This window comes from Streptomyces sp. NBC_01006 (assembly GCF_045162725.1).
GTDB lineage: Bacteria > Actinomycetota > Actinomycetes > Streptomycetales > Streptomycetaceae > Streptomyces.
On sequence record NZ_CP108700.1, the window covers coordinates 173,015 to 288,357 of the forward strand.

Here is a 115,343-nt window from a genome sequence, read left to right on the forward strand (position 1 = left end):
CGAGGTCGAGCTCACCTCCCAGGGCTGGCACGTCCTGCGCCGCACCACCTTCGACTACCGGCGCCGCGACGGACGGTGGGAAACCCAGCAACGCGAGACCTACGACCGCGGCAACGGCGCTGTCGTCCTGCCCTACGACACCGCACGCGCCTGCGTCCTGCTCACCCGCCAGTTCCGATACCCGGCCTACGTCAACGACCACCCCGACGGCATGCTCATCGAGGCCGCGGCAGGACTGCTCGACGCGGACGACCCGCTCACCGCGGTCCGCCGCGAGAGCACCGAAGAACTCGGCGTCACCCTCGGCCCGCTCACCCACGTCCTCGACGCCTATATGAGCCCCGGCTCCGTCACCGAACGCCTCCACTTCTACGCCGCCCCCTACACCCCGGCCGACCGGACCGGCACCGGCGGCGGACTCGAGGAAGACGGCGAGGACATCGAGGTTCTCGAGCTTCCCTTCACCGAGGCCCTTGCCATGGCCGGCGATGGACGCATAACCGACGGCAAGACCATCCTGCTCCTGCAATGGGCAGCCCTCAACGGACCCTTCGCCCAGCAGCAGAACCCGTAAAGCAGCTTCCCCCAGGTACGCCCAGATACACGGAGAGTTCGATTTTCGGGGGGCTCAGGTACCTCCCGAAGTGGGGTTCTGGCACATCCGTGAACGATCTCGACTCGGGCTCCATCAACCTCCCGCGACATCCAATCCGCGCAGCTCACGTGGTGCGCACCGCCATGCTGACGGATTGCCAGCAAGATCGTTCACGGAACATGTGCCAGAACCCGAGAACGGGAGGCAGCGAGCCACAGGGGCCTGCGGGGACGGCCTCGGGGCGGCCCTTGAGAGGCTTCCACCGCGTTCACGACGCCCTTCTTGATCCAGTCACCGAAGTTCTGACCGGGGCTCGGGGGCATGCTTCGTTCGGGGGACCTTGACATCCCATTACGACGACGCCAGATACCCAGGGTGGGACGTTTCTTCACCGGATTCCGGCGGTCGGCAGCACGGCGATCGCGGCGAGAAGATGGGGGGATCATGCGTCGCATGGCGTTGCTGAGGAGTTTCGGGTGCCCACGGTTAACGAGCATGGGCGGTGCCCCGTGGCAGGGTGCGGTGGCCCTGGCCGGAGGGGTGCGGTGATTCCCGTGCAGGGCGGGCGGGATGTGCGGGTGGTGGTGGTCGGGGCGGGGTTCTCGGGGCTCGGCGCAGCCATCCGGCTGCGTGAGGCTGGGTTTCGCGATGTGCTCGTGCTGGAGAAGGCGCAGCAGCTGGGCGGTACTTGGCGGGAGAACACCTATCCGGGCTGTGCCTGCGACGTACCCTCGACGCTGTACAGCTACTCCTTCACCCCGGACGCGGCCTGGAGCCGCGTATTCGCCGGGCAGGAGGAGATCCGCACCTACCTCGCCACCACGGCCGAGCGGTACCACCTCGCCGAGGTACTGCGCTGCGGCGTGGTGCTGCACGAGGCCCGGTGGGATCCTGTTGCCGGGCGTTGGCGGCTGGAAACCAGCGACGGTTCCTACAGCGCCGCGGTCCTGGTCATGGCCACCGGTCCGTGGCACGTCCCGCGCCCGTTGGACGTGCCAGGGCTCGACGGATTCGCCGGCCCCGTACTGCACACCGCCCGCTGGGACGACAGCATCGACTTGGCCGGGAAGCGGGTGAGCGTGGTCGGCAGCGGCGCCTCGGCCGTGCAGATCCTCCCTGCCATCACCGGCCGGGCGGCGGCCGTACACCTCTTCCAGCGCACGGCCCAGTGGGTGCTGCCCAAGCCCGACCTGGTCCTGTCCCCCACGTTCCACCAGGTTGTCAACCGGCTACCCGGCGCCCGCCGCGGCCTGCGCGCCTCCCAGTACGCCCTGCAGGAAAGCTTCGGCTACGCCTTCCGCCACCCCAAGATCGCGCGCCTCCTCGAAGCCGGCGCCCGGGCGCACCTCCGGCTCTCTGTTCCCGATCCGCAGCTGCGCCAGGCCCTCACGCCCGACTATCGGCTGGGCTGCAAGCGTCTGCTCACCTCCAGCACCTACTACCCCGCCCTGAGCCGGCCGCACGTGCGCCTGCACCCCACCGCGGTGAGCTCCGTGCGGAGCAACGAGGTCGTCGGCGCCGACGGCACGGTCGCCGAGACGGATGTCCTGATCACCGCCACCGGTTTCCGCGTCGGTGAACTCCCCCTGGCCAGAACCTTGTACGGCACCGGCGGCCGGAGTCTGCACGATGCCTGGGGCGGCGAGCCGCAGGCCTACCTCGGCACCACCGTCAGTGGCTTCCCCAACCTCTTCCTGCTGCTGGGACCCAACCTGCTCGGCGGATCGACCTCCGCCATCACCGTGCTGGAAGCCCAGCTCACGTATCTCACCAGCGCCCTGACCCACCTCGACCAGACCGGCAGCCAGGCCCTGGAGGTCCGGCCCGGGGTTCAGGACGCCCACAACAGCGCCGTACAAGCGGCATTGGAAACCACGGTCTACAACACCGGCGGCTGCACCAGCTACTACCTCACCGCCAGTGGCCGCAACACCTTCTCCTGGCCCTGGTCCACCCCTCGCCTCACACGCATCCTGAACCGCTTCGACCCCGCCGCCTACGCCTGGCAGCCCCCACGCGCTCCCCTGCCCGCCCCGCGGACAGCCCAGGACGACAGCGTCCAGGCTCCCCCACACAGGCAGCAGAACTGACAGCACTCGGACGGGAGCCCCCCAGGCGGGCGGGCCGAGCCGAGCCGCGGCCGCCGCCCGCGAGGACCGGGAATCCTGGTGGTCGGAGGCGGCTTCCAATCCGGAACTCGCCCCGCTCCTCACCCGACACGAGCGCGGCCGGCACCCGCAGCGCGAAGGCAACGACCTGACCCTGTCCGGCCATGTGGCGCTGCTCCACGAAGCCGGATTCCTCAGTCCGGGACCGTCTGGCAGCTCGGCCACAGCCACCTGTCGTGGTCGCCGTCCGCTGAACTCGCCGCCAGCCGGAAGATCGCTCCCTAGCTGTGTCGTCCGCGGTGGCTGAGGTCGGCCACCGTCTCGGCTTGGTCCCAGACGGCATGGAACGCCATCCGCAGGCACGCCGCGAGTGCCGGGTGTTCGATGTACAGCGCGGTGGTGGCCCGCGTCTCCGCCATCGGGTCGGGCATGTCGCACAGGACCAGCGAGGCATCGGCGATGATCAGCTTGAGGGGGAGCTGCGGGGCGAAGCGGGACTCCTCGCCCGCTTCACCGAAGCGGCGGACGTTCTCCAGAACCTCCGCATCGCCGAGGGCGTCGTGCGTGTACACGGCGCGGGCCGTACCCCCGGCCCGACGCAGCCTGCGGACGGCCTCGATCCCCTCGTCGTTGGCCGCCGGGGCCACGAAGGGGGGCTTGCAGAAGCTGAGCAGCTCGCGCGCGGCCTGTTCCTGGATGCCCGCGAAGCGTTCGGCGATCTGCTTGGGATCCCGGATCACCTCGATGTAGTCCAACGGGTCGGTGTGGGTCCGCCCGGCGGACCAGACCGGGGCCAGCACCGCGGCGAGCGCGACCGAAGCCTGGTCCAGCCGTTCCAGCGACTCCCTCTGAAGGGCCATCAGCCGGGAAACGGCCAGCTCGGGCGCCACCGCGGAAAAGGCGGACACCCGTCCGGGGCGCAGGAGGGCGAGGCGCCTTCGTACCAGCGCGTCGAGTACGTCGTACACCCGCTGGCGGGGGACGTCCGCGGCGCGCGCGACCTCCGCCGCGGTGTACGACTCCCGCCGCACCAAGGTGAGGTAGACGCGTGCCTCGTAGCGCGAAAGACCCAGCGCGACAAGGTCGTTGACGGCACCATCGTCCAACTCCATGGCACTACACGGTATACGCGGAAATCACTGACCGAAAGCAATCCTTTGCCCTCGGCGGGTATTCCCTTGGGCCTGCTTCTCACTACTTTCATCGATGGCCACCACTGAACGTGGTGGCAGTCAGTACCAATGAACCCGTGCCACTCGCAGCCCGCGGCGTTCCCCTCGATCTGACATGTCATGTACTTGCCATTTCGCGGTGGCCACATCCCACGCCTCGGGGATCCGACCCCCCATGGAGGGCAGTTCATTGCAATCGAAACCCGCCGGCCGCGCCAGAGGTCTGACGCGCCGCACCGCGACCGCCGTACTCTCGGCCGCCGCCCTGATATCCGCCGGATTACTCGCGCTCGCCACCCCGACCGCCGCCGCGACGCCGCCCGCCACCCCGACCAGCGCCACCGCCTCCGCCGTGCACACCCAGCGGCTCTGCTCGGAGCCCGCGAAGGCCGGCTTCATGGCCTGCCACGCGCTGGCCCGCACCGACCTCAAGCAGCAGCTCAGCCTCGCTCCGGACCTCGTTCCGTCCGGCTACGGACCCACCGACCTGCAGGGCGCGTACGCCCTGTCGGCCTCGGCCGGCTCCGGCGCGACGGTCGCCATCATCGACGCCTACGACGACCCCAACGCCGAGTCCGACCTGGCGACGTACCGCTCCCAGTACGGCCTGCCGGCCTGCACCTCGGCCAACGGCTGCTTCCGGAAGGTGGACCAGAACGGCGGCACCAACTACCCGACCGCCGACTCCGGTTGGGCGGGCGAGATCTCCCTCGATGTGGACATGGTCAGCGCCGTCTGCCCGCAGTGCCACATCCTGCTCGTCGAGGCGAACCAGCCATCCATGGAAGACCTGGGCGCCGCCGTCAACCGCGCGGTGGCCATGGGAGCGAAGTACGTCTCCAACAGCTACGGCGGCGGCGAGGACTCCACCGACCCGAGCTCCGACGCCTCGTACTTCAACCACCCGGGCGTCGCGATCACCGTCAGCTCCGGTGACAGCGGCTACGGAGTCGAGTACCCGGCGGCCTCCCAGTACGTCACCTCGGTCGGCGGCACCTCGCTGAGCCGCGCCGGTGGCACCTCGCGCGGCTGGTCCGAATCCGTCTGGGGCACCAGCTCCGGCGGCAACGGCGCGGGCTCCGGCTGCTCTTCGTACACCACCAAGCCGTCCTGGCAGCACGACAGCGGTTGTGCCAAGCGCACCGTCTCCGACGTCTCCGCAGTCGCCGACCCGGCCACCGGCCTCGCCGTCTACGACAGCTACCAGGCGAGCGGCTGGAACGTCTACGGCGGCACCAGCGCCTCCGCGCCGATCATCGCCGCCGTCTACGCCCTCGCCGGAACCCCGGCCGCGGGCAGCTACCCGTCCTCGTACCCGTACGCCCACACCTCCTCGCTCAACGACGTGACCAGCGGCGCCAACGGCTCCTGCGGCAGCAGCTACCTCTGCACCGCCAAGTCCGGCTACGACGGCCCGACCGGTCTCGGCACGCCCAACGGCACCGCCGCCTTCGCAGGTGGCTCCACCGGCGGAAACACCGTCACCGTGACCAACCCCGGCAGCCGGTCCACCACCGTCAACACGGCCGCCTCACTCCAGATCCAGGCCACCGACTCCGCGAGCGGCCAGACCCTCGCCTACAGCGCCACCGGACTCCCGCCGGGGCTGTCCATCAACGCCTCGACCGGCCTGATCAGCGGCACCCCGACCACCGCGGGCGGCTACAACGTGACGGTCACGGCCAAGGACACCACCAACGCGGCCGGCAGCACCTCCTTCACCTGGACCGTCACCCCGACCGGCAGCAGCTGCGGCGCCACGCAGCTCCTCGGGAACGCGGGCTTCGAAACCGGCACCGCCTACCCCTGGACCGCCAGCACCGGCGTGGTCGACAACGGCGCCGGCCAGGCCGCCCACTCCGGTTCTTGGAAGGCGTGGCTCAACGGCTACGGCTCCACCCACACCGACTCGCTCTCCCAGTCGGTGACGATCCCGGCCGGCTGCCACACCACCCTCAGCTACTACCTGCACATCGACACCGCGGAGACGACCACCACCACCGCCTACGACAAGCTGACCGTGCAGGCCAACTCCACCACCCTGGCCAGCTACTCCAACCTCAACAAGAACACCGGGTACGTACAGAAGTCCTTCGACCTGTCCTCGTTCGCGGGGCAGACGGTGACCATCAAGTTCAGTGGCACCGAGGACCCCAGCCTCCAGACGTCGTTCGTGATCGACGACACCGCCGTCAGCACCAACTGATCCTCGAATGAGGGACGGGCCCGGACCGCAGGCATCGGTCCGGGCCCCTCCGCGCGTGAGGCGGTCTACCGGACCACCACGGTGACTTGCCAGGCCACGATCGTCAGGCAGCTCACCGAGCCGGACTGAGCCGGAGTCGGCTCCGGACAGCTCCGGAGCGCGGACGTCAGAACGGCGGTACCGGCCGATACGCCCCGGAAGACGTATTCCGAGACCTCGGCCAGTGCTGCTCCGGTCACGGTCACCGGGGCCCCCGGGGTGCCCGGCAGCGACACCCGGACCGAACCGTCCCGGTCCAGGCAGAACCGACGGCCGTTGTCCGCCACCGTGACGGTCACCTCGGCGCCGTGCACGCAGTCGGCACCGGCCGACGTTGCCGGGCCCGGGGTACCCGCGCCGCAACCGGCCGCGAGCACCATCGCCGCGAGAACCGTTCCCGTTCGTACCCGTACCCGTACCCGCATCGCGTGACCTCCCCGCACCGGAGCACCGCTCGCCCATGGGACGCAGTCCGTTCGATCCAGGTTCCCCAGGCCCACGCAGCCGAACTGCAACAAGGTGCTCGGTTCAGCCCGCCGGGCCGGAGCCGGCTACGACGGTCGCGAAGGGGGGCAGCAGCCGCAGGGTGTGGGCATGCGCGGACCAAGTGCCGCCGTTGTATTCGCCGCGCAGCACGCTTCCGGCGTCGAGGATCTGTCCGGTGACGACCGCGACTTGGTTGCGCCGTGTGTCGAGTGCCCGGTCTCCTGTTCGGAAGGTGCGGCTCATCGGCCTGCTGTCAGCCGGTCGAGGGCCAGGCCGAGGAAGCGGCAGATGCCGCGATCAGGCCTCACGGCCTTTCACCTGGTTGACCCTGGTCTGCACTGTCTCGTGCAGTGTGGCTGGGCCCAGGGACACGAAGAGTTGCTCGGGCAGGTCGACCGCCAGCAGGGAGGTCCCCCCGGCCAGAACCGCGCGCGCGGTGAGCGCGAGCACGGCGACCAGGGTGTGCCGCACGCCGCGCGGGTCCCGAGGGGCGGGCACCTCAGCCAGTCGCTCCAGCAGGCCCGGGATCTCCTCGGGCACGGCCTCAGGATGCTGACGGAGTTGGTCAAAGGCAGGCGGGATCGGCGATGATGCTTCGGCAGGCACGGTCTTCCCGTCGGATCACGGGGCGTCGAGAACTCCATGATCTTGGAAGCCCGTGCCTGCTACGTTCCGGGGCCAACCAAGCTGACAGATCGCCACGGACCGGGCCTCACACGAGAACGCTGAGGGCCTGCCGGGCGGGTATCCAGTATCGGGACTCCAGCGGGGTTCTGCGTCGCAGCTGGACCCACGGACTCGCTGCACAGGGCTCCGACACCCGTGTCAGCACCGCAGTTCCGCCGCGCGCTCGCACATCACCTCCACAGCGTCACGTAGTTGAGGAAGCGGCCCGGGGTGGGCCTCCCGGATGAGCTTCACCGCGTGAAGCCGCCGACCACCCCTGATCAGCTCGTCCACCTCTTCCCGGACCACCGGCAGCAACGCATCCCAGATCGAGTTCTCCATGCGCCGATCCAAGCAACTCACCCTCTCCCACCACCACCGAATTGAACGGTACGACCGCGCGAAGACCCGCTCAGTGAGCTTCTTCGAGCCAGGCCCCGATCAGGTGACACCCAAGCGCAACGACCGAGGCCCCCGGACAGTTGATCGAGATGACTGGTGTCTCAACCACGCTGCTCAGGAGCCTCGTTGGTCATCTATCCTGCCGCACTCGACCTGCCACATGCGCTCGTGGAGTGGGTCACCATGCTCATCGTCACCCGTGAGGGCCACCGACGCTGCGAGCTCCGCCCGTCCCAGCGCGCGATGGTGGCACTGGTGTACCTACGTGAGCACACAACCTTGGCAAAGATCGCTGCCGGGTTCGGGATCAGCGAGTCCACCGCCCACGCCTACACCAGCGCAGTCACCGACCTGCTCGTCCAACGTGCGCCAGGTCTACTGAAGGCCCTGCGCGAGGCCGACCCCGACTTCGTCCTGCTGGACGGGACCCTCGCCGAGTGCGACCGGGTCGGCGACTCACGCGCGGACTACTCCCACAAGCACCGCCGGCACGGAGTGAACGTACAGGTGGTCACCGATCCGGACGGCCGGCTGCTGTGGCTCTCACCCGCGCTGCCGGGCCGCGCCCACGACCTGACCGCCGCCCGCACCCACCGGATCATCCGCATCTGCGAGCGCCAGGGCGTTCCCATCCTGGCCGATCTCGCCTACCAGGGCGGCGGCCCCTGGCTGACCACGGGCATCAAACGCAGGCCCCTGCAGGAACTCACCCCCACCGAGAAGACCGTCAACCGGGCCCTGGCCGCGGCACGGGCACCGGTCGAACGCGGCGTCGCCCGCTTGAAATCCTGGCGGATTTTCCGCAGGTCCCGATGCAGTCCGAACCGCATGACGTCAATCGCCAAAGCCATCCTCACCCTGGAGCGTCAAGGCTGAAGAAGCTCATTGACCGATCCACTTTGGATCGCATTCATCATTGAATCGTGCGCGAAATGTGAAATCCTGCCGACTTGCGATCAGGCTTGCGGAGTGCTGCTCTGGAATAGGCAGGGGGTAAAGGGCTAAATGATCCGGGCCCGAATGGGTGGCGTTCAGCCGAAGTAGGGGGACGACGCGTCGTGTGACGACGGGATGCCCCGCGCTGCGACCCGCTATCGGAGGTTCACGATGACACAGGTCTCCTCTGCCCGCATTCCACTACGCCAGATCATGGCCGTGCTGTTGACGGCCGCCCTGACGCTCTCCCTCTCGGTGGTGCTCACCGTCACCTCGACGAAAGAAGCAGCCGCCTCGTGCTCCGCCAACCGGTTCAACGGAACGTGGCGCTCGTCCGACGCGAGGCTGAAGCGTATCGACGTGTGGCAGGGAGAGGACTGCCACCTGTACGCCAGGGCCTGGGACGTCTGCGAGAACGACTCGTCGCATATCTGCAGCTGGGGAAACAGGAGAATGGGGGACAGTCCCGAGCCGAACTTCCAGTTCGTCGGATACAACTGGAGCAACGCCGATGAGGTGCTGCAGCTGCGGATGCAGGACAGGTCTCACATCTCGGTGTGGGACAGCACCGACTACCACAACGGTAAGAAGGTCAGCTTCACGGTCGCGATGTACAAGAGCAGTTGAGCCCGCGAAGGGCAGCAACTCCGCCCGCGCCGCTACTGGACGAGACCCCCCACCAAGACAGGTGGGGGCCTCGCCGCTCGTCCCCCGCCCCCGACAGGATGCGAACCGCGCCGGGGTGGACCCCTGTTCGCCGACCGTGCCTACACGGGTGCCGGCTCCTGGGTCACCACCGGACTCAAACGGCCACCGGGCGGCGAGCTCACCCTCACCCAGCGCACCGTCAACCGAGCCCCGGCCGCAGCCCGGGCACCGGTCGAACGCGGCATGGCACGGCTGAAGTCCTGGCAGATCTTCCGAAGATCCCGCATCAGTCCCAACCGCATGACGGTCATCACCAAAGCTGTCCTCACCCTGGAGGGGCAACGCTGAAAACGCTCAGTGGGCCCGGGGTGATAGCGGGCGATATCCCCACGGCGGGGCCCTCACATCGGCACCCAGGGAAGCCCGTTCCTGCTCTGCATACGGACCGCCGTCAGCGCATATCGGGGCAATCCACTCAAGCCGCGACTATGTCGAAGCCCTGCTCCGCCAGCCTGTGCGGAATCGTTTCGTAATTTCTCCATACCGCGCTCACCTAGCCCTCGCTCCGAAAGCCAGCCGACACCGCTGGCTCGTGAACCGCGATGGTCGCCCGGCCCCGGGCGGTGGCAATCCATCAGCGGTTACCGGCTGACCCAAAGGGCGTGCCACGAGTGTGTTGGCGTCAGCGCCTCCTCCGGCTCACGTAGAAGCGGTGTATTCAGGAGGGATGGATCCTCGAGGAGGGCGTGCGGGCGGCAGGCGCCGTTCACGGGAGGTGGGAAAAGCAGTACTGGCGGTCCCGCTCGCGATGATCGCCCTGGTGACAGTGGTCGATGTTCTGGCCCCGTCCGACGTGCACCTCGGCCCGTTTCTGGTCGCCGCCCCCGCCATCACCGCCTCATTCGCCGGACCCTGGATCACAGCCGTCATCGGGGCCGTCGCCGTCCTGGCCCAAGCCGCGACCGCGATGGTGCGTGGCAGCGTGACTGACCTGAACCACACCTTCCAGATCAGCGCGCTCGTTCTGATCTCCGTGATCGTGACTCTCTTTGCCCATCTCCGCGAAGTGCACGAGAAGGAGATGATCCAATTGCGTTCAGTGGCCGAGACCGCGCAACAAGTGGTGCTGCGGCCACTGCGTGAACGGATCGGCTCGCTGCGCATCGCCTCCATGTACCTGTCCGCCGTCGCCGAGGCTCAGATCGGCGGTGACCTGTATGCCGCTGCCCGCACCGCGCAAGGGACCCGGTTGATCATCGGCGACGTACGGGGCAAGGGCCTGGAGGCCGTCGGGGAGGCAGCCCTCGTGCTCGGTGCCTTCCGAGCCGCCGCCCGCCTGGTCGGCGAACTGCCTGCGCTGGTCGCCTACCTGGAGGGAGCCGTCGCCTCGGACCTGGACGACGCCGACATCCCCGCCAAGGAAATCGGTGACCGGAACGAACGGTTCGTCACGGCGGCCGTCCTCGACATCCCCGACCACGAACCGGAGCTCCACATCATCAGCTGCGGCCACCCACCGCCCCTCATGATCCGCGGCCACCACGTCCTCCCTCTCGAGGTGGAACTTCCCGCACCACCCCTGGGCCTGGCCGAGCTCCTGCACCCCGACGTCGCCACGGAGACCTTCGCCTTCTCGCCGGGAGACACGCTGCTCCTCTACACAGACGGCGTTCTTGAGGCACGTGACGAGAGCGGGGCCTTCTATCCCCTGCAGGAACGCATCGCCACTTTCCCCGGCGCAGGCCCGCACGATCTGCTGCGTCACCTGCACAGCGATCTCCTCGCCCATGCCGCAGGAGGAGTCCTGGGGGACGACGCCGCGATGGTCGCAATCCAGCGCGTGCAGTGACGGCCGACCGCGTGACGTCGCGCCGCCAACGCCGGCCGGGGCCCACCCACGCAAGCAGCTCCCCGCTCGAGGTGCTCCACGTGCTCACCACTTCGTCAAGGACACCGCAGGAGGCGCGACTCTGACGGCCGGCCGACCTCTACGACAGAACGCCCGACTACCGGCCGAGGAATCGTTCGACCACTGCCGCCAGCGTCTCTGGGCTCTCTTCCGGGGCGAAGTGGCCGGCGTCGTCGAAAACCTCGAGCTCGGCGTTCGGATACCACTGCAGCCAGGTGGACCGCATGGTGTCGGGGCCCATCGCCGGGTCGTTCGCACCAGCCACGACAAGCACCGGGGTCGGATTTCCCTCGAGCCGCTCGTGGATGTCGGAGCCCCGAGTCCAGGATTCGAGGTAGGAGCGCAAGGCAGCCGGCGAGGAGCGTTCCGAGCCCCTCACCCTGGCATCCAGCCATGCATCGTTGTGCCGACCGCCGGTGGTGACGTCAAAGATCGTCCTGCGGTTGCCGGAATCCTCCACGGCCCCGACGAACAGCTCCCACATCTCCCCTTCGAGCGGGAACCCGGACGCGGGTACCGGTGAGATGCCGACGATAGAGCGGACCCGCGAGGGGGCGTCCAGCAACATCAACTGGGCCGCCTTGCCGCCCATGGAGTGACCGATGACCGAGAAGGTGTTCCAGCCGAGGTCGTCGGCCACGGCGAGGGCGTCCGCCGCGACCTCCTCCATCGTGTAAGCGCCGGGGGTGTCCATCGCCTCGCCGTACCCACGGCAGTCCACGAACGCGTAACTGAACGCGCTCCCGTCCAGGTACCGCCGCAGATGGCCGAAACTCGACCTGCCGCTGAGCCAGTGGTGGAGTGCGAGGACCCGCTCCGGACCGTTGCCCTGTACCTCATACGGAATCACGTGTCCTGCTCCATGGCCTGTCACAATGCTGGGTCTCCCCCTCCGGGCCGGGCCCGGAATCCCGTCGGCTTGTGGATTCGTTCCAACGGCGTAGCAGCGTGAGCGGGCAATCGAAGGCGTCGCAAGCCAGATGAATCCTGCTGGTCAAGCCACCCCGGCCCGGGAACCTCCAGACGATCCCGTAAGGGCCACCTGGCCAGGAAGGCACTTTCGCGTTTCCGCCTCGACAACCGCCACGCCTACCGAAACGGCGAGGCTAAGGCCTGATGTTCTGGTTCAGGTGGAAGAGGTTCCCCGGGTCGTACGTGCGCTTGACCTCGACAAGGCGGTCGTAGTTTCCCTTGTAGTTGGCACGGATGCGGCCCTGGTCGTCGTCCGCCATGAAGTTGACGTAGCCGCCCTCCTCCGAGTGCGGGGCGGTGGCCTCGTAGTAGTCGCGGACCCAGGCGGTGTTGGCCTCATTGTCGGCGGGGTCCGGCCACATGCCCGCGATGACGGTGGCGAAGGAGGCGTCCCGGTAGGCGAAGGCCGTCGCATCCGGGGCGACCCGGTGGCAGGCGCCGTTGATCGGGTAGATGTGGACCGTCGAGTTCACGGCGGGCAGGCGCGGGCCGTGCACCAGGTGCGCCTCGATGGCGGCGTCGCTCAGCTCCGTCACGAAGTTGGCCTTCCAGTAGTGCTGGAGACCGGGCGGCACGAGCGCGTCGAAGGCGCTGTTGAGTGCCGGGTACGGCATGACGCCGACGTGCTCCGCGACCACCGGGGCGAAGTCGTGGAAGGGCTGGAGCGCCCGCTCGCCCTCCTCCGGCGGACCCGCCCAGCACGACACGATCAGAATGAAGGGCTCGCCGTGCCGGTCTTCAGGGATGAACGGCAGCGGCGGGGCGATCTGGAAGGCCGGGAACCCGCCGAGCTGCTCCGGCGCGTCCGCGATGAAGTCCCGGAAGGAGCGCAGGACCGTGCCGGCACTGTCCAGCTCGAAGAGCATCGGCCCGCCGTAGATGTCCGTGACGGGGCTGAGCCGGAATTCCAGGGAGGTCACCGCGCCCAAATTGCCACCACCGCCGCGCAGCGCCCAGAAGAGGTCCTCGTGCTCCTGCTCGCTCGCCACGACGAGCCGACCATCCGCCGTCACCACGTCGGCCGAGACCAGGTTGTCGCAGCTCAGGCCCAGTCCGCGGTCGAGGTAACCGATGCCGCCGCCCAGCGTGAGGCCGCCGACGCCGGTGGTGGAGATGATCCCGCCGGTCGTCGCCAGACCGAAGGCGTGGGTGGCCGCGTTGAAGTCGCCCCAGGTCGCGCCGCCCTCGGCACGCGCCGTCCGGCGTACGGGGTCGACGCGGACGCCGCGCATCGCGGACAGGTCGGCGACCACGCCGTCGTCGCAGGTGCCGAAGCCGGGCACGCTGTGCCCGCCACCGCGTACCGCCAAGTCGAGGTCGTTCTCCCGGGCGAAGTCGACGGCCGCCATGACGTCGCCCGCGTTGGCACAGCGCACGACGGCGGCCGGCCGTCTGTCGATCATGGCGTTGTAGACCTTGCGGGCCTCGTCGTAGGCCTCGTCCTCGGGAGTGACGACCGCGCCGCGCACCTGTTGGCGCAGCTGGTCCGCAGGGAGGTTGCCCATGGCCATCGCTCCTCTTGCCCTGGCCCGGAAGGCGTGGTGCCTGTGGCAGCGGCGCGGCGTCGAACGGTGGAACTTCCCGCGAGCCCCGAGGCCGTCTGCCACTGGACAGGACCTTAGATTCACGCTAGCCGATGGGATGAAGCGTCAGCAGGAACCCCTCAAGCGACCTGAGTAAGAGGCGTTGCCTGTGACGGATGCCCAGCGGGCGGTGCCATTCGACCGCGGAGGTGTCGCGCCGTTTGGGGATCCCTCCCCGGACGGACGAGGACAGGGCCGGCCTGCGGGCAGGGTGGGCCGCGCGCCACTCGCGCGAGCTCAGCGCGGCACCGTCGACGCTCGTGTCAGGGGCGGGGGCGGGGGCGGGGGCGGGGTCACGAAGATCTCGCCGATCCGCCCATCGCGACCCGACAGGTACGAGGTCAACGTGTGGAAGTTCGTTCATGCGGTCCGGATCTTGGTCCGAGCGCTCTTCGGGCGGAGAGGATCCGGTCAGGACGTACCGGGGAGCGGTATGGCGCCCTGTGCGGCGATCCAGGAGTCCGCGAGCTTCGTCCACACGGCGGCTTGGCCAGCGCCCTGGGCCAGGCCGAGACTGTGCGGGCCGTGGGCGAAGACGTGCACGGTGTGTGGTACCTCGTGCGCTGCCAGTGCAGAGGCGAGCCGGTAGGTGTGCTCCGGAGGGACGTAGATGTCCTCGCCGAGCAGGATCAGCCGTGCGGGCCGGTCAGCGCGACCCGCCGCGGCCCGGGCACAGGTCGAGCGGGTCGCACAGCATGACGACCTGGTACGGCCCGCCCTCGTCCACCGCGGCGCCGTGGGGCGCGAACCGCCACTGGGAGGGCTTGACGTGCCGCGTCCGGTCCCGCTTCTCCACGTGGGCGTGCAGGGTGCGCGCGGCAGGGTCGTTCGTCTCGACCATGACCTCGTCGGGGGCGAGCGGGAAGTGGTCGTGGAGCAGGCACAGGCCGAAGCGGTCCAGGTTCCCGTGCTTGTCGAGCACCTCGACGAGGTCCCGTACGAACGCCGCGTCCGAGGGCCTCAGCCCTTCGGCTTCCTCGAAGCGGGGGAGCTTGCGCGCGGTGGATTCCTTGGGGTGGGTCATGGCACGTCCCGTGGAGTGTGGGCAGGCCCCCCGATGCCATCGTCGGCCGCCGAGCGTTCTCCCGCAATCCGGTTGGCGGAGGCCGGGAGGGTGAGCGGGGTGCGGCGGCCGCGTGTTCGGGTGCGGCGGGGTGCAGTGCGTGTTAAAGGGTCTCAGGACGGGGTGCCGGAGGAGACGATGCGAACGGGGCGGGATGGTGCAAACCCGGTGGTGGAGCCTGATCCTACTGCTCACCGCAGCCATGGCGGCGTGGGGCGGGGCACAGCGGGCGCACGCTGTCGACGTCTGTGAGGCGGGGAGGCTGAAGGCCCGCAACGTGAGTGCCAGGCTCGATTTCGACTACCACGACCGCAGCTACGCTCAGGTGCTCTCGACCCTCACCGTCAGTGTCTCGGCGAAGGAATGGCCCCGCGCCACGGATCTGGCACTCAGCGAGAAGTCGGCTCTGTATCAGAAGGCGATGCGCTGCCTCCTCCGGGGGGATGACACCACCCCGCGCAGTCGTGAGTGGCGCTTCCACGACCCGCGGGTGAGCGTCCGGGGCGACCTGGTCACCGTGAATTACGAGGCGACCGCATGGATCGAGCAGAACAGGCCTTTTCTGCTCGGTCCGTGGCGGATCGAGGTCAACAGGAAGGGCGACAACTGGCGCGTCTTCCTCCGGCCGCCGAACACGCTGAAGAATGCCAAGTGGGGCCAGGTCGAGGTCCGACTGGACGGGCTCGAAGCCACCAATGTCTTTCCTCCGCCTTCCTCTGCCGACCCGGAGCGCCTGGTGTGGTCCGAACCGGAACCCTTCGACGTGCGGGTCGAGGTGGATCCCCCCTGGCAGCGCTCCTTCAATGTGGGCGAGCAGTGGCGGACCCTGGGCTGGGTGGGTGTCGCCACTTGGTGGGCGTTCACCTCGCTGGTGAGCGTGGTGGCCGTGCTCTATGCGTCGTGGAAGCAGCCCGGTGCATCCGTTTCACCAGCTGCTTCCGGCACTCCGGGACCGGTCGGCTTTGCAAGGATGATCCTGCTGTGGGCCGTCCTCAGCGCGGTGGTGGCGGCTGTCCTGCGCGTGCTGATCGTGGATCGGCCCCCATCCGCCGGACCGTCCTGGCGCCACCTCGTCGCCATTGCGCTGGCCCTGGTCCTGGTGCTGGCCGCCCGTCCGTGGTGTCACATCAGGTCTTCGTCTCCCCCCACCGCGCAGGAGACAGCAGCCGGCGTCGACGTCAAGGACGCCCAGCGACGTCGGGCCTGGGCGGTGAGCCTGATCGCCTCAGCCGTGGCGGTGTCCGGCTTCCTGTCGGTCGTCGCCCTTCCGGGCCTCATCGGGCTGACACTGCTGGCGCTGGGGACGCTGTGGTTGTGGCTCGCTGCGATGGCGGCATGGGCGTGGCGTTTCGTGCGGGAAGGGGCGATGGCCCGGCGTTCCTGGAACAAGGCGTGGGACGAGGCGCCGATCCGTTCCACGGTGGTTGCGACAGCCCTGCTCGCGGTGATGGCGGCGGCGCTGCTCACCTCCTTCTGGTGGACGCACGCGCGTTTGTGGAGTCGCGTCTACTGGCTCATCGACGAGCCCGAGACCGCCCGCGACCGGGAATGGGTCGGGTTTCTCGTCCAGTTCCCCTACTCAGGACTCACATGGGTCTACGCCTACGCGTGGCTGCTGACGGGCATCGCGCTCGTCGCGTTGCTGCAGATCCGTGTCAGAGACCGGCAGGGTCGGCCCGAAGAGTGTGACGATGGACCGCCGTTGGGGCCGGCCAAGGCCGATCTCCTGCTGACCGTCGCGATCTTCACCATTTCCGTGGGATTCCGGCAGGTCGAGTTCGCGGGTTCCAACCTGCTGTTCGGTGTCTGGCTCCTGCTGATGATCGCCTCGCTGTACGCCGTGGTCACGGTCGGCCGGCGGTTTTCCGTACTGGGTCGTACCGAAGAGGAATTCCGCGTTCGAAGACTGGGCACCAAGCGGCGCCGGCACGTATTGCTGAACAAGGCCCACGAGTTCCGCAACCTGCACCACAAGCTGTACGCGCTGGACCGTGGCCGGGCGGAGGGAGACCTCTCACGCGAGGAGGTGGAAAAGAGGCTGGACGGGCTGCACCACTGGCTGTTCGCCGGGCGGGGCAAGGGGCATCCACCAGCCCAGATCTCCGTGCTGGACGCAGCCCTCAGCTGGGGGCCCGGCGACGACTGGTGGGACAACGCCAAGAGTGCCGCGCGCCTGGCATTCTGCTTCGGGTTCCCGGCCAGTCTCGCCCTCGTCTGGCTGAGCTACCTCAAGGACGACCGGACCCAGATGGCCACGTTCCAGAGTCTCACAGGGCTGCCGGAGATCGCGGCGAAGTGCCTGGCGTGGCAAGTGGCATGGGCCGGAGGAGGCCTGGTCCTGGGGGCGCTGTGGCGGGTGCTCCCCGGACGCCGAAGTCCGGTGCGGGCGCTGAGCCTGACCGCCGCCTACGCCATCCCCGTCTGTGTGGGCGCCCTGGTCACCCAGATCACCGACACGGAACTCGGGTACGTCTTCCTGCACGTGGCGCTGATGCTCCTGGTCCTGACGCTCACGAGCATCTGGATGGACATGGAGACCTTCAGCGAGGAGAGGAGGTTTTGGCCCAGCGGCGTCGGCCTGCTGCTGTCGGTCTACCAGCTGCGGGGCCTGTCCACGCAGGTCGCCTACCTGGCCGCCCAGCTGGCGATCGTCGTTGGCGTGTGGCGCAGCCTGGCCGGCAGCGACTCCCGGCCGAAGTAGGGTCCGCCCCCTCAGTCCAACGCGTCCCGCAGGCGCTCCTCCATCGTCTCCACCAGCCCCGGGATCACCCCGTCCGGCGACGGGCTGTAGTGCGGCACCGCCCACCGCGTGATCCGGGCGTCGATCAGCGCGGGCCGGCCCGAGGCCAGGGCCGCGCGGAAGGCCTCCTCGAACTCGGACAGGGTCTCCACCTTGTAGCCCTCCGCCCCGCACGCGCGGGCGTACGCCGCGAAGTCAGGGTTCCGGAACTCGACCAGCGCGGACTCGCCGTACGTGACCAGCTGGAAGAGCTTGATCAGCTTGAACTGGCCGTCGTTGAAGATGACCCAGATGACCGGGATCTCGTTCTCCACGGCGGTCATCAGCTCGAAGCCGGACAGCGAGTAGCACCCGTCGCCGCAGCCGACGACCACCGTCCGCTCCGGATGGGCGACCTTCAGGCCGATGGCCCCGTTGACGTGTCCGGCCATCGGCCCGAAGGAGCCGGCCTTGCGGAAGTTCTGCCCCTCCTCCAGCTCCACGTAGTAGCCGAGCCACGCCAGATGGGCCCCCGCGTCGGCGAGCAGCACCCCCCGCGGCGGCAGCATCCGGCCGATCGACTGCGCGAGCTGCCCCGGGTGGATCCCTCCCGTCAGGTGGGTGATGTGCCGGGCCTCGTAGTCCCGTCCGTCGACCTCCACCGGCGGGACATCGCCGACCCTCCGCTCCAGCGCGTCGGTCAGCGCGGCCACCGCCGGCCGCGCGTCGGACAGCAGCGCGTGGTCGGGCGGGTAGGCCTTGTGGAACTCGCCCTCGGAGATGTTCACGTGGATGAGCAGCTTGTCCTCGAAGAGGTCCTGGCGGTAATTGAACGTCGCGTGCTGGTTGAGGGAGTTGCCGACGCACAGCACCACGTCCGCCTCGCGGAAGGCCTTCCACGCACTGGAGTGGCCGCTGTCCGCGAAGACGCCGACCGCGAGCGGATGCCCCTCGGAGACGATGCCCTTGCCGTCCAGGGTGGTGAGCAGCGGGATCCGGAAGCGTTCGATCAGCCGCTTGATCTCGGGTCCCGCCCCGCTGCGCACCGCGCCGAAGCCGACGAGCGCGACGATCCGCCGGCCCCGCGCGAGGGCGTCCGCCAGTACGTCCGCGATCTCCTCGACCCGCGCGGGATCGGGCAGCACCGGCGCCACGTCGAGCTTCACCGGCCGGAAGTTCCGTACCTCGACGCCCCGGTGGGTGAGGTTCTCGGGTACGTGGATGTGCACCGGTCCGGGCCTGCCCTCGAAAGCGGTGTTCACCGCCTCCTCCAGGACGTCGCAGGTGTCGGCGGCATCGGTGAGCAGGAAGGACTTCTTGGTCGTGGCGGCGAACATGGCCTGGGAGTCGGGCGTGCGGTTCAGCCCCGAGGTCTCGTTGAGCGAGCCCCATCCGCGCCATTCCATCGACGCGTACCCCGAGACGGCGAGGACGGGATAGGAGTCCGACATGGCCACGGCCAGCCCCGAGAACAGGTTGAACGCGCCCGGCCCGGCCGTCGCGAAGCAGAACCCCAGCCTGTTGGTGTACATGGCGTAGCCGCAGGCCATGAACGACGCGGCCTGCTCGTGGCGCGTGATGACGGGCCGGATCAGCCGTGAGTGCTTCAGCGCCAGCATCAGGCCGGCCGTGTTCTCCCCGGCACCGCCGAAGGCCGCCCGTACCCCGACGCCCTCCAGCCCCTTGACGATGGCCTCGTAGACCCTCATCGCCTCTCCCTTCCGGTAGGGCTACGTGTCCCAGTGGGCGGCGTGCCGACGGTGTGCCTCGGTCAGGCCGCCCCGGAAGAACCGGTCGTAGTACTCGGATTCGACGTGGTGCGTCTGCAGCCAGACGCCGGGCACGTGGATGGCGTCGGTGTGCGCGGGGAAGCGGCCGTGGGTCTCGTGGACGTACACGCAGATGTCCCGTGCGCAGTCGATGACCTGCCGGTCGTACTCGCTCGCCTCCGCGAGGTAGCGCTGCGCGTAGTCGTCCTTGTAGACGCGGGTGAAGAGCTCCTTGTCCGCGTAGATGCCGTCCTTGCCGAACTTGGACCGGACGACGGAGTCGACGGCTTCCGCCATCGACGGGTAGTGGGGCGGGCAGGCGGCCTTGATGAGGTGTTCGCCGCCGGCCCGCAGTCCCACCGGGTGGGCGCGCAGGGCCGCGTACTTCGGCAGCGGTACCTGCCAGCGAAGCACGTCGAGGGGGCGGAACTTCGGGGTGACGAAGTCGAAGCCCAGCATCCGGCCGTAGGCGCGGGAGAACTTGGGGTCGCCGAGCATGATCTGCGGGCTGATCGTGGCGTGGATCCAGGCGCCGAGCCCCATCGCGTCCGCGACCAGCATCATGTTCTGCAGCAGCAGATCGGCCTCGATCTGGGTGCGCATCGGCCCCAGGGCGCCGAGCGGCATCTTGATGTCGGGATTGAGGAAGCCGTTCTCGACCCACTTGCGCACCCCGGCCGGGCGGTAGAAGTTGCGGTCGTCGACGAGGGTGGGCCGGGCTCCGTCGGGCTGGGTGAGCAGGTACATCAGGGCGTTGACGTACTGGTGGGAGAGGTCGACCACCGGCAGGAACAGGGTGGTGCCCGGCAGGTTGGACAGGAACCGGTTGGAGTCGAGGTAGGCCGGGAAGTCGCGCATCCCCTCGGCGACGTCCAGCCGGTGGTCCAGTACCCGTACCTTGGCCCGGCGGGCCCGCTCGACCAGGGTGTCCTGGTCGAAGGGGTGCCACGGGGCGGGCGGCAGTTTGCGCAAGTAGTACGTGCCACTGTCGTTGATCATGAAGAAGTGGGTGGCCTGCGCGTTGTCGGGGCTGCCTGCGGTCCGCCCGGTCATGTTCAGGTTCGGCTTCGCCATGATCGGTTTGTGGTCGCGCGGGTCCTCGAAGGGCCGGTCGGGCATGGTGAGCCCGGAGGAGCCGGTGAGGGCGATCAGCACCGCCTCCTCCAACTCGTCCAGCGGCCGCGGCGGGTGCGGGGAGCTGTAGCTCATCGACCCGGCGGGTACGGAGGCTCCCCGGCTGACCCGGTGGGTGCGCCGGCCGAAGACCGTCTCCAGCAGCGGCCGGGCGAGCAGCTCTTCCAGGCCGGGGTGGCGGCGGCCGGGGCCTTCGGGTGCGGACATGGCCCCTCCCCGTTCAGCCGCGGCCGTCGTGGTTGCGGACCGGCTGGACCGGGCGCCAGGGCGCGAAGGCGCTCGCCCCGCGCGGCAGCACGCCCGCCAGCTCGGGGCAGTGCCGCAGGATGACGCTCGTCATGCCGTTGCGGGCGACCCAGTCCATGCCGAGCGGCGTGTAGATCTCGGGCCGGAAGTCGACGGTGAGGAATCGGTCGCTCTGCAGCCGCCGGCTCGCCATCAGGATGAAGACGCGGAAGGCGGTGTCGCTGAAGCCGAACCCCGCAGGCGGGTTCTCGGCGAAGAGCCCCACCACCGTGTCGACGTCGTCCACCGAACGGTAGACGTCCCGCAGCCGCGCGACCGTCTCCGGATCCTGGGACAGGTCCTCGAACCGGCGGATCCGCGGCTTGTGCAGCCCGGCCCGGAAGTCGTTGTAGCGGGGGACGCCGCGGCGGCGGGTGCGCACCAGGTCGACCACGGACAGGTCGATCACCTCCCCGTCGCGCCGGAACGCCTGGAGCGAGCGCGGGAAGTTGTGCAGGGTGATGGCCCCCGGGTTGGCGATGCCCAGCGAGTACAGGGAGTCCACCAGGCCGGTCTTGCGCATGAGCGGCTCCGCCGCGGCGCCCTGGAGGTCGTCGAAGCCGAGGGTGTCGAGCCGGCGGCCGAAGCGGTGGTCGACGAACTCGTAGTCGTCGGGGATCAGCGGGTGCATCCGGTAGACGGTGACGAACTCCTCCGTGAGGGCGTACGGGGCCCCGTGGTGGTCGGGCAGGGTCCTGGGGATGCCGCCCTTGCCGTTCGCCTCCAGCAGCCAGACGCCCAGCTGGTCGAGCCAGTTCTTCGGCGGCCCCTCCCAGTTCGTCCGCATCCCGATGTCGAGCGTCTTGGTGGCCAGGATCGCGGGAGTCCACTCCACCGTGTGGATCTTGGCGATGAGGGCGGAGACGACCAGCCGCGCCGTGTGGTAGATCCGGTCCTCGTCCAGGTGCGGGTACTCGTGCCGCAGGGCCTCGCACACCGCGTTGTGCTCGCGGGCGAAGAGGGTGTGCACGGCGCTCAGGCCGAGCCACCAGTTGTCGCTGAACCCGGTGACCGGCAGGCCGTCCGCGCTCGTCGGCAGGTGCCCCCGCTCCAGCCGCAGCCCGGCGCCGCCGCCGGGCTCGCGCAGGGACGTGGCGACGGCCTGGTCGCCCCCATACACCTCCGAACCGTCCCACCAGTGCGACACGCCGCCGGCGAACACGATCGGCGGCCGCCCGCTCCCGGCCGCGTCCAGCGGCTCGTCGTCACCGAAGCGCATCACCTTCTCGCGCGGTCCACCCGGGGTGTTCTGCCAGTCGGTGCCGGGCGGCAGCGGCACCTCGACGCTCCTGGTGCCCACCGGGACCCGCTTGTGGTTGACCCAGTCGTGCACCTGGAACTGGATCCAGGCCGCGGCGATCACGTTCAGCGACTTCGCCGGGATAAAGGCCTCGCGCCGCAGCAGCTCCCTACTCACGGTCACCGGGTTCGGGGTGTCGAACCGGTCCGGCCGGTACACGGGCGGCATGGAACGCCCGAAGGTCGCGCCGACGGCGCCCATCCGCGGCTGCGACAGGTCGTTGTAGCTGCCGTCGTAGCTGCGCCTGACCAGCAGCTCCTCGTCCACCGGCGGCTCCACCGGGCCCGCCTTGGGCGGCGCCTCGTGCACCTCGGTGTCGATCAGGTTGTGCCGGCGCAGCGTCTGCCGGAACGCCATCAGGTTCAGCAGTGCGACCGGGGTGGGCAGCCGGTGCCACGGGACGACCCGGTTCACGGAACGGAAGGCGGCCCGCAGCGGGGTCCCGAGCAGGACGTTGCGGCGCGGCTCCACGGTCACGAAGCGGCGGCCCAGACGGTGCGCGCTGCTCGCCTCGTAGGCGAGCTTGCGGGCACGGTTGAGGTTCCCCAGCGGACGGAAGCCCTCCGCGGTGTGCCACGGGTTGAAGGCCAGCAGGTCGACCCGCGCCTCGGCGGCGCGCGCCTCGGCCGTGTGGACGTCCTGGCGCGGGACGGTCAGCGTGGCTACGGGCACCACGGGCGCGTCCCGCTCGCTCCACTCGGCAGCGCCGTCCTCGACCGGGGTGCGCCGCGGGTCCACGTAGCGCTGTACGCACAGCTCGAAGACGATGTCCCCGGCACCCAGCCTCTGTGCCAGCTCGCGCCGCAGGCCGTCGGGACCGGCCGGCGCCCCCGCCGGGGCGGCGCCCGGAGCGGGCCGCAGCTGGTAGCGCACCGGCCCCGCGGCGCCCCACAGGATCGCGCCCCGGCTCCAGTACGTCTCCAGCGCCAGGCTGGACACGGTGCGCCTGCTCCCCGCGACGACGTTGCGCCGCATGCGGCCCGCCGTGGACCAGCCGACCGCCAGGGGCAGCTTGACGAACAGCGCGAACCCCTGTGCGGGCCGCGAACCGGCGCCCGCCATGGCCTTGGCGAAGGCCACGAACTCGCGCGCGTCGCGGGCGTGGGAGACCGGGAAGCTGGTCATCAGCAGATCGTGGGTCTCCTCGGGCCCCACCTCGACGCGCAGCGCCGCCCCGCGCAGATCGGGCACGGAGTCGGGCCGGCGGACCCCGCTGGCGTTGGACAGCCGGACCGTCACCGGGTACTCGGCCCCGGGCCGGGCGAACCCGGTCCGCAGTTGCTCGGGCAGGTCGTCGCGGAACCGCAGGCGCCCGTTCTCCACGCAGAGGACCGCCTTGGCGTGGAAGGTCCGCTCCAGGGCGGCGGCGCCGCTGCGCCGCTTCACCTTGAGCTGCACGCGCAGGAGCTCCTTCGCCAGCCGCTCGAAGGCCAGCCGCTCGGTCTCCGGGCTGCCGCCGACGTATCGCTCGTACCGCTCGACCTCGTCCATGCGTGCCTCTTCACGAAGGGGGCTTCCGGGGGGCTTGCTTGCACTCCCCACGAGGTTTCCCTACGCGCGCGGCGGTGTCGTGCCGAGCGGGGCAGACGGGTTCCCGGCGTGGCCCCTTCCGGTGGCCCCGGCCCCACCCGCCGGCCCACCGGGGACACGGAGTGGCGTCCGCGCGTCCGGGAGGGGAAGGCTGTACTCGTGAGAGCGCCCTTGCGCTCGCCCCCGGGACCGGGAGCCGGCGGTCACCACCAGGTCCTCTTCGTCCTCGCGGAGTGCGTGCCCTTCGCGATCGCCCTGCTGGTGCTCCTGATCGAGCTCACGCCCGCGCACGTCGTCTACACGGGGCCCCTGCTGGTCGCGACACCCGCCCTGGCGGCGGTGACGACGGGACCCAGGGGCACGCTCGTGGCGGCGGGCCTGGCCGTCGTCGTCAGCGTGATCACCGCCACCCACAATCACGCCTGGCGCGGCCAACAGGCCTACACCAACCCCCTCGCCCCGTCCCTGGTCACGGCGGCGAGCTTCACGACGAGCCGCGCCGCCCGCACGCGCCGGGAGAGCCGGCTCAACCAGGTCCGCCGGATCGCCGCGGCCGCCCAGGAAGTGCTGCTGCGGCCGGTCCCGGACCGGCTGGGCCCCGTACGGGCTGGATCAACTGCAAGGTTTGCGAAAAGAGCTCACGTGCCCCGGGAGCGCCCCCGCGTCAGGGTGCGCCCGGCGCGGCGCGGGGTGAAGCTGGTATTGACGTGTTGGTGTCGCTTGTCCTCAAAAGAGCTCCCCTGCGTACACGACTCGGGTTCACAGCCGCCGTGATCATGGCGGCTCTTGGCTCCATGGGCCCCGTTGCGGGGGCTGCCGTATCGGCTTGTCGGCGGGCCGGTTTGTGTGGCCGGTCACGGAACGTTGAGTACGACTCCAGTACCGGTCTTTGGACCTGCATGGGCGGCACGTACGACTGCGAACCCATCACCGAGACCTGAACAGGACGGCCGCACGCGCTTCCCGGAACACGGCCTGGACACCTGACGGCGGAACAGCCGATGGCTGGGCCGGGCCGGAAGCGAGCGTTGGTCGGGCGAGCAGGAGGCGTGGGCATGAGGGTGCAGGGCAGTTCTGGGCCATTGCGAGTGCAGGCCATCGCCGGGACTCATGTCGTGGTGTTGGGGTTCGACCACGATCGAGCTGACATGAATGGCGTGCTCGGTTTCGGGGTCGAGCGGTTCGATCACACTGAAGGCCAGCACCGGTGGCTCGACAACCGCCTCCGTTTTCCGCAGGCGAGGCGCCATTGGGGATCGAATTGGAACCCGTTCCAGACCTTCACCTGGGGTGACTACCGCACCAAGCCAGGGCGAACCTACACCTACCGCGTGCACACCATGACCGGAACTCCGGGGGAAGAACTCACCCCCGTCTCGACCGTCGAGCTGCAAGTGCAAACCGAGGAGCCGGGCGTGCACGGTGTCTGGTTCAACCGTGGCGTGTATGCCTCGCAGGCCTACGCCGAGCGCTTCAAGAACCTCCACCCCCGTGACATCGCCAACCGCGAGGCCTGGCGATGGTTGTCCCGCGGTCTCGAGGAAGCGCTGCTCGCCTTCATCGGCACCGCCGCCAGCGACCACGGGCAGCTCCATGCGGCGCTGTACGAGTTCGAGTACCTGCCCGTGCTCAAGGCCTTCCGCGTGGCCGCAGACACGGGCGTGGACGTCCAGCTCGTCGTGTTCGACCACCCGCACAACCGCGCAGCGGTGACCGCCGCCGGCATCGACGACCTGGTCGTAGCCTGGCGCGCCCGGGCTCAGATCCCGCACAACAAGTTCGTGATCGCAAGCCACGAGGGTGCGCCCCAGTCGGTCTGGACGGGGTCGACCAACATCACCGAGAACGGGATCTTCGGCCAGTCGAACGTCGGACACACTGTCACCGAGCCAGCCGTCGCCCAGCAGTACCGCGACTACTGGGCACAGCTCGTCACGGACCCAACCCCTGGCACCCTCAACAATTGGGTGGACACCAACAACCCGATACCCGACTCCTGGCCCGCGGGCATCTCCGTCGTGTTCAGCCCGCACACGCAGACCACGATGCAAGACCGCTACGCCGATCTCTTCGGATCGGCCCAGGACCTGATGTGCATTACGCTCCCGTTCAACCTCGATCCCCGATTCGCCGACCAGCTCCCCGGTGACCACCCTGCGCTCCGCTGGCTGCTCTTCGAGGACGCCGCCGTCGCCGACGCGAACCGGAACCTGGTCACCGATCCCGACACCGAGCTCGTGGCCGGTGGCCTCGTCGAAGAGGGCGGCCTCGCCGGCTGGGCGGCCGAGCACGACAACCCGTTCTCCAACAACATCGAGTACCTGCACACGAAGTACCTGCTGATCGACCCGATCGGCGACGATCCGATCGTGGTCACCGGCTCGGCCAACTTCAGCAACCCCTCCGCGAACAAGAACGACGAGAACATGCTGGTGATCCGGGGCGACCACGGCCTCGCCGAGATCTACTTCACCGAGTTCTTCCGCCTGTTCAACCACTACCGCTTCCGCGACTCGCTCCGCCTAGCCGCGCACCAGCCCACGCCCGGCCCCGAGACTGGAGTCGAAGCCCCGGTGCCGCTCGTCTCCAGGCGCTGGTGGGACAAGTACTACGACGAGCCGGCCCGGGACCACCAACGCCGACTACTGGCCAATTCCCCTCTGGTGACCTGAGTCGGAGATTTCGCGCTAGTTCGTCATGAGCCGTCCTGGTCCGAAGATTCCGCGTTGTCTGCGACTGATACCCAGCGGGCCGTGCAGGAGGGCTGGGTCCGTCGTCGCACGACCGCACAGGCACTGGCTCAACGGTCGCGGGTGATCGTCAAGAGGCTCGAGGAGAGACCGAAGAACGCGACGCACTGGTCGACCAGGTCGATGGCCGCAGCCATGGGCATGTGCAGTCGACGGTCTCACGGATCTGGCGGGCGTTCGCGCTCGCCCAGCACCGGTCGCAGACGTCTCTGCTGTCGACGGATCCGCTGTTCATCGACAAGGTCCGCGACGTCGTCGGCCTCTACCTGGACCCGCCGGAGAAGGCCCTGGTCCTCTGCGTGGACGAAAAGTCGCAGTACAGCGGGCTCGTTGAAAGCGCAGGTGCGGGCGCGGATCGTGCCGGCGGCGGCTGCGGGTATGGACAACGGGGCCATCGCGCGGGACCTGGCGGTCATCGTCAATATGGCCCGCAAGCGGCGTGGACGGTTCGCGGCCAAGGCCTCGAAGGGTTCACGGATGCAGCCGCGCGGGCCGGCCCAAGACCTACGGGCCCCTGGTGAGGATGGCGGTCGTGGCCGCTGCCACCAGTGCGCCCCCGCACCGCACCTCGGCGGCGAGGTCCCGGTGGAGCATCACGCCGTCGCCGGTAGTTCAAGGACCGTGCCGGTCTCTGGGTCCGCGGGGAAGCTCGCGGAGTAACCGTATCGCTCGCACAGCTCCGGATCAGCCCACCGGGCAGTGCGCTGCGTGCGGTAGTTGAACCACAGCGTCGGGCCGTCCGGTGCGGACAGTACGACGCGGGCGAGTGCCGCGTCATCGGGATGGTGGTAGGTGTCACCGTTGGTGGACACGAGGTAGTGCCGGGCGGGGGCGACCTCAAGCAGTGCCTCGGTCACGTTCCGCCGACTGGCATGGTGGGGAAGTTTGAAGGCGTCCACCTCCAAGACCCGCAGACCCCGGTGCGCGGCCACCCCTTTCAGGCCGGCCCCGAGCACAGTACCGAACGCGTCCGCCCCGAGCACGGTGCGGGCGCCGCGGTGCTCGATCAGCAGCGCGATGCTACTCCCGTTCGGAGCTGTCGTGTCGTCGGCCGTCTTCTGAGCGGCAACGGCGGCCAGATCGCCGAGGGGCTCCAGGATGTCGGGCCTTACGTCGGCCTGCCAGCCACGCCGGGCCTGGTCAATGGTTTCGAACCACTCGCGCTCCAGGATCGCCAGGCGCTCGTTGGTCGGTGAGAGCACGGTGATGTGCGGCCCGTCCCGGACCGGCACCTCGATGAACCCGAACTCGTCCCCGGTGTCGATGGGACCGCCGCCGAATGCCCGGTTCCACGGAAGTACGGGACCGACGGATTCCCCGAGCAGCGCCGCTACCAGGCTATCCCCCTCGGCAACGCTGCCCTCCACCCTGCTCCGGGAGGGCATGTGTGGAGGGCCGTTGAACCAGTAGTCTCCGACGTCCTCGGCGTACTCGCTCCGCAGGAACTGGAGCATGCCGCCTATGTGGTCACTGTCGATGTGGGTCACCACGGCGACGTCAATGTGCCGGTCGTCGGGTACGAGCCGGCTCAGCCTCATTTCGAGCCGGGGCCAGGTGCCCGGAGGGCCGCCGTCGACGAGCATGCGCCAAGGCGGCCCGCTCCCGCGCGCACACTCCACGAGCAAACAGTCACCCAATCGCGCAGGCAGCACCTCGATGCGGATGGCTGTGTCCATGGGATCGTCTCCCTCCAGCCGGGCGCACCACCAAATCTACGCTTGTCAGCAGGGCGCCGCAGCGCTGCGAGCAGGGGCCTGCCCGGCCATGAGACCGCCCGGCCGCGGCGGCCGGACCGATCCCCACCACGGGCTTGGGCGGTCAGCGCCGTGGGGCGTGGACCAGCAGGTGGTGATGATGCGCAGGCGTACCGTGCCTTCCCGTTCGTAGGAGCGCAGGGGCCGAGGCCAGAGGCGCATGCGGAAACACCGTGGTGCCGGGCGATGCAGGCCCGGGTGATCCCGACGAGCCATGGCCTGGCCGGCTGGCTGCCGACGCCCGCACCGCCGCTACGAGCTCCAGGGCAGCCACTTGCCGGGCTGCCTTCACCAGCAGGCCTGCACCCTCATCTGCTACCGCCGGCTGCTCACCGCCCGCCTCGACGCGTGTGCCGCGAGCCGGCTCGCCGCCGAGATGACCAGTAACGGTGCGGCCGAGTCGCCTTGACCCAGTGGGAGATGGGCTGCAGGGCAAGGCGGGTGAACATTGGGTGATTCGGTGTCCCGCCGGGGTCTGGTCGGGGGATAACGGCCAGGAGGACAAGCAGTCGTCAGGGCTGCCCCGGCGCGCGGCGAGGTTGGGACATGGCGGTCACCGGCACCTGGAATCTGAAGAACCCCACCTGCCCGGTGGTCGCGTCGGGCCCAGGGACCAGGCCGCGTACACGGCGAAGCCCAAGGTTCCGGCCGGCACGATCACCCGGCTCGCCCACGGGCTCGGGATGTAGGAGGTCGGCGATCCGCTGGCGCCAGCTGGCCTCGCCGACGTCCTCGACGGCCCGCACAATGCTTGTTCCATCGGCACGCCCGCACCCCGGCCGTGCCGCTCCCACCGGAATCCAGAGGATGACCCATGCCGCTAAAAGGTTACGGTGTCCTGGCTGCCCGCGCTGTCGACCGGCGCCGGGAGGGATCCAGCGATACCCCTCACTACCAGATCCATCTCACCGACAACGCCGGCACCCACTACCGGGCCGCTGTCAACGTAGAGTCGCAGCAGGCGCCCTCCGAGCTCCTGTACCTGGCCGATGATGATTTCCGCCATCCCGTGACCGAGCTGCTCCCGCCGGCCGGCAGCGGATGGACGGCCCTGGCGTCACAAGCGGGCAAGGCCAGCCTGGACTTCATCCGCGGCAACCTGTTCGACCCCGCCTCGATGCGAATGCTCCCGCCCGATGTCGAGGGCGCCGACAACGACTTGGCCGACCTGCTCGACCACTACGTGCAGCGTGCCATCGCCGACCCCAACGCCGCCCTCTACGTCTTCGGGCAAAGGTTCGGCCCCGAGGCCAACATCGCCGACAAGGTGTTCGGCTTCCGGCCCGGCAACGGCGTACACGACATCCACATGAACCAGGGCAACAGCGGCCGCTTCCGCTCCGACAACGGCGTCTGGCAGGACGGCGCCTTGTTCGTACACCTACCCTCCGAAAACCGCTGGGTCGCGATCTTCCTGGCCTTCCAGTCCCAGGCATGGCACACCGGCGACAACACCGGTCACCCCCTCGACACCGCGCCACCCCGCTCCGGTGACCGCGACGAGCCCCTGCGGATCATGGCCGCACTGGTCAACCCCTCCGGCCCCGCACCCGAAGCCGTCACCGTACTGAACGCCTCTCCAGCGCCGATCGACCTTCAAGGATGGCAGCTCACCGACCTCAACCAGCAGACCCTCCCGCTCCCCGCCGGCATGCTCCAGCCCGGCACCACCCTCACCGTCCCGGGCGGCAACGGATTCCATCTCGGCAACCAAGGCGGCACGATCACCCTCCTCAACCCGGATGGCATCAAAGTCCACGGCGTCGCCTACACCGCGCGACAAGCCGAGCGCGAGGGACGGACCATCGCCTTCTAACACCACCAGCACCAAGCCCCACAGCACCCTCGCCGGCCGGCCAAAAGCGACCTGATCGGCGGGCGAGGGTGGTCTTCGCACGGCTGTGCCCGGATCCCAATCGGCCCTGGAGCGCGCCTTCACCGCGTCGGCGAACCGGGGCGCCCAGTGTTGTTGCCTTATCCGTAATCGGGAAGCGCACGATCATGGTGCCGGGCCTGAGAAAGCATGCCGCGTTGCGTACCTGCTGGCGGTCTCCTGGGCGGCGCGGATGAGGGCGCTTACCGCAACTGCGCGCAGAATGCGGATGAGGGCAGCACCAGACTCTCGCCGTCTCATCGGATCCGTGGCAGGTGCAGCCATTGGAGTGGATCTGCGGCTGCCGCTGAAATTGGGGTTGCATGCCTGGGTATGCATTTAAGCATTGGCTTTTAGCGCCACTGGAAGAATGACACATTGTAGGAGCGGACTGGCCATGCCCGACCACGCGCAGCTGCGGCGGGCGACCGCCTGGATGAGTGCAACTGCCGTCGAGGAGGCCGACGCCGCCCGCATCTCGGCTGCCTGCGATTCATCCGGTCACTTCCCGTTGGAGCCTGGCACCGCCGATGGCGGCTGCGGACCAGGTTCCACTGCGCTGGAGCCGGGACGGCTGTACCGCAGGATTAGCGGCCGTGACGATCGGGCTCGACCCGTCAGTGATGAGGAACTGGCGGAGTTGGGTGACCCGATGGCGGTTACGTTCTTCCGCGTGGGCAGGTTTCCGACCACCGTGCAGGAACTGCTGTCCGAACTCCCCGCCACGGCAGCCGCCTCACGCAAGGTGTATCTGGTCAGCGAGGCCGGGCAAATCTCACCGGTTGCCATCGGCGAGCGCGACATGCGGTTCGCGATCACGATTGCCGTGGACGGCAATCAGGTGGACCTTCTGGTCAGCACGCAGGCTGGCGGCGACCCCAAGGAGGGATTTCTTCAGGTCGCGGCGTGGGATTCTGTAGCGAGGGTCTTCAATTTCTATGCCCGTTTCGAATCGAGCTGGGTGTGGGCGGGTAACTCCTGGCACGCGCTGGAGCCGGACTCGCGGGGCAAGGGCTGCTTCGACAGCCACATCAACGGCAGCGCCGTGATGAAGGAACTGAGGATTCCCTGGATCAACTGGCAGTCAGAGCGGGCGACGATCCGGCTCGCCGATGATGACCCGCTCCGCCATGACCGGCTGTTCCAGCAGGTCATCGGAGCCGAGCGGCTGGAACTGACGGTCAGGTTTCTCATCACCCGGTGGACGGCTGCCCGCCTCGCCGAGGTGACCGCGAACGGCGTTGTGGACCACCCCGACCGGCTGCTGCGCCACCTGTTCACCAGCACCACGGTCAACCTCACCAGTACAGACCGGCAGAGCAGCACCATCGCGGCGGACAGTGGCGAGCTGACGCTACCCACGGGGTTCTGGCTGAACCAGGACATCCTGTTCGACGACCTGCGACTGTTCACGCAGGCCGCTCCGCCCAGAGCACAGGCCGCCGGGTACCTGGCCGGCCTGACGCGGTTTGGTTTCCGGCTGGAGGAGAAGTTCAGCGGCTTCTCCCAGCCAGGTGACACGTTTTTCGCCTTCGTTGTCCCCGAGGCTGCCCACGAGGACAACGAGGTGATCCGGCAGATGGTCCGCAAGGGGCTCATCTCGGCCAGGTTCGCCGCCTGCGTGCTGATGGTGGACTTTCCAAACCCGGTCTTCAGCCCTGCCCGCAGTCACCTCATGCGGTACGTGCCGACCACGCCAGTCAAGGCGGTGGAGTTGTGTGACACGGTCACCCAGGCCATCTTGGACGCAGCGCGAACGCGGAACCTGCCCGCCGACAGTCCCGAAGCCCGCTTCGCCGAGCACTGGCAGGTGCCTGAAGACGTTTGGCAATCAGTGTTCGGACAGCGGGTGGACGCCTATCTGCGCAAGGTCACCCAACAGATCCAGACCGCATCCGGATTCGACGACTACGTCCGGTTGGCCGAGTCGCGGCGTAGGCAATTTCGCCTCATGAAACTGAATGAGTTCGAGCTCACCTTGCCGGTCACCAACATTCCCCCCGGCGCGCCACCGCTGGCGATGCGCGAGGACGCCACCGTCGCGGAGCTGACCTGAAGCCGCCCCTCATCAGCCGGCACGGCATCAGCTTCAGCGGCGCCAGCGACCGCTGCGTTCCACCCCTCCGTCTTCACGAGCAAGGAGAACGAGCGCCATGGCCACAGTGGATGCTTACGGGCCTCCCGGCAACCTCGACGATCTGGACGACTTCGGCCGCAAGGCCTGGAACGTGTTCATCTCCGACACGGTCGACGAGGCCATTCAGGGCCCCGATCCCCGTCAGGTACTGAACGACAGTCCGAGACCGCAGTTCTACAACCTGACCAGCGCGGATACGGCCTCGGACGTCCAGCGAGTCTCCATCACATGGACCGCGTTCCCCCGCATCATCAAGATCACTTCCGTTGGCGATCTCCAACGATGGCAGCGCGCCGACGCCAGCCGCGACGTCCAGGACGAGTACTGCGAGTGGAGCGTCACCCGGGACGGCTCGGGAAAGATCACCCAGGTTACGTTCACGTGTGAAGGCCCCGAGTATTGGGAGATCCTGGCGCAGACGAACCCGGACAAGGTGGTCGACCTCTACCGTAGCTTCATCAGTCCGGACGTGCGCAAGGAGGATCTGTTCTCGCCCAGTGGCAGATACCAACCGCGCAACAAGTGGAATAACTCCACGAGCCACGGCGCCATGCACTTGATTCAGCCGAACAACACCCTGGGCGCAGAGATCGAGTTGGCTGCGGCAGCCACCATTCGGCGCGTCGTCAACGGCCAGGAGCTGAGCACCGAGCAGGAACTCGTCAACTGCAGCAAGTACGGTGCCGCAGAGCGCAACAGTGATCCCCACATCGGCGCAGGAGTCAACGCCCTGGCCCGCCAGAAGGCCGACATCAGCCTCGCCGACCCAGTGGGCCTGTACTTCGACGACCTGTCGACGGATGGCTGGGAGACCCCGGACGGCTCCGATCCCCAAAGCTACTGGACCTATGCGAGAGGCGACTCGGAGCACCGTGTCCGCGCCGTCTACGAAGTGCCCCAGGACAAGGGTTTCGACGTCGGGGACATCACCATCGGCGGGAGGCCCATCGAGTTCGGAGCCCAGATCGCGGACTTCATCACCATCAGGCTCACGGGCGTCGCCTGCCGGTTCAACGACTCCACCGCCCAGCCGCAGACCGCCTGTAAGGAGTTCCCCGCGGTTGACATGCGGCAAGAGGGTTTCGGCGCAGCCGCGTTCTCCGCCTCCGGCCGCTTCTTGGATCCCCGTCCCACCCTCTCGTACCGCTCCTCCCGCGTCACCTGACCGTTCCTTCGCGGGGCGGCCGGCGGACCCGAGGCCGGGGCCCGATCCGTCGTGGCCCGCCTCGGCCCCTCACTCCGGGAGGCGTCGGGCAGCCGTGCGATCGGGGCGCCGCTCTACTTGGAGGAGGCCTCGCCCACATACTCGATCACCTCGACCTCCGCCACTGTGGCCGGCTGGACAGCCGGTCAGGAAGCCGAAGTCCATCGAGGCCACTGCTACGTCCCACGTCGCCAAGGAAGGACGTTCCGATGTCACCTGACAGAACGCACTTCCCCGGCCTTGGTGCCGATGTGGTATCCGAGCTCCCGGTAGGCGTCGAACTGGGCATGGTCGAACCACTGGTCGAAGGTGGCCTGGCGGGGAAAGGCCTTCTCCCTGAGGGCGTAACTGAGCAGCTCGTACGGCATGTCGGGAGTCAGACTGGCCTTCACGAAGATGATCGTCCCCTTTGTGTCGGCCGGTGTGCCGGGCGAGAACTCGACCGGCTCGGGGTACTCGATCGTGCCGCGCACCACACTGGTGGCGGAGAACCGGGCGTTCAGCGCGGCCATCGGCGTCTCGGGCGGGAGCGGTGGAGCGCTGCCGGGTACCAGGTCCAGCAGGTTCTGCCCCTCGTCCTTGAAGGTGATCTTCACTCCGAGGTCTTCGTAGGCGAGCGTGACCGCCTGCGCGAGGGTGGTGGCCAGCGGCGGCGTGTCCCCCGAGGAGTCGATGACGTAGATCGTCCGGCAGCGGAGCCGGAGCGTTTCGACCAGACCGAGATTGTCGAAGTGCCCGCCGTCCGTGCACAGCAGCAAGGGAGTGGTATCCGAGTACCAGCTCACCAGTTCCTGGAGTTGGTACCGTAGCCGCCGTACCCGTGGCAGCCGCGGCATGATCCGGCAGGGCCCGTACTTCGCCAGTTCCGCGAGGTAGAGCGGGTTGGGGACCCAGGTGCCCAGCCGCACGTTGGAAAGGGCGAGCAGCCGCTCCATGAACATCGTCTGAGTGCCCATCGCAGAGGCGAAGGCCGCTCCTGACACGGCGACGGCCGACTGCACGGTCAGGTCGCGTCCGATCAGCGCGGGGGCCGTGTTCTGCAGGGTGTCGGTGCGGACCCAGCCCGTGTCGGGGCCACCGCAGTAGTCGGAGGCGAAGGTGAAGGGCACGGCGGGGCGCCCGGGGGCGGTGCGGTTGCGCAGCGAAATGGCAGCCGAGGCGGCGAAGATGACCTGGGGGAAGCCCTGCACTCGCTGCGCGTAGGGGTCCAGCGGGGTCGGCTCGTGGTTGTAGTCGTACGGCAGGGCACCCACCGAGCCGTCCTTCAACACCGCGCGCCGGACGGCGAAGGCACCCGCCAGCCGCTGTCGGTAGAAGGGGTGCAGGCTGAAGGTGGTCTGGTCGATCACGAACGACAGCACGATCAGGGCGATCGGGATTCCGGCCTTCCACCAGATGTCCCAACTACCGGCGTAGACGGCGGCCCAGGACATGAGGGCGAGGCAGAAGAACGCGACCAGGAGCAGCACCAGCCAGCACACCACGATTTTCATCCAGCCTGCACCGACCTGAACGACAAGGGACGGACCGCCCTTGCCGAACAAGCCGGGCTTTTCCCCGTCCGGCTTCAGCTCCTTCACTGTCTTGTGGACGACGGTGAACCAGGTTCCGACCGCAGTCGCCGCCGCCGTGAGCGCGGCGAGCACCGACAGTCCCCTGCCGTCGTTGTGCACCACCCCCTGTTCGAGCGCCAGCCAGGCGAAGAACCAGATCACCGCCGGAAGGACGATGGAGATGACGGCGACCGCCAGGGCCATTGCCACGATCGTGTTCACAATGCTGCGCAGCCAGGCGGGGCGGGACTTCATATTCCCCGCCCCGACGAAGGCGGCTCCCACGGACAGCAGGCCCGCCAGGCCGAACAGCGCGAGAACGGGGTGCCAGGCGTGCGGATACAACTCAAGGGACGGCAGGAACACCTGTGGGGGCCCGGGACACCTCAGGACGTCCGTAACCTCACACGTCGGCACGAACGCCTTCGCCTGCGGCATGAAGCGGTGCAGGTCGGTCAGCGGAAGGTGCGAGTAGAACGCGTTCAGGAACTGGCCCGCCACTGCGAAGAGCAGTGCCAACATGCCGAAGGAAACGGCCATGCCCCGCAGCACCGCCCCCGCGGCGTGCATCTTCTCCTTGGGCGTGTCAGCCAGGTACTTGGCGTGGCGGCGGATGTGGTCCTCCTCCTGGCTGCCCGGTGCGAACGCGTCGGCGGGCTCCGCAAGGCCGGGCCGCACCGAAGGCTTCCCGTCCGCGTCCTTGAGTCGGGCACCGGTCAGGGCCAACTGGAGGGCACCGGCCGTGTACCCGCCACCGGACACCGACACCAGATAGTCCGCCTCGAGTAGTTGCCCGCGCAGCGCCTGCAGCGCGCCCAGGGTGATCGAGGCCGACCGGATACCGCCGCCGGAAACGCAAAAGCCGAGCTCTGCGGGCTTTCGACCGGGCGGCTGGTAGGCACGCGTGCGCCAGCGGGTGACCGCGTTGTCGTCTGGGTCCTGAGCCTGGGCCTGGTGCGGTTGTGCCGGGTCAGGGGCGGTCCACTCGGGTCGGGGCTCCCAGTCGTGGGGGGCAGCGGGCGGAAGGATCACGTCGGGGTGGCTCCGCTGGCTCTCCGTCTCGCCGGCGGGCCGATTGGCGTGGGCCACGACGGGACGGGGATGGTCCTCCCGCCCGCTCGTCAAGATGGAGGGGTCCTGCACACGACGGCAGTAGAGGGTGACGACGATCAGCACGGCCGCTGCCACCAGCGGGACGACGAGCGCCCACTTCACCTGGGCGAAGTAGGTCGCCAACTGCAAGTTCCGCTCCAGATCACGCTCCGCGGCCGTCCGCAAGACGCCGAGCCAGGGCAGTACGGGACCGTCCGGGGCGGCCTTGATCCGGTCCAGTGCCTTCCAGAGGAAGATGTTCTCCACGCAGTCCGCCGCCACCACCACAGGGGTGAGAATGAGCGCGCGCCGGGCCCACAGGCGCGTGGACTTCCGGTAGAGGAGCAGGTTCCCGAGTCCGAAAGCCCCGGCGAGGGCCGCTCCGTACCCGGGAACGTACCAGCGCCAGTCCAGCACGAGGCCGTCCTGGAAGAGCTTGGACCCGCCTCCGTCCTTCACGATGGCACGGGCCGTATCTGCCTTCGCCGCGAACTGCAGCAGCAGTTCGCCGTCCTGCGAGGGTCTGGCCCGGAACGGCGGATCCGCCCCGTACCAGAGGATCATGAAGAGACCGGCGGCAAGCCCGAACAGGCACAACCCCACCGCCCAGCCCGGCACGTCTCGCAGCTTCACCTGCGCCTGAGCATTCGGCATGCAGGCAAAGTAGTCACCTGAACGCGATTCGTATCGATGCGCGCCCTACACGAGGCAGCGCAGGACCCACTCAGCGCACCCGCCTTGGCCTCACACCCACCGTTCCCGCCACGCCACCTGCGCGGTCCCTCCTTCCGGTGGTGGCGTACCCGCGTCCGGGATCGCGGTCTGACGGCACCACAGCGCTCCAAGGCCGTCACACTCGCGCGGAACGCGTCGAGCAGCTCTCCGCCAACGAGCGCGACCACCAAGCCCTGGTGAACGAGGTACACAGGGGCTTGCTGCCACCAGCGGAGGAGCTGTCGGCGCCCGACCTGGAAATGGCATGCCACTCACCGAGGTGAGCGCGGGTGGTCGACAACCTGGCCCGGCAGGCGTCACTGCTGCTCCAGGTATTTCTGCAGCCGAGTGAGCAGGGCCGCGAACGCGGGGGTCATGGCGGCGTCCGACTGCTTGAGGACCGTCGAACGACCGCCGTCCTCCACCGTTATCGTGTAGCTCATCGCATCCCTGGCCCGGCTGGTCTGGTCCGCCTTGGGCGTGGCGACGGCCGCCGCCACCAGCCGGGCCATCTCCGGGGCAGCATTCTCCGGCAGGGTGTCCGTATCCAGCACCTTGGGCGGGAGGCGGAGATTGACCGCCGCCGCCAGCCCGCCGTGTGTCGCCAGAGTCACCTTCATTGCGCGCAACCTCGTTACGATGGGTCTAGGTTCGGGCGGCGGCAATTTCTGGTGTCAACCGGCCCGCTTCAACGCGGTCACATCCTTGGCCAGCCTCGTCATCTGGGTGCTCAGTTCCCCGACCTGCCTGGTCAGGGCTGCGAGGCCGTCCTGTCGTCTCACACCGCCGTTCCCGTCTGCCGCAAGGCTCCGCGCCCGGGCGACTCCGGTCGGGACGGCTCTGATGGGGATTTCCACCCCTTGCCACGCTGCCAGCACAGCCGACTGCTCGGCGCTGCCGATGCCGAAGAGTTCCCCGGCCTTCTGGAAGGTGGTGTCCGCGAAGTCCTGGAACTGGGTCTCGGCACTGGACGCTTTCAGCGATTCATACCAGATGGGCCCGGCACCCTCCCATGCGAATCCGCCGATGCCCACGGCCGCCAGGAAGAACGCCTTATTCGGGATGCCCGAGTTGAAATGCACCCCGCCGGAATCCCCTTCCTCGGTGTCGGGCAGGTGAATGAATTTGCTCATACGGTCAGGCTGAGGGTCCTTTCCGAACAGTGCGTTGTCGTATGCGTGCCCCGGGGCCTTCATCGATCGCAGGGCGTCGGCATCGATCCCCGGAGTCCACACGTCAGCCCCGATCAGCCAGTCCGCCTCCTCAACCGACTGTTTCAGCGACCACTGCTTGACCAACGACCCGAAAACATCCGACATCGACTCGTTCAGGGCCCCGGACTGATTGTGGTACACGAGCCCCGCAGTGTGTTCGGTGACTCCGTGCGTCAACTCGTGCGCAATCACGTCCAGGGATCTGGTGAGGTCGCCCAAAATCTTTCCGTCTCCGTCGCCGAAGACCATTTGCCGTCCGTCCCAGAACGCGTTGTTGAACTTCACACTGAAGTGAACGTACCCGTCCAGGCGCATCCCGTGGTTGTCGATCGAATCACGCTGGAATACCTCCTTGTAGAAATCGCGTGTCAGGCCGAGTCCGCCAAATGCCCGGTTTGCGGACTCGTCCACGGACTCCGATCCATCCTCCGACCTGGCCAGAACAGCGGATGCGAGGAAGCTCCCATGGTCGCAGTCGAAGACGGTGCGCCGACCGTTACCGGTTGCGGTTGCGGCTGGGCCGGCGAAGGACGCCCGGACCGCTCGTTCGCCCCGCAGGCGAGCGGTGGTCAGCATGGTGTCCAAGGCGGCCTGGCGCACTTCGGTGTCTTCGCTCTCCAGAAGCCTCTTGAGAAGGTGCGGGGGGATGATGCAGTTGAGTCGGGAGGTCTTGCTCATAGGACACCTCCTGGGAAGGAGAAACAACGGGCAAGCAGGCACCGACGCGGGGAGGGTTCGCGACGTTCGATGCGGCAGGGCACAGCGTTGCCACGCCCCTCCGCGAGGGTCTCGTGGACGAACGGCAGGAGCCCACTGGGCGTGGCAATAACGGGAGAAGCATCGGCGCCGGCCAGCCCAGTTTCCAGAGGCGGGGCCATGCTCATATCACCAGTCTCCGGCGGCCCGTAGCGACTGGCAAACGCAGTCATCCACCCCGGCGCCGGTGGTCCCGCCGCGTCACTTGGCATCCAAATCCTTGCGGATCATGGACGTCGCGGACGCCAGTCGGCTGATGCCCTGCCGGACCTCGCGGATGCCCGCGGGAGGCCCGGGCCTCATTCTTGATGGCGGCCCCCGCGACGCACTCGTTGCCCCCGTGGTCGAACGCGGTCAGGGCTTCCCTCCAGAAACCGTGGGCGTCCTCGCTCGGAGGACCGCCGTGCTTCTTGGCCTTCGCCACCTCTGCCAGCAACTCCTGGCAGGCGGTGGTCCAGATGTCCATCGGGCACAGGCTCACCTCGTTGACGCGGCCTGCGGTGTCCGAAAGTGCCTTGATCCTTTCGTCGCCTCCGGAGGACCACCAGTCCTCCAGTTTCTCGGCGGGTGTCGCGCTGCAACCTGCGAGCACCATCATGGTGACGGCGGCCGAGGTGGCTCCGGTGAGTCTGCGGGCGTGGAACGGCATGGCCCCCTTGTTCGGTCGTGTCGATGCTGCCAGGGACGACCGGGCAGGGAGGGCCAACGCCGAAACTGCGGGACGAAGCCCGGCGGGCGGCCGACGGACGCTTCCCTACCCCGGGCGGACCGCTGGACACCCCGCCCGGTACGACCGGCCGCCTTCCGTCCTGACGAGGATCCGGTGCTGCCCGTCTGACAGGCCACGGCAACCATCGAACCCGGCCCGGGCAGAGCCGGGGTGGCGGTTGAGGATGTCGCGCCGCGCTCGACTCGCGCCCACGAAGGTCAACTCCCGCCGACCTTCGCCTCCCATTAGGCCTACTCGTCCCGAGCGATCCGTGAACACCTGCGCAAGCGCAAAACCCGGGCCTTGATCCCGCAGCCCGCCGACCAGATCACCAACCACAAGCGGCTGGGCAGCCGGGGCGGCCGGCAGCCTGCCTTCGACAAGACCGCTTACAAGCAGCGGAACACCGTCGAACGCTGCATCAACAAGCTCAAGCAATGGCGCGGCCTGGCCACTCGCTACGACAAGACAGCAACCGTCTACAGGGCGGCCCTTCACCTCGCGGCCATCCACATCTGGGCCGCGAGGTGATCGCTAAGAGACGGCCTAGTCGGCCGGTCCGGCCAAGTGCGCGCTCGGGTCACGGATAGCGGGGCCGGCCCGCTCGTCAGGGGCGGTCAGTGCCTCGACGAGCCGAGCGAACTCGGTGCGCTGCCGGTCGGTCAGACGAGCGTAGAGGGGTATCTGCATCTCGTCGGTGATCCGCTCGGCGCGTTGCAATCGGGGGATCTGGTCCGCTTCGACGAGCTGCGGCTCCTGCCAGCCGTAGTGGGCTGCCTGCTCGACCCCGAGGTTGATGACCATGGCGGCTTGGGCGCTCAGCCCGCACAGGCGCACCGCCGCCAGATGGCAGGCGCCCCGGTGTTCGCGTAGTACGTGTATGCGCTGCATGGCCGCGCCGGCCGGGTCCTCGCCGGGGCACGGTTGTGCGCGCCAGCCGGCGAACAGGGGCAGTGCGTCGGTGTCGGCGCCATCGATGAGTTGCTGTGCCAGGTGGTTGAAGTGCTCCACGTCGACGTCGGCGGTGATGTGCGTGCGCCCCCACGCGCGGACAGCTTGCGCGTAGCAGGCGGCAGCCTCTTGCGCCGGCATCACGGGCTGTCCCGCCAGCCAGCCGCTCGTCACCAGTCGGGGGCCGAGGAAGCCCTGTACCGCTTGGACCACCGTGACCGGTGCCTCGCCGAGCACTCCGAAGCGTCCGCGGCAGTAGAAACCGCGGCCTGGGGCGAAGCCGGCACGCAGACCGATCTCGGCGGTCGCCTCGTCGGACATGAACTCGTCACCAAAATCGTGGATGGGGCGGGCCACAGCGTCAATGCACTGGGAGATTTCCATGGACCTGAAGATCACCCACCACAACACACCAGGTCAAGAGGCGCCTTTCTGATGGAATCCTTTAGCTAATCTATTGAGTCATGCTCGATATCCGCCGCCTGCACATGCTCAAGACCGTCGTCGCCCGGGGCTCCATCACCGCGGCCGCCCACTCCCTGGCGCTGACCGCCGGTGCCGTATCCCAGCAACTGTCCGCTCTGAGAAGCGATGTGGGAGTCGAACTGCTGCGCCCCAACGGGCGAACCGTCGCGCTGACAGAGGCCGGCCGAGTCCTACTCGAGCACGCCGACCGGATCATCGCCGCCATGGAGGAGGCCGAAAGTGCCATCGCTGGGGTCAAAGGCACGGTCGGCGCCACCGCAACACTCGCCGCGCTGCCGTCCACCGTCACCAGGATCGTGGCCCCCGCGCTCACCACACTCGATTCATGCCACCCGCAGCTCACCGTGACCTGCCTTATCACCGACCAGGCGCAACTACGCGAACTCGCGCTCGGCACCGTCGACGTGGTGCTGGGACAGCGCTATCACCACCTGCCCGACGCGACACCCCGGGGCATCCACATCTCACCCCTGCTCGACGATCCACTGCTTGTCGTCACCGCAGCCGACCAAGGTGAGGGCCGGCCCGTCATCCTGCAGGAACTGGCCGCGCACGATCTCGCCGTACCACCGCCGACCACGGACTGCGGACAAGCCATCCTGCAAGGCTGCCACCGGGCCGGATTCACACCCACGCCCCGCTACATCACCGCCGACATCGCCGCCCAGCTCACCCTCGCACGAGCCGGCCTCGCCACCGCGCTCGTCCCCCGCACGGCCATCGACCCGACCACACCCGGAATCCGTACGACTCCCATCGCGGACCACCCGATCAAACGCCTCCTGTTTGCCGCGACCCGCCACACCGAGAACGCGAACCCGACAACCAACGCAGTCGTCGCAGCACTGCGCACAGCCGCGCAGGCAGGGCAAACCGCCTGCCTACCGCCAGCCCAGGAGTGAGCGACCGCTTCCCAGGAGGGCGGGTGCGAACACACGCGTGCCGCGATGGGGACGGTGTGCGCGCCAGTCGTCCTCGTCCACCGGACGCGGCGCGGTGGCGTCCTTGCTGTCGGCGTACCGGTCCTCGACGTTGCGACGGCCCAGTTCGAAAGCCACTCGCCGGGCGCCCCACCGCGGATGCTGCTGCCGGAGTTCGCAGATCAGCGCCTCCACGTCCGCCGGCAGTCTGGCCGGACTGCGATGGGGACGTCGCGACCGCTCCTTGAGCCCCTCGACTCCAAGTTCCCGATACCGCTTCCGCCAGGTGTGTACGGACTGCCGCGACACTCCGTACCTCAGCCCGACCTCGACCACGGGTGCCCCGTCGAGCACCTCAAGCACGGCCCGATACCTGTGCTCCACCAGTTCCTGCGGCTCCATTCCGCCCCCTTCTCCCAGGCGGAACAGCGAACTGGCAGCGTCAAGGATGTGCCGAGAACAGAACGTCAAGGATGTCCTGAGCCCTCACACATCATCTCCAGGACACGTTGCGTGGGAGCTGACCCCGTCGGCGCAGACCGGTCGTCTTCCGTGCGCCACACGACGCGCGTGCGGCCCGCGCCGACATCGCCTTCCCGCCACACCTACGGCCGTTCCCGCAGTCTTGTCGGAAGATCACAAGTTCCGCGGTGGCTGGTCCGCTCCGGGTTACGCTCCCGGCTCCGGGCTCCTCGACACATGCGTCATCCGGGCAACCACGCTGAACGCCCGGGCCTGCCGTGAGATCGCCGTCCGCCCGCGGTTGTTCTCTGTGCAAGCCAACCACCCTGTCCAAGACCTCGCCCAGAACGGGCCGGCATCTGGAGGAAGCCGTCGCGGTCCTGCCGCCGTAACACGCCCCCGTACTGCGCCCCGCTCACCGGCCGTTGGCACCATGTCCTGGCCGCAGCACCTTCGGCCACCACCGCGTCCACGCGGCGACGATGGCCCCCTGGTCCAGGCCCTGCCCCCGCCCCGCACTCCCTCTGATGGAAAGCCCTGCCCTGTTGACCCTGGCCGAACACCCGACCACTGCCCCGCCGCTCGCCACATACGGCGCCGTGCTGGGCAGCCGACACGTCGTCCGCCTGCTCGGCGGCACCCTGATCGGGCGCCTGCCCAACTCCATGGTTCCCGTGGGGCTTGTTCTGTGGATCACCAAAGGCGAGGGGTCGCTGGCCTTCGCCGGAATACTCGCCGCCCTCTACGGGCTGGCGTCCGGGCTGTCCCAGCCGATCAAAGGCAGGCTGATGGACCGCTACGGTCAAATTCGTGTGTCGGCACCGGCCGTGCTGCTCAACGCCGGCTGCCTGGCGTCGCTCCCCTTGATCCAGGCGGGCGAGCACCCCGCGGCGGTGACCGCGATGGTCGGGCTCGCGGGTCTGGTCACACCGCCGTTGGAGGCAGGGCTTCGGGCGCTTTGGCCGACAGTCCTGCCTGACTTCGAGCGGCGCCGAGTCGTCCAAGCCCTCGACACCGGCTCGCAGGGACTCCTCTACATCGCCGGCCCCCTGCTCGCCTCGTGGCTGGCGACCACGCACGGGCCCGACACCGCCTTGGCCGCGACCGCCGCCCTCGGGCTTGTGGGCACGGCGGTCGTCCTGACCGCCGCACCGTCGCAGGCCTGGTGTCCTGCCGCCGGGGTGACTGAACGAGGACGGCTGATGAGCGCCGGCCTGGTCCTGCTGTTCACCGCGCTGGCGGGAACGGGGTTCGCGTTCGGAGCGATGAACGTGTGGGCCGCAAGCATGGCCAGGACCCACGGGCAGGCAATGCTCTGCGGACTGCTTCCTGCCGTGTTCTCCACCGGCAGCTTCCTGGGCAGTCTGATCTACGCCCGCCGGGCGTGGCCCGGCACGACCAAATCCCAGCTCATCACCACCAGCGCCTTGTTCCTCCTCGGCTGGGCGCCCCTGCTGGCCCAGCCCGGCCCCCGCACAGCCTTCGCCCTCACGGCAATCCCGGGGCTTTTCTTCACCTTGATCATCACCAACGGCTTCCACACCGTGGACGCTCTCGCCTCCATGTCCCGCACCACAGAGGCGTACGCCTGGCTGATCCTGTCGGTCGGCACCGGGCAGGCGGCCGGAACCGCGCTCGCCGCAGCCCTCGCCGCCCACCCCGATGTTCTCGCCGCGCTCCCCACCGGCGGCGCCGCCACCGCGCTGACCATCCTCATCCTCGCCCGCAGCAAGCTCGGCCCAGGCCGTCGCCTCGGCCGCCACCGGCGTCCCCGACAACAAGGACATCCTCCTCGCCGAACGCCGCCACCGCCTCGATGGCGAGCGGCGTGCACGCGCTCGCTGCTCTTGGCGTCGACCGGCTTTCAAAGGGCGCTACGCGCCCTGGCTGGTCACGCTCGAGGGAATCAGCGCGCCGCAGGCAAGCGCCGCTTGACCACCCAGCAGCCCGGCTACAGTACCGAGCAAATAGCTTTCGCCGAGGCTCCCTTGAACAAGACGAGGTGATGGCGCCACGTTGGGATGAGCCGTATCGGCTGGCCGCCGCGGTGGACGAGGAGGGTTCGGTTCGGTCTCAGGGGACGAGGCCGCAGCGTTGCGCGGCGTGCTGAACCCGAAGCGACAGCCATGGCTGGCTCCGGTCAGCAGAACGCACAGCGGCTGCACGAGTTCCCACTCGGTATCGCAGGCTCTCGCCAACGCCGGATCGTCGCGGCGCCAGTGACTGGCCTTGCCAGCGCCGTCGAAGAGCATCTGCGCGGCCAGGGTCGGGGTGCAGCCCAGAACGAGGAGGCGCAGGTATTCGGCGCGTTCGGTGATGCCCGCGGCTCCGATGCCGTCAGGGTCGGGGCGGGCGGCGGCAGGGTGGAGGCATGGCCCCTGCCCTGCGTGTGATCGTTTTTTCCCCCGGATGCCGAAGGCGGGCGTCATGTCCGCGTCGATGGTGAGATCTTCGGCCGCGCCACCAGTCCCGGCGAGCTTCTGGAGTTCCTGCGGCGCGCCGGCCTGGGCCCTGATGACGTCCGCCTGGACGACGTGCTGCTGATCGAGTGGCGTGGGGGCGGGCCCGCGGTGTGGGCCCCGAACATGGGCGAGGAATAGGCCCCACGGCCGGCGACGTCGGCGCCGCGTGGCTCAGAACGGGGCTACCGGCTCGCGGTGAACAGATCCCCGGCATCGGTGATCTCCAACAGCCGCACGAACTGCGACCCCGCCGCAGCGAGATAGAGGTTCTGACCGCTTTCGGCGGCAACGGTCCGGGCGTTGGGCGGCGAGGCTGCTTCATCGCACGATCTCTCCTTGTGAGGTCACCTGCACGAGGGCGCTTGACGCGCGATCAGGCACGCGGAGCGCCACCGTCTGCCGCCAGGCGCGTGGGCCACTCACGCAGGAGGCGCTGCTCCGCGTCGCTCAGGACATCCGAGTCGTCGGGGAGGGCGGCGCGATCGAGCGCGGCTTACTGGCGGTTTCCGGCGCTGCGCCAGGGCTGACGTCCTGAGCTCCAGGTCGAGGGGGGCCAGCAACGACGGCGCCCTCGTCGTGCTGGGACGCAGTGACCGGCGTGCCGACGGCCGGGGGCGGGACGCTGCGCCTGCAAGTACAGCTCCGTAGAGAACACCCGGCGGGCGCTGATGCGTGATGATGTTGATTACTATCGTGGGTAGTTGACGTGCGGACCGGCCTGGGGGCTCCTGTGAACGATGCGGTCGAATTGGCGGACATGATTGCGCAGCTGCGCCGGGAGCTGAGCCGCGCGATGTCCGCCGGCGAGGAATCCGACCTGAAGTTCAAGGCGGAGCGCGTGGAACTGGAACTGACCGTGGGAGTGGAGCGGACCAACGAACCTGGCGTGAAGGTGCGGTTCTGGGTCTTCGACGCCGGCGTTTCGGCGAAGCGCTCCGCCACCGTCACCCAGAAGCTGACCCTCACGCTCCAGCCCGTACGGGCGGACGCGCCCGAGCAGATGGCCCTGATCTCCGGGGACGAGCTGGTCGGTGAGCGCTGAGGCGGCCGCCGGGCGCGGCGGACTCGACCCCCACCGCATCGCCGAGGTCATCGTCACCGCCGCCGCCGGTGGCGGGCGGCGGGGCTCGGGGTACCGGGTCGGCGACACGGCGGTACTGACCGCCCTCCACGTGGTGGCGGAGTCGGCGGAGGTGCTGGTGCGCTTCGACGCCGACCGGCCGGGCCAGTGGGCCGCGTCGGCGGAGCTCGCCTGGTCGGATCCCGGGACGGACGTCGCGGTGCTGACCTTCTCGGCCCCGCCGGGCGCGGCGCCGGTCCCGTCCGCGCTGTTCGGCCGTATCGGCGACGACCGCCACGCCGTCATCGACGTCCACACGGCGGGCTTCCCCCTGTGGAAGCGCCGACGCGGCGCCGACGGCAGGCAGTTCCGGGAACTGCACCAGGCCGACGGGACCGTGGCCGCCCTGTCCAACCTGCGCACCGGAACCCTGGAGATCACGGTCCCGGCGGCGGCCGCCGACCCCGACCCCGCGGTGTCACCCTGGTCGGGAATGTCCGGGGCCGCCGTGTGGGCCGGGCCGTACCTCGTCGGGGTTGTCGCCGAACATCACCGCGGAGAAGGCCTCGGCCGGCTCACGGCGGTCCGCATCGACCACACCCTGCGGCGGGTCGCCGACAGCCCCCGGGCGGAGCTGGCCGCGCTGCTGGCCATCCCCGATCACGCGGCGCTGCCGGACGTCGACGCCGAGCCGGATGGCCCTTACCCCCCGGGGCCGCCGGCCTCGTCGAAGGTCATCGGGCTGCCGGTCGCGCACGGCCTAGAGCTGTTCAAGGACCGGGCCGAGGCCCGGGACCTGATCGGCCGCCACCTCGCGGACCCAGGCATCCGGATGGTCACGGTCACCGGGCGCAGGGGGATCGGCAAGAGCGCGGTCGCCGCCAAGGTCATGGAGCTGCTGGAACGCGGCGAGTGGCCGGGCCACGCCCAGGCGGCGCTTCCGGCGGGCCTGGTCAACCTGAGCACCCGCACCTCCGGGGTCTCGCTCGAACGCCTCTACTTCGACTGCGCCCGCGCCCTGGGCCCCGCGCACGAAGCACGCCTGCTGGCGGTTTGGGCCGCCAACCGCCCCGTACCGGACAAGATCGATGAACTGTTCGCCGCGATGGGAGACCGACTCTTCGTCATCCTCGTCGACAACCTGGAGGACCGGCTCTCGGACGACGGCCGGCTCGACGACGAGGAACTCGACACCTTCTTCGACTGCCTCTTCCGCGCCCGGGGCACACCGAGGCTCCTGGTCACCTCGCAGCTGCCGGTGCGCTTGCCGCCAGAGCTGCGCCGGTTCGCCGCCGAGGTCGAGCTGACCGACGGCCTGCCGCCCGCCGAATCCGTCTCGCTGCTGCGCGAACTCGACCAGGACGGCACCCTCGGCGTGGCGCAGCTCTCGGACGAGGAGCTGCTACGGGCGGCTGTCCGCGTCCACGGGGTGCCGCGCGCACTGGAACTGCTGGTGGGCGCCCTGGCCGACGACACCCTGATGCTGCCGACGCTGGAAGACGTTCTCGAGGACTTCACCCTGCGCGGTGACGTGGTCGCCGGCCTGGCCCAGGACCGCCACCAACGCCTGGGTGCCGACAGCCGCAGCGTGCTCAACGTCCTCGCAGTGCTGCGCACCCCCGCGCCGCGTGAGGCGGTCGAGTGGATCGTCGGCGGCCTCGACCCCGCCCTCGATGTCACAGCCGCCCTGTCCGGCCTGCTGCGGATGCGCATGCTGTCGGTGGACCGGGGAACCCGCACCTATGCCCTACACCCGATGGACGCCGACCTCGCGTACGGTGCCCTGCCAGCCGAAGGCCTGCTGGGGCGACCTGCGTTGGAGCGGCGAGCGGCCGAATGGTACGCGCGGATCGCCCCGTCCCGCCGGGACTGGCGCACGCTGGACGACATACAGGCCTACCGGCGCGCGTTCGACCACCGGGTGCGGGCCGGGGACATGGACGAAGCAGCCCTGATCCTGGGCGCCATCGGGCAATGGATGGTGTGGCACGGCTCCGTGCTCTCCGCGATATCGATGCACCTGACACTGGAGGAACGAGTGAACGACGACCGGGCACGACTCGCCCACCTCATCAGCTTCGGGCACGCCCGGTTGAGCGGCGGCCCGCTGCCGCACGCGCTCGAACTCTTCACCGAGGCGGCGGAGGTGGCTGAGCGCATCGCCGACCGTCGCGCGCTCCAAGAGGCCATGTTCGGCCTCGGCGACGCGCACCGGCAGCTCGGCCGCCTCGAGGACGCGACGGGGCCGCTGGCCCGGGCCGGCGCACTGGCGCGGGAGAACGGCGATGCCGAAGCGGAAGCCCACGCCGTCCTCAGTCTCAGTCTCGCCCACAGCACCCTCGGCGACGGGGAGGCAGCCCTCGCGGGCGCCGACCGGCTGGGCGAACTCGCCGCGGCCTCAAGGGACCAGCTCACCGAAGCCCGCTCCTGGAACGCCCGCTTCACGGCGCTGCTGACCCTGAGCCGATGGGAGGAGACCATCGAGGCGGGCGACCGGGCCGTACGCGCCTACGCCGCCGCCGGCGTCCAGGAGGCGACGGACTACGCGCTGAACGCCAAGGGCGTGGCCCTGCTCGCCCTTGGCCGTCCCGAGGTGGCCCTGGCCTGCCTGGAGGAGGCGCTGGGCGCGGCGTCGGCCATGGAGAATCCGCGGACCGAAGGGGTCATCCTCTACAACACCGCCTGGGCACAGTGGACCCTGGGCCAGTACGGGCAGGCAGTCGAGGCGGCCGAGCGCTCGGCCGCCTCCCTGCACCGAGCCGGGGCCGCCGAGGCCGCGGCGGCGCAGGCACTCGGCGAAGCGGCCCGAGCCTGGATGGTGCCCGCTGCGCGTACGGCGGCCGATGCCCTGGACCGGGCGGCACAGGGCGCCGGCGGCAACGTGGAGATGGTCCGTCCGGCCTGGCTGACCGCGCAGGCCGAGCACTTGCGCGACCACGCCTGACGGCGCTCCGCCGAACCGCCCTGTGCGGCCTGACCGTCCTCCACTTCGCGCCCCCGGACCGTCGTGGGCGGCCGCGGCCGGTGTCCTGGCAGCCGTCGCCCGGCTTGGCCTCTCGTACTCAGGCGAGCCGTATGGGTCTGTTTCGCCGGTGGTCACCATGACTCAGCGGCGTCAGCTTTCAACCCCTCGGCCTGAGCAATGACGAGAGCCCGAAGGCCGGAGCCGACTGCCGCAGGCGATGATCAAGAGATCGAGACGTTTGGAAACTGATCGCCTCGCGGCGAAAGATGCGTCGCGCAGGAGTCGCACGGGGCGGGACGCCGCCGGATCCCTCCAAAGGCTACCGTGTGCATACCGCGCTGCGGCGTTTGCACACGGGGCGTGACCGAATGGGTCGATTACAGCCCTGGGAGCCGGAGCTGCTGCTGGCGGTGTCCGCCGGACGTTCAGTCGTCGAAGTAGGCCTTGGCAACCGCGTAGCTGTCCTCGTGCGCGGGCGTGCAGCCTCGGGCATGCGCGCCCTAAAACTCACTCAAACGGGTGCGGCGAGGCGTAGACGGCGCTGAGATGTTCGACAGCCCTGGGAACCACCTCGATCAGCTCGCGGCTCGTAATCCTCAGAGCCCAGCGGACAGGCGTGCCCTTCCGGTTGAATGAATGGCGTGACACATGCCCTGGGTTTCACGAAGGAAGACCTGCGCCAGATGGCAGGGGCCCGCTCCTTCGAACGGGGACTCGGCTACCTGTCCGCGGTGTCCCGGCTGGAGATCGGGGACGAAGTGATCACGGCAACCGTGGACGGCACCGACACCTACGAGGTCGAGCTGATCGAGGACGAGGACGGCCGGCTCTCCGGCTGGTGCGACTGCCCGTTCGGACAGGAGGGCAACTTCTGCAAGCATTGCGTGGCGGCGGGCCTGACCGTGCTGGGGCAGGCCGACTCCGTGCCGCAGCAGCGGTCGGCCGCCGCCTCACGCACCCGGCTGCTGGACACCTGGCTGGAGTCCCGCACCCGCGGGGAGCTGCTCGCCCTGGTACGGGAACAGCTCGCCGACGACCGTGACCTGCGCCGCCGCCTCGAACTGCGCGCGGCCACCGCCTGGGAGGACACCGGCATCGCCCGGGAGCGCATCCTGACCCTCCTCGACACCCGCCCCTTCGCCCGCTACGGCTACGTCGAGTACGCCGACGCCCGCGCCTACGGGCGGCAGGCCGCGGAGGCGGTCACAGCCCTGCGGGCCCTGACGGCGGCCGGCCGGGCCGCCGACGCGGTGGAGGTGGCCCGCGAGGCCCTCCGGGCTCTGGGCCGTGCCTACGGTGAGATCGACGACTCGGACGGCCTGATCGGGGACGTCGCCACCGGCTTGGCCGAGGCGCATCTGGAGGCCTGCCGGACCGCCCGGCCCGACCCGGTGGAGACCGCCGAGTGGCTGGTGCGCCACCTGCTGGACGAGGTGAACGACGCCACCGACATCGACCTCTTCGACTACCGGGAGGTGCTGGGTGAGCCGGGTATCGCCCGGGCGCGCGAATTGGTGGTGGCCGCCTGGCGGGCCAACCCCAAGGGGTGGGCGGAGAAGTACCTCATCGAGCGCCTCCTGAAAGCGGACGGCGGCAGCGTGGACTCGCTGGTCGCGGTCCACGCGGCAGACCTCGCCCCGAACGGCCACACCCACCTGGTGATCGCCAAGGAGCTGGAGGCAGCGGGCCGTGCCGCCGAGGCCCTGGAGTGGGCCGAGCGGGGCCTGCGGGAGGTCGAATCCGACTGGGCGCCGGACGACGAGCTGGTCACGTTCGTCTGCGAACGGTACGCGCGGGCCGGCCGCCTGGCGGGCGTGGTCGCGATCCGCCGGGACCTGCTGCAGGCCCGCCCCTCGCTGGCTGCCTACCAGCATCTGCGTACAGCGGCCCGAGCGGCCAACGCCTGGGAGGGCTCCGAGCGCGCGGGCGCCCTGGAGGTACTGAAGGCCGCCGACCAGCCCGACAACCGCCGCTGGTACGGCGGCTCGGTGCTGGTCGACGCCCTCGTGGACGACGCCGACCTCGACGCCGCCTGGCAAGCCGCCGCCGACGGATTCGCGGACGAGCGGCAGTGGCTGGCTCTGGCCGACCGGATCCGCGACAAGAAACCGGCCGACGCACTGACCGTCTACCTGCGCTGGATCGAGCCACTGCGCAAGCAGACCGGTGACCGCACGTACGAACACATGGCGGAACTGCTGCTCGGCGCCCGCGCCTGCCACCGCACGCTGGGCACCGAGTCCGAGTTCGCCACCTACCTGGCCGCCCTGCGCGCCGACCAGAAACGCAAACGGAAGCTGATGGCTACTCTCGACCTGCACGGACTCTGAGAGGTACCGCAGGCCGGGTCCGGTCTTCGCGCTGGCCCGTGGTGAAGCGGACGTACGGCGTCCGCCGTATTTCCGAGTTTTGGCGCCTAACGGGCCGGACATTCAGGACAGGGGGTGGGGCCCCCGTCACCGAGATGAGGATATTTCACGCCATCGGCACAGCTCGGCGCCATGCCCTCCTTATCCTGGACCATGCCGAACGATCGTGTGTCAGGCGCTCGTTCGCCGCAGCTCTGTCCGCAGGAGTACATCCGAGAGGAAGAGCAGAGGCCATGCGCAGGCAGTCCGGCAAAGGTCAGATCCCTTCGAAGCGAACCACTTCGGAAGCCGCTCTCGTGGCGCAGGAGCCGGCCGGGGCGCAGGGAGCAGCACAGCTGAACCCACCCGACCGACTCCTCGCATTGCAGCGTGCCGCCGGAAATGCCGTGGTGGCCCAGATACTGAGCCGGCGGGGGCGCGAAGACATCTTCGACAGGGCGAGGAACCAGCGCCTGGCAGAGCTCGGCCGGATCCGCCAGGACGGTGCCGGTGACGTCAGGGACACCGTGCGGGAACTCGGCCGGCAGCAGGCGTACTCGGCCACCCCGCCACCCAATGCGGAGCGACTGGTCGCCGAGTTGCCGGGGATGCCGGAGCCGGACCGGCTCAAGGCACTCGACTCGCTGAACGGGGAGTACCGTCGCTGGCTGGCCAGGAACAAGGAGTTCGTCGACTCGCTGCGCGCTTGCCTGCCTCCCAAGGAATTCGCCAAGACGGCCGCGTACCTGATGGTCGACCTGGACGACCGGGTCACCTCGGCGCCCTCGGCACGCCAGGAGGCCCGGGCACAGGTCGAGGCGATGCTGCAGGACCCGGACACGACCGGGCGATTAATGATGAATCGCGCCACCGTGATGGTGGTGCCCAAGGACGTCCCCATGACGGCGGTGAGCGCCTTCCACCACCTCGCCGGCACCCACACCCACACCGGTGCGGGCGGCGGCCGCGGCTGGGACGACGTCCGCGGTTCCGGGGGCCGGCATGCCGCCGTCACCGAAGAGAACCTGCTCGGTGACCACACGACCATCGGTGGTGCGACCCACTACGAGGGCGGCTATTCGACCACCACTCACGAGTTCGCGCACACCATCCACGACTACGGGCTCTCGGACGACGACCGCGAGCAGATCGCGCGCCGCTACCAGGAGAAACTCACGGATCCGGCCGCCGTATGGCCGGACGGATCGGACCCGCGCAACTACTCCCGGCGCGACGACCACGAGTTCTTCGCCCAGCTCACCAACGCCTACCTCGGCACCAACCACGGTGACGACCCGTACTCCGGCGAACGCCGCAACAACGGTCCCGACTGGGTCCGCACTCATGAATCGGGGCTGCTCCCACTGCTGGAGAGGGTGTACGGCGCGGCCTCGGCCAAGGGCCACTCCCGCTCGGCCAATCCGGTCGAGGCCAACGCCGCCATGTACGAGGGCTTTCGTGACTTCTGGAGCAGCGTCGGCGAACAGCAGCATGCGCGGCACGGCTCCGCTCCACACCCCCCGCCGCTTCGGCCGGCTCGAAGCAGCACCGGCCTGCCGGGGCCGAACCGGACCTCACCGCCCCCCAAGGCGCCGGGCCCACCCCGTGCGGGACAGATCAAGCCCAGCGCCCGGCCGGAGCTCATCGGTTTGCTCGACGACAGGGCCAGGAGCCCGCACCGGACCGCGTTCGTTGCGCTCGTGCCCACCACGGCCGACGGGCCGGAGCTGGCCGACATCGCCAACCGCTACCGGAAGGGCTTCGCGGGCGAGGGACCGGACAGCAACCGGTTCGGTCTGGTGCTCGGCGTCAATTCCTGGGAGGGGCGGGAAAAAGCCTTGGAGAAGGTGCAGGCGAAGATCGACACCTTCAGGGGGCAGTGGAACAAGAAGAACTTCCCCGTCGGCGTCGTCGGGTTCGTATGGGGCAACCACAAGGTCAGGGAAGCCAAGGACATCGGGCAGGACACCATCCCATACGGGGAGATCCGCCAACACATCATGAAGCAGCCCGTCGTCACACAGCTGGTGAACCACTTCACCGATACGGGCAGTTCGCATGTCTACCTGCACATCAGTGACAGCGACACGCTCTCCTTCATGACTCCGGCCGGCCCGCTGTTCAGCGAAGCGGCCACGCGTCATCTCGGCACGGACGATCCGCCGGACCTGCTCAGCGGCGGCTACACGGCGGGGGCGGACGACCAGAGGATGGTCAAGCTCGCCGTCAAGCTCGACCTCGCGGTGCGCAAGGCCATGGCCGACGTCGACCCGAAGCTCGTCTATTTCCCGGAGCCGAACACCTTCGTCAAGGTGCGGACCGACTGGGGGATGGACGGGCTCGAGGACGGCATCGGCTTCGGTAGCGGTAAGGAAGAGGGACAGAATCTGGTCGACTCGCTCGAGAAGGTGCGCAGCGCCCCGGTGACCCGGGTCTTCGACCCCAGCCTCGCGATCTCCACCCGCGCCGACCGCATCGGCGGCAAGGTTCAGGCCTTCAACGGTGGATCAGTCACCAAGGACACGTTGCGGCAGCTCTACAACCTCGCGCAGACCCACGCCCGGCCCCAGGAGTGGAGCGACCGGATCGCAAGGGTCCACGGAACCGGGCGGGACGTGCTGAACCCGCTGTCCGAGGCCGTATTCGACATCCCCGAACCCGGCAGCCTCAAGGCCGAGGCAGCCAGGCAGCCCCATGACATCACACGAGCCTGGGCCGAAAAGGCGGAGTTGCGGGATGCGCTCCAGGCCATGGACAAAAAGTCCCGCAATACGCTCCTCAAGATCGCACTGGGTACCAGGAAGGCGTTGTTGAACGCGCTGCTCGACGCCTGCAACGAGCTGTCCACGTCCGCTTAGAGCGCCGCCAGTTTGGCCTGTTTCATCCGGGTCCGGTTTCTTCGTTCGCATGCGCGCACCACGCGGCAAATGGTTCGCTTGATTACGCCCCCATCCCGAAGAGAAGGGCAAAGCCCACATGTCACCAGGCCAGTTGGCCCCCGGCGTCTTCATCAAGGAACTCCCGAGCGGCGTTCGTACGATCACCGGTGCGGGTACGTCCACACCCGCGTTCCTCGGCTACACCGTCAGGGCACCGCAAGACCTGGAGTCCACGCCGCCGACGCTCATCAGGAGCTGGACGGAGTTCGTGGACGCGTTCCACTTCCGGTCGGCGCAGACGCCGGAGGAGGTTCAGACGGAGCTGGACCGCGTCACCGACGCGGTCCTCGAACAATCCGGTGAACTGACCACCCTGAAAGAGGCCTTGCACGACAAGGCCACCACGGGCGAGGCCCCCGACCTGACCGAGGCCGATTTCCTGCAACTCGTGAGCATCCGAACACGGGAGTGGGGAGGCGAGAGCGTCAGCGATGCGGACAAGGCGGCGGCAGCGGCCCTCGTGCAGAAGATCTCGAAGGCTTCCGCGGAGTACGCACGCTGGAACACCGCAGGGGCACAGCTGGCCCCCCTCCTGGAGCGCCAGGCGGAACTCACCGTCGTCAAGGGCTATCAGGAAGCCGCAAAGGAAATCCAACTCCCGGAATCCGTCTACGGTTTCTTCGCCAACGGCGGCACCTCCTGCTACGTACTCCGGCTCCACCGCGGGCAGGGCATCCAGACAGCCGTGGAGGGGGACGCCGCCAGGCGCACCGGTCTGGCCGGCCTGAAGAGCGTGCCGGACGTGACCATGGTCGCCGTCCCCGACCTGTGGACCGGTGGGACGGCCGACGCCCTGGGCGGGACCGTGATCGGCAATGTCGCGGGGCACTGTGCCACGATGCGCAACCGGCTCGCCCTCGTCGAACCGCCATCGGGCAAGTCGGCGAGCGCGGTGGCGGCTTTTCTCACCCATCTGGCGTCCCCGGATACGGAGGATGCGGCGTTCACGGCGCTGTACTACCCCTGGCTCCAGGTCCCCGGGGTGGACGGAACTCCCCGCACCGTCCCCCCGTCCGGACACATCGCCGGCATCTGGGCCCGCACCGACACCGAACGCGGCGTCTTCAAAGCACCCGCCAACCAGAACCTCCGCGGCACACTCGGCATCCCCACCCTCCTCACCGACGAACAACACGGCGAACTCAACAGCAAAGGCGTCAACTGCCTCCGCGTCTTCCCCGGCCGCGGACTCCTCGTCTGGGGCGCCCGCACCCGCTCCACCAGCCGCGACTGGCAATACCTCAACGTACGACGACTCGTCAGCCACCTCGCCGACTCCATCCGCCAATCCTCCACCTGGGCCGTCTTCGAACCCAACGACGACCGCCTCTGGGCCACCCTCCGCCACTCCACCACCAGCTTCCTCACCGACCAATGGCGCCAAGGCGCCCTCCTCGGCCGCACACCCGACGAAGCCTTCTACGTCATCTGCGACAACACCAACAACACCACCCAAACCATCGACGCCGGCAAAGTCATCTGCGACATCGGCATCGCACCCGTACGACCCGCCGAATTCGTCCACTTCACCATCACCCAAATCGCCGGAGAATCCGGACAGTAGTGCAATCCGAACCACCTGACGACGAAACCAGGAGGCACCACCTGTGTTGACCGGTGACACTTTCAGCAGCAATACGTTCGTCATCGAGCTGGGCAAGTTCCAGGTCGAGACGGTCCAGGACGTCTCGGGGCTGACCCTGGAGCAGGACGTCGTCGAGACCCGGCAGGTGTCCTCGACCGGCGAGCTGATCGTGCGCAAACAGCCCGGTTCCCGGCGCACCGGAGAGATCACGGTCACCCGGGGCATGGACAAGAGCACCGCGTTCACCGACTGGATCAAGGAGACGCTGGTCAACGCCGACCTCGACAGTGCCCGGCAGAACATCACCATTTCCTTGAAGAACGCGCAGAAGGAAACCGTTCGGCGCATCAATCTCACCAACGCCTGGGCGTCCCGCTGGGAGGGACCGCAGCTCGGCGCCGCCAACTCCGGCACCGCCACGGAGACGGTGACGATCACGTACGAGGACATCACCATCGAATAGCTCCCGCCGCCGCACCGAGCCGGGCACGTCAAGAAGCGGACCGAAGGAAAAGGGAGCATCGATGACCACGCCGAAGCCGCCGGGTGTCTACATCTCGGAAAAGTCCAGTGGTGTGCGCATGATCGTGGGGGTGGGCACCTCCACACCGGCTTTCCTCGGGTACACCATGGTGCCGGACCGCGAGACGGACGGGACGGCCACTCCCCCGTTCACCGCGGAAGAGCGGGCGCACCCCCAGCTGATCCGCGGGTGGCAGGAATTCGCCGACCGGTACAGCATCGAGGCGCTGCGCCAAAAGCTGGCCGCACTCCAGCAGAAGCAGGAGGCCGGGCAGGCTCCGACACCTGCAGAACGCAAGGAAATCCGCGTGCTGGAGCGGTGTTTCACGCTCGCGGAGGCCGTGTACGGCTTCTTCGCCAATGGCGGGCAGTCCTGTTACGTCGTGGGATTCACGGACCCCACGGCAGCCGTCTCCCCCACGCTTCTCAACGGGAGCGCGGAGGAGCGTACGGGCCTGGGCGGGCTGGAGACCGTACCGGAGGTGACCATGGTCGCCGTGCCCAGCCTCTGGGACATGACCGCCGCCGCGTCCGAGGCACAGCCCCCTCCGCCACTGGACCTGACGAAGGGCAAGCCGCTGATGGACGCGGCTGTCGCCCACAGCGTGGCGATGCGCAACCGGCTCGCGATCCTCGACGCTCCGCCCGGCCAGCCCGTCGAACCCCTCAAGTCCTTCGTGGACGGTCTCACATCCCCGGATACGGAGGATGCGGCGTTCACGGCGCTGTACTACCCCTGGCTCCAGGTCCCCGGGGTGGACGGAACTCCCCGCACCGTCCCCCCGTCCGGACACATCGCCGGCATCTGGGCCCGCACCGACACCGAACGCGGCGTCTTCAAAGCACCCGCCAACCAGAACCTCCGCGGCACACTCGGCATCCCCACCCTCCTCACCGACGAACAACACGGCGAACTCAACAGCAAAGGCGTCAACTGCCTCCGCGTCTTCCCCGGCCGCGGACTCCTCGTCTGGGGCGCCCGCACCCGCTCCACCAGCCGCGACTGGCAATACCTCAACGTACGACGCCTCGTCAGCCACCTCGCCGACTCCATCCGCCAATCCTCCACCTGGGCCGTCTTCGAACCCAACGACGACCGCCTCTGGGCCACCCTCCGCCACTCCACCACCAGCTTCCTCACCGACCAATGGCGCCAAGGCGCCCTCCTCGGCCGCACACCCGACGAAGCCTTCTACGTCATCTGCGACAACACCAACAACACCACCCAAACCATCGACGCCGGCAAAGTCATCTGCGACATCGGCATCGCACCCGTACGACCCGCCGAATTCGTCCACTTCACCATCACCCAAATCGCCGGAGAACCGGGCAAGGGCAGCTGAAATGCAGCAGCTCGTGGTCAGGGAAGGCGATGTGCTCCTTCCGCTGGCACCCGTCACAGCGGGTCCGGTCGCGGGGTCGATCATTCCCCGGCCCGTGCAACTGCCCGGGTCCGCGGGGTTCTTCGTCGAGGGGCACGTCGCCTGCGTGCCGTCGGACATCGAGGGACTGGTGATCCCGGGAATCGGCTACAGCGCAGCGGTGTTCGCAGGAGGGTTCGGGGAAATCCGATTCCGGGTGCCCCGGCAGAACCGTGCACGGTACGCGCGTACCCGGAACGGCACGGAGGTCGTCGTCGACGGCGGCCTCCTGGAGCTGACCTTCAAGCCGACCACCCCTGCCACTGATCCGTCCGGCGGCAAGGACCCGACGCCCGAGTACACCGGCACGGCGCAGCTCACCTGCGTCCGCGGCCGGCCCGTGACCGCGGGACCGGCCGTCTGAAGCGCCGTGTGCCCCACTCGCCGGAGCGAGTGGGGCACACGGATCGATCCAGCCACTCTTGCCGGCTCAGCCTCAGCGGCTCTGCTTCTTCTTGAACCAGTCGTTGAAATAGGACCTGGCGATGTTCTCCTGGATCAGCACCCTGACCCGCTTGCGGTTGAACTTGCTTCCGACCTCTTCGTCGTATTCCGGCCTGTTTTGCGCCAGTTCCTCCGCGATCTCCTTCAGGAGTCTTTTCTCGTTCTCGTTCCCGGTTTTCTCCACCGATTCGATGAGCGATTTCCAGAGGTCTACGGCGGCCAGGCCCTCCCTCTTCATCTCCTCCCGCACCGAGGACGAGATGCTCTTGTCCTCCCCCGTGTACTCCTTACGGATTCCATAGGGGGGCGCATCACCGTGCTGCGCCACGTCCTGATGCTCCGCGTAAGTGAGCTTGTTCTCGTTGCGGAGGATGTTGTGATATTCGACGAGTGCCTTGTTGTTCGCCTGCTGGTCCACGTCGAGCCCGACGCTGTTCTGCTGCCAGTGTCCGAGCTCGTGTAGGAAGGTCTGTTCCTTGGTGAAGCCGCCGGACGGCCTGCTGTTCACCACAAGAATTTTGTGTTCGTTGAAATAGGCCCCTCCGCCGGCGCTGTCGACGATCTCGGTCGCGCTCTCTCCCCTGGTCCGGGCAACGGTTGCGATGTCCAGATCGAGCAGTTCGGGCCGCGGATGGTAGAGGGAGTCCGTCGGGTAGTTCTTGAACGGCGTGTTGGCGGACATGCCCTCCGGCACCTCTACGATCATGGGCAGCTCGGCGGTACCAAGGCGTTCCCGCCATTTCTCGATCCGGTCCTTGTCCAGAACCCGCTGAACGACGCGACCGGTATCCGGCGTGTTCCCTGACATCACCTGTGCCGCGCCGGTCTCCGCAGCCCGTTCGAAACGGTCCGACGGGTCGCTGAGACGGACGCCGCCTCCGTGATCCGAACCGGCAACAGGGCCCTCCCGCTGCTGGAGGACGTGGATGAGTTCGTGGACGAGGGTCTTCTTGTCCGCTCCTCCCTCACCGATGACGATGTGGCTGCCTGAGGTGTAGGCGCGGGCTCCGAGCGCGGCAGCAGAGCGCCGGGCCTGCGGGCCGGTGTGCAGACGTACGTCGGAGAGCGGCGCGCCGAGACGGGACTCCATCTCGCCGCGCAAGGGTTCCCGGATCGGCCGGCCGCCCGAGTTCGTCACGTCCTGGACTGCTGCGCGTCGCTCGTCGGGAACGCCGGAGACCCGCTCGCTGCCGTGGACGCGCCGCTCTCGCTCCAAGGCTCGGGCGACGGCGGCGTTGCCCACCATGCGCTGGAGGGCGAACACGTCACCCGGAAACCCGCCGCTCCCACCGCCGAACGGCTCGGCAGGCATGCGGCGGCCCTTGTTCCGGACTCGTTCGGCGTAGGACGACGCCTCGTGACTGCGGGAGTGGTGCACGACGATTCCTGCTCTCTCCAGTAGTGCTGCGCGTTCGGTTCGTCCGGGGTCGGCGTCACCGGCCCGTCGCCGCCGGGAAGCGGGTCTCGTCCACGTAGCGGCCGAGCTTGGCGTACTCCTCGCGGACGGCGGCCAGCAGATCGGCCATGGCCAGGGGCCGGCCACCGTCCGCGGCACGGTAGGCGGCGGTGACGGCGCAGCACCGGATCGCGCCGCCGGGCAGATCGAAGGCGCGGGCGAGGGCGGCCAGGTCGAGGTCGTCGGAGCGGGGGACGGCGGGCCCCAGGCAGCGGTCCCACAGGGCGTGGCGCTGTGCCTCGTCGGGGGCCGGGAAGTGCACGACGAGGTCGAGGCGGCGCAGGAAGGCGGGGTCGATGTTGGAGTGCATGTTGGTGGTGAGGAGGGCGAGTCCGTCGAAGGACTCCAGGCGTTGGAGGAGGTAGGCGGTGCCCGTGTTGGCGTAGCGGTCGTGGGCGTCCTGGGTGGCCGTGCGTTTGCCGAAGACGGCGTCGGCCTCGTCGAAGAGGAGGACCCCGTTGACGTCTTCGGCCTCGGTGAAGACGTGTTCGAGGTGCTTTTCGGTCTCGCCGATGTATTTGTCGACGACGGTGGCGAGTTCGACGACGTACAGGTCGAGGCCGAGGTCGGCGGCGACGACTTCGGCGGCGAGGGTCTTGCCGGTTCCGGAGCCGCCGCTGAACAGCGCGGTGACTCCGCGGCCGCGGCTGCCGCCGGGCCGCATCCGCCACGGCCCGAGGACCAGGTCGCGGTGGCGGACGCGGCGTACGAGGTCGCGCAGCTGCTCGTCCGGCCGTCCGGTCAGGACGAGGTCGGACCAGGTGACGGCCGGGTGTACGGGCCGGGCGAGGCGGCCCAGGGCACTGCCGTTCCAGGTGCGGGCCGCGGCCTGGACGGCCGCGGTGGCGACGGGGGTGCCGTCGGCGTCGGCCTGTCGGCAGGCGGCGGTGGCCGCGGCGCGGATGCGGCGGGGACCGAGCCGGTAGTCGCCGGCAGCGGTGGCGGCCTCTTCCGTCGCGGTCGTCGGTTCGGTGAGGGCGTGGAGTTCGTGCCGCCAGAGGGCGGCGCGCTCGGGCGAGGTGAGGGGCGGGCTACAGGTCTGGACGACCGGCGTGGCGGTCAGACGGGCGTCCCAGGGCTCCCGGCCGGTGAGGACCGTGGGGACGGGCAGGCCGGTGAGGGGTGCGAGCAGCTCGCGTACGTGCCGGGTGTCGGCGGAGTCGACGGGTCCGGCGAGGAGTCCCCAGCCGCGGAGCCGGGCTTCGAGGACCGCAGCGCGGACCTGCTCGGCGGGGTGGTCCGTGCCGTCGAGGGCGGTGAGGTCGAGGCGGAGGGCGGGCCGGCCGATCGCTTCCAAGGCGGCTTCGGCGATGGTGTCGGCCGCGCCCCCGGGGCTGTCTCGGACGTGGACCAGCGGGTGGCGGGTCAGCAGGCGGGTGAGGTGGTGGACGGACTGGGAAAGCGGGCCGGTGCCCAGCGGCGGTACGGGCTGCGGCGTGGTCACCACCCGGCGCAGGGCGGGTGGCAGGGCGTCGTGGCCCAGCAGATGGCCGGTGACACGGTCGGGGACGCGCAGCGGCCGGGTCAGGTACGGGCGGGCGGTGCCTTCGGTCTCCAGCAGCCCGGCGGCGTGCAGGCGGCCGTCGGGTGCGAGGGCTGCACGGGCGGGCGCGGAGGCGCTCGGTGTGCCGCAGAGGGCGAGGGCGAGGCCGGTGGTGGCGTGCCGGGCGGTGACGTCGTCGTTGAGGTAGCCGTAGCAGCGTTCGAAGCGGACGTCGACGTCGGGGGCGAGTGTGACCAGCATGATGTCGACGTCCAGCGGGGAGAGGGCGAATTCCTCGGCGAGGCGGCGCAGCGGCGGCGCGGCTCCGGCAGCCGCGGCTGCGACCTCCTCGGCGCGGAGGGCGGCGGCGAGCTGCTCCTCGGCGGGGTCGGGGGGCAGGGGCGCCGGGGGCGGGTCGAGGAGGTGCGGGGCCATGTCCTCGGAGATGTAGAGCCCTTGGAAGGGGTCGAGGGCGGCGAAGGAGGAGGGACCGGCCGGAGCGCCGTCGGCGGGCCCCGCACCGTCGCCGGTGCGGAAGGCGATCGCGCGCCGCACCCTGCTCTCCAGGAGGGCCAGCCGGGCGAGCAGCCAGTGTGCGGCCGTGGGCCCGGACGCGTCGGCGGGATGGTGACGCGGGGTCGCGGTGGGGGCGGTCACCGGGTGCTCTCCTCCGTGGCCGGGCCGGGGCGGCGGGGCCATCGGGGTGTGCCCGTGCGGGCGAACTCCACGTTGTCGTCGCCGATGACCGGGGGCTGCTCCACGTAGTGGCCATAGGGCTGCGGGAGGAACGAGAGCAGCGGGAGGGTCACGGTCGCATTGACGGCGGGGACGAGCGTGTGGCCGACCGCGCTCCACAGCTCGGTGAGGGCGCGGTCCTCGGCGGGCGGGTGGCCGACGTCGAGGAGGGCCGAGAGACCCATCCCGGCCAGATCTCTGGGCAGTCGGAGGGTGAGCTCGCGGGAGCGCGCGAGACCGGTGAGGAGTTCACCGAGCATGCGGTGGGCACCGAGGGCGTCCGACGCCCAGGCGGTGATGAGGTAGGAGAGCCTGGCGTACCGGGGCGGATCGTGGTGCGCGGACTTCTTCGGCGGCCTGTCCGCGCCGGGTTCGACGGCGTACTGGTAGACGGTGCCGGTCTGACGCCGGTCCAGGTCCTCGCGGATGTCGTACAGATAGATGCCGACGGCTTCCGCGCCCGCGGTCTCGCCATGGCCTGTTTCGCGGCCGGGAGGCTGGAAGGTGACGGTGAAGCCCGGCGGCGGCCATGTCAGGTCCTTCCTTACTCGGACCTCCAGTGCCTTGTCGACCAGTTCGATCATCGTGTGCCTCTGTCCGCGCGGGGTCGTGTGGGAGAGATGAGGGTGCGGGGTGCGTACGGTCAGGCGGTGCCCGGTATGCGGACCACCTGCCGCGGGTCGAGCCCGAGCGCGGTGGCGCCCACGCGCGTGAGCGGCGTGGTGTCGACCACCGAGACGGCAGCACCGCCCCGGTCGGCGAGGTGGACGCGCTGCCGCTCGGGGTGCGGGGCGATACCGGCGAGCGCGGTGCCGGCCGGGACGGCGAAGCGGAGTTTGCCGGTCCGGGTATCGAGCATCAGGAGGGTGCCGCTGGTCTCCGTCGCCTCGGCGGTCTCCGCGTTCCCCGTGGTCACGAACAGCCAGGCGCCGTCCGCCGACACCGCCACCGACCGCGGCCGTACGAGGCGCGGGTCCCGCCAGGTGGCGACGGTTGCGGGTACACCCAAGGCCAGTTCGGCGAGGGCGTCCACGGTGAGGAAGAGGGCACCGCGGCCGTCCGGCCGGAAGGCCAGCCCCGCGCGGGCGCCGAGGCCATGGGTGGAACCGGCGAGCCGCGGCCGGGCCGGGTCGGCGAGGCCGAGCACGTGGACGGCACCGGACTCCGTACCGACGAGGGCGTAGCCGCCTCGGGGGTGGACGGCGATGTCCCGTGCATCGGCCGGGAGTTCGATGCCGGGCCCGGGGAGGGGACGGGGCTCCGCGGGGTCGTCGGTGAACGCCAGGACGCGGAGCCGGCAGCCGCCGTCGGACCGGGTGAGCAGGTAGAGGTGGCCGGGTGTCCCCGGGTGGATCGCCAGTGCGTCGATGGCCGGAAAGGGCTGCTCGACGGCGCCGGTCACCGAAGGGCGGTCCGGGGAAGCGGTGTCGAGCACCCACAGCACCCCGGCGGAGCCCCGCGCGCCGCTGACGTATCCCCATGGCTGCCGGGGGTGGAGGACGATGCCCGTGGGCCGCGCTCCGCCGGTCAGTTCCACGGGGGTCACCGCATCGCGTGCCGGGCGGGCAGGCAGGGTCAGGTCCACGACGTGCACCGTCGGAACGGAACCACCGGCGTCCGCCGCGTAGGCGTACGTCCCGGCCGGGTGCACGGCTACGGCGCGCAGGGCGGTACCCAGGTCCAGGCCCGCTCCGCTCCGCGCTCCCCCGAGGGCGATCGCATCGAGGCTCCCGTCCCGGACGAGGTAGGCGAAGTCGGCTCCGGGGTGCATCGTGAGGGCGTGCGGACCGCCGGTGACGGGCAGCGCCGTCCCGGTCCGTTCGGGAGCCCGGTGCAGGACGGAGACGCTGTCGTCCCCGTGGTTGGCGACATAGGCGCGGACGCCGTCCGGGCCGCTCACCACGCCGGTCGGGTCCTGGCCCACCACGACGGAGGTCACTTCCTGGTCGGCGAGGCGGACGCACCGCAGCGCCCCCGCGGCCCTGTCGGTGGCGTAGGCGTACACGCCGTCCGCGGTGACGGAGACGTCCCAGGGCCGGGACGGCCCCTGCCCGCCGACCGGGACGGGGGTCACCTGCGTTCCGAACACGGTGACCGTCCTGCCGTCGAAGTTGGCGATGCACAGAGTGCCGTCGGCGGAGACCGCGGCCGAATAGGGGCAGTCGGCCCTGGTGAGCGGCGTGGGCTTGGCCTCGGCCACCACGAGCCGGGAGCCATCGAGAGTGATCACGGACAGACAGGCTTCACCGTCCGATTCGCCGCTCCGGCCCCTGTTGACCACGCACAGCGTCGCGTTGTCCGGGCAGACGAGCCCGCTGGGACCATGGATACCTGCCGCAGGATGGGCAGCGACGAGCTGCATCTGTGAAGGCGGGGCATCTCCCGTCACCTGCACGCCGTACACGCTGCCCTTCCCCGAAGTGCTCCAGTCCTCCGCGTCGGCCGCGTAGAGGAACTGCCCGTCCGGGGAGAGCGCGAGTCCGAGGTAGACATCCTGACTTCTCTTGACCGTGATCGTTCGCTCGAAGACTGCCTGGTCAGCAGATACGTCGAAGACCTCCACGGTGCCGTTGGAGTTCGCCGCGTTGGACACGTACAACGTGTGTCCGTCCGGCGAGAGGGCGACGCCGTAGGGCCGCGTCATGCCGCTCTTGGTGACTGCGGTACGGAAGGTCCATGTGCCGCTGCCCGGGTCACGGTCGAGGACCGACACCCCGCCGTTCTCGTAATTGACCGCGTACAGCCGCTGTTCGTCCGGGGACAGGGCCAACTCGTGCGGGCCGTAGAGCCGACCGTCCTCCGTCGTGATGGCGCCCACCTGCTGCCACTGCGACGGGCCCGTTCTGTGCAGTACCGCGATCTGTCCACCCGGTTGCCCGGCCCCGGTGTCACCGAAGTCGGCGACGTACAGTGTCCGGCCGTCCCGGGAAATCGCCGCGCCGCTCGGCTGGCGGCACTCCACCGTCTCCGGATCGATCGTGTACGAGCCGCCACGCCGATCGACGAGGGACACCGTGGCCGTGCCGGAGTCGGCTGTCACCGCGTACCGGCTGTCGGGGGTGATGGCCACCCCCCGTGGTTCCGCCTCCGGCGCCAGGGCGACGGGTCGCACATCGACGCCTGCGGCACCGTCGAGCACATCCCCCGAGGCAGGTTCCAGGACGAGGAGGTGCGCCGAGCCGGGGCTGGTCGCACAGGCGAAGGAGCGGTCCGGCGCGATGGCGACGCCCCACGGTTTGTGCTCGTCCCCCAGCCGGACCGGATCGGGCGGGACTTGTCCGCCGAGGTCGAGCACCGCGACCCGGTCCGTGGCGGAGTCGGCGGCGTACGCCCACCGGCCGTCGGGGGACACGGCGACGCCGACCGGCTGCGACCCCGCTCCGGTCCCGATCTCGCCGGTCCGGCGAGGGGCGGCGCGTACGGCGATCAGCTCGCCGGTGGCCTGGTCGGTGACGTACGCGTAGCGGCCGTCGGGCCCGCAGACCACCGCCGAGGGCACGGCGCCCACGGGGAGGTCCGTACGGTCGCCCGTGTCCGGGTCGACGGCGGTGAGGACACCGGCGGTCCGGCTGACGACATGGATCGTCCCGCCGTCCGGCGTGAAGGCCACCGCGACCGGATGCGGGCCGACGTCGACCGTCTCCGGGGAGCCCAACAGGCCCGTGTCCAGGGCCACGTCGGCGATCGTGACCGAGGCCGATCCGTGGTTCGCGACGCAGATGCGGTCACCGGCGGGGCTCAGCGCGATCGCGCGGGGCTCGGCCCCGACGGCCACCGGGGCGCCCACGGGCGCGGCGCCGTTGTCCAGGGCGAGGACCGTCACCGAGCCGGCCGTGCCGTCCCCCCGGATCGCGACATAGGCGAAGCGGCCTCCCGGGGACACGGCGAGCGCCCGCAGGATCCCCGGCACAGGGACGGTTGCCGTCACGCACGGCGCACCCGGGCTCTCGACGTCGATCACCGACACCATCTCGTCCGTCTCGTCGACGACACAGACGAACCGCCCCGCGGGAGCCGCCACCAGCGCCGACGGGCCTGCGCCGACCGGGAGTTCGACCGGCTGAAGCCCCTCCTTGTCGAACACCACGACCTTGCCTCCCGCCCGGTCGACCACGCAGACCTGGTCGTGGGCGAGGCCCGCGACCACCGCGCACGGCGTGCTCCCGGCCTCGACGCTCCGCAGCACCGACGGAGCGCCGCCGGGAGGGCCGAGGTCGACCACCGAGAGGGTTCCGGAGCCGTGGTTGGCGACATAGGCCCGGGTGCCGTCCGCGCCGACGGCCACAGCGCGCGGATTTCGCTCGACCGACGTGGCGTACGAGCGAGGTTCCTCCGGTGTGGTGAGGTCGACGGCGGCAAGGCTGTCCGCGCCCCAGTCCACGGCGATCAGCCGGGGATCGACGGCCGTGTTCGGGTGGTTCATGAGGGCACCTCCGCGACGGTCACGCGGTGTTCGACGGAGTAGACGGTCTCGGCGGGCCCGCAGTCGAGGCGCGCCACGGCGGCCGTTTCGGCGCCGGTGCGCGGATCGACCGGGGTCAGGTGCGCGGTGGCGACCCGGGCGACGCCCGGCACCTGTTCGAGGACCCGGAACGCCTCGCCCACGTGCACCGGGCGCCCCAGGGGCCACCCGGTACCGTCCGGTCCCCCGCCGACGGGGCTGAAGTACCGGTACAGGGCGCGCTCGGCCGCCGCGCCGAGTTCGGCGCGCTCGGTGGCGGTCCGGTAGTCGGCGGGCACGATCCGGGCGTCGATGCGGATGCCTTGGTACCCGGGATGTTCCAGCCACACCGGGACGCCTTCCGGCTGGCCCGTACGCAGGGCGCGCCGCAGCGTGTCGCAGGCGTCGCGGCCGGGCGTCAGCATGTGGAACGGGAACCAGCCGCGTACGTCGGCCGTGACCGAGGGGATCACCATCAGGCGGACACCGGCCTGGGTGCTGCCGCCGCTGGTATCGGTGTAGCCGTCCTTGCCGTCGTGCGTGGGGGTCGTGTTGCGCACGCCGATGCGGTCGTTCCCGGTGACGAGGCACTCGATGCCGCCCTCGGGCACGCCGTTCCCGGCCGCGCCCAGTGTGACGCGGTACGGGCCGGCCACCGTGACGGCCGCACCCCGGGCGGGGACCGCACCGTACTGCCGGGTGCCGGAGGGACCGCCCGTCACCTTGGGCCCGAAGTGGACCCGTCCCGTGCTCGCGTTGATCACCACGTGCGGGTCGGACTCACCGGATCCGGCGAAGGAGGTGACGGTCGTCCACTCCTCGCCGTCGACCCGGATCGCGGGAAGCGGGCCGCACACCCTGGGGCTCAGGAGCGCGCAGGACTGGCCAGGCTCGCCGGTGGATTCGTACGACGGGTGGCCGGCCCCGGTGCGTTCCTCGTACTGCTCGGCGGGCACGGGCGCGGTGGACCCGGAGTCGGCGTGGACCGTGTACGTGGTGGTGGGAGTGGACCCGGGGTCATGGATCTGGACCGCGATCCAGCAAGCCGCTTCCTCATCGGGGAATTCGTTCCCCCGCCCGGCGATGGCGTCCTGGGCCCTTCCGGCGAGATCGCCCCGCTCGACGGCGGCCAGCCACCGCGCCGACGCGCCCAAGTGGACGCCCCCGCCCTCCGCCTCCGGGGTGAACGACCGGGCGGGCCCGGATGCGTAGGCGAGCGGGGCGTCGACGTCCCACCAGAACCTTCCTGCCCTCGGCGCGAAGACCGACACCGCGATGCGGTCCTCCGGCCCCCGACGCTGCCCGCCGGTCGTCACCCGTAGGGTGAGACGGCGCGGGTCGTGCGGCTTCTTGATCTCCACCAGAGCCAGGACGAGCCCGCCCCCTTCCCTGAACGGCCCGGAGAACCCGGCGGTCCCGTAGTCGCCCGCCGCGAACACCTCGTGGGCGGTGGTGGTTCCGGGGACGAGGTGCAGGGACGCGCTGCCGGCCACGTCCGGTGCCAGGCGCGCGGCGTCGCCGAGAGTGGTGAAGACCTTGGTGCCGTCCGCCGTCGTGACCTGCGTACCAGCGGGCACAGCGTCCGTGCCGGCGGGCAGGGTGAACCGGATCTCCGTCTTCGCGGGCAGCCAGGGCACGTAGTTGCGTGCCGGGTCGAGGGCGTCTTCGGGCACGGGCCGGACGTGGTGGATGCGGGCCATGCCCGCCGAGGCGGCCAGCGCGAGCTGCTCGTAGTCGTGCGGGACCACGGCCCGTTCGGGCACCGGCGAGCCCAGCGGCAGGCGCGTCGCACAGGCGGCGGCGCTCTCGCGTTCGGTGCCGCCGACGGCGGGGGCGGGGTTGGTCACGGAGGAGATGTAGGGCAGGGGTGTCCGCAGCACGGTGACGGTGCGGGCGGGCACATTGCCGCCGGCGCCGCCGCCGGTCAGGTAGCGCCGGATGCGTACGGCCGCACCCGCCGGCAGTGGCGCACCGTGCCGGCGCGGTCCCCGGGCCCCGGCCACGACGAACGCGAAGACGGCCTCGCCGGTGCGCGGGTCCAGGGTGAAGTGCCGTTCGTCGGGCCCCGATCCGGCGAGGGAGGCGACATGCGTCCACCGCTGGACGCGGCCCCCGAGGGTTGCTTCGACGACGAGGGGGTCGGTGGCCCGGGACATCGGGGGGTGGGCGAAGCGGAGGCGTTCGCCCGGGGTGCCGGTTGCGGTGCCGAGGGCCTCGTCCTGGACGAGGCGGGCCTGGACGACCGGGACCGGGACGGTCAGCACGGGGTTGAGCGCGAGGGCCGTCAGCGGTCTGCCGCCGGGGACGGCGCGGTAGCGGATGAGGCCCACGTCGCGCAGGCGCCAGGGGGAGTCGTGTTCCCGGTCGTTCCCCTGGTGCAGCAGGAGCCGAGCCGGCGCGTGGGCGGGCGGGAGGTCGAGGGTGACGCGGCCCGGCCGGTCCGGTCCGGCGACGGTTTCGGTGACGACGCGGCAGCCGGTCCAGTGCATGCCCTGCCAGGCTTCCCAGCGGCCCGGGACCGTGTCCTCACCGGCGCCCTTGGCGATGTCGAGGGTCACGCGCGCGTTCGGTACGGGCACGGAGAGGACGGCCAGGACGTAGGGTCCGTCGGCGCGGCCGGCAGGTCCGGTGGCTCCCGGGCCGAGACCGTCGGGGCTTTCCCCGAGGAGCGGGAAGTCCCCCGGATAGGGGAGGTTGAAGTGGAAGGGCGGCCCGGCGAAGGGCAGTCCGCCCGGTTCGACGGCCCGGCCCGCACCGGGACCCAGTGCCGTCAGCGCGCCCTCCAGGGCCCCGTCGCCCGTCCGCTCCTCCGTGAACTCGCCCGCGGCGACCAGGACGCAGGGGTTGAGCACGGCTTCCGTCAGGGTGCTGAAGACGACCGGCTCCGCCTCCCCCACAGGCCGGGTCGCGACCTCCAGACCGGCGGGGACGACCACCGGTTCGGGTGGCGGCGCGGCGAGCTGGAAGACCACTTCGGTCTGCGCGGGCGCGGGCCGGTACGGCCGCACGCCGAGCAGGCGCAGCGTCTGCAGCCGACGCTGGTCGACGGCCCGGTTGAGCCGGTCGCGGGCCGCCGTGACCATGTCGGCGCAGGTCTCGATCAGGCCGCGGCCGGGGTCCGTCCGGTCCTGCCCGGTCCAGGCCCGTGCGCTGCGGCGCACGGCGGCGACGGCGGTGGCGACGATCTCGTCGCGGGTGCGCCCGTCGTACTCGGGTGTCGGCAGACTCATCCCTGCTGTGACCTCTCGTCAGGAGTGGCTGATGACCGTGACGCTGAAGGGCAGATGGGCGGGGCAGTGTGCTCGTACCAGGCGGGTGAGCCGGCGTTCGAGCGCCCGCTGGTCCTCCCCTCCACCGGCGGTCAGCGTGACGGTGAGCATGCGGCCGGCCGGTGCCGGTGGGTCGTCCGTGGTGCGGACTCCGCCGGGGTCGCCGATGTCGAGGTCCCAGCCGTGGATCTCCTTGGCCTCCAGCCGGAGTCCGTACGGGGTCCCGCGGTGGGCGGCGAGCCGGGGGGCGAGGTCGATGGCCTTGCGCCGCTGGTTCGCGGTCCAGCCCGGCTCGACACGGGCACCGGTGATGCGGATCAGCCAGTCCAGGAAGGCGGGAGGGGCTCGCCAGGGGTCGAGCAGCGCGTCGAGGTCGTCGAGCAACTCCTCTGCGGGGGCGAGCGCCTCGCCGATGGCCGCGGCAAACGCCTGCGCGACGGTGTCGTCGTGGTAGACGGCCGGCAGAGCCAGGGGCGCGGGGCCGCGGGCGACTGCGGGGTCTGCGGGGTGCACGGCTGTCTCCTTCAGTCCTCGGCTGGGGCGACGGTGATGGCCAGGGCCGTGCTGTCGAGCAGGACGAGACCGCCGTCGGAGACCTCGACGGACGAGGCGTCCACGGTCCGGCCGGGGAGGGTCAGGCCGACCTCGGTGGTGCCGTGGATCTCGGGCACCGGCTCCAGCGCGGCGAAGACGTCACCCGCGTGGACCCGGCGGCCCCATGGCCAGCCGCGCCCGTCGGGCCCGCCGGCCGTGGGGTGGAAGTAGCGGCGCAGGGCCCGTTCGGCGGCCCTCTTGGTGTCCTCACTGCCTTCCGGGGTGTTGCTCCAGGTCCGGACGGTGGCGCGGACGCCGAAGGAGTGGTATCGAGGCCCGCCGACGAGCAGCCGGGCGCCCAGCAGCCGGGAGGCTTCGACGACCCCCCTCACCCGGAGCAGCATGTCCGGAGGGACGTCGAACTCGCCTGGAAGCACGGCCTCTTCGGGGTCCCCGGCGGTGCGCGGCACGAGGAGGACGTGGAGCGGGGCGTCTTCGGGGCGCCAGAGGGCGGGCTCGGTCCGCGCCGCCTTCATGAAGAAGAAGACACCGTCGAGGACGGCCACCGCGTCCGGGGAGTCGTGGAGTTGCGGGGAGAGGCCGGGGAACGATTCGGAGATCAGGGACCGCACGCCCCGGCCGCCCTCCCGCGGGGTGAACGTCCGGTCGTGGTAGGTGTAGGCGCGGTGGTAGAAGACTCCGGCCTTGAAGAAGAACAGCTCGCAGGTGATGGGCGAATCGGCCAGGACGGCGACGTCGTCGAGATCGGCGCAGAACTCGTCCGGCAGGCCGTGGAATTCGACGCCGATGGACTTCGCCTCCGCGGCGCCGTCCCAGAAGCACCGGTCGCCGAAGAACCACAGCCTGGGCCCATCCTCTGCGAGCCGGATGACGGCGTTCGGCCGCGCCTCCACTGCGGACGGTACGTCGTCGTCATGTACCGGTGGCTGCGTCCCGTCGCCCGCGTCCGGCCGATCCAGGGGCAGCCTCATGTGAGTGACGGTTCCGCTGTCGTCGTAGTAGTGCACGACCCCTTGCGGGTCCCGGGCGGCAACGGCGCAGGCAAGCACCTCGGCCGGGCGCTGCGGCGTTTCGAGAGCGGCCGGTACCCGCGAGTCGGCGGGCCGGTTCAGTGCCGTCACCCGTACCCGGGCGAGTCCGTCGACGTGCTCGTCGACGAGCTGCTCGTGGTCGGCGGCGGTGACCGCGCGCCGCAGCGGCGCCAGGCCAAGCCCGGCCCGCTCCAGCGCCTGTTCCCGGCTCTCCGCGTCCCGCGCGGGGACGGACACGCTGTGGACAAAGGAGCTCAGCCCGGCAGGCGAGCCGACCACGAGTGGTGTGCCGGCCGGAACACCGGCGCGTGTACCGCGGTACGCGGAGTACGAGAGGGTGACCGTCGCTCCCCTCGGCGGAGGGGCTCCGTGCTGCTGTTCGCCGCCGCCCTCGGCCGATACGAGCGGTCCGAAGACGATCTCGCCGGCGGCGTCGTCCCACCAGTGCACCGTGTCGGCGGGTGTGGCCTCGGCGAAGGTCTTGACGGCCGGCCATGCGGTGCCGTCGACGCGGACGGTGAGCGGCGGGCCGAACGGCGGGTCGGTCTCCGGCGCTCCGCGGCGCCATGGGCGGCGGCCGGGCGCGAAGCGGGCCCCCGGCAGGCCGTCGGCCACACCGAGAGTCTCCGTCACCGCCTCGGGTTCCTCGACGGCCTCCGCCGTCCCGGTGCTCTGCCCGTCGGGGAGCGTCAGCGGCTCGGTGGTGCGCAGGACGACGGGGTCCTGGCCCTGGGTCCGTACCTCCGTGCCGGTGGGGATGACGCAGGCTCCGGCCGTCACCTCCCGCCGGAAGCCGACGACAATCCGGGTGGGCGACGCCGGCAGCGGCGCGATGCCCATCAGCCGCAGCACGGCCGATCGCTGAGTGTGCGTCATACGATCGGTGCGGTAGAGGAGTTGGTCGACGCGTTCGGCGCAGGCTTCGATCAGGGTGATGCCGGGGTCGGATACGTTGTGGTCGGTCCACTCCGGTGCGCGCTGCGGCAGGGCTCGCTTGGCCGCGTCGACGAGCGGCTGGAATCGCAAGTCGTCGAGGTCGGGTACGGGCAGATTGGGTGCGGGCAGGTCGGGTGCGGGCAGGTCGGCCACGGGGTCACGCACCCGGGGCGGCGCCGGGCACGGCGGCCGTGGCCGGGGCGCCGGGCAGGGTGTAGAAGGGGAAGACGAGGTTGCGGGGTTCGTTGGTGGCACGCAGCCGGTAGCGGAGGTCGATGTAGAGCACGCCGGTGTCCACCGCGTCCGTGCTGAACAGCAGGTCGTCCAGCTCGATGCGCGGCTCCCACCGGTCGAGGGCCTGGCGCACCTCCACGTCCGCGCGGGCGACGGTGGTGGCATCGAGCGAGTCGAAAACGAGCCGGTGGATGCCGCAGCCGAACTCGGGGCGCATCGGGCGTTCGCCCGGGGCGGTGGCCAGGATGATGCGGATGGCCTGCTCCACGTCGTCGCTGCCGGTCGCCAGGCCCACCCGGCCGCTGCCGGTGATGACGGCGGGGAAGGCCCACCCCGCTCCGATGATGTCCACGGTCGCTCTCCCAAAGGGACGGGACCGCCTCGGCCGAGGCGGTCCGCTGCGGCTCAGTTGATGTCTACGGTGTTGCCGGTGATGGTGGTCTGCGCGCCGGCGAGCCGGAGCTCTCCGGCGCTCTCCACAGTGACCGTGGCGCCCTTGAGGGTGAGCTCGCCGCCACCGCTCCCGGCCGCCTCGACGGTGACGGTGCCGGCCTTGAGGACCAGGCTGCCCTCCGGCCCGGCGTCGATGGTGAGGGTGCCGTCGCCGCGGGCGTCGAGCGAGATGCGTACGGTCCGCTCGCCCTCCCCCGCCGTGAAGGCGATGGTGGTCTCCTTGCGGTCCAAGTGGGTGGTGAGCCTGCCGTCGCCCGTGGTGAGCCGGACGCCCTGCGGGCCGTCGGCGGCACTGAGCAGTTCGAGGCGGTCGCCCGTACGGGAAGCCAGGGAGCGCCGGTTGGCACGGCCGGTCTGCGCGTCGATGAGCGGCAGACCGTGGTCGGTGGGGGCGTCGACTCCGTTGTAGAGGCCGCCGAGCACGTACGGCCGGTCCAGGCGGCCGTGTTCGAAGCCGACGAGGACCTCGTCCCCGGCCTCAGGGACGAAGACGCCGCCTCCGCCGGTCCCGCCCCACTGGGTGGTGCGGACCCAGTCGCTCACGTAGTCCTGGGACAGCCAGGGCAGCCTCAGCCGCACCGCGCCGCGCTGGCCCTGGCCCGGCTCCTTGGTGTCCGTGACGACGCCGACGGCGACACCCAGGCCGGTCAGCGGCGGCGGGTACGGCGCGACGGGCGGGGGCAGCGGGCCGACCCGGAGCCAGGTCCGGTAGCCCTGCTCTCCGTCGAAGGTGTGGCGGCATGAGGTGGCGGTGTACTTGCCGGTGAAGGGCTCCCCCACGCCGCTGAGCGCGATCGGCACGCCGGCCCGCAGTTCGGGCGTGCCCGCAAGCTCGGCGTCCAGCTCGGCCATGGCCGCGGCCGTCTCCGCCGCGACCGCGCGGGCCACCGCGTCCACCTGCCGGGCGTCCGTACAGCCCGGGCCGCTGACGAGCAGCCGGGCGGACGGGCCGCCGAACGCAGCGCCCAGCCGCGCGGGCGTCGTGCCCAGCCGCAGGCGTTCGCTGTCGCCCGCGCCGGCCCTGGCCGACAGCCCGGCCTTGCCCTCGGGATCCCAGCCACGCACCTCCACCTCGGCCACCTGGCCCTCGGAGGACACCGCGGCGCGAAGCGTCAGCAGGTTCTCCCCGTGCTCCAGGACGAACGGGCTGCGGTCCGCCCCCGTCGTCGGCGCGGGCGCGCCGCTCGCGGCCTCAGGACGGCTCATGTGCAGCGTGCTCCCCACGACCGCCAGCCGCAGACCGCGCTGGTCGGCCAGGTGGTTCAGCAGCTCCCAGTCGGTCAGGTTGGGCTGGGCGAGGTGCCCGATCCGCGTGTGGTCCGCCTCGATCCGGCCGGTCTTGAGTCCGTGCCGGGCCGCCGCCTTCTCGGCGACCTCGGCGACCGTGGTGTCGACGTACGCGGCCACCCGCCGCCCGCGCATGAGCCGGTGCCCCCGGTCCGTGGCCCGTACGGTCGTGAAGGTGCCGTCCGTGTCCACCTCGGTCTCCAGGCCCGTGACCTCCCCGTCGAACAGCACGACCCGGGCCTGGCGGCGCACGGCGGCCACCGACACCGTCAGCGGCGCCCCTACGGCGATCCGCGCGGCGGCCAGGAGCCGGTGCTCCGGATCCCGGAACCGGAGCAGGGCGCGGGCCGGACGACCCGTCTGCGTGTCGACGGCCGCTTCGACGAGCCGCTGCGCCCACAGCTCCTCCAGCGTGGTGCCGAATGCGATGACCGGCTCCGCCGCGTACAGCCGCTCACTCATGCGCCACCGCCTCCGGACGCTCCTCCAGCACGGGAAGCACCAGCAGCGTGCCCACGGGCACCCGGGCCGGGTCGTCGACGCCGTTGGCACGCGCGATCGCCCGCCACCGGGTCGGATCCCCGTATGCCTGCCAGGCCAGCCCCGCCAGCGTGTCACCGGCGACCATCAGGTGGGTGGCCACCGGGCCGTCGGCACCCGATGTCGGATTCTGCCGGGGCGTCGACCCGCCCACTTCCTCCAGCGTGACGTTGCACGTGGCGCGCAGCGGCATCCCGTCGTGCCCGAACCGCGTGTACACCGCTTCGACCTGCGTCACCAGCGCCAGGAACGCGGTGGTCCGGGAACGGCCCCACTCCAGCCGTACCCACGGCGCGGACGCCGGCTTCGTGGTGGTGCTCCGTGCGGTCGGGGCGCAGCAGTCGAGCAGCTTCTCGACCTGTTCCTGCACGTTCGAGCGGAAGTCACCGGCGTCGAGGAAGACCTCCAGGGTCATTGTCCGCGGCTGCGCTCCCACGAACTGGGCGCGGGCGGCCTCACCGTTGGACGGCGAACGGCTGCGGTCCCAGTGCGCCTGCTTGCCGACCTGGACGCGTTCGGGATTGAAGTGCATCCGGACTCGGCCGCGTTCGGGTCCCGGCGCGTTGCCGGTGCCCGTCGGCGGATCGTAGATCACGAGGGCGGCGCGTACGGGCGCGCCCCCGAGCAACTCGGACAGCATGCGGTCCTCTCGAAGGGTGGCGGGACGGACAGACCGGGGCGGGGCGGGCGCGGTCAGAGGGTGATCCCCAGGAACCCGTTGTGCGTGATCTCCAAGGTCTCCCGGGCCGGCTGGGACTGCTCCACGTCGAACGTGGGCCCGCTCCAGCGCACCGGCAGCACCCCGTCGAGCAGCCACCGCACCAGGGGCCGCCGGTCCGGGCCGAGCGCCACGAGCTGTCCGGGAAGGCGCACCGGCTCCCGTACTTGCTGCTGGAGCCAGGCCCAGATCAGCACCGTCTGCTGGGTCAGCGGCCGGGTGAGCGTGACGTTCGTGTACCGCAGCCGGGTCGGCAGATGCCAGACGTGCCCGTTCATTCCGCCCTCGACCCGCTCCTCGACCTCCATCGTGCAGCCGAGACCGTCGCAGGACGTGAACGAACCCAGGGCGTGCATCCCGATGGACAGCTGGAAGTGAGAACTGACGGCGAACGGCTGGTCCAGCATGCGCGAGCACTCCGTGGGATCGGTCGGTCCGGGTCCTTGCCAAGGTCGGGTCGTCGCCGCGCCGTCAACGGGGCGTGGACGTTCCCCAGCCGGGTTCCGGCGGGGGTGGCTGCCGCGGCGCGTGCCGCCGGTACGCCTCACGCGCCCCCGACAGCCGGAGGGCCGGGAGCACCGCCTCGGCCAGGAGGTCTGCGTGGTGCCGGGCGATCTCGCGGGCGAGCACGAAAGCGGTGGGGGCGGGAGGCGGGGTCGGTGAGCCTGGCGTGCTCGGCGTACTCGGCGTACTCGGCGTACTCGGCGGCGAACCGGTGGCCGGCTGTGCGGCGGGCGGCGGCGGGCCCGTCGGAAAGGTGAACGGGGGTACGGACGATGGGGATCCGGACGGCGACCCGCCGTGCCGTGAGGCGGGCGGGGGTACGAGCGGCATCGCGGTGCCCGGAGCATGCCGCATCGGCCGGCCGATGCCGGGCTTGCGCGGCGGATGACTGTCCCGGTCACTGTGGTCGGGGCCGACAGCGGCCTGTCCGTAGGGAGACGGATCGTCCGGCGGCGGCAGACCGTACGGTGCGGGTCCCCCGTCCGAGGGGCGACCGGGCACTCCGGGTCCGGCGAACGGCATGGGCGGCGGGGCCTCGGACGGCCCGGATCCGCCCCCGGAGCGGACTGCCGGCCCGAGCCCCTGAGCAGGCCTGGTTCCAGGGCCGCCCCCGACTCCGGGCCGGGATCCGGGATCCACGCCGTGAACGGCTCCGCCTGCAGGCCGGGGCCCGGCTTCACGGTCCCGTACGGATCCGGAGCCATGACCGGCTCCGGGCCCGGTTTCGAGCCGGTCGGCGTGACCCGGCCGGTCCCCCCTGGTGCCGGGCGCGGACCAGGGTCCGGTTCCCGGGTCGAAGCCGTCTCCGGGACGTGCACCGAGCACGTGCCCCGGCCCGGCTCCCGTCCCCGGCCGAGGCGCAGGGCCCGGGTCGAACCCGAAGGGAGGCTCGACGGCCCCGGTCCGATGGCCGGGGTCAACTCCGCCGGGACCGGCGCCCGTACCAGGGCCGAGGCCACTTCCGGCTCCTGAGGCAGAGCCGGGCCCGGACCGCGGCTCAGGTACGCGCCCAGAAGTAACACCCGGGCCAGAAACGGGCACCGCCCCGGACCGGACTTCTCGCCCAGGACCGACACCCCCGTCAGAACCTTCCCCAGGACCGAAACCAGGCCCAGCCCCAAGAGCAGGTTCAGGCACAGGCCCGTATCCAAGGCCGGGCTGAGGCCCAACCCCGTGCGCAGGACCGGGACCAGAGCCACGGCCGCGCCCAGGAGCAGGACCAGGAGCAGGACCAGGACCAGGACCAGGACCAGGACCAGCATCCGAACCGGGTACGGATCCCGGCCCGGAACCCGGTCCCCCCGCGCCCCCGTCCCTCTCGGCAGAGGCGTGGGACGACGCCGCCCCCGCATCCCCGCCGGGAACCGCGCGACCGGACGCCATGTCTGCCGACGGCCCGCCGTCCACGGCGGAGAGTCCGCCGAACGGTGGCGGCGCGACGAGTGGGAGGCCGGGCCTCCCGCCTCCCGAGCCGTCCGAGAGAACACGCGCGGCCGTTGCGGCACGGACCGGAGCGACAGCTCCCGAACAGTACGCCCCGGCGTCCGGGTCCCCAGTAGGCGCACCAGAGCGATCGGCCCCCTCCGCCGGCAAGGCGCCCGCGGCGCGCCCGACCCCCATCACCTCTGTCACCGACCGCAGGGCGCCGCGCCACCACGCCGTGCCGGTGGCGGCACCCGCTTGCGGCACTGCGAGCGCCGACGGCGCGTACGCGCCATCCGTCCGGGCAGGGGCGAACGCCGAAGCAGCCGGGCCCCTTCCTGAATCGGCCCCTGGCACCGACGGCCCATACGCCCCCTCTGCCTGTGAGCCGAGCAGCAGCCCAGGCCGCCCCGCCATCGGCACGCCTCTCGGCAATGGGCGCCCGGCGGCCGTGACGGCCGGGGCCGGGCGCCAGGCCACGAGATCTTGCCGAAAGGTGCCGAGTCCACTGGTCGGCAGGGCCGGGAGCCGCACCAAGCCCGTCGGGGGCACTGTCCGCCAGTCCTCGTGCGGGTGCTCCGGACGGGCGGCCGGGACCGCCGGCGGCACACGGCGCCACCACCGTGTCGCGCTCACCACGCTCACCGGCCTTCGGTGTGTGCAGTGTTGATCCTGGCTATCTCACGCACCCACGCGCGCCGTTCTCCGTGCGGCATGGAGACGATGTCCGCGTACGACCAGTGAAAGTGGTAGGCGATGTACGCGGTCTCCTCGCGGAGCCGGACCGCGGGGTGCGTCATGCTTCCCCCAGGCGGGCGCCCGCCGTCGGGTCCGGCACGGCGAAGCTCGTGCCGCAGGACGGGCAGGCGACGGTGCTGTGCCCGGCTTCCAGGCCGTTGATCCGCCGGTAGAGGTCCTGAAGATGGGCAAGGTCGGTGGCGAAGAGCTGTTCCACCACACCGGCATGGATGTCGGTCACGGTCCCCAGGCGGGTGATGACCAGGCTGAGCAGGACGACCCCCAGGTAGGCGGGGTTCTGCCTGACCCGCTGATCGATCAGGGGCGAGAGCTCGTCGCGGGCCGTGGCGAGTCGCATGGTGCCCTGGCGGTGCACGGTGCCACGGGCGTCGACGTAGCCGTGGGGCAGTTCGAAGTCGAACTCGGTACGCAGCCGGGATCCGTTGTCCTGCGGTCCGTTCTCGAACATGGCGGGGCGGTTCCTCCATGGGTCATACGGTCAACTGCCGCCCCCCGGCACCCGACCTGAACACAGGAATGGCACCGAGGGACAACAGCCTTGAATGCACGGTCAGTTGATGGTCAGGTCGAGGAGGAGACTCACCGACGTGTCCACGACCCGGACCTTCACCGAGAACGTGCCCGCCGTGTCTCCGGCCGTGAGGACGGGGGACGTGGCCGAACCGTCGGCCGCACTGGGCACCTTGGCGATGTCCACCCCTCCGGGGAACGTGGCCATGTGCTCGCCACGGATCTCGAAGGTGGTCTCGACGCCTTCGAGGGGGTTGCCTTCGGCGTCCTCCACGATGACCGTCAGCGGGCTGTCGAAGGACTTGCCCGCGGGTACGGTCTGACCCGCTCCCGAGACATAGCGGACCCGGTCCGCGGCACCCGGCTCCGGGGTGATGTCCAGGTGCGCGAAGGAGGCGACGGCGTCCGTCTCGGTCCAGACGGCGGTGACGACGCAGGGACCTTCCTTGACCGCCTTGAGCAGCGAGCTGGTCGCCACGCCGAACTTGTCGCCTCCGGCCCCGGTGGTACGGGTCTCGGACGGCCTGCCGTTCTCGAAGACGGCGGATCCCCCCTCCACCGTGAACTTGATCCGCTGCCGGCCCACCGGAGTACCGTCCAGCTGGAGCGCCTTGACGACGAGGGGTTCGGCGAAGCGCTGGCCGACCACGGCCGTCTGCCGGTCACCGGATTCCACGGCCAGGCGGTAGCGGGACACACCCTGCAGGGCCTTCTCCCCGGACAGGGCGACCCACAGCCGACTGTCCCCGGAAATGGCGAGGCCCGAAGGACGGGACCGCTGTCCCGTGGGAATCGTGACCGCCGCGGCCGCGCCCGGCAGCACATAACCGATGGCGTCCCCGGCGACGCTGGCGAACCAGAGCGTGCCGTCCGCCGACGCCAGCAGACGATGTGCCGGAGCGGGGATGTCGACGCGCGAGAAACGCTTGTCCTCGACGGCGTATTTGTAGATCCGATTCTCGGTGGTGGCCACCCAGACGACATCGCCTGCCGGGCTGATCGCCAGATCTCCGGGCTCGGCACCCACGTTGATGGGCGTGGAGAACCGGCCGGTGGCCATGTCATAGGTGACCAGGGACCGGCCTTCCGGCGAGCTGAGCCAACAGCGGGTCGGATCCTGCTCCGCGACGGCGATCCCGTACAGGTTCGTCGAGTGGCCCTGCGACTGCGAGATACCGCTGCCGAGATCGAAGAAAGCCAGCGAATTCCAGTCCGCCAGGGGGGCGACGATCTGAGTGTTGCCACGCTCATCCTGAGCAAAGGCGAGCGAGCGGCACTCCGTCCTGCCACTCAGCGTGTGGGTCTGGTAAATGCCGTCGCGATCACATCGGACGAACGCGGAGTCGCTCTGCCCGGTGACGAACGTCCACACTCCGTGGCCCGGCCACGCGACGACGGAATCGGCCCGGCCTGCACGTACCGGGACCTGAGGGAAGACGGTACTGCTCCACGGACTGCGCGGCTCGAAATAGCCGAGACTTCCTTCGGCCGTCACGAACCAAACGTTCCGGTCGTCGGCGCTCCATGTCAGAGCGACCGCTGGGGCCTCGATGGAAAATTTGTCGGTGTCGCTGGGGGATGGTGCGTCGAGCGGCATTCCGGTTCTCCCTCCGAAGGGGTGGAACGGTCCAGCTGGGATGAGGAATTCGCTACGCCGGGTTGATGTGCAGCAGGGTGGCCGCGTGCGGCTCGGTGTCGCCGAGACCGACGCTCAGAACCGCCTCTTCCTCGATCTCACCGGCGTACACGGCAGGGAGGGCGACGCGACCGCGCTGGTCGGTCAGGATGATCCGCTCGTGGGTGCCGTCGCCGAAGGCCGCGCCTTCCGCCTTGATCCGACAGGTGAGCGGGATCCCCGGTACGGGCCGGCCATTGGCCACGTACTCGACGACGAGCGGCCGGTCGGCGTGCTCCTTCGCGTGCACTGCGGATTCACTGCGGGACACCACCTGGGTCCGGCCGAGGAGTGAGGGCGCTCCCCGGGCGGCGAGCGAGGTGAGATACCTGCCCAGGCTCTTGTTCGTGGGGTTCGTGTACCAGATGTTCCCGTCGCTGCCGACGCAGATCCCCTTGGCCGTACCGCCGTTGGGGAGCCGGACCAGGAAGCCCTCGTCCGACATCGCGCTGTCGAACACGTGGATCCCCTGGCTCGAAGTCACCCACACCTCGCCGTTCGGCGTGAACGTCAGCTGCTGCGGAACGGCAGTGCCCAGGTCCCGCGTGATCCACGTACCCCTGTTCAGATCGAACCGAGCCACCTGGTTCGGGTTGGTGAGGGTCACCCACACCGCTTCCGTGTCCGCCTTGACGTAGAAGGGCTTCTGCTCATTTCCGCGGGGCGGCGTGATGCGCTCCCAGGTCTGCTGCCCGGGGTCGCGGCGGAACAGGCCGTTCACCGTCCTGGGCGGGTTGTTGACCCGCTTCTGGCCCGTGAGCCAATAGGTGTGCCTCTTCTGCTCCTCGTCCGAGGTGACGGCCACGTCCCAGAGCCAGGTGCTGGGCTCGACGGTCATGCGCTGGATCTGGCCGGTGCCGGATTCGGGGATGTCGAGGATCCCGACGTAGCTGTGTTCGGGCTCGGCGAAGAGCAGGCTGTATTCCGTCTTCTTCGTGCCACCGGAGCCCGTCACCCTGGTCTCAAGAGCGATGCTCTGGGCCTTTGCGTCGTCCTCCAGCGGAAAGAACCTCAAGGGATACCCTGCCGTGGTGTCCATCTCCACGATCGGGTCCTCAGCCCGCGGCGGAGCCGGTGCCGCGAACCACATCTTGGCCCGATTGTGCGGATCCTTCATGATTCCCGCCGAGAGTTGCGGCATATACGAATGGTTCGCATATCCCAGCTCCACCGGCCGGGCGGGATTCACACGGATCACGCACTTGCTGTCCGAGGTCACCCATAACTTACCGGCGTTGCCCACACCCACCGAGTGCGGCACATAGGGGCCGAGGTCAAACTCCCTGATTTCGTCGGACACGACGATCCCCCTCCGCTTTCTGCGATTCACGCGCGACCTCACCAGCCGACCTGTAGCGGCGAACATCCACCAACGGCGGCCACATTTCGAAGACCACGCGGGACTACTTCGACCGGTCGAGATTATGCCGTCGGCACCCTCACCACACCTGAGCGAACCGGCCACGGCCGCCCTGGGCCATCGATATCCGGACAGCACACCTACACCACAGCGCCGAACCGTGCGTTACCCCTGCCCAAGGAGCCAATCGGATTCTCTCATTCCGCACCGCACTCCGCATGACCATCACAACCCTCCGGATGTCAAGAGCGCCCGCGCCCGGCAATCACCGCACCACCCCTTGGCCGGAATTCTCCAGAAGTCGCATTCCATGCTCAGGCAATCAGCCCAATGGCTCGAAATAACCATCCAAATGCCACGGCCGTGCGGGGAGTTACCGAAGCCGTTTCGCACAGCCACACGAGTGCCGCCGCTGAACTCGATTGGATATGTCGGGGCTATTCGTCTGACGCGCCAGCAGGGCCTTCTGTGCAGCTCCACGGCGGCCCTGCCTCCCCGCCGGGGAGCCTGTGCAGATCACGGCCCCGACGAAGGACACAGCCAAGCCGAAGCGGGCGAACAACACCCTCAATGCCGCCACGGCCGCACCGTGCTCCGCCGCACCATCTTCAGCAAGAGGGCGGTTCGTGAGTTGATGTCCATTTCCGGTTGAGGCTGGGTAGGGCTGCTGGTCGCGGTGCTCGGTCGGCTACTGCTTCCTGGTGAAGCTGCCGTCAGGTCGGGTCCCGATACCCGGCTGCCCCACCCTCCCGCGCATAGATATTCGCCGCGAGCACACGCGTCCTGTGGTGCTGCCCCAGAACCCGGCCCACCTCTGCTCGTGCCGTCCGTTCCAGGTGTGAAAGTGACGTCGTCGGTCTGACACCTTTGATGACCCGCAGGGGCATGCCTCCCGTCACTGCCGGGTGAGGAACCAAGCGGTGCCGTTCGGGCCGGTCGTGCTCAGGACGGGCTTGGCGACGGTGCCGCCGGCGACGTAAAGCCTGATGTTGTCGGGGCCGGGTATGCAGCGTGTGGTCATGCTGTCCCGGAGGAGCCAGACCTGGACCGAAGTCGACATCTGCGGGTTGCGGAGACTCCAGTCGGCTTCCTCCGAACACGTTGCCGACCTCAGGGTGTAGCTCCCCCGCCCGCCAGGTGAGCCGCTCAGCGTGAGGGTGACGTCGTGCTCGCGGGTGGTCCAGGTTCCGGAGTAGTCGACGTCTTCTATTCCCGCCCCCGAGAACATCGAGACCGTCAGGGCGACGGCGGACAGGGCGACCGCTGCCCGGCCGGCCCCATGCGTGGGGCCCGGGCCTGTGTCTTCCGGTTCCGTCCGCTCGCGTCGGAGGCTCGCGAACATGCCGATGAGTGGCGCGCAGAGGGCAACGGCACACCAGGGGAACCAGATGCCCATCCCCGCCGATGGCAGCATCATCAGGGCCGCGATGGCTGTAGCCGAAGTGGCCGCCCACCAGGCCGCCCCGGGCTTCCGGCGGGCCAGCGCGATCACGCAGCTCACGATCGCCCCTGAACCGGCTATGAGTAGTACGCACATCGTGACAAGAACGTCGGCGTATTCCGGTTTCAGGCTGGTGGGCTCGGCGAGTACGAATCCCACCGTCAGCCCCACCGCCTGGGCGCCGAATGCCAACCACTGCGCGATGCCTAGCCGCATCTGCGATGACATGCCCTTGCCGAGCCCGTCCACACTGCCCCCCATTTGAACAAGTTCAATTGATGGGTGCCACACTACCTCCTCTTACGCGTTCCCTTGGTGACCCGCCTCAGAGGGCGGTTCGTGATTCTTTGAGTGGTTCAGCCATCACCTGATGGAGTGGGTACGGGCGGAATCTACCGGTTTGCGGATGGTGGTCTGCTGGTGTGGCGGGGCGAGTGAACGCAGGCCGTACCCGAGCGACTTGTCGGACGAGCAGTGGTCGTTGATCGAGCCGGTGCTCACGGCGCGGAAGGACCGGCACCGTTCGGTCAGCGGCCACCAGGGCGCCTACGCGATGCGGGAGATCGTGAACGCGATCCTCTACCAGGGCCGGACCGGCTGCCAGTGGGCCTACCTCCCGCACGACCTGCTGCCGACGAGCGCTGCGTACTACTACTTCGCCGCCTGGCGCGACGACGGAACCGACCAGGTCATCCATGAACTTCTGCGCTGCCAAGTCCGCGAGATGGCCCGTCGGTTAGAGGACCCGACCCTGGTGGTGCTGGACACGCAGAGCGTCCGCGCGGCTGCCGGAGTCCCCGCCTCCACGACCGGCCGGGACCCGGCGAAACGGGTGCCGGGCCGGAGGCGGGCACGGGCCGTGGACGTTCTGGGCCTGGTCATCGCCGTCATCGTCATCGCCGCCAGCACGCACGACAACGCCGCGGGCATCGCCTTGCTGGACCAGGTCGCCGAACACACCGGCAACACCGTCCGCAAGGCGCTGGTCGACCGGGGCTTCAAGAACCAGGTCGCCCTTCACGGCACCCGCATGGGCATCGATGTCGAGGTCGTTGAACGCAACCCGCCGGACAAGGGGTTCGTCCCGCAGCCGAAGCGATGGAGGGTCGAGCAGACCTACGGAATCCTGATACTGCACCGGCGCCTGGTCCGCGACTACGAGCACCGCCCGGCCTCCTCCGCGTCCCGCGTCGAAGCAGTAGCCGACCGCGCACCGCGACCAGCAGACCTGCCCCAACCTCATCTGGAAACGGACATCAACTCACGAACCGCCCTCCAAGAGGCCCTGACAAAGGCGTTGGACGTGTCTGTGGGTAATGAGGCTGGTGGCGAGGCCGCGGAAGGCTTCGCGGATGTCGTCTCGTCGTTCCCGTCGGATGCGGAGCCGGCGGAAGCCGTGGAGCCAGGCGATCGTCCATTCCGCCACCCACCGATGGACGCCGCGGAGGGGAACGTCTGGGGGACGTACCAGGTCGATCCGGCGCCCAGGACGCGGTGGCGGTGCCGTGGGGTGTGGACCCGGCCGTGCCCATGCTCGGGCCGTCGCCACGCGCCGACCACCGACAGGTCTGGCAGATGCATATCAAACGACGCATCAACGACCCAGGTCAGTGGCTGCGGACGCCGCCGCGGAAGGTCGGGCACGTGGTCGCCGAGCTGGAGGCACACCGTGGCCTGGCGGCAGCCCCTGAGGACGTACCCGTCGGCCTCGGCGCGGGTCTCGGCCGGCAGGGCGTGCCACCAGCCGGTCACGAGGCGGGGTCCGCGGCAAAGACTCTGACCGCGTAGGTCGCGTGCCGCTCCGGCATCGGTATAGCCCGTCGTCCCCCCTGTGGGATGCACACCGCCACCGTACGGTCCCGACCGCCGCCCGAGGCGCGGGACCGTACGGGATGAGTCAGGGCTTCGGGATGACTGTGGGGAGGCCCGTGGGAAGCTTGCCCGGCTCGCTCTTCTGGTAGGTCTCGGTGCCGACTTCCTGCCAGGTGACCTTCAGTTCGGCCGCGCCCACGGAGGCGACCTGGCCCTTCGCGTGCAGTGCGCCCGCCGGGCACTTGAGGTCGAAGGACTTGCCGTCGGTGGTGCCCTGGCAGGTCAGGCCGGAAGCGCCCTCGACGACCACGGCGGTCTTGCCCTTGACGGTCAGGACAACGGGCTTCGACGGATTCGCCATCGAGATCCAGCCGCCCTCCACACTGCCGCCCTTGGCGTCGGTACCGACACCGGAGCTCGACGCGGCCGACGGACTGCTCGGCGTCGCGGCCGGCTTCGGGTCCTTCGAGGTGGCGGCCTTGTCGCTGCCGGAGTCGCTGCCGCATGCCGTGAGGGCCAGGGCGGCCGCGATGCCGGCGGTGGCGATGAGGCTGTGACGCAGGTTCTTGTGCACGAGAAGTCCCCCAGTGGAGCACGAATTGATCGAAAGAGTGTGCCAAATTACCAGGAAGGGAGACATGGACGGCGGCGTCGGCGTCACCGGTTCGTCACAGGTACCGGGCGTACTCGTCCAAGACGCCGCCGATGGGGAGCCAGCCTGTCGGCGCGGTCGGCCACCGCCGTAGAGAGCCTCGGGCCGACAGCGCCGCCGATCAGGGTGCGCGGGCCTTGGAGTGGCTCGTCTGGCGCAGTTCCCAGGCGGGCTTGGAGGGTGAGGCGGGCGGCGGCGCGGCTGCTGTGCTGTGTGCCGTAGGGGGCGACGATCACCCTGCCGGGCCGTACTTGTTCGACCCAGGCCCGTGGGATGGAGCGCACGCTGAAGGTGCACAGCCGCTCCCTCGCGGCAGCCCACACCGCCGGGTCTACATCTACGACACCCCTGTTGATCGAGTAGCGCACCACGCGCGGGACGGCGCGCTGACCGGGCCGTCGGCTACAGCCAGTTCGACCTCGTACCAGACGTCTTTGATCACGACGTAAGGTCGGGGCCAGCGGATCCAGCAGATGCATGTCCCCGTTAGCGACGGGTGGTACCACTTCTCCAGTTGGGATCCGGGGCTGTCCGGCACTGTCTACTTCCAGGGCTTCCCACCCGACTGACCCTCATGAACCGGACACCATCCGACGGCGCCGAAGCCCTGGCCTTCAGGTGGCGGTGCGCGGCAAGCGCGAAGTCCCGCGGTGACCGACGATCTTCGCCGAACTCATCCGTGCGCGACCAGCATGAGCGTCCCGGACATCGCGCACACCAGACTCGTGACCTGCAACTTCACAATGCACAGCGCGCGATGACCCAAACGACAGTCCCTGGGCTACTTGCCATTCAAGTGTGTGGTCAGGCGTGACAGCAGAGGCAGCGCCGCCTCAAGCGTCTTTCGTTCATCGGAACTGAGGACATCGCTGATCGCGGTGCCGAGCCAGTCCGCACGCCTTCGGCGCTCCTCGGCCAGACGGCCGCTTCCCGTCGGCGTGAGGTGGAGCAACAGCTTGCGCCCGTCGCTGGGGTGCGCCTCGGCATACACAAGGCCCTGAGCCAGGAGTTCTTTGACCGCCTTGGCAGCCGACTGGTGACTGACTCCCCGCTGTTGTGCGATATCGGCGGTGGTCAGCGGGCCGCTGCGGTCCAGGTAGCCCAGGACGGCGGCCTCGCCGGGCGGCATCTTGTCGGCAGTGCGCACAGTGCGTACGAGCCGTCCGATGGTCAGGCGAAGTTCTTCAGCCAGCTGATTCTCGTCCATGACGCCAGCTTACCCACACTCATCAACCAAACTGTACACCTTAGCTACATTGTTCACCTTGGCGCCACAGGAGCGTCCACCGGCCCCCGCCGCAGTGAAGGGCGTGAGCGCCGCAGTCAAGTCGCAGCCGACGCTCACGGCGCGATATCTACAACCCCGCTGTACAGTTTGGCTGTAGATATTCGGTCGGCTCGGAAAGGACCCGCTGTGAAGCTCACCAAGCACTCCCATGCCTGCATCACACTTGAGAAGGACGGCACCCGCCTGGTCATCGACCCCGGCACCCTCACCCCGGACGCGGCAGAAGCCGTCACCCAGGCGCATGCCGTCCTGATCACCCACGAACACTTCGACCACTTCGACGAAAAGCTCGTCGCCGCCGCTCTCGAAGCCCAGCCCGGGCTGCAGGTCTACGGCACAGCCACGGTCGCAGCCACCCTCGGCAGCCACGATGGCCGGGTCCACGCCGTCGCCGCGGGCGACGCCTTCAGCATCGGTTCCATCACCGCCACCGTCCACGGCCACCGCCACGCGCTGATCCACGCCGACATCCCGTGCCCCGACAACGTCGGCTACCTCCTAGACAACGGAGCCGTCTACCACCCCGGCGACGCCTACTTCGCGCCCGACGCTCCCATACACACCCTCCTGCTGCCGACCAGCGGCCCATGGACAAAGCTCGGCGAAGCCGCCGACTACGTCCGCACCGTCAAGCCCGAGCGCATCATCCAGATCCACGAACTCATGCTCAGCGACCTCGGCCAGCGCTCCACCGCCAATCTCCTCGGCGAGAAGGGCCTGACCGGCACCCCGATCGACCGCCTCAAGCCCGGCACCACCGTCCAGCTGCAAGAGAGCATCTGATCTCGGATCGGTCCCGCGCCTGGCCCTCGTAGGGTGCACGCTGCTGTTCGTGTCGCGGCTGCGTTGTGTGGCGGTGAGGGCTGGGAGTGGTCGGGCGGGAGTGGCGCATCCCCCGTGAGAGCTACGCGGGCTGTCCCTCCGGGGGTGATTCGCGGATGCCGGTTGGTTTCTAGCGTGGTTGCCAGGTCGCCGCCGGTGCGACCACCGCCACAGGGGAGGCCATCATGAGCACGACATCGACTGCCAAGTACGGGCACGAAGCGGACGCCGGTCCGGACACGGGGCCGGCCGGCTGGGGCGGCCGTTTCGGCCGGATCCTGCGCTCGCCGCTCGGCTGGTCGGTGACCGGGCTGGTCGGAGTCGCTCTGGTCGCGAGTCTGACGGCCACGGGGCCGGGTCCGGTGCCGGTGCTGGGCGCGGCCGCCGCGGTGGCCGTGTACGCACTGGTGATGCGCCGGATCGCGGGACGTGCCACGCCGGAGATATCCCGGTCCGGGGCGGCGCGTGAGGCGCTGCTCGGCGGGGGGATCGGTCTGGGGTTCATCCTGGCGGCGCTTTTGTTGATCACGTTGTTCGGGGGGTATTCGTTCTCCCGGGCGGGCAGCGGCTTCATGTCGGTGGTGTGGTCCGCGGTGATGGTGCAGATCGGTACCGCGGTCACCGAGGAGCTGATGTTCCGGGGTCTGTTCTTGCAGGCCCTGGAGCAGCGGTGGGGGCGCGGAATCGCGATCGCGGTCACCGCGGTGTTCTTCGGGGCCGCCCACCTGGGCGGGGCGGGGGCGAACCTGTGGAGTGCGCTGGCGATCGCTTTGCAGGCGGGTGTGATGCTGGGTGCCGCGTACATGTGGAGGCGCAGCATCTGGTTCGTCGCGGGTCTGCACTTCGCGTGGAACACCGTTCAGCAGCTGGCCGGTGTTCCGGTATCCGGGCATGCCCCGGAGGGGCTGTTCACCGTCGATGCCCATGGGTCGGCGGCGCTGACCGGGGGTATCTTCGGTCTGGAGGCGTCGGTCGTGCCCGTGCTCCTCAGTGTGCTGATCACCGTTCCGATGCTTGTCCTGGCCCGTCGAGGCGGCGGCCTGCTGCCCCGGCGGCGGGCCCGGCATTGAGACCGGCCGACCGGAGGATACGGAAGTGATGTCCCGTCAGGCGCCCTGGAGCTCCCCGCGGTTCCAGGCGCCGCTCGACCGGTGGAGGGAGCGGGGCGCCTCCTTCCAGGACGGCCTTGTGGCCGTGGTGCTCGCGCTGCTCGCCTTCACGCCGACCCTGTCGAACATCGGCGCGCAGATCGGTGATCTGCCTCAGCGGCCGGTGGACGCGCTGAGTATCGGGCTGACCCTGGCTCAGACGCTGCCGCTGGCAGCCCGCCGTCGGTGGTCCGCCGCCACTCTGGCCGTGGTCGCGGGCGCGTTCGCCGCGCATCAGGCTCTGGGTTTCGCGACGACGTTCGGCAGCCTGGGACTGTACGGCGTGCTGTACTCGGCCGGGGCCCACCAGGTCCGCCTCCGCCGGCGCCTGGCGGCCGCGGCGAGTGCGGGCTACATCGCCCTGGCTCTGGTGCTGCACCGTCTGGGCTCACCGCAGGGCATCGCGGACTATGCCGCCTTCTACCTGACTCTGGCCGCGATCTGGCTGGTAGGGAGCAGCGCGCGGATGCGCAGGGCACAAGAAGCGGAGCAGCGGCGGCTGGCCGCCGAGGTGGCCACGGCGACCGAGCGGGCCCGGATCGCCCGCGAGCTGCACGACGTGGTCACCCACCACGTGACGGCCATGGTGGTCCAGGCCGATGCGGCACAGTTCCTGATCACCTCCGCGCCGGAGCAGGCCGGTGAAGGACTTGTGGCCGTCAGCGACACCGGACGGCGAGCGCTGACGGAACTGCGCTACCTCCTCGGCGTGCTGGAGGCGACCGGCGAAAGCGCCGATCCGGCGCGTGCGGACCGGGCCCCAGCCCCGGGACGGGTGGCGGACCTCATCGAGCAGGCCCGCAGGTCCGGCCAGCCGGTCGAGTTCAGCGAGCAGGGCGAGCGGCAGCCGCAGCCGGTGGACGTGGAGCTGGCCGCCTACCGGGTGGTGCAGGAGGCACTCACCAACGCTATGAAGTACGCGGCCGGGCAGCCGACCCGGGTCTCGGCCCGCCATGGCGGGGAACACCTCGAGATCACGGTGGTCACCGGCGGATCCGACAGCCTCCCGGCCGACCTACCGGTCATGCAGGTGCCGGGTTCGGGGGGCGGGCGGGGTCTTGCCGGGCTGCGTGCACGGGTGCGGATGCTCGATGGTGAACTTGAGGCCGGTCCCCGGCCCGAGGGCGGGTTCGAGGTCCGCGCCACGATTCCCACCAAGCCCGTCCAGGAGTAGCCCCGTGAGCGAGAGCGACGCGCAGCCGCCGATCCGTGTACTCGTCTGTGACGACCAGGCACTGGTGCGCACCGGCTACGTCACCATCTTCTCCGCGCAGCCCGACATGGAGGTCGTCGGCGAGGCCGAGAACGGGCACGAGGCGGTCCAGGCCGCACGCCGACTGTGCCCCGACGTGGTCGTGATGGACATCCGCATGCCCCTGCTCGACGGCATCCAGGCCACCCGGCAACTGGCTGGCCCCGATGCCGAAAATCCGCCGAAGGTGCTGGTCGTCACCACCTTCAACGTCGACGCGTACGTGTACGACGCCCTGAAGGCCGGAGCCAGCGGCTTCCTCCTCAAGGACGCACCACCGGCCCAGCTGGTCAACGGGATCCGGACGGTGGCCCGGGGCGAGGCCCTGCTCGCTCCCGCCGTCACCCGCCACCTCATCGGCCACTTCGCCGAGCACATCCGCCCCACCCGCCCCGAACGCGAAACGGTCGTCAAGGCACTGACCCCGCGCGAGCTGGAAGTGTTCCAACAGGTGGCCGAGGGCCTTTCGAACGCGGAGATCGCCGAAGCCCTCTTCATCGCCCCGGAAACAATCAAAACCTACGTCTCGCGCATCCTGGTCAAACTCGGCTTGCGTGACCGGGTCCAAGTAGTCGTCCTCGCCCACCGCGCCGGACTGGTGTCCGGCACGGCCTGATCGAACACCCTCGACCCGCCCGGAGCCGGGCCGGTCCCGGGGCCAGACAGCTCCAGGGCCCGACGGCCAGGCCCGGGTGGGTCCGTCCGGCCGACGGCCCGAAACAGCACGCATGAGCCAGCGGCGCCATGCCCCGGCCCCGTTCGTCCGCGCGCCGACCGCCCGGACGCCATTTCCGCACGCCCACCCTTCGAGTTCCGCCGCCCCGCGCTCCCTGCTCGGATCACGCTAGCGACGGCAGGGCACGGCCGGTCCGCCTGACCGTGCAGGGATCATGGTCGGGGTCCGGCGGCGCGTGATTGATCTTGCTCGCGCGAAGGACCGTTTATGCGAGATCAGACCGTCCATGAACGGCCTGGAACGTTCCCGCTGTGGTGAACGCGTTGGTGATCGGCGCGATGAGCGAGGCAAAGCGGCGGGCACCCGCGGTACCGATCGGCGCCCATAGCGCGGCGCAGTGCTCGTCCGTTTCCACTTCGATGCGCTCGCGTGCCTCACTGCCGGCGTCGGTTTCCACGCCGTGGGAGTCGAGCCAGCCGCGCGCGACGAGGCGTGCCGTCGCTGCGCTCCACTCCTCGTCGTCCCATTGACGGGTCGCTCGCGCAAGAGCTGTCGGGAGGCGGCCGGTTGCGGTGTGCAGAACGAGGCAGTCACATGGACCGAGGCCGTTGTCGGCGAGTACGACGAGATGGGCGTCGCCGCGCCACTCGCGCGCCACCGCGATCTGCTGCCACAGTGCGACAAGAGGATCGGATGGAAGCGCGACCGAGGCGTTCGCGGCGGCCAGCACCTTGCCGGCGTAGTCGGCACCGGCGACGACCGGGTCGATCAGCAAGCGCGCCTCGGCAAGGTGGTCATCCGTGAGATGTACGTTGACGCGCCGCATCGCCCGACCGGCGGCCAGGAGACGGGCGGCCTGCCACCGCTCAGGCGGCGCGGCGTCCCACACGCCCGCCACCCCGCCGGGGAAGCAGATGCTTTCCGAGCAGGTCTACGCACACCTGCGAGACGCGATCATGCGCGGGGACCACGCCCCCGGCGCCCCCCTCAAGCCGCAGGATCTTGCCAAGGAGCAGGGCGTGAGCTTGGCCGTGGTGCGCGAGGCGCTCGTACGGGTGGTCGGCGAGGGGCTCGCCGACCGGCTGCCCAACCGCGGTTTCGCGGTCCCGTCCTTCTCCGACCGCCGCTGGCAGGAGATCGCGGAAGCCCGCCGGACCATCGAACCGGTCGTACTGCGCATGTCCATCGAGCCCGGCGACGTCGACTGGGAGGCCCGCGTGCGGGCCGCCCACCATCGTCTGGTGCGCACTCCGGCGTACGTGCCGCAGGAAAGCGAGTACTGCACAAGCGCTTGGGCCGAGGCTCACAGGGCCTTCCACCGCACCTTGCTGGAGGGGTGTGACAACAGCGCACTGCTGGAGACCTTCGACCGGTTGTGGACCGCGAGTGAGCTGGCCCGGCGTTGGTCGGCGCACCGCAACCCCGACCGGGACGACGCCAAGGAACACCGCAGGCTGGAGGAGGCGGCGCTGGCCCGCGACGCCGACACCGCAGCCGCACTCCTGGCCCAGCACCTCACCTTGACCGCGGCTGCTCTGACCGACGATTCAGGTCAGACCACCTACTGATCTTTTCGTTGGTTCAGTGGGTGTGGTGGCGTTGTTGGTGGGAGGCTGGCGGGGTGTCCTACAGGTCTTCGTCTCGTGTGTCCGGTTCTCCTGTTCCTCCTTTGAAGCGGCCTGAGTTGGCGGAGGCTCGGCGTGTTCGTGCGGTCGAGTTGTTCGGGCGGGGCTGCTCGAATGCCGAGATCGCGGGGATGGTGGGGGTCCATGCGGAGAGTGTCCGGCGGTGGAGACGCGCGTGGGAGAACGGTGGGGCTCAAGCACTGCGGCGGCGGCCGGCACCCGGTCGCCGGCCGAAGCTGGACGATGCCCAGGTGGAAGCGGTGCGGGCCGCGTTGGAGCGGGGTGCTCAGGCGCATGGCTTCGAGGCCGATCTGTGGACCTTGGAACGGGTTGGCCTGGTCGTCGAGCGGGTGACGGGAGTGTCGTTGTCGAGGGCGTCGGTCTGGCGCCTGCTGACCGGCCGGCTGGGGTGGAGCCTGCAACGCCCCGAGCGGCGGGCGGTGGAGAGGGACGAGTCGGAGATCGCCCGCTGGATCGCGCACGAATGGCCGCGCATCAAAAAGGGGCCGTGAACACACGTGCCTGGATCGTGTTCCTCGACGAATCCGGCGTCTCCCTGCTGCCTCAGATCCGCCGCACCTACGCACCCCGAGGTCGGACCCCGCTGCTGCGGCACCGGCTGAACTGGAAGCGGGCGTCGATGGCCGGGGCCCTGGGATACCACTCCACCGACCCCGATCGAGGGGCCCGCCTGTGCTTCCATCTCAAGCCCGGCAGCTACGACACCGACGCCCTCATCGAGGTCCTGGAGCAGATGAAGGTGTTCTATCGCGGCGAGCGGGTGGTCCTGGTCTGGGACGGGCTGTCCGCCCACTGGAGCCGGGCGATGCGCGCCTGGGTCGCCGACCAGGACTGGCTCACGCTGGAGCGATTACCCGCCTACGCTCCCGAGCTGAACCCGGTGGAGCTCATGTGGTCCTCACTCAAGAAACGTGAACTCGCCAACCTCGCCGGCGACCACCTCGCAGACGTCGCCGACGCCACCGAACAAGGCATCCACCGCATCAACCACAATCCACAACTGCCATGGTCATTCCTCACCCACACCGGACTCACCATCCACCCACCACACCCACCGAACTTACGAAAAGATCAGTAGTGACCTGAGTCAGAGAGTCGGTGGCAGTAGGCGGCGACTTTGTCTCGCCGCCTGCCACAACCTCCCCAACCATCGCCCCACAGGTGCGAGCGGCGCGACCGCGATCGACCCCATGGATCGCGGCCACCTTCCCGCTTGCCCGCTACGGAGACATGCCCCTGGGCCGTTCCTTTCGGATCACCTCGCTGACCAGATGAAGATGGCGGCGAGGTGGAGTCCGGCGAGGTAGATGGTGGCGGTCTTGTCGTAGCGGGTGGCCGGGCCGCGCCATTGCTTGAGCTTGTTGATGCAGCGTTCGACGGTGTTGCGCTGCTTGTAGGCCTCACGGTCGAAGGCCGGTGGGCGGCCACCTCGGCGGCCGAGCCGCTTGCGGTCGGCGGCCTGATCGGCGGGCTGCGGGATCACCGCCCGGATTCCGCGCCGCCGCAGGTGGCGGCGGATCGCCCGGGACGAGTACGCCCTGTCGGCCAGGACCACGTCCGGCGTGACTCTGGGCCTGCCGACCGGCCGGGGCACCCGTAACTGGGCCATGACCTGGGTGAACGCCGGTGCGTCACCGGCCTGCCCCGGCGTGAGTACGAACCCCAGCGGGCGGCAACGGCCGTCCGCAGCGAGGTGGATCTTGGTGGTCAGTCCGCCACGGGACCGTCCGAGGGCATGGTCGTTGGGCTCGCCGGCCGGGGCCCCTTTGGGCGGGCCCCGGCGGCGTGCTGATGGGCGCGGACGATCGTGGAGTCGACCGCGACGACCCAGCCGGAAGGTCGACGACCCGGCCGGCCAGGGCCTCGACGCGGTCCGTCCGGTCCGCGACCGGATCAGGACGCTGCTGGAGGGCCTGATCACCGAGATCACGGCCGCCTGAGCCGCGGCGACGTTTCATTTTCGCCATCACCTCACGGCCGGAAAAGTGGATCCTCCGCCCGGCGAATCCCGTCTTTCAGAGGATCACAGGCGTCATGTGCCTGTGTTGGTACTGGCTGTTGCGAGGGGAGCCACCAAGTGGCTGGAGCATTCCGATTCGAGATACTCGGCGCGGTGCGCGCGTACCGGGGGGACGTCGAGCTGCGGGTGGGGCCGCCGCAGCAGCAGGCGTTGCTGTCGCTCCTGCTGCTGCGGGGGAACCAGCCCGTCTCCATGGCGCAGATCGTCGGGGCGCTGTGGGGGGACGAGCCGCCCGCCCGGGCGGTCACCACCGTCCGCACGTACGTGTGGCGGCTGCGGAAGCTGATGGAGCCGGGGGACGCCTCGCCGACCGCCCTGGAGCTGGCCGGTGACGGCTACCGGCTGACGGTGCCCGACGGGGCACTGGACCTCTGCCGGGCGGAAGGTCTGGCGGCCGCGGCGGCGCGCGCCACCTCCGACGGCCGGACGGCGGAGGGCGCCCGGCTGCTGGCGCAGGCGCTGGAGCTGTGGCAGGCGGAGCCGCTGGCCGGGGTGCCTGGGCCGTTCGCGGAGCGGCAGCGGGTCCGCCTGGAGGAGTTGCGGCTGACCTTATGCGAGGAGCACTTCGAGCTCGCCCTGGCGCTGGGCCGGCACCGCTCGGCCATTCCGGATCTGGTCGAACTGACCGAGGCGCACCCGCTGCGGGAGCGTCCCTACGGCCTGCTGATGCGGGCGCTGCACAAGGCGGGGCGGCAGGCCGATGCCCTGGCGGTGTTCGGGCGGGTGCGGGACCTGCTGATCGAGGAACAGGGCATCGAGCCCGGGCCGGAGCTGACCGAGGTGCACCGTCGGATCCTCGTCGGCGATCCCGTGCAGGCCGGGCCGGAGCCGGTGCCGTCGGTTGCGGCGTCAGCGGCGGAGCCGGGGCCGGGCGTGGTGGGGGCCGGAACCGAGGGCGTGGTGCCCGCCCAGCTGCCGTACGACGCGCCGGACTTCGTCGGACGGCGCGATCAGGTCGACGTCTGGCACGCGCTGCTCACCGAGCGGGTGCGCCGGACACCGGTCGTGCTGGCCGCCGCGGGAATGGGGGGCGTCGGCAAGACCTGCCTCGCCCTGTACGTCGCCCATCGGGCGCGCTCCCACTACCCGGACGGCCAGCTCCACGCCGATCTGCGGGGCAACGGGCCCGACCCGGCGAAACCGGGTTTCGTCCTGGCCGGGTTCCTGGCGGCCCTGGGGGTGCCGGAGGACCAGGTCCCGGACGGCGTCGAGGACCGGGGCAGGCTCTTCCGGTCGCTGATCGACGGGCGGCGGCTGCTGATCGTCCTGGACAACGCCCGGGACGCCGCCCAGGTCCGCGAACTCATCCCCGGGTCACCCAGTTGCGCGGTCGTCATCACGAGCAGGTCGCCCATGTTCGACCTGTCGTTGACGTCCCAGCTGCTGCTGGAGCCGTTCCGCACCAACGAGGCACTGGAGCTGATCGGGGCGATCATCGGCCGGGAGCGGCTGGCCGCGCAGCGGGAGGAGGCGCTGCGGCTGGTCGAGGCCTGCGGTCATCTGCCCCTCGCGGTGCGGATCGTGGCCGCCCGGCTGTCTGCCCGGCCCTCGTGGCCGGTGGCGACGCTGACCGCGCGCCTGGCGGACGAGCAGCGGCGCATCGCCGAGCTGCGGATCGGCACGCTGGCCATCGACGCCGTCTTCGAACTGGGCTACCAGCAGCTCACCGACGCCCAGGCGAGGGCGTTCCGGTTGGTCTCCCTGGCCGGTGCGGCGGACATCGGGGTGCCGACGGCCGCCGCGGCACTGGGCGTCGACGAATCGACGGCGGAAGACCTGCTGGAGTCGCTGACCGATGCCGCGATGGTGGAGTCGGCCAAGCCCGGCCGCTACGGTTTCCACGACCTGGTGCGGGTCTTCGCCCGGCAGCGTGCCGAGTCGCACGACCCCGCGGAGGCGGCGGAGGCCTTCGGCAGCCTGCTGGACTTCCTGCTGGCGACGGCCGCCAGTGCCTTCCCGCACGCGATCCCCGGCGACGCGGTGGCGAACGCGTTCGGTCCGCTGCGCTCGGTCGGGCTGGAGTTCGGCGACGTGCACGCCGCCCGGGCCTGGGTGGTGACCGAGATCGACGGCCTGATGGCGGCCGCGTTGAGCACCGTCGCCCTGCGGCTGCCGGGCGCGGCCGGGGACCGGCTCGCCGGCGCGGTCGACCTGCTGCTCGCGGTCAGCCCGTTCACCCCCGCCGTCTGGTACGAGCGGATGGCGCCGGTGGCGCTGGCGCTGACCGAGGCCGCGGAGCTGAGCGGCTGCCGGCGGACCATCGGGCGGGCGCGGATGCTGTGCAGCGGCATCGCCCTACGCGCGGACAGGATCGAGGAGGCGGGGCGGCACGCCGAGCTGTCCGTGGCGGCGGCCCGTGCCGCGGGCGACGTCTACACGCTCCGCCAGGCCCTCAACGACCTGGGGCTGGTCGCCCAGTTCCTCCGCCGCTTCGAGGAGGCGACAGCCTGCTACGACGAGGCGATCGCCCTGGCGCACACCCTGGGCCACCGGTCCGGTGCGGCGGTGACGAGCGTCAACGCGGCGCTGGCCCGGGTGCGCGGCGGGTCTCCCGCGGAGGCGGTTCCCGCTTGTGAGTCCGCGCTGTTGGTCATGGACGAGTTGGAGGACCAGGTCGGGGCGGCGTACGCGTTGTACGTGCTCGGGTTGGCGCTGCACGGGGTGGGCCGCTTCGAGGAGGCGGTGGTGCGCTACGGCGAGGCGCTGGCGGTGTGCCGGGCGGCCGGGCTGCGGGAGCGGGAGGCACAGGTGCTGTACCGGCTGGCGGAGACGCTGCGGCGGACCGGGCGGGTGCCGGAGGCAGTGGAGCACGCGGCCGCGGCGGTCGAGCGCTGCGAGGAGGCGTGCTCGGAGCGCGACCGGGCGCAGGCTTCGGTGGCGATGGGGCGGGCGCTTGCGGACCTGGGTGAGACGTACCGGGCCAGGGAGCAGCTGGAGCACGCCCACGGCGTCTTCACACGGCTCGGGCTGCCCGACGCGGCCGATGTGTCGGAGCTGCTGGCCACCTTGGCCTGACCGGGGTTCCCGTTACGGGGGACGGGAATTCCGGGTGCGGAACAGCCGCCCGGCGCGGGGTACCCGCGCTGCCGGACGGCCGTCCCTGGAGCGTGCGTCACATGATGGGTCCCCGCGGCGTGAAGTCCGACCCGGTGTTGTTGACGGCGATGGTGCGACCACCGCCCGCCGCGACGAGGTCGGGGGCGGAACCGGCTCCCGCGAGGCACAGGACGGCCGCGGCCAGAAGGGTCAGCAGGCCGAGGGCGGGGCGGGCAGTGGGCAGCTTGGACATGGGTGGTCCTCCTTGACGGTCACCACCGGTGGTCCACCGGTGGGTGCTGGGGGGCGGTGCGGTGGTGCCGACGGGTCGCGTCAGCAGCACAGCGGGATGTCGCGCTCGGGGCGCAGGCTCTGGTGCTCGGTCAGCAGGACGTCACCTTCCGCCGTCGAGGTGAGGGCGATGTGGACGGGGCACAGGGCCAGCAGCAGGGCCAGGACCACCGCGCGGGCCGTCAGCCGGGGGGAAGGTCTGGTGGCGGCGCCCCGGAGGGTGGGGGCACCGGTGGAGCGGCTGGGGACGTGCGACATACGGAGCGCTACTTTCGTCGGGGCATGGACCGGGGAGAGGGAACGCGGAGAGGGTTGCGGCCCGCCCCGGCCTGTCGTGTCCGACGCTAGTCGCCGACGATCAACACAGGATCAGCAGCCGATCTATGCCCGGGCCGAACCCTGTTGACCGAGGTCGCCGCTGCCGGACGCCCCGGCGGATGCGCCGGCGGCAGGGAGCAGGCTGCTGCGCTGGCCGAGGCAGCGCAGGCTCTGCCGGTACGCCCACACGGCCCGCTCGGTGCGCCCGGAGCGCTCCAGCAGCTCGCCGAGGTCGTTCCACGCGGACGCGGCCTGCCGGTCGGCTTCGGAGGCCTCCAGCAGGAGCGCGGCCCGCTCGCAGCCGGCTTCGGCCGCCGCGACTTCGCCGAGCTGCAGTTGGGCGCCCGCCAGCACCAGAAGGGTCCGGGCCGTCTCCAGCCGGTGCCCGGACCCCAGCAGCTCCAGGGCTCGGCGGGCGTGCCGCTCCGCCTGGGGGGCGTCGGACTCCAGCAGGCAGGCGCGGGCCAGCGAGGTCTCGCAGTAGGCCATGTCGACGGTGCTGCCGTGGTCGGCGAGGACCTCCGCGCTGCGTGTCAGCTGCGCCTTGGCCTCCGCGATGTCGCCGGTCTCCGACTGCATGAGCACCGACGCGTAGGCGTTGCGCAGCCGGGACAGGGCACGGGCGTCGTCACCCTCGGAGTAGATGGCCAGGGCGCGTTCCAGCAGGAGCAGGGCGTCGGCGGACTCACCGCTGCGGTGCGCCACCACTCCGGCGTTCCAGTACGCGGCGCCCAGGGCCTTGCGGTCGCTGACCCCCTCGGCCTCCTCGATGGCGGTCCGGGCCAGTGCGGCGGCACGGTGCAGGTCGCCGCGTTCGCAGTGCAGTCCGACGAGTGTGGCCAGCAGTTCGACACCCAGCACGGTCGGGGTGATCCGGAGCCTGCGGGCCTCCTCCAGGGTGGTGGTGGCCAGGTCGACGGCGTGGGCGAGGTCGCCCATCTCGCGGTGGCAGCGGCACAGCGCCACCGCGACCGCGAGCCGCGGTACCAGAGACTGCCCGTACCCGGCATGGTCGAGCAGCGCCTGGTAGCGCTCGGCGGCCTCCTCCAGCCGGCCGTCGTGCTCCAGCGCCTGGGCCACGCCGTACTCGGCGGAGAGCCGGACGGCGTCCTTGCCCTGGGCGGCGGCCGCGTCGCGGACCGCGGTGAAGGTGTCCAGCGCCGTCTTCGGGTCGCCGTTGCGCAGGCTGATCTCCGCGTAGCGCAGATCGGTCTGGAGGGTGTCGGGCCGATCGGTCGCCACCATCTCCAGCAGGTGCTCGGGCGGGCAGCCGAGCCGGGCTGCGATCTGCTCCAGCACCTCCGGGGAGGGAGTCCGCTTGCCGGCCTCCAGCAGCGAGATGTAGCTCGGGGAGAGCTCCGTGCCGGCCAGGTCCATCTGCGACAGGCCCGCCTCCCGGCGCAGCCGGCGGATCCGTGACCCCAGAGCCTGCGATTCCGCCATGGCGGCTTCCCCTTCATTGTGACTGACTGCGGGACAGAACGAGTGAATATACTCGGTCAAGACTGGGCGGTACCAGGTCGGACCGGGTGGGACCCGGTGGTGCGTCAGTCGCCGGCGTGCTGGGGCCGGCCCTCGGGGGCGGGTGCCGGCGCGGTGGTCGGCCCGGTACGGGTCCGGCCGGTGGCGCAGGCTTCAGTCGTGCCAATCAAACGGGCACGTCCAGTGCGGGGAGACTGCGCGGCCGGAGTACTGCCGTGCTTCGGAGATCTCGCCGTGCTCGGCGAGCATCGGGTTCACATCGCCCTGGAGCGCCACTTCCTTGCCGCGTATTTTCGTCTGCATTCCCTGGTAGACGCCGGTGTGCTTGAGTTCGGCGAACTGGCGGTGGGAATTGAAGACCAGAACGGGATGGGCGAAGCGCCGCGAGATGCGCGAGGCGCGGCGGTGCAGGCCGATGACGAAGAAGGGGTGGCCGCCGACGCTGATCCCGAACCGGGGGTCGCGCGGGTCGGGCGAGACCTCGCGGGCCCACGGGTGGTCCGCGCGGTCGGCCCGGTGGAGTGCGTTCAGCTGCTGCCAGAGCAGCTCCTCGAACACCTCCTCGTCCGCCGGATCGGACCGCGTGAAGATGGCCGCGAAGGAGTGGAAGCGTCCGGGGCCCGCCAGTGGGCCGGTGACGAACCGTACGAGGTCCGTGCGGAGCCGGTGCAGGTCCTCGCGGTCGCCCAGGGTCCCGTAGACGCCGGTGGCCAGTTCACCGCGCTGGAGTGCGGCGCGGGCGCCCAGGCAGGTGAACGTGTCGGCGCGCAGCCAGGCGGTGAAGCGCTCCACGACCTCCTCGGCGTGCCCAGGGTGCTCGCGGCCGGGCGTGTTCCGTTCCGTCATCGCCCGCTCCAGCCGCGGTCGGCGAGCGCCCGCAGGACCGCTTCTCGGCGGCGGCGGCGTTCGTCGCGCAGGGGGCCGTCGTCCGTACGGAGGAACTCCGCGCGTACGGTGAGCGAGAGGTGCCCGGCGGGCACCTGCCCGCCCTGGAGCAGGTCCTTCACCGCGACCCGCCGGTCCTCGGTGCCGCCGGCCCGGGCGACGACCCGCAGGACCTCGCCGGCCGAGACGGCCTCGGGCACGACGACGCAGACGTTGAACGCCGGCGGCGGAAGCGGCTCCGGGATCCGCACGGTGGGCGGGACCGGCGCGGGGCCGCCCAGCAGGTCCAGGTCGAGTTCGGCGCAGCACACCCGCTCCCCCGCGGCGTCGGCGAGGGCCGCGGTCTCCTCGGAGAGGACCCCGGCCCGGCCCACCGCGGTGCCGCGGACGCGGACGGTGAAGGAGGCGCCCGCCGCGAACTCCGCGTGGGGTTCGGGCGTCAGCTCGAGTGCCTCGTGGCCGGCCGCGGCGGCCGCCGTCCGTAGAAGGCCGTTCAGGTCGGCGAAGCCCGCGGTCCGTGGCCGGGGTTCGACCAGGGACGGGGGCGCGACGGCTCCGGCGAGGACGGCGGCGATCCGCCAGGACTCGTCCCCGAGCGCGGCGGAGCGCGGGACCTGGCCGACTTCGAAGACGTGGGCCGCTCCGGTCCGGCGCAGCGCTCGGCCCGCGACGACGAGCAGGCCGGGCAGCAGCGAACCGCGCACCCGCATGGCGCGCAGTCCGGCCCGCCCGTGCACGGTGACGGTCTCGGCCGCCGGTGGGGTGCCGACCGCGCCGAGGGGCTCGCCGGAGCGCAGCAGCACGGGGGTGGTGACCTGCTGCAGCCCCCGTCTCAGGGCGGCCGTGGTGAGGCCGCGGCGCAGCAGGCGCGCCCGGTCCGGCCACGGGCCGGCGGCGGAGGGCGGCAGTCGGCGCAGCAGCGTCGGGTAGCCGCGGACCCGGGCGGCCTCCCCCGCCAGCGCGGGGACACCGTCCAGGTCCGGCCGGGCGGCGGGCACCGTGACATGCAGCGGGTGGCCTTCCTCGGGAGGCGCGACGACCGCTCCGCCGGCGGTCAGCAGGGCGGCCAGCGTCGCGAGGTCGAGGTCCGGGTCGACCAGGCGGCGCAGTTCTCCGGGGTCCGGGCGCAGCACGCGCGGTGCGGGCGCGGACGCGCCGGCACCGCCGGCCGCCGTGACGGTGCCGCCCGCCCAGTCGGTGACGAGCGCGACGAGGCGGGCCACCGCCCGGTCGCAGGACCGCGGGTCGTGTCCCCGTACGGCGGGGGGCCCGTCAGGGTCCGGGCACGGGCCGGTCCCGGGGGCGGGGTGCGCTGTCGCCGGGTCGAGCCACCAGGCCCACACCAGGGTGTCGCGGCCGTCGGCGGGGACGGCTGCCGCCGGGGTGTCCCGTCCGAGGACGGCCACGGTGTGTTCCCCGGCGCGGAGCAGCAGTCCTCCAGGGGGCGGCCCGGCGGGATCCGCGGGATCGGCGGGGCTCGCGGAGCGCAGTCGCAGGCCGCTGAGGTCGAGTTCCCCGGCGTCGGCCGCGCCGAGGGGCTGCCCCGTCTCGAGCCCGACGTAAGCCGCCAGGTCGGCCACGGTTCCGGTGAGCGGCACGCCCGCCGCGCGCAGCCGGTCCGCTGCCGCGCCCGGCAGGCGGACCTCGCCCGGGAGCCGGACGACGGCAGCCACCACGCGGCCGGGGAGGCCGTCCTCCGCCGCCAGGACGAGGCCGTCCGGGAGGGGCGCCGACCGCTGGGATGCCGACCGCTGGGGCGCGGCCGGCCCGGCCGCGTTGCGGGCGCGGACCTCGGCTGCCAGTCCGCGGACGGAGCCGAGATGGGCGAGCTCGGGCGGGGGCAGGACCTCCACCACGCGATCGGCGTGCAACCCTGCGCGAGCTCCGCTCTCGTGGAGGTGGTCCAGGAGGGCGGCGCGGTCGACGGGGCCGCCGCACTCCTGCTCCAGCCAGGCGAGGGGGATCTTCACGGTCGGTCGGTTCCTTTCTGCGGCGGCCCCGCCGGCAGCCCGGCGTGGTCGAACTGCTCCAGCAGGCGCACGTCGTTGACCAGCAGTTCCCGGATGTCGGTCAGTCCGTGGGTGAGTCTGAGCAGGCGCTCGACGGAACAGCCGAAGCTCAGCCCCACGACCTCGTGCGGGTCGTAGCCCCCGGCGGTGAGCACCTCGTCGCGCAGCAGGCCGCCGGCGCCGATCTCGATGCGTCCGCGGCCCTCGCACTCGTCGCAGCCCGGGGCGCAGCGGGGGCAGGCCACGTCCACGGCGAATCCAGGTGAGGCGAAGGGGTAATCGCCGCGGCGCACGCGCCACGGATGTCCTTGTCCGAACAGGCCGGACACCAGGCGGTCGAAGAGCCCCATGAGGTCCGGCAGGCCCGCGCCCGGCTGGACCACCAGTCCGTCGATCTGGGTGAACTGGGAGCCCGAGTAGGGGGAGGAGAGTTCGTTGCGGAAGCAGGTGCCCACGAGCAGGGTGCGCAGCGGCCCGGGGGCGGCGGCCCGCATGGCCTGCGGGCCGCCGGACGTGGCGTGGGTGCGCAGGACCAGGCCGGGGGCCGGGAAGAAGCTCAGGCGGGTCCTGGTCGGGTGGTCCTGCGGGTAGCCGAGCACGTCGAAGTTGTCGCGGGCCGACTCCAGCAGGGGCAGGTCCACGACGTCGAAGCCGAGCGGCACGAACAGGTCCCCGATCCGGTCCACGAGGGCCGCCACCGGATGGGGCCGCCCGGTGTGCGGCCCGGCCGGCGGCAGCCCGGGGTCGCAGCGGGCGTCGGCCACCTCCGGGGTCAGGGCGGCGGGGGCCCGTTCGTCCGGCACGGTGTCAGCCCGCCTTGCGGTAAACGCCGATGTGGTTCTCGGAGTACGTGTCGTAGGGGACGTTGCCCCAGTCGCCCCAGCGCTCGCTGAGCTCAAGTCCGGCGATCCTGGCCATGAGGTCGAGCTCGGAAGGCCACGTGTACCGCAGGAAGGCCGGATAGAGCTTGATGCCGTCCTCCCGGATCTCGACGTGGTTCTCCTTGATGTGCTGGGTGGCCCGGTCGAAGGTGTCGGCCTCGATGCGGACGTGGTCGAGTCCGACGTCGTACACGTGGGCGCGGCCGTTGAAGCGGAAGCGGGTCGGGTCGGGCACGAAGGTCTCGACGACGAAGAGCCCGCCGGGCTCCAGGTGGGCGGCCACCGATTCGAAGCACTGGATCTGCTCCTCCTGGGTCTGCAACGCGTACAGCGAGTTGAGCAGCAGGAAGATGAGGGAGTAGCGGCGCTCGGAGGTGAAGTCGGCGATGTTGCCGATGGACACCTCGATGGAGTCGCCGCCGGGCTTGGTGCGCATCACGTCGACGATCTCGGGGGACGCGTCGAGCCCGTCGAGGGGGACGCCGCGCTGCGCGAGCGGGAGGGCGACGCGGCCGGTCCCGATGGCGAGTTCGAGGGCCCGGCCGCCGCCGACGCGCTTGGCGAGGAAGTCGACGGCTCCCTCGGGCTGCGGCCAGTCGATCTCGTCGTACACGCTCTTCCAGCGGGGGCCGTACGTCTCGGGCTTCCAGTCGGTCATGGTGTTGGCCTTTCTCGTGGTCCGGGGTGGTGCGGTGGGGTCGGGCGGTGGGGTCAGGAACCGAGGACGCGCAGCTCGTGGTGGGCCAGGAGCAGGCGGTCCTCGACCTCGTCGGCGTGCGGGCCGGTGGCCATGACGTAACCGACGCGCCCGTAGAGGTCCTGCGGAGGGGGCGTCACCGTCTCGCCGCGCGGGCGCAGCTCCCCGATCTCGTGGATCCAGGGGCGGGCGCGCAGCGCGGGGGCTTCGGCGAGGCCGTCGAAGCGCTGGCGGGTGCGGGGGTAGAGGAAGCGGATGCCGGCCGAGCGGTCGCCGCTGGAAGCGATCTCCGGCGCGCGGCCCAGGGCGGCGGCGGTGAGCAGGGAGCCCAGGCGCACCCCTCGGGCCAGCTCCACGATGCGGGAGGCGATGTCGCCGCCCGGTCGCGCGTTGAGCTCGATGATGCGCGGTCCCGCCGGGGTCATCTTGACCTCGACGTGGGCCACGGTGCGGTCGATCCCGGCGGCGAGGACGCTGCGGCAGGCGAGGTCGAACCCCTCGGTCATCTCGGCCCGGCCCAGGGTGCCGTGTCCGGTGATGAAGCCGGCCTCGACCGGGTAGGGGTCGTAGGCCCAGATCTTGCGGGCCCAGGAGACGGGGGTGGCCGTGCCGTCGTGTACGAGGCAGTCCACGTCGAATTCGAAACCCTCCAGGAATTCCTCGACGAGGATCCCCTCGCTTTCGAGACCCATCTTGTCCGCGTGCAGCGCGGCGTCGAAAGCGGCGTCGAACTCGGATTCCTCGTCCACCCGGCGCACGCCGGCGCTGCCGGACAGGCCGCGCGGTTTGACGATCAGCGGGTAGCCGATGTCGCGGGCGGCCCGGCGGGCCGCGTCCAGGTCGTGGACGAGGTGGGATCGGGTCGGGGAGATGCCGGTGTCGGCGAGCAGGGTGCGCTGGCGGTGCTTGTCGCGTGCCAGCTCGGCCGCGGCGACCGGCACGCCCGGCAGTCCCAGGCCGCGGGCCAGGCGTGCCGCGGTGACGACCATGGTCTCCTCGTAGGTGACCACGGCCGCGACCCGGCGGCGTGCCAGCAGGGCCTTCGCGGCCCGCAGGGCGTCGTCGTCGGTGTCACCGCCCGTGGAGGCGTCGAAGACCGCGCAGTCCTGGACCCGGTGCAGCTGCCAGGTCGGCGGTTCGGGGTTGAGCAGGACGAGGTCGGCGTCCGCGGCCATCTGGGCCAGCAGGCGCTCGTGGCCGGCGCGGTAGCCCGACCCCACGACGAGCAGCGTCTCACGGCTGCCCGCACGGTCGTGTGTCACGTGTCTTCCTCTCGGTCCGGTCGGGTTCCGCAGTCGCCGATCGGTGTGGGTAAGAGAGAGTCAAATATCTCTGTGACTCGCTGTCAAGATTAGTCAGTAATGCAGTCACTAATATTCTTGCGCAGGCAGCCGGAGGGTCCGGACGGTCACGACCGGCGTACGCGGCGGCTCGTCCGGCGCCGCGATGGCGAGGGCCGCACGGCGGCCGGGCGGCAGGTCGAGGTCGGCGAACGCCCAGCCCCGGGTGGTCGGCTCCGGCCCCTTCCCGTCGGCGGCCGCGTCGGCGGCCAGGCCCACGCACGGGCCGGCCAGTCCGCCGGGCAGCCCCGTGCCGATGGCCTTCAGGTAGGCCTCCTTCCGCACCCAGCAGCTGAGGAAGCCCTCCTCCCGCCGCTCGGGCGGGAGTTCGGCGAGCGCCGCGCGTTCGGCCGGGTGCAGCCGCCGGATCATGCCGTCGAGGGGGCTGTCGGGGTGGCGGAAGGCTCGTGACTCGACGTCCACGCCGACGGTGACCGCGGCGAGCGCGACGACGGCCAGGTCGCCCGCTCGGGACAGCGAGAACTCGACGGCCTGCCCGTCGCCCGCCGTCCTGGGCCGCCCGTGCGGCCCGGCGCAGTGCGGCAGGCCGCAGGGCTCGCGGGTCAGGCGCACCTCCCGGGGCCGGATGCCGAGGCATCCGCCGAGGACGGTCCGCAGCGCGAGGTGCGAGGCGACGTAGCGGCGCCGCGCGGAGGCGTCCAGGAACGCGGCCGCCCGGGCCCGCTCCCGCCGGTCGAGCACCCGCTCGTGACGGGCGTCGGGCACGGAGTCCAGGGGGACGACCCAGACGGCGGCCTCGCCCGGTCCCGGCAGGTCGCCGCGCGCGGGCCGGCCGTCCCGCGTCGTCGCGGCCGGCGGTGCGTACCGCGGTGGCTCGGGGCGCATTCGGGGCTCCTTCACGGACGTGTCTCCCAGGGCGTGTCTTTCGGATCAGGCCGGGTCGGCCCGCGGTCTCCGGTCCCGGGCGCCGCGGGCCTGGGGATACCTCCGGCGGTAGCTGGGGGAACCTGATCCGAAAGACACGCCCTACGGGGGTGCCTCCTTGCTCAGGACGGGGGCGGCGAGGCGGCGCACGCTGCGGCCGCGGAACGAGAGCAGGGCGTACAACGCGAGCGCGTAACCGCCCAGTTGCAGGGCCAGGTAGCTCCAGACCCCGCCGCCGTCCACCACCGGCAGCAGCACCAGCGGAGCGACGAACGCACCGAGGCCGTGCGCGAGCGAGGTGGCCGCGGCGTAGCTCTCCAGCCGGGCCGCCGGGGCGGCCAGCGTGACGAGCGGCTGGACGCTCGGCGCGATCAGGCACTCCCCGACTGCGAAGACCAGCCCGAACAGGGCACCGAGCAGCAGGCGTACGCCGGTTCCGGGCACCAGCACGGCGGCCGTCAGGGCGGCCATGGCGACCACCCAGACCAGGATGGCCGCCGTCAGCGCGGCGACGTACCCGATCCGCTCGACGACCCGCAGGGCCAGGCCCTGGAAGGCGATCACGCCGACGGTGTTGCAGGCGACCACGACGCTGACGGCGGACACCGACAGGTGCGCGTTGCGCAGGATCGCGGGCACCACGGCGTCCACCTGGGCCAGCCCGAAGACGACCAGGGCCGTCTGCAGGAGGAGGAGCCGCCGGAACACCGGGTCGCGCAGCGCCGTGCCGCGCTCCCCCGGGTCGGCGCGCGGGGCGCCGCGATCTGCGCGGTGCGTACCGGGTCCGGCGGGCCGCCCCTCCGCCCGGCGCAGCCGCACGAGCGTCGCCCCGTACAGAAGGTAGCTGGCCGCGTTGGCGACCACGCACAGGGTGTAGCCGCCCTCGCCGAGGTGTTCCACCGCCTGCCCGCCCAGCAGCGCTCCCACGGCCACGGTCAGAGCGGAGACGCGGTGCTGCCCGGAGAGGACGCGGCTCAGGTGCGAGGTGCCGAACACCTTGGTGAGCAGCGGGGTCTGGACCGCGTAGTAGGCGCCGGTGCCCGCGCCGGAGAGGCAGGCGGCCGGCACGGTGGCGGCCATCGAGTCCGCCAGGGCCAGCCATGCCGCGCCGGTGGCCTGGAGGACGGTGGCTCCGATCGCGGGCAAACCGGGGCCGTGGATCCGGCCGATCCTGCCCGCGAGCGGGTTGACGGCGAGTCCGGCCACCGCGAACAGCGCAAAATACAGCGAGACGCCGGAGGTGGGCAGGCCCAGGACCTCCCGGAGGTAGGCCACGGTGAGCGGCAGCATGAGGCCGGTGCCGAACGTGGTGGCACCCCAGCCGGTGAGGAACCTCGTGTAGAGGGGCAGCGGCTGCCCGCCTGCCGCCGCCTTCACCGGTCCGCACCGTCCGGTGCGGACGCGGGCACGGCGTGGCGCGGCGGATCACCCGGGGACGCCCGGCCGCGGAGGCCCGGGGACGCCCGGCCGCGGAGGCCCGGGGGCGGGCGGTGTTCAGAGGTATCCATAGCTGAGCCAGCCTCCGTCGACGACCAGCGTCTGGCCGTTGATGTAGTCGGCCTCCGGGGAGGCCAGGAAGAGCACCGGGCCGACGATGTCCTGCGGTCTGCCGCGCCGGCGGGCGGGGATCCGCCCCACGATGGCGTCCTCGGCGAGCGCGGCCGGGTGAGGGGTCTCGATGCGGATCATGCCGGGGGCCACCGCGTTGACGTTGACGCCGCGCGCCGCCCACTCGACGCCCAGGCTCCGGGTCAGCTGCAGGACCCCGCCCTTGCTCGCCGCGTACAGCGCCCGTTCGGGGAAGGCGGTGTAGGAGAGCAGGGAGCAGAAGTTGACGACCTTGCCGTGGCCCTGCTCCAGAAACCGTCCGCCGAACACCTTGCAGGTGAGGAAGGTGCCGATGACGTTCGTGTCGAGCAGGCCGCGGGCGGCGTCCACGGAGAACCCGGTGGTCGGGCCGAGGTCGAACAGCCCGGCGGCGTTGACGAGCACGTCCACGCCGCCGAACGCCCGGTCGACCTGCTCGGCGCACCGTTCGACCGTCTGTTCGTCGGCGACGTCGGCCGGCAGCGCGAGGCTCTCGGCGCCGAGGGCCTCGATTTCGGCGGCCACCGACTCCACCTGGGCGGCGGTACGGGCCATCAGGGCGACGCGGGCACCGCGCTCGGCGAATCCGAGGGCGACGGCGCGTCCGATGCCCCGTCCGCCGCCCGTGACCACGACGCGCATCAGCGGGCCCGGAATTCGCCGAACCAGTGCAGCTGGTCGGGCTTGGCCTGGGTGGGGACGTTGCGGTAGACGTACAGCCCCACGCAGGTGAACCGGTCGGAGCGGAAGGTGGCGAGGATCTCCTCGCTGGTGATGCGGCGCGGGCCGGTGCCCTCGACCATGTGGTCGGAGAAGGAGTTGAGCAGGAACAGGCCGCCCGGCTTCAGCAGGCGGTGGACCTCGTCGGCGTACCGCTCCCGTGCGTCGTCGCGCATGTTGTGGAAGACGAACGAGTCGGTCACGACGTCGGCCGAGTCGTCGGGAAGCGGTACGTCGAGCACGTCGCCCTGGATGAACTCGGCCGGAGCTCCGGCGAGTTCGGCCCACCGGCGGGCACGGGCCACCGCGTCGGGCGACAGGTCGACGCCGGTCACGTCGAGTCCCTGCACCGAGAGGAACACGGCGTCGATGCCCGGGCCGCTGCCCAGGTCGACGAGGCGCTGGCCGGGCTTGAGGGTGCCGTCGATGACGCGCTTGATGAGTTCGAGCCCCGGAGAGGCGTTGAACCAGGAGAGCTTGGCGAGCGGCTCCTGCGCGTACACCGAGGAGAAGGTGTCGGTCCAGGTCTGCGTGAAGGCGGTCATGCGATGAGCTCCTGACTCGTGCCGCGCGGGGCGGCGGGGATGTCTTCGATGACGAGGCGTACGTAGCCGGGCACGGCCGGGCCGCCCGCCTCGGGGAGGGAGAGGACGACCAGGTCGTCCGTGCGGGACTCGACGGTGAATCCCGCGAACCGGTAGGTGACGAGCATCTGCCGGTTACGGTCGGTGGGCCGGAAGTGGGCGACGGTGCCGGCGCCGTGCGCCGCGGCCAGTCCGGCGACGGCGGCGATGAGGCTGGTGCCGATGTTGCGTCCCATGACGCGGCACGACATCAGCAGCAGCCGGATCGTCCAGGGGGGCGCGGCGGCGCGCGGCCCGGCCCCGGCCTGGCCGGTCGTACCGGTGGCGACGACGGCGAGCCCGATGGTCCCGTACGTGCCGAAGCGGTCGTCGAGTTCGGCGACGAGCACGCGGTGGCCCGGGTCCCGGATCAGTGACGCCAGTTCGTCTTGGCCGAAGGTGATGCCGGTGGTGTTGAGCTGGTGGGTGCGCTGGGTCAGTTCGGCGGCGCGGGCGAGGTCCGCGGTGCTCGCCTCACGCACGCGCAGCGTCATGTCGAGGGACTCCAGGAACTCCGCCGCCGGGCCGTCGAACGCCACCTCGTGGGTGCGGCGCCTGCTCTCCGCCAGGTACATCGCGCGGCGGCGCCGCGCGTCGTCGGTCACCTGCGCGGGCAGCACGGCGCCGGCCGCCACCAGGGCGTGCAGCTCCTGCCTGGTCATGCAGCGCACGCTGGGCAGTGCGCCGGCCACTTCGGCGCGCTCGAACGCGGAGTCGTCCACGAACAGCACGCTCTCGGGCGAGATGTTCAGCTCCTGGGCGACGGCGCGCAGGGAGGCGGACTTGGCCGACCAGCCGACCTGCGGGTACAGGAAGTACTCGTCGAGCCCGAAGGCGCGCAGCCGCTCGGCGACGGCGTCGGGTTCGTTGCGGCTGGCGACGGACTGGAGGATGCCGTGCTCGTCGAGGGTGCGGACCAGTTGGCGGTTGGCCTCGGGGACGCTGAGGTCGTCGCCCTCCAGGAGGGTCCCGTCCCACAGGGTGTCGTCGAGGTCCCAGACCACGCATTTGACCTGCGGGGCCGGTGGGGTGTGCGGCTCAGTGCTCTGCACGGTGGTCGTCCTCCTCCCGGTACGGCGCCGCCGGGGACGGGGCGCGGTCCGTGGTGCTGTGCCGGCCCCGCAGGAGGTCGGCGGCGATGATGTCCTGGAGTACTTCGGTGGGGCCCTCGATGACCTCGTGGACGCGCGCGGCGGCGTGCAGGCGGGCCAGCGGGTGGTCCTCGGTCTGCCCGGCCGCGCCCAGGAGGCGGGAGGCGGTCGCGGTCGCGGTGGTCGCCGCCCGGCTGGCCAGCAGCTTGGCGCGGGCGGCGGTGACCGCTGCGGACGGCTCCCGGTCCTCGATCTCCTGGGCGGTGTGCCGTACGTAGCGGGCGGCGGCGTCGGTGGCGAGGGCGGCATCGGCCAGCAGGCCCCGGACGAGTTGCCGGTCACCGAGGGTGGTGCCGCCGTGGGCGCGGGTGGCCGCGTGGTCGGCGGCCAGGCGCAGGGCGGCCTCGGCGACGCCCACGGCGCCGGCGGCGACGTACAGCCTGCCCAGCGTCAGGCAGGAGGTCACCACGAACGGGATGCCGATGCCGGGGCGGGCGACCGCGCGGGCGGCCGGTGCCGTGGCGCCGTCGAACGTGACGCGGGCGAGCCGGGCGGCGCGCAGCCCCGCGGTGACGGGTTCCACGGCGACGCGCACGCCCGCTCCGGCGTCCACCAGGGCGCAGCTGCCGCGCCCGTCCGTGCTGCCGAAGACGAGGTAGGCGTCGGCGATCTGGCCGAACGACAGCCAGCGTTTGGTGCCGGTGATCCGCAGGGTGTCGCCGTCCCGTTCGATGGTGGTGGTCAGGGCGCCGGTGTCGGCGCCGGCCTGCTGCTCGGTGAGGGCGAACGCGGCGAGCATCCGGCCGGTCGCCAGCTCGGGCAGCAGCGCGTCGCGCAGTTCGGCGGACGCCCAGCGGTGCAGCGCGTGGCAGACCATGGCGTGGACGACGAGCAGGCTGTGCAGGCTGGGTGAGGCGGCGGCCACCAGGCGGTGCACGTCGGTGACGGCGGCCGGGGGCGTGCCGCTGCCCCGGTGGGCGGTGTCCACGGTGAGGCCGAGCAGGCCGAGGGCGGCCAGTTCGTCGATGGCCGCGCGCGGGACGGCTCCCGCGCGCTCCCAGGCGGTGGCGCGGGCGGTGAACGCGTCGTCGCGCAGGGCCGCCAGGAGGGCTTCGGGGGCGGAGCCGGTCACGATGCGGCCAGCCGGCGGTTGACGAGCCCGGCCAGGCCCCGGATGGAGTCGAAGTTGGCGAGTTCGAGATCCTCGTCGGCGATCTCGACGTCGAAGGTGCGCTCGACGAAGTCGACCATCTGGACGGCGGCCACGGAATCGAGGACCCCGTCGGAGATCAGCGGCCGTTCGTCCTCGATGCCGGGGCGTCCGCTGAGCCGGCTGATGAACTGCCGTACGGTGGCGGTGACTTCCTCGGGGGTGTGCGGGCGGGGGGTGGCGGTCTGCGGAGCAGCCATGGTCAGTTCCCGTCGTAGGAGTAGAAGCCTCGGCCGCTCTTCGCGCCGAGCCGGCCCTGGTCGACCATCCGGCGCAGCGCCGGATGGGTCACGAACTCGTCGGTCCCGTAGTGCTCGTGCAGCACCTCCAGGGTGCGGACGACGGTGTCGATGCCGATGAGGTCCGCGGTGCGCAGCGGGCCCGAGGTGTGGCCGAGGCAGCCCTTGAAGAGGTCGTCGACCTGGCTCGGGGTGGCGACGCCGTCCGCGACGACGGCGGCGGCGAGGTTGACGACCGGCATCAGGACGCGGTTGATCACAAAGCCGGGCGCGTCACGGACGACGACGGCCTTCTTGCCCAGGCGCCGCAGCATCAGGTCGACGTCCCGCAGGGCGGCGTCGGAGGTGTCCTCGCCGCGGACGACCTCGACCATGTCGATCCGGTCGACCGGGTTCATGAAGTGGACGCCGACGACCCGTCCCGGGTCGGTGAGCCCTTCGGCGAGCCGGCGGATGGGGACCGCGGAGGTGTTGGCGGCGATGGTCGTGCCCGGGGCGAGGACCTTCTCCAGCTCCGGGTAGAGGGCCCGCTTCGCCCGCTCCGACTCGGTGGTGTTCTCCACGACCAACCCGACGTCCGCGAGGGCGGCGAGGTCGGTGGCGGGGCGGATGTCGAGCGCCGGGGCGCTCGTGCCGCCGAGGAGGGTGGCCAGGCGCTGGTGGCGACGGACGGTACGGCGGGCGGTGTCGAGCGCTGCGGGGTCGGAGTCGACGAGCGTCACCGTGTAGCCGGCCACCGCGGCGGCGTGGGCGACGCTGGATCCGATGACTCCGGCTCCGAGCACGCCGATGGTGGGTGGGGTCATGGCCTGCGGCTTTCGTTGTCATCGAGGGGTTCTGGCTGCTGTTGCTCCGCGGCGGCCAGCCAGGCCTCCACCTCGCGCGTCATGCCGCCGAGGGTCGCGGAGGTGAAGACGATGGAGGGGGGCACGGCCGTACCGGTGAGTTCCTTAAGGCCCGCGATCAGGTGGACCCCCATCAGCGAGTCGCCGCCGAGGTGGAAGAAGTGGTCGTCGGGGTGGACCTCGCGCAGGCCGAGGAGCAGGCGGAAGCGCTCCGCGAGGTACCCGCCCACCGTCGAGGGCGGCTGCGGGCCGGCCGCCGGATCCGGGCGGTGCTCCGGTTCGTTCTGCTCTCCCCCGGCCGCGGTCGCGGGTGTGCCGGCCGCCGGTACGGGCGCCGACGGCGCGAAGGGGTCGGCGGGCGGCGGTGTGTCGGGGAGGTACCGGCGCCGGATCAGGTTCCGGGGCGGCAGGGTCGTCCTGCGACCGGGTGCCGGGTGCAGGCGCTCCCACTCGGCCTCGACGCCGTGGGTCCACAGCTCGCCGAGGGCCTCCAGCAGGACCTGCCGGTCGGGCACGTGCTCGTAGGACTGCCGGACGGTCCGTACGCAGACGGCGTCGGGGTCGCTCTGGCCGATCCACGGGCGTGCGGTGCCGGGGCCCACCTCGATCAGGACGCGGTGGCGGGCCAGGACCAGCCCGGCGGCGGTCCGGAACCGGACGCGGCCGACCATGTGGTCGCGCCAGTAGGAGGGCGTGGGCGTCTCCCCGTCGAGCCAGCGGCCGAGGACGCTGGAGGCGATCGGGATGCGCGCCGGGCCCAGCGGCACGTCGCGCATGTCCTCGCCCAGCAGGTCGGCGGCCCGGGTGAGCTGGGGGGTGTGGAAGGGGTGGGCGGTGTCGACGGGCAGGACGGTGAAGCCGTCTTCGCGCAGCCGGCCGGCGAGTGCGGTGACCGCGTCCGGGCGCCCGGAGAACACGCAGTGCCCGGGTCCGTTGTCGGCGGCGAGCCAGGTGTCGTCGGCGGCGTACTTCTCGACGTCCTCGGCGGGGGCGAGCACGCCGAGCATGGCGCCCTCCCCGGCCGTCACGACGAGGTCGGCCCGGCGGGCGACGGCCGCCATGGCGTCGTCGAGGCCGATGACGCCGGCCAGTACGGCGGCCACCCACTCCCCCAGGCTGTGGCCGAGGAGGGCGGCGGGCCGGATGCCGAGGTCGATGAGGGTGCGGGCCATGGCGTGTTCGAGGCAGAACAGCGACAGGTGGACCTCGCGCAGCGCGCGGCGGGTCGGACGGGCGGCGCCGTCGCGGCGCAGCAGGGCCCGCAGGTCGACGCGGCCGCCGTCACCGGCGGGGCGCGGCCCGGGGGCGGCGAAGGACCGGCCCACGGCTCCGTCCGTCAGTCCGTCGGCGATCTCGACGGCGGCCCGCAGGTGGCTCGCGAACACCGGGTCGGTGGCGGCGAGGCCGGCTCCCATGCCCGGGTAGTGGCTGCCGATGCCCGGCAGGACGAAGACGACCTCGGGCGGTCCGGACGGGGCCCGGCCGTGCTGTACGCGCAGGCGGTCGGCGTCGAAGGCCGCCCGGGTGCCGCCTTCGGGGGTGACGACGGCGTAGCCGCGGTGCGGGTGGCGGTGGCGTGCGGTCTGAGTGGTCCAGGCGGTGTCGGCCGCACGCGCAGGGTGCCGGTCGAGGTGGTCGCGCAGGGCGTCGAGGTCGGCGGTCAGCGCGTCGGGGTGATGGCTGGAGACCAGCAGCAATTGCGCGCCGTCCGTGCCCTGTCCGTGCTCCTGGTGCCGTGGCGGGGCCTCTTCGAGGACGACGTGGCAGTTCGTCCCGCCGAGGCCGAAGGCGCTGACTCCGGCGCGCCGGGGGCGGCCCTCGGCGGGCGGCCAGTCGAGGGCTTCGCCGAGCGGGTGCAGCGGGCCGCCCGTACGGGCGAGGTCGGAGGGCAACCGGTCGAAGTGCGGGGTGGCGACGAGCCGTCCGTGCCGCAGCGACAGCACGGCCTTGACGAGTCCGGCGAGCCCCGCGGCCTCCCGGAGGTGGCCGAGGCCGCCCTTGGCGGCGCCCACGCGGACGGGGTGGTCCACGTCGGCGAAGACCTCGCCGAGGGCGCTCCACTCGGTGGCGTCTCCGATGCGGGTGCCGCTGCCGTGCGCCTCGACGTAGTCGATGTCCTCCGGCCGGAGCCCGGCGACGTGCAGGGCGGTCCGGATGACCTCGGCCTGCGCGGCGGCGTCGACGCCGGCGAAGCCGGATTTGCCGGAGCCGTCGTTGTTCATTGCGGTGCCGCGGACGACCGCCCAGATGTCGTCGCCGTCGCGCACCGCGTCGCCGAGGCGCTTGAGGACCACGGCGCCGGCGCCGTCGCCCGGTACGGAGCCGCCGGCCGCACGGTCGAAGGGGCGGCACACGCCGTCCGGCGATCCGATGCCGCCGAGTGGCGCGTCGTATCCGCCCGGGGCCGGCACCCGCACGGCGGCGACGCCGGCGACGGCGACGTCGCTGCCGTGGGCGAGGAGGTCCTGCACGGCGAGGTGGACGGCGGTGAGCGCGGTGGAGCAGGCGGACTGGACGGTCACGGCGGCGCCGTGCAGGCCGAGCCGGTAGGCGACGCGGGTGGCGGCGTAGTCACCCCGGTTGGTGACCTCCAAGGCCTGGGCGTCGACGCCTGGCTGCCCGGCGAGGGCGGTGCCCACCCAGCGTTCGTAGTCGTTGTGGCCGACACCGGCGTAGATGCTGACGGCCGGGGTGCGGACGCGGTCGACGTTGGCGGCCTCCAGCGCCTCGTCGGCGGCCTCCAGGAGCAGCCGGTGCTGCGGATCGAGGAGCAGGGCCTCGGAGGGGGCGATGCCGAAGCGTGCCGGGTCGAAGTGGGCGGGCCGGGGGACGGAGCCGTAGGCCGGGACGAACGTGCCGGGCTTCTGCGTGCGCCGGGTGACGGCGTCCTCGCCCGCTGCGAGGATCTCCCAGTAGCGGTCGAGGCTGTCGCAGCCGGGCAGGCGGACGGCCATGCCGACGACGGCCACGGCGTACTCGTCGTCCGCGGCCGGGGCCGGGGCCGCGGCCGGGGCGTGGTGGCCGGGCAGGGGGGCGCTCACCTGGGTTCGCCTCCTTCGGACGGTCGGGTGCGGGGGGCTGTGACGGTGCCGGCGCGCCGCTGCGGGCGCCTGCGTTCGGCGGGGCGGCGTGCGGCGACGGAGCCGGTCGCCTCGCCGAGGAGTCCGGCGTGGCCGCGCGGGGTGCGGGCGGCGAGGACGTCGGCGAGGGCGATCGCTCGGCCGCTGGCCGACTCC

The 115,343-nt window shown here is 70.7% G+C and carries 86 protein-coding genes and 9 pseudogenes (2 of these 95 running past the window's edge); 35 read left to right on the forward strand and 60 right to left on the reverse strand.

The genetic code is table 11. The features are described from left to right. Together OG509_RS00775 and OG509_RS00780 are read left to right on the forward strand one after the other, a co-directional pair. Positions 1 to 574, forward strand: partial view of an NUDIX domain-containing protein gene (locus OG509_RS00775; RefSeq protein WP_406179181.1) — the 3' portion only. 101 nt of this gene lie to the left of the window's left edge; 574 of the gene's 675 nt are visible here — the last part of the coding sequence; its start codon lies off the left edge, out of view; its stop codon occupies positions 572 to 574. Between the two features lie 566 nt (positions 575 to 1,140). Then, positions 1,141 to 2,685 carry a flavin-containing monooxygenase gene (locus tag OG509_RS00780; protein ID WP_406179183.1) on the forward strand — a complete coding sequence of 515 codons (1,545 nt, stop codon included), beginning with the start codon at positions 1,141 to 1,143 and terminating at the stop codon, positions 2,683 to 2,685. Positions 2,686 to 2,984: 299 nt separating this feature from the next. Here OG509_RS00780 and OG509_RS00785 read toward each other — a convergent pair whose 3' ends face one another. Beyond that, a complete protein-coding gene (locus tag OG509_RS00785) occupies positions 2,985 to 3,815 on the reverse strand; it encodes a TrmB family transcriptional regulator (protein ID WP_406179184.1) in 831 nt (276 codons plus the stop codon). A gap of 235 nt (positions 3,816 to 4,050) precedes the next feature. Between OG509_RS00785 and OG509_RS00790 the strand changes: the two genes are divergently transcribed. Further along, the gene (locus OG509_RS00790; RefSeq protein ID WP_406179186.1) at positions 4,051 to 6,081 is read left to right on the forward strand and encodes a putative Ig domain-containing protein; all 2,031 of its coding nucleotides are present in this window, start codon (positions 4,051 to 4,053) and stop codon (positions 6,079 to 6,081) included. Between the two features lie 65 nt (positions 6,082 to 6,146). Here the strand turns inward: OG509_RS00790 and OG509_RS00795 are convergent, their stop codons facing one another. From OG509_RS00795 to OG509_RS00810, 4 genes are all read right to left on the reverse strand, one after another. Next, positions 6,147 to 6,545, reverse strand: coding sequence for a hypothetical protein (locus tag OG509_RS00795; protein WP_406179187.1), 399 nt, complete (start codon positions 6,543 to 6,545; stop codon positions 6,147 to 6,149). A gap of 103 nt (positions 6,546 to 6,648) precedes the next feature. Then, positions 6,649 to 6,849: a hypothetical protein gene (locus OG509_RS00800; RefSeq protein ID WP_406179188.1), complete on the reverse strand. Its 201-nt coding sequence runs from the start codon at positions 6,847 to 6,849 to the stop codon at positions 6,649 to 6,651. A gap of 54 nt (positions 6,850 to 6,903) precedes the next feature. Further along, positions 6,904 to 7,146, reverse strand: a complete 243-nt coding sequence (locus tag OG509_RS00805; protein ID WP_406179189.1) for a transposase family protein — start codon at positions 7,144 to 7,146, stop codon at positions 6,904 to 6,906. Positions 7,147 to 7,431: 285 nt separating this feature from the next. After that, the gene (locus OG509_RS00810; RefSeq protein ID WP_406179191.1) at positions 7,432 to 7,614 is read right to left on the reverse strand and encodes a hypothetical protein; all 183 of its coding nucleotides are present in this window, start codon (positions 7,612 to 7,614) and stop codon (positions 7,432 to 7,434) included. Between the two features lie 186 nt (positions 7,615 to 7,800). On the opposite strand from OG509_RS00810, the gene OG509_RS00815 reads away from it, so the two are divergent. The 4 genes and pseudogenes from OG509_RS00815 (at position 7,801) to OG509_RS00830 (ending at position 11,107) form a co-directional block, all read left to right on the forward strand. Then, positions 7,801 to 8,550: a transposase family protein gene (locus OG509_RS00815; RefSeq protein WP_406179193.1), complete on the forward strand. Its 750-nt coding sequence runs from the start codon at positions 7,801 to 7,803 to the stop codon at positions 8,548 to 8,550. A gap of 231 nt (positions 8,551 to 8,781) precedes the next feature. Then, positions 8,782 to 9,237: a hypothetical protein gene (locus tag OG509_RS00820; RefSeq protein WP_406179194.1), complete on the forward strand. Its 456-nt coding sequence runs from the start codon at positions 8,782 to 8,784 to the stop codon at positions 9,235 to 9,237. 36 nt (positions 9,238 to 9,273) lie between these two features. Then, positions 9,274 to 9,606 (forward strand): annotated as a pseudogene (locus OG509_RS00825) (transposase family protein); the annotation flags it as partial. A gap of 427 nt (positions 9,607 to 10,033) precedes the next feature. Further along, on the forward strand, positions 10,034 to 11,107 hold the full coding sequence (locus tag OG509_RS00830) for a PP2C family protein-serine/threonine phosphatase (protein WP_406179195.1): 1,074 nt from the start codon (positions 10,034 to 10,036) through the stop codon (positions 11,105 to 11,107). Between the two features lie 157 nt (positions 11,108 to 11,264). On the opposite strand, the gene OG509_RS00835 is transcribed toward OG509_RS00830, so the two are convergent. From OG509_RS00835 to OG509_RS00850, 4 genes are all read right to left on the reverse strand, one after another. Then, the gene (locus OG509_RS00835; protein WP_406179196.1) at positions 11,265 to 12,041 is read right to left on the reverse strand and encodes an alpha/beta fold hydrolase; all 777 of its coding nucleotides are present in this window, start codon (positions 12,039 to 12,041) and stop codon (positions 11,265 to 11,267) included. Positions 12,042 to 12,273: 232 nt separating this feature from the next. Further along, entirely contained in the window at positions 12,274 to 13,650 is a 1,377-nt protein-coding gene (locus OG509_RS00840; RefSeq protein WP_406179197.1) for an FAD-binding oxidoreductase, read from the reverse strand. A gap of 483 nt (positions 13,651 to 14,133) precedes the next feature. Beyond that, positions 14,134 to 14,265 carry a hypothetical protein gene (locus OG509_RS00845; protein WP_406179199.1) on the reverse strand — a complete coding sequence of 44 codons (132 nt, stop codon included), beginning with the start codon at positions 14,263 to 14,265 and terminating at the stop codon, positions 14,134 to 14,136. 103 nt (positions 14,266 to 14,368) lie between these two features. Further along, positions 14,369 to 14,746, reverse strand: a complete 378-nt coding sequence (locus tag OG509_RS00850; RefSeq protein WP_406179201.1) for a hypothetical protein — start codon at positions 14,744 to 14,746, stop codon at positions 14,369 to 14,371. A 241-nt stretch (positions 14,747 to 14,987) separates the two neighbouring features. On the opposite strand from OG509_RS00850, the gene OG509_RS00855 reads away from it, so the two are divergent. After that, the gene (locus tag OG509_RS00855; RefSeq protein ID WP_406179203.1) at positions 14,988 to 17,486 is read left to right on the forward strand and encodes a DUF6185 family protein; all 2,499 of its coding nucleotides are present in this window, start codon (positions 14,988 to 14,990) and stop codon (positions 17,484 to 17,486) included. 11 nt (positions 17,487 to 17,497) lie between these two features. Here the strand turns inward: OG509_RS00855 and OG509_RS00860 are convergent, their stop codons facing one another. Genes OG509_RS00860 through OG509_RS00870 form a run of 3 tightly spaced genes read right to left on the reverse strand, consistent with a single transcriptional unit; the run spans position 17,498 to position 23,483 of the window. Then, a complete protein-coding gene (locus OG509_RS00860; protein ID WP_406179205.1) occupies positions 17,498 to 19,213 on the reverse strand; it encodes a thiamine pyrophosphate-binding protein in 1,716 nt (571 codons plus the stop codon). A 21-nt stretch (positions 19,214 to 19,234) separates the two neighbouring features. After that, positions 19,235 to 20,614, reverse strand: a complete 1,380-nt coding sequence (locus OG509_RS00865) for a hypothetical protein (protein WP_406179206.1) — start codon at positions 20,612 to 20,614, stop codon at positions 19,235 to 19,237. A 13-nt stretch (positions 20,615 to 20,627) separates the two neighbouring features. Then, positions 20,628 to 23,483, reverse strand: a complete 2,856-nt coding sequence (locus OG509_RS00870; RefSeq protein ID WP_406179208.1) for a peroxidase family protein — start codon at positions 23,481 to 23,483, stop codon at positions 20,628 to 20,630. A gap of 198 nt (positions 23,484 to 23,681) precedes the next feature. On the opposite strand from OG509_RS00870, the gene OG509_RS00875 reads away from it, so the two are divergent. The 3 genes and pseudogenes from OG509_RS00875 to OG509_RS00885 all read left to right on the forward strand — a co-directional run. Then, positions 23,682 to 24,296 (forward strand): hypothetical protein, encoded by a 615-nt coding sequence (locus OG509_RS00875; protein WP_406179209.1) that lies wholly within the window; start codon positions 23,682 to 23,684, stop codon positions 24,294 to 24,296. A gap of 566 nt (positions 24,297 to 24,862) precedes the next feature. Beyond that, positions 24,863 to 26,194, forward strand: coding sequence for a phospholipase D-like domain-containing protein (locus OG509_RS00880; protein WP_406187439.1), 1,332 nt, complete (start codon positions 24,863 to 24,865; stop codon positions 26,192 to 26,194). Between the two features lie 54 nt (positions 26,195 to 26,248). Next, a pseudogene (locus OG509_RS00885) lies at positions 26,249 to 26,601 on the forward strand (IS630 family transposase); the annotation flags it as partial. A 264-nt stretch (positions 26,602 to 26,865) separates the two neighbouring features. On the opposite strand, the gene OG509_RS00890 reads toward OG509_RS00885, so the two are convergent. Then, positions 26,866 to 27,855, reverse strand: a complete 990-nt coding sequence (locus OG509_RS00890) for an MBL fold metallo-hydrolase (RefSeq protein WP_406179210.1) — start codon at positions 27,853 to 27,855, stop codon at positions 26,866 to 26,868. A gap of 385 nt (positions 27,856 to 28,240) precedes the next feature. Between OG509_RS00890 and OG509_RS00895 the strand changes: the two genes are divergently transcribed. The 4 genes from OG509_RS00895 (at position 28,241) to OG509_RS00910 (ending at position 33,201) form a co-directional block, all read left to right on the forward strand. Then, complete coding sequence (locus OG509_RS00895) at positions 28,241 to 28,435, forward strand: hypothetical protein (protein ID WP_406179212.1); 195 nt, start codon at positions 28,241 to 28,243, stop codon at positions 28,433 to 28,435. Positions 28,436 to 28,840: 405 nt separating this feature from the next. Continuing rightward, positions 28,841 to 29,842 carry a DUF2278 family protein gene (locus OG509_RS00900; protein ID WP_406179213.1) on the forward strand — a complete coding sequence of 334 codons (1,002 nt, stop codon included), beginning with the start codon at positions 28,841 to 28,843 and terminating at the stop codon, positions 29,840 to 29,842. 454 nt (positions 29,843 to 30,296) lie between these two features. Next, a complete protein-coding gene (locus OG509_RS00905; RefSeq protein WP_406179215.1) occupies positions 30,297 to 31,955 on the forward strand; it encodes a hypothetical protein in 1,659 nt (552 codons plus the stop codon). Between the two features lie 97 nt (positions 31,956 to 32,052). Then, positions 32,053 to 33,201 (forward strand): hypothetical protein, encoded by a 1,149-nt coding sequence (locus OG509_RS00910; protein WP_406179217.1) that lies wholly within the window; start codon positions 32,053 to 32,055, stop codon positions 33,199 to 33,201. A 251-nt stretch (positions 33,202 to 33,452) separates the two neighbouring features. Here the strand turns inward: OG509_RS00910 and OG509_RS00915 are convergent, their stop codons facing one another. From OG509_RS00915 to OG509_RS00930, 4 genes are all read right to left on the reverse strand, one after another. After that, positions 33,453 to 36,539: a hypothetical protein gene (locus OG509_RS00915; RefSeq protein ID WP_406179218.1), complete on the reverse strand. Its 3,087-nt coding sequence runs from the start codon at positions 36,537 to 36,539 to the stop codon at positions 33,453 to 33,455. A gap of 377 nt (positions 36,540 to 36,916) precedes the next feature. After that, positions 36,917 to 37,219, reverse strand: coding sequence for a protealysin inhibitor emfourin (locus OG509_RS00920; RefSeq protein ID WP_406179219.1), 303 nt, complete (start codon positions 37,217 to 37,219; stop codon positions 36,917 to 36,919). 54 nt (positions 37,220 to 37,273) lie between these two features. Beyond that, entirely contained in the window at positions 37,274 to 38,491 is a 1,218-nt protein-coding gene (locus OG509_RS00925; protein ID WP_406179221.1) for a M4 family metallopeptidase, read from the reverse strand. A gap of 247 nt (positions 38,492 to 38,738) precedes the next feature. Beyond that, positions 38,739 to 39,218 (reverse strand): hypothetical protein, encoded by a 480-nt coding sequence (locus tag OG509_RS00930; RefSeq protein ID WP_406179222.1) that lies wholly within the window; start codon positions 39,216 to 39,218, stop codon positions 38,739 to 38,741. A 309-nt stretch (positions 39,219 to 39,527) separates the two neighbouring features. Between OG509_RS00930 and OG509_RS00935 the strand changes: the two are divergent. Beyond that, positions 39,528 to 39,809: pseudogene (locus OG509_RS00935) on the forward strand (transposase); the annotation flags it as partial. A gap of 15 nt (positions 39,810 to 39,824) precedes the next feature. Here the strand turns inward: OG509_RS00935 and OG509_RS00940 are convergent. Further along, positions 39,825 to 40,613, reverse strand: coding sequence for an SCO6745 family protein (locus OG509_RS00940; protein WP_406179223.1), 789 nt, complete (start codon positions 40,611 to 40,613; stop codon positions 39,825 to 39,827). Between the two features lie 80 nt (positions 40,614 to 40,693). Between OG509_RS00940 and OG509_RS00945 the strand changes: the two genes are divergently transcribed. After that, positions 40,694 to 41,617, forward strand: a complete 924-nt coding sequence (locus tag OG509_RS00945; RefSeq protein ID WP_406179224.1) for a LysR family transcriptional regulator — start codon at positions 40,694 to 40,696, stop codon at positions 41,615 to 41,617. Here the strand turns inward: OG509_RS00945 and OG509_RS00950 are convergent. Beyond that, positions 41,597 to 42,037, reverse strand: a complete 441-nt coding sequence (locus OG509_RS00950) for a helix-turn-helix domain-containing protein (protein ID WP_406179226.1) — start codon at positions 42,035 to 42,037, stop codon at positions 41,597 to 41,599. The genes OG509_RS00945 and OG509_RS00950 overlap by 21 nt on opposite strands. Positions 42,038 to 42,624: 587 nt before the next feature. Here OG509_RS00950 and OG509_RS00955 point away from each other — a divergent pair. Further along, positions 42,625 to 44,103: an MFS transporter gene (locus tag OG509_RS00955; protein ID WP_406179228.1), complete on the forward strand. Its 1,479-nt coding sequence runs from the start codon at positions 42,625 to 42,627 to the stop codon at positions 44,101 to 44,103. An 829-nt stretch (positions 44,104 to 44,932) separates the two neighbouring features. Here the strand turns inward: OG509_RS00955 and OG509_RS00960 are convergent. Beyond that, positions 44,933 to 45,040, reverse strand: a pseudogene (locus OG509_RS00960) (TetR family transcriptional regulator); the annotation flags it as partial. Positions 45,041 to 45,289: 249 nt separating this feature from the next. Between OG509_RS00960 and OG509_RS00965 the strand changes: the two are divergent. The 8 genes from OG509_RS00965 (at position 45,290) to OG509_RS01000 (ending at position 57,763) form a co-directional block, all read left to right on the forward strand. After that, the gene (locus tag OG509_RS00965) at positions 45,290 to 45,601 is read left to right on the forward strand and encodes a trypco2 family protein (protein WP_406179230.1); all 312 of its coding nucleotides are present in this window, start codon (positions 45,290 to 45,292) and stop codon (positions 45,599 to 45,601) included. Then, the gene (locus tag OG509_RS00970) at positions 45,591 to 48,563 is read left to right on the forward strand and encodes a trypsin-like peptidase domain-containing protein (RefSeq protein WP_406179232.1); all 2,973 of its coding nucleotides are present in this window, start codon (positions 45,591 to 45,593) and stop codon (positions 48,561 to 48,563) included. The genes OG509_RS00965 and OG509_RS00970 overlap by 11 nt, the downstream gene beginning before the upstream one ends. Positions 48,564 to 49,267: 704 nt before the next feature. Continuing rightward, positions 49,268 to 50,914, forward strand: a complete 1,647-nt coding sequence (locus OG509_RS00975; RefSeq protein ID WP_406187440.1) for an SWIM zinc finger domain-containing protein — start codon at positions 49,268 to 49,270, stop codon at positions 50,912 to 50,914. 38 nt (positions 50,915 to 50,952) lie between these two features. Further along, positions 50,953 to 53,790 carry a hypothetical protein gene (locus OG509_RS00980; RefSeq protein ID WP_406179234.1) on the forward strand — a complete coding sequence of 946 codons (2,838 nt, stop codon included), beginning with the start codon at positions 50,953 to 50,955 and terminating at the stop codon, positions 53,788 to 53,790. Between the two features lie 118 nt (positions 53,791 to 53,908). After that, entirely contained in the window at positions 53,909 to 55,435 is a 1,527-nt protein-coding gene (locus tag OG509_RS00985) for a phage tail sheath family protein (RefSeq protein WP_406179235.1), read from the forward strand. A 43-nt stretch (positions 55,436 to 55,478) separates the two neighbouring features. After that, positions 55,479 to 55,919, forward strand: a complete 441-nt coding sequence (locus OG509_RS00990) for a phage tail protein (protein WP_387293254.1) — start codon at positions 55,479 to 55,481, stop codon at positions 55,917 to 55,919. 61 nt (positions 55,920 to 55,980) lie between these two features. After that, on the forward strand, positions 55,981 to 57,321 hold the full coding sequence (locus tag OG509_RS00995) for a phage tail sheath family protein (RefSeq protein WP_406179237.1): 1,341 nt from the start codon (positions 55,981 to 55,983) through the stop codon (positions 57,319 to 57,321). A 1-nt stretch (position 57,322) separates the two neighbouring features. Then, positions 57,323 to 57,763: a hypothetical protein gene (locus tag OG509_RS01000; protein WP_406179239.1), complete on the forward strand. Its 441-nt coding sequence runs from the start codon at positions 57,323 to 57,325 to the stop codon at positions 57,761 to 57,763. Between the two features lie 72 nt (positions 57,764 to 57,835). On the opposite strand, the gene OG509_RS01005 is transcribed toward OG509_RS01000, so the two are convergent. From OG509_RS01005 to OG509_RS01080, 16 genes are all read right to left on the reverse strand, one after another. After that, a complete protein-coding gene (locus tag OG509_RS01005; RefSeq protein WP_406179240.1) occupies positions 57,836 to 59,221 on the reverse strand; it encodes a DUF4157 domain-containing protein in 1,386 nt (461 codons plus the stop codon). A 55-nt stretch (positions 59,222 to 59,276) separates the two neighbouring features. Then, positions 59,277 to 61,439, reverse strand: coding sequence for an ATP-binding protein (locus OG509_RS01010; RefSeq protein WP_406179242.1), 2,163 nt, complete (start codon positions 61,437 to 61,439; stop codon positions 59,277 to 59,279). Continuing rightward, positions 61,436 to 62,101, reverse strand: coding sequence for a DUF4255 domain-containing protein (locus tag OG509_RS01015; protein WP_406179243.1), 666 nt, complete (start codon positions 62,099 to 62,101; stop codon positions 61,436 to 61,438). Before OG509_RS01015 ends, OG509_RS01010 begins: the two co-directional genes overlap by 4 nt. Before the next feature lie 59 nt (positions 62,102 to 62,160). Beyond that, positions 62,161 to 65,940 (reverse strand): beta-propeller fold lactonase family protein, encoded by a 3,780-nt coding sequence (locus tag OG509_RS01020; protein WP_406179244.1) that lies wholly within the window; start codon positions 65,938 to 65,940, stop codon positions 62,161 to 62,163. Then, positions 65,937 to 69,188: a putative baseplate assembly protein gene (locus OG509_RS01025; RefSeq protein WP_406179245.1), complete on the reverse strand. Its 3,252-nt coding sequence runs from the start codon at positions 69,186 to 69,188 to the stop codon at positions 65,937 to 65,939. The genes OG509_RS01020 and OG509_RS01025 overlap by 4 nt, the downstream gene beginning before the upstream one ends. A gap of 18 nt (positions 69,189 to 69,206) precedes the next feature. Further along, positions 69,207 to 69,740, reverse strand: coding sequence for a phage tail protein (locus tag OG509_RS01030; RefSeq protein ID WP_406179246.1), 534 nt, complete (start codon positions 69,738 to 69,740; stop codon positions 69,207 to 69,209). Positions 69,741 to 69,751: 11 nt separating this feature from the next. Next, on the reverse strand, positions 69,752 to 71,902 hold the full coding sequence (locus OG509_RS01035; protein ID WP_406179248.1) for a hypothetical protein: 2,151 nt from the start codon (positions 71,900 to 71,902) through the stop codon (positions 69,752 to 69,754). Between the two features lie 4 nt (positions 71,903 to 71,906). Beyond that, positions 71,907 to 72,335, reverse strand: a complete 429-nt coding sequence (locus OG509_RS01040; protein WP_406179250.1) for a GPW/gp25 family protein — start codon at positions 72,333 to 72,335, stop codon at positions 71,907 to 71,909. A gap of 53 nt (positions 72,336 to 72,388) precedes the next feature. Beyond that, positions 72,389 to 74,185 (reverse strand): VgrG-related protein, encoded by a 1,797-nt coding sequence (locus OG509_RS01045; protein WP_406179251.1) that lies wholly within the window; start codon positions 74,183 to 74,185, stop codon positions 72,389 to 72,391. Then, complete coding sequence (locus tag OG509_RS01050; protein ID WP_406179253.1) at positions 74,178 to 74,903, reverse strand: LysM peptidoglycan-binding domain-containing protein; 726 nt, start codon at positions 74,901 to 74,903, stop codon at positions 74,178 to 74,180. Before OG509_RS01050 ends, OG509_RS01045 begins: the two co-directional genes overlap by 8 nt. 53 nt (positions 74,904 to 74,956) lie before the next feature. Next, positions 74,957 to 75,388, reverse strand: coding sequence for a phage tail protein (locus OG509_RS01055; RefSeq protein WP_406179255.1), 432 nt, complete (start codon positions 75,386 to 75,388; stop codon positions 74,957 to 74,959). Between the two features lie 2,160 nt (positions 75,389 to 77,548). Beyond that, positions 77,549 to 77,707, reverse strand: coding sequence for a DUF6760 family protein (locus OG509_RS01060; protein ID WP_406179256.1), 159 nt, complete (start codon positions 77,705 to 77,707; stop codon positions 77,549 to 77,551). Beyond that, positions 77,704 to 78,114 (reverse strand): hypothetical protein, encoded by a 411-nt coding sequence (locus tag OG509_RS01065; protein WP_406179257.1) that lies wholly within the window; start codon positions 78,112 to 78,114, stop codon positions 77,704 to 77,706. The genes OG509_RS01060 and OG509_RS01065 overlap by 4 nt, the downstream gene beginning before the upstream one ends. A gap of 102 nt (positions 78,115 to 78,216) precedes the next feature. Beyond that, the gene (locus OG509_RS01070; RefSeq protein WP_406179259.1) at positions 78,217 to 79,671 is read right to left on the reverse strand and encodes a hypothetical protein; all 1,455 of its coding nucleotides are present in this window, start codon (positions 79,669 to 79,671) and stop codon (positions 78,217 to 78,219) included. Positions 79,672 to 79,825: 154 nt separating this feature from the next. Continuing rightward, positions 79,826 to 80,866 carry a hypothetical protein gene (locus tag OG509_RS01075; protein ID WP_406179261.1) on the reverse strand — a complete coding sequence of 347 codons (1,041 nt, stop codon included), beginning with the start codon at positions 80,864 to 80,866 and terminating at the stop codon, positions 79,826 to 79,828. A gap of 1,240 nt (positions 80,867 to 82,106) precedes the next feature. Then, entirely contained in the window at positions 82,107 to 82,901 is a 795-nt protein-coding gene (locus tag OG509_RS01080) for a hypothetical protein (protein ID WP_406179263.1), read from the reverse strand. 157 nt (positions 82,902 to 83,058) lie between these two features. Here OG509_RS01080 and OG509_RS01085 point away from each other — a divergent pair. Further along, a pseudogene (locus OG509_RS01085) lies at positions 83,059 to 83,844 on the forward strand (IS5 family transposase); the annotation flags it as partial. Positions 83,845 to 83,913: 69 nt separating this feature from the next. Here the strand turns inward: OG509_RS01085 and OG509_RS01090 are convergent. The 4 genes and pseudogenes from OG509_RS01090 to OG509_RS01105 all read right to left on the reverse strand — a co-directional run. Continuing rightward, positions 83,914 to 84,093, reverse strand: a pseudogene (locus tag OG509_RS01090) (IS5/IS1182 family transposase); the annotation flags it as partial. A gap of 456 nt (positions 84,094 to 84,549) precedes the next feature. Beyond that, positions 84,550 to 85,038, reverse strand: coding sequence for a hypothetical protein (locus tag OG509_RS01095; protein ID WP_389412396.1), 489 nt, complete (start codon positions 85,036 to 85,038; stop codon positions 84,550 to 84,552). 124 nt (positions 85,039 to 85,162) lie between these two features. Beyond that, positions 85,163 to 85,274 (reverse strand): annotated as a pseudogene (locus OG509_RS01100) (LLM class F420-dependent oxidoreductase); the annotation flags it as partial. A gap of 623 nt (positions 85,275 to 85,897) precedes the next feature. Further along, positions 85,898 to 86,323, reverse strand: coding sequence for a MarR family winged helix-turn-helix transcriptional regulator (locus tag OG509_RS01105; RefSeq protein WP_406179265.1), 426 nt, complete (start codon positions 86,321 to 86,323; stop codon positions 85,898 to 85,900). A gap of 207 nt (positions 86,324 to 86,530) precedes the next feature. On the opposite strand from OG509_RS01105, the gene OG509_RS01110 reads away from it, so the two are divergent. The 4 genes from OG509_RS01110 to OG509_RS01125 all read left to right on the forward strand — a co-directional run bounded on the left by OG509_RS01110 (position 86,531) and on the right by OG509_RS01125 (position 90,242). After that, entirely contained in the window at positions 86,531 to 87,187 is a 657-nt protein-coding gene (locus OG509_RS01110) for an MBL fold metallo-hydrolase (RefSeq protein WP_406179267.1), read from the forward strand. A 224-nt stretch (positions 87,188 to 87,411) separates the two neighbouring features. After that, complete coding sequence (locus OG509_RS01115) at positions 87,412 to 88,296, forward strand: CPBP family intramembrane glutamic endopeptidase (protein WP_406179269.1); 885 nt, start codon at positions 87,412 to 87,414, stop codon at positions 88,294 to 88,296. 28 nt (positions 88,297 to 88,324) lie between these two features. Further along, positions 88,325 to 89,548, forward strand: coding sequence for a sensor histidine kinase (locus tag OG509_RS01120; RefSeq protein WP_406179271.1), 1,224 nt, complete (start codon positions 88,325 to 88,327; stop codon positions 89,546 to 89,548). 4 nt (positions 89,549 to 89,552) lie between these two features. Then, positions 89,553 to 90,242 carry a response regulator gene (locus OG509_RS01125; RefSeq protein WP_406179272.1) on the forward strand — a complete coding sequence of 230 codons (690 nt, stop codon included), beginning with the start codon at positions 89,553 to 89,555 and terminating at the stop codon, positions 90,240 to 90,242. 325 nt (positions 90,243 to 90,567) lie between these two features. Here the strand turns inward: OG509_RS01125 and OG509_RS01130 are convergent. Further along, positions 90,568 to 91,200 (reverse strand): annotated as a pseudogene (locus tag OG509_RS01130) (SCO6745 family protein); the annotation flags it as partial. Between the two features lie 16 nt (positions 91,201 to 91,216). Here OG509_RS01130 and OG509_RS01135 point away from each other — a divergent pair. The 3 genes from OG509_RS01135 to OG509_RS01145 all read left to right on the forward strand — a co-directional run bounded on the left by OG509_RS01135 (position 91,217) and on the right by OG509_RS01145 (position 93,026). Then, on the forward strand, positions 91,217 to 91,870 hold the full coding sequence (locus OG509_RS01135) for a GntR family transcriptional regulator (protein ID WP_406179274.1): 654 nt from the start codon (positions 91,217 to 91,219) through the stop codon (positions 91,868 to 91,870). A gap of 77 nt (positions 91,871 to 91,947) precedes the next feature. Beyond that, positions 91,948 to 92,439, forward strand: coding sequence for a winged helix-turn-helix domain-containing protein (locus OG509_RS01140; RefSeq protein WP_406179276.1), 492 nt, complete (start codon positions 91,948 to 91,950; stop codon positions 92,437 to 92,439). Beyond that, on the forward strand, positions 92,436 to 93,026 hold the full coding sequence (locus tag OG509_RS01145) for an IS630 family transposase (RefSeq protein WP_406179278.1): 591 nt from the start codon (positions 92,436 to 92,438) through the stop codon (positions 93,024 to 93,026). The genes OG509_RS01140 and OG509_RS01145 overlap by 4 nt, the downstream gene beginning before the upstream one ends. A gap of 177 nt (positions 93,027 to 93,203) precedes the next feature. Here the strand turns inward: OG509_RS01145 and OG509_RS01150 are convergent. Continuing rightward, positions 93,204 to 93,680 (reverse strand): annotated as a pseudogene (locus OG509_RS01150) (IS5 family transposase); the annotation flags it as partial. A gap of 345 nt (positions 93,681 to 94,025) precedes the next feature. Between OG509_RS01150 and OG509_RS01155 the strand changes: the two are divergent. After that, positions 94,026 to 96,983 carry an AfsR/SARP family transcriptional regulator gene (locus OG509_RS01155; protein ID WP_406179280.1) on the forward strand — a complete coding sequence of 986 codons (2,958 nt, stop codon included), beginning with the start codon at positions 94,026 to 94,028 and terminating at the stop codon, positions 96,981 to 96,983. A gap of 97 nt (positions 96,984 to 97,080) precedes the next feature. Here the strand turns inward: OG509_RS01155 and OG509_RS01160 are convergent, their stop codons facing one another. The 18 genes from OG509_RS01160 to OG509_RS01245 form a co-directional block, all read right to left on the reverse strand. Then, positions 97,081 to 97,257 (reverse strand): hypothetical protein, encoded by a 177-nt coding sequence (locus OG509_RS01160; protein WP_406179281.1) that lies wholly within the window; start codon positions 97,255 to 97,257, stop codon positions 97,081 to 97,083. Between the two features lie 80 nt (positions 97,258 to 97,337). Then, positions 97,338 to 97,553: a hypothetical protein gene (locus OG509_RS01165; protein ID WP_406179283.1), complete on the reverse strand. Its 216-nt coding sequence runs from the start codon at positions 97,551 to 97,553 to the stop codon at positions 97,338 to 97,340. A gap of 123 nt (positions 97,554 to 97,676) precedes the next feature. Next, on the reverse strand, positions 97,677 to 99,056 hold the full coding sequence (locus tag OG509_RS01170) for a helix-turn-helix domain-containing protein (RefSeq protein WP_406179285.1): 1,380 nt from the start codon (positions 99,054 to 99,056) through the stop codon (positions 97,677 to 97,679). Positions 99,057 to 99,248: 192 nt separating this feature from the next. Next, positions 99,249 to 99,941: a guanitoxin biosynthesis heme-dependent pre-guanitoxin N-hydroxylase GntA gene (gntA, locus tag OG509_RS01175; RefSeq protein WP_406179286.1), complete on the reverse strand. Its 693-nt coding sequence runs from the start codon at positions 99,939 to 99,941 to the stop codon at positions 99,249 to 99,251. Next, complete coding sequence (locus OG509_RS01180; protein WP_406179288.1) at positions 99,938 to 101,950, reverse strand: hypothetical protein; 2,013 nt, start codon at positions 101,948 to 101,950, stop codon at positions 99,938 to 99,940. Before OG509_RS01180 ends, gntA begins: the two co-directional genes overlap by 4 nt. After that, the gene (locus OG509_RS01185; RefSeq protein WP_406179289.1) at positions 101,947 to 102,792 is read right to left on the reverse strand and encodes a hypothetical protein; all 846 of its coding nucleotides are present in this window, start codon (positions 102,790 to 102,792) and stop codon (positions 101,947 to 101,949) included. The genes OG509_RS01180 and OG509_RS01185 overlap by 4 nt, the downstream gene beginning before the upstream one ends. A gap of 4 nt (positions 102,793 to 102,796) precedes the next feature. Beyond that, positions 102,797 to 103,528 carry a class I SAM-dependent methyltransferase gene (locus OG509_RS01190; protein ID WP_327135296.1) on the reverse strand — a complete coding sequence of 244 codons (732 nt, stop codon included), beginning with the start codon at positions 103,526 to 103,528 and terminating at the stop codon, positions 102,797 to 102,799. A 53-nt stretch (positions 103,529 to 103,581) separates the two neighbouring features. Beyond that, positions 103,582 to 104,829, reverse strand: a complete 1,248-nt coding sequence (locus tag OG509_RS01195) for an ATP-grasp domain-containing protein (protein WP_406179291.1) — start codon at positions 104,827 to 104,829, stop codon at positions 103,582 to 103,584. Between the two features lie 108 nt (positions 104,830 to 104,937). Continuing rightward, the gene (locus tag OG509_RS01200) at positions 104,938 to 105,753 is read right to left on the reverse strand and encodes a 4'-phosphopantetheinyl transferase family protein (RefSeq protein ID WP_406179292.1); all 816 of its coding nucleotides are present in this window, start codon (positions 105,751 to 105,753) and stop codon (positions 104,938 to 104,940) included. 141 nt (positions 105,754 to 105,894) lie between these two features. Continuing rightward, positions 105,895 to 107,169, reverse strand: coding sequence for an MFS transporter (locus OG509_RS01205; RefSeq protein WP_406179294.1), 1,275 nt, complete (start codon positions 107,167 to 107,169; stop codon positions 105,895 to 105,897). 117 nt (positions 107,170 to 107,286) lie between these two features. Then, positions 107,287 to 108,021, reverse strand: coding sequence for an SDR family NAD(P)-dependent oxidoreductase (locus OG509_RS01210; protein ID WP_403735341.1), 735 nt, complete (start codon positions 108,019 to 108,021; stop codon positions 107,287 to 107,289). Beyond that, positions 108,021 to 108,644 carry a class I SAM-dependent methyltransferase gene (locus OG509_RS01215; RefSeq protein ID WP_406179296.1) on the reverse strand — a complete coding sequence of 208 codons (624 nt, stop codon included), beginning with the start codon at positions 108,642 to 108,644 and terminating at the stop codon, positions 108,021 to 108,023. Before OG509_RS01215 ends, OG509_RS01210 begins: the two co-directional genes overlap by 1 nt. Next, positions 108,641 to 109,774, reverse strand: coding sequence for an HAD-IIIC family phosphatase (locus OG509_RS01220; protein WP_406179297.1), 1,134 nt, complete (start codon positions 109,772 to 109,774; stop codon positions 108,641 to 108,643). Before OG509_RS01220 ends, OG509_RS01215 begins: the two co-directional genes overlap by 4 nt. Continuing rightward, the gene (locus tag OG509_RS01225; RefSeq protein ID WP_406179299.1) at positions 109,761 to 110,945 is read right to left on the reverse strand and encodes an acyl-CoA dehydrogenase family protein; all 1,185 of its coding nucleotides are present in this window, start codon (positions 110,943 to 110,945) and stop codon (positions 109,761 to 109,763) included. The genes OG509_RS01220 and OG509_RS01225 overlap by 14 nt, the downstream gene beginning before the upstream one ends. Further along, on the reverse strand, positions 110,942 to 111,223 hold the full coding sequence (locus tag OG509_RS01230; protein ID WP_406179301.1) for an acyl carrier protein: 282 nt from the start codon (positions 111,221 to 111,223) through the stop codon (positions 110,942 to 110,944). Before OG509_RS01230 ends, OG509_RS01225 begins: the two co-directional genes overlap by 4 nt. A gap of 2 nt (positions 111,224 to 111,225) precedes the next feature. Then, on the reverse strand, positions 111,226 to 112,068 hold the full coding sequence (locus OG509_RS01235) for a 3-hydroxyacyl-CoA dehydrogenase family protein (RefSeq protein WP_406179302.1): 843 nt from the start codon (positions 112,066 to 112,068) through the stop codon (positions 111,226 to 111,228). Further along, positions 112,065 to 115,148 (reverse strand): type I polyketide synthase, encoded by a 3,084-nt coding sequence (locus OG509_RS01240; RefSeq protein ID WP_406179304.1) that lies wholly within the window; start codon positions 115,146 to 115,148, stop codon positions 112,065 to 112,067. Before OG509_RS01240 ends, OG509_RS01235 begins: the two co-directional genes overlap by 4 nt. Further along, positions 115,145 to 115,343 carry the 3' portion of an amino acid adenylation domain-containing protein gene (locus tag OG509_RS01245; protein WP_406179305.1) on the reverse strand. 2,237 nt of this gene lie beyond the right edge of the window, so only the last 199 of its 2,436 coding nucleotides appear in the window; the start codon falls outside the window, past its right edge; it ends in the stop codon at positions 115,145 to 115,147. The genes OG509_RS01240 and OG509_RS01245 overlap by 4 nt, the downstream gene beginning before the upstream one ends.

What these genes read in the sequence shown, in the direction of transcription:
- OG509_RS00785 (WP_406179184.1), bottom strand. Translation starts at nt 3,815, where the DNA reads ATGGAGTTGGACGATGGTGCCGTCAACGACCTTGTCGCGCTGGGTCTT.
- OG509_RS00790 (WP_406179186.1), top strand. Translation starts at nt 4,051, where the DNA reads ATGGAGGGCAGTTCATTGCAATCGAAACCCGCCGGCCGCGCCAGAGGT.
- OG509_RS00795 (WP_406179187.1), bottom strand. Translation starts at nt 6,545, where the DNA reads ATGCGGGTACGGGTACGGGTACGAACGGGAACGGTTCTCGCGGCGATG.
- OG509_RS00800 (WP_406179188.1), bottom strand. Translation starts at nt 6,849, where the DNA reads ATGAGCCGCACCTTCCGAACAGGAGACCGGGCACTCGACACACGGCGC.
- OG509_RS00810 (WP_406179191.1), bottom strand. Translation starts at nt 7,614, where the DNA reads ATGGAGAACTCGATCTGGGATGCGTTGCTGCCGGTGGTCCGGGAAGAG.
- OG509_RS00820 (WP_406179194.1), top strand. Translation starts at nt 8,782, where the DNA reads ATGACACAGGTCTCCTCTGCCCGCATTCCACTACGCCAGATCATGGCC.
- OG509_RS00840 (WP_406179197.1), bottom strand. Translation starts at nt 13,650, where the DNA reads ATGGCCATGGGCAACCTCCCTGCGGACCAGCTGCGCCAACAGGTGCGC.
- OG509_RS00850 (WP_406179201.1), bottom strand. Translation starts at nt 14,746, where the DNA reads ATGACCCACCCCAAGGAATCCACCGCGCGCAAGCTCCCCCGCTTCGAG.
- OG509_RS00855 (WP_406179203.1), top strand. Translation starts at nt 14,988, where the DNA reads ATGGCGGCGTGGGGCGGGGCACAGCGGGCGCACGCTGTCGACGTCTGT.
- OG509_RS00860 (WP_406179205.1), bottom strand. Translation starts at nt 19,213, where the DNA reads ATGAGGGTCTACGAGGCCATCGTCAAGGGGCTGGAGGGCGTCGGGGTA.
- OG509_RS00865 (WP_406179206.1), bottom strand. Translation starts at nt 20,614, where the DNA reads ATGTCCGCACCCGAAGGCCCCGGCCGCCGCCACCCCGGCCTGGAAGAG.
- OG509_RS00870 (WP_406179208.1), bottom strand. Translation starts at nt 23,483, where the DNA reads ATGGACGAGGTCGAGCGGTACGAGCGATACGTCGGCGGCAGCCCGGAG.
- OG509_RS00880 (WP_406187439.1), top strand. Translation starts at nt 24,863, where the DNA reads ATGACCGGAACTCCGGGGGAAGAACTCACCCCCGTCTCGACCGTCGAG.
- OG509_RS00890 (WP_406179210.1), bottom strand. Translation starts at nt 27,855, where the DNA reads ATGCTCGTCGACGGCGGCCCTCCGGGCACCTGGCCCCGGCTCGAAATG.
- OG509_RS00895 (WP_406179212.1), top strand. Translation starts at nt 28,241, where the DNA reads ATGGCCTGGCCGGCTGGCTGCCGACGCCCGCACCGCCGCTACGAGCTC.
- OG509_RS00900 (WP_406179213.1), top strand. Translation starts at nt 28,841, where the DNA reads ATGCCGCTAAAAGGTTACGGTGTCCTGGCTGCCCGCGCTGTCGACCGG.
- OG509_RS00905 (WP_406179215.1), top strand. Translation starts at nt 30,297, where the DNA reads ATGCCCGACCACGCGCAGCTGCGGCGGGCGACCGCCTGGATGAGTGCA.
- OG509_RS00910 (WP_406179217.1), top strand. Translation starts at nt 32,053, where the DNA reads ATGGCCACAGTGGATGCTTACGGGCCTCCCGGCAACCTCGACGATCTG.
- OG509_RS00915 (WP_406179218.1), bottom strand. Translation starts at nt 36,539, where the DNA reads ATGCCGAATGCTCAGGCGCAGGTGAAGCTGCGAGACGTGCCGGGCTGG.
- OG509_RS00920 (WP_406179219.1), bottom strand. Translation starts at nt 37,219, where the DNA reads ATGAAGGTGACTCTGGCGACACACGGCGGGCTGGCGGCGGCGGTCAAT.
- OG509_RS00925 (WP_406179221.1), bottom strand. Translation starts at nt 38,491, where the DNA reads ATGAGCAAGACCTCCCGACTCAACTGCATCATCCCCCCGCACCTTCTC.
- OG509_RS00930 (WP_406179222.1), bottom strand. Translation starts at nt 39,218, where the DNA reads ATGCCGTTCCACGCCCGCAGACTCACCGGAGCCACCTCGGCCGCCGTC.
- OG509_RS00940 (WP_406179223.1), bottom strand. Translation starts at nt 40,613, where the DNA reads ATGGAAATCTCCCAGTGCATTGACGCTGTGGCCCGCCCCATCCACGAT.
- OG509_RS00945 (WP_406179224.1), top strand. Translation starts at nt 40,694, where the DNA reads ATGCTCGATATCCGCCGCCTGCACATGCTCAAGACCGTCGTCGCCCGG.
- OG509_RS00950 (WP_406179226.1), bottom strand. Translation starts at nt 42,037, where the DNA reads ATGGAGCCGCAGGAACTGGTGGAGCACAGGTATCGGGCCGTGCTTGAG.
- OG509_RS00955 (WP_406179228.1), top strand. Translation starts at nt 42,625, where the DNA reads ATGGAAAGCCCTGCCCTGTTGACCCTGGCCGAACACCCGACCACTGCC.
- OG509_RS00975 (WP_406187440.1), top strand. Translation starts at nt 49,268, where the DNA reads ATGGCAGGGGCCCGCTCCTTCGAACGGGGACTCGGCTACCTGTCCGCG.
- OG509_RS00985 (WP_406179235.1), top strand. Translation starts at nt 53,909, where the DNA reads ATGTCACCAGGCCAGTTGGCCCCCGGCGTCTTCATCAAGGAACTCCCG.
- OG509_RS00995 (WP_406179237.1), top strand. Translation starts at nt 55,981, where the DNA reads ATGACCACGCCGAAGCCGCCGGGTGTCTACATCTCGGAAAAGTCCAGT.
- OG509_RS01000 (WP_406179239.1), top strand. Translation starts at nt 57,323, where the DNA reads ATGCAGCAGCTCGTGGTCAGGGAAGGCGATGTGCTCCTTCCGCTGGCA.
- OG509_RS01015 (WP_406179243.1), bottom strand. Translation starts at nt 62,101, where the DNA reads ATGATCGAACTGGTCGACAAGGCACTGGAGGTCCGAGTAAGGAAGGAC.
- OG509_RS01020 (WP_406179244.1), bottom strand. Translation starts at nt 65,940, where the DNA reads ATGAACCACCCGAACACGGCCGTCGATCCCCGGCTGATCGCCGTGGAC.
- OG509_RS01025 (WP_406179245.1), bottom strand. Translation starts at nt 69,188, where the DNA reads ATGAGTCTGCCGACACCCGAGTACGACGGGCGCACCCGCGACGAGATC.
- OG509_RS01045 (WP_406179251.1), bottom strand. Translation starts at nt 74,185, where the DNA reads ATGAGTGAGCGGCTGTACGCGGCGGAGCCGGTCATCGCATTCGGCACC.
- OG509_RS01050 (WP_406179253.1), bottom strand. Translation starts at nt 74,903, where the DNA reads ATGCTGTCCGAGTTGCTCGGGGGCGCGCCCGTACGCGCCGCCCTCGTG.
- OG509_RS01055 (WP_406179255.1), bottom strand. Translation starts at nt 75,388, where the DNA reads ATGCTGGACCAGCCGTTCGCCGTCAGTTCTCACTTCCAGCTGTCCATC.
- OG509_RS01060 (WP_406179256.1), bottom strand. Translation starts at nt 77,707, where the DNA reads ATGACGCACCCCGCGGTCCGGCTCCGCGAGGAGACCGCGTACATCGCC.
- OG509_RS01065 (WP_406179257.1), bottom strand. Translation starts at nt 78,114, where the DNA reads ATGTTCGAGAACGGACCGCAGGACAACGGATCCCGGCTGCGTACCGAG.
- OG509_RS01105 (WP_406179265.1), bottom strand. Translation starts at nt 86,323, where the DNA reads ATGGACGAGAATCAGCTGGCTGAAGAACTTCGCCTGACCATCGGACGG.
- OG509_RS01115 (WP_406179269.1), top strand. Translation starts at nt 87,412, where the DNA reads ATGAGCACGACATCGACTGCCAAGTACGGGCACGAAGCGGACGCCGGT.
- OG509_RS01120 (WP_406179271.1), top strand. Translation starts at nt 88,325, where the DNA reads ATGTCCCGTCAGGCGCCCTGGAGCTCCCCGCGGTTCCAGGCGCCGCTC.
- OG509_RS01135 (WP_406179274.1), top strand. Translation starts at nt 91,217, where the DNA reads ATGCTTTCCGAGCAGGTCTACGCACACCTGCGAGACGCGATCATGCGC.
- OG509_RS01160 (WP_406179281.1), bottom strand. Translation starts at nt 97,257, where the DNA reads ATGTCCAAGCTGCCCACTGCCCGCCCCGCCCTCGGCCTGCTGACCCTT.
- OG509_RS01165 (WP_406179283.1), bottom strand. Translation starts at nt 97,553, where the DNA reads ATGTCGCACGTCCCCAGCCGCTCCACCGGTGCCCCCACCCTCCGGGGC.
- OG509_RS01170 (WP_406179285.1), bottom strand. Translation starts at nt 99,056, where the DNA reads ATGGCGGAATCGCAGGCTCTGGGGTCACGGATCCGCCGGCTGCGCCGG.
- gntA (WP_406179286.1), bottom strand. Translation starts at nt 99,941, where the DNA reads ATGACGGAACGGAACACGCCCGGCCGCGAGCACCCTGGGCACGCCGAG.
- OG509_RS01190 (WP_327135296.1), bottom strand. Translation starts at nt 103,528, where the DNA reads ATGACCGACTGGAAGCCCGAGACGTACGGCCCCCGCTGGAAGAGCGTG.
- OG509_RS01200 (WP_406179292.1), bottom strand. Translation starts at nt 105,753, where the DNA reads ATGCGCCCCGAGCCACCGCGGTACGCACCGCCGGCCGCGACGACGCGG.
- OG509_RS01210 (WP_403735341.1), bottom strand. Translation starts at nt 108,021, where the DNA reads ATGCGCGTCGTGGTCACGGGCGGCGGACGGGGCATCGGACGCGCCGTC.
- OG509_RS01215 (WP_406179296.1), bottom strand. Translation starts at nt 108,644, where the DNA reads ATGACCGCCTTCACGCAGACCTGGACCGACACCTTCTCCTCGGTGTAC.
- OG509_RS01230 (WP_406179301.1), bottom strand. Translation starts at nt 111,223, where the DNA reads ATGGCTGCTCCGCAGACCGCCACCCCCCGCCCGCACACCCCCGAGGAA.
- OG509_RS01235 (WP_406179302.1), bottom strand. Translation starts at nt 112,068, where the DNA reads ATGACCCCACCCACCATCGGCGTGCTCGGAGCCGGAGTCATCGGATCC.